A 115,343-nucleotide genomic window follows, 5' to 3' on the forward strand; every position below is an offset into this window, starting at 1 on the left:
AAAAAAACGGGTTGAGTATGTAAAAGCCATTTTAGATGATATTGGAATGGATGGAAGACGATTGAACATATTCAACACAACCTCAAGCGACAGCGATTCAATTAAAGATATTATCCGAAAAACGGTATTGGAGCTTGACACGATCGGCCCGAATCCCGCTTTAAATTATCCAAATTAATTCATCATCCCATAGATGCTGTTCTAATAACGGCAATGGCAGATTGACCTGCCACAAGCAACATTGAAAGTAACTGTTTGGATTTTTGAAGACTTTCATATAAAAAAAAATACCATCCGCATGGATGTTATGTGCCAAACCTGTCCCCCAAAAAAAGTGGAGTATAAAATGATAACCGGTAGTCAAAAACCCATTAATGAGATTGTTCAACTTACAGAACCCTATAAAAAAATTTTAATCCTTGGTTGCGGCACCTGTGTAAAAACATGCTTTGCAGGTGGTGAAGACGAAGTGGCTGTTCTTGCATCCGCTCTAAGGCTTGCGTTCAAGAAAATGGCCAAATCCATTGAAATAGAAGAACTGACCATTGAGCGCCAGTGTGAAAATGAGTTTATACAATGTGCATCATCCGGGGTTGGCAAAAATGATGCCGTCCTTTCCCTTGCCTGTGGTGCAGGTGTTCAGGCCCTGGCAAAGCGGTTTGCAAAAGCAGTGGTGTTGCCGGGTGTAAATACCACCTTTATCGGTATCCAGGAAAGCCCGGGTATTTTTACCGAAGAATGCTCCGGTTGCGGGAACTGCGGCCTTGCTCTCTTCGGAGGTGTTTGTCCGGTCACCAGATGCGCTAAAAAATTACTCAACGGACCCTGCGGCGGCTCCCAAAACGGTGTTTGTGAAGTCGATCCAAATACTCCATGTGCCTGGCACCTGATTATTGAACGGCTGACAACTTTGGGGCAACTTTCCAATCTGAAAAACTATATCCCTCCAAAAAGCTGGAATACCAGTCTTTCCGGCGGACCCAGAAAATTGATCAGGGAGGATCATATCATATGAAAATTTACAGCCAGCTTCATGAAAAACTTTCCAGGGGTGAATTTGCAATAACAGGCGAATGCGGCCCTCCAAGAGGGGCTAACAAAGAGGTTATTGATAAAAAAATCAAGCTGCTCAAGGGCTTTGTGGATGCGGTAAACGTCACAGACAACCAAACTGCCATTGTCAGGATGTCAAGTATTGCGGCTTCCGCCCACCTGGTTGCCGCAGGCCTGGAACCGGTGATGCAGATGGTGGTCAGGGACCGCAACAGAATTGCCATTCAATCGGATATCATGGGAGCCTATTCTCTTGGTATCAAAAATATTTTATGTTTGTCTGGAGATCACCAGAAATTCGGCAGCCAGCCGGAGGCCAGAAATGTGTTTGACATCGACTCTGTCAATCTCATCCGAACCGTTCGCAACATGCGGGATACAGGCAAGGACATGAGCGGGTTTGATCTGGATGTGGCTCCTCAGATGTTTATCGGCGCTGCAGCCAATCCTTTTGCCGACCCCTTTGAATACCGTGTAATACGGCTGGGCAAAAAGTTTGATGCCGGGGCGGATTTTGTTCAGACCCAGTGCATCTATAATATGGGCCGGTTCAAGGAATGGATCAGGCTGGCCAATGAGGAAGGCCTGACACAAAAGGGGTATATCCTCGGTGGCGTCACTCCGTTAAGATCCGCTGGCATGGCCCGGTATATGAACAAAAAAGTTGCCGGTATGGATGTACCTGAAGAGATCATCAAACGAATGGACGGTGTTGAAAAAAAGTGCCAGGCAGACGAAGGCATTAAAATCTGCCTTGAAACCATTCAAGCTCTCAAGGAACTTACCGGGGTACACGGGGTTCATATTATGGCCATTGAATGGGAAGACGCTGTTGCCAGGATTGTGGAACAGGCCGGTTTGAACTAAAACAAAAGGATGTCAGCATATGCCTCAAAAATATAATATCCATACAACGCCTGCATTGCCCAGATTTTATCCCGTGGGTAAATATGCCACCATAGAATTCAGGGAAGAGTGTGCCGGAAGCTGCAAAGAGTGTGTGAAAAAAAAATGTGTGTATGACATTTTCAAGGAAAATTACCTTCATATGAGCAAAATGGAGGAGCCTGAATATCTGTACACCTGCAATTCATGTTTCAGGTGCATCCAGGAATGCACCAAGGGAATTTTTTCCCGTGTGGTCAATCCTGAATACCGGGAGATCGGCGATGAGTATTGGACACCCGATATTCTTCACCGCACCTGGTATCAGGCCCATACCGGCAGCATTCCCGTATCGGGTGCCGGATACAGGGGACCTTTTGTGGGAAAGGGCTTTGACTCCATGTGGACGGACATGTCCGAGATTGTGCGGCCCACACGGGACGGCATCCATGGCCGTGAATATATCAATACCTGCATAGAGCTTTCAAGACGGCCGGAAAGGCTTGGCTTTAATACGGATGGGTCTCTTGCAGTCGATGTAAAGCCTATCCTTGAGATCCCGCTGCCCATCGTGTTCCAGCAGCCTGATTTTGGCGTATTAAGCAAGGATGTATGTGTTTCCATGCTCAAAGCAGCCCAGACTATTGGAACAAAAATGTTTGTTCCGGCAGCAGATGTGAGTGAAGATCTCATGTCGTTTGTATCCACCATTATTCCTGTGGTCACAAAGAAAAATTTTCAAGATTATTCAAAACTTATGGCACTTGCCGACATGGTTGAAATTGAATACGAACCGGGTATTGAAAAAACAATCTCTGCTTTAAAGTCTACAAATGAAACCCTTTGTATCAGTATAGGCCTGCCCTTGAGGGCTGATTCTGATTATGCCCAAATTTGTGCCGACCTTTCTAAAACAGACATCGACACCCTCCATGTTTATGCCGATGCAAACGGCAGGGAATTTAAGTCAGAAAATCCGCGATTTATCAAGGATATGTTAAGAGATATTCACCTGGCATTGATTGATGCCGCTACACGGCAGCAGATCAACATCCTTGCCTCGGGCGGGATAGGAATGGCCGAACATGTGAACAAGACCATCATCTGCGGGGCAGACGGGGTTGTTATTGATCTTCCCCTGCTCATTGCCATGGAATGCCGGCTGTGCGGCCGTTGCAAAAAGGAGTTGCCCTGTCCTGTTGAAATGGAAACCATTGATCCGGCATACGGCAGCAATAGGATCGTAAATCTCATGGGGGCCTGGCGAAACCAGATGCTTGAAATGATGGGTGCCATGGGATTAAGGGAAGCCAGAAGACTTCGAGGTGAAGTCGGCCGTTCCATGTGGTTTGAAGATCTTGAACAAGAAAGTTTTGCGCCGATTTTTGGTGAACGCAAAGTATCTATAGACGTGGGATAAGTTATGAGCCAATTAAAACATCAATTAAAACAACAACCAAGAAATCCATTGCCCGAAACCAGGGAGACTCCTTCACGGTTTCGCAATACCATTGGAAAATATATCATCAAACGAAATTCAAACTGTGTCTCCTGTGGAAAATGTGCGCAAATCTGTCTTTTTGGCGTTCATATCATGCCGGACAATCATGCTTCTCCTTTCAGGCCGGTTGAACACAAGTGCATCGGATTTGACTGCAAAAACACAGACCACTACTGCATTGAACACTGCCCGGAAGACGCACTGGTCATGAAAAAAAATCCTCTTCTGGACACCATGGGCGATTACCGATGGACTCCCGACATGCTGCTGGGCCATTTTGCCATGGCGGAAACCGGCAAACCTCCTCATGTGGATCTGGAATATAATCTGGGCAATTCCGGCGGCGGATTTGACAAGATGCGGTTTATTAAACCTGACCCGGATTTTGCCATTGAAATCAGTGATGAGGAAATAGACACCAGTATTGACCTGAATAAAACAGGAGACGGCCGACCCCTGAAAACCATTTCCATGCCCTGTTACGGCGGCGGCATGTCTTATGGCTCCACAGCTTTGTCCGTGATTGTCGGACGGGCAAGGGCTGCCAAAAAGCTCAATTCCCTTACCTGTACCGGTGAAGGGGGATATCCGCCCCAATTTCTTCCCTACAAAGAACATGTGATCACCCAGGTTGCCACCGGCCTTTTCGGGGTCAGAGAAGAAACCATACAAAATTGCCCTATTATGGAATTCAAGTATGCCCAGGGAGCAAAACCAGGTCTTGGCGGTCATCTTTTGGGAGAAAAAGTCACCCAGGCCGTTGCTGAAATGAGAGAAACCGTTGTGGGCAGCTCTCTTTTTTCACCGTTTCCGTTTCATTCCGTATATTCTGTTGAAGATCATAAAAAGCATGTGGACTGGATGAAAGAGATCAACCACAATGTGCTGTGTTCCATAAAGGTGTCCACCCCCACGGATGTGGACATGGTGGCCATAGGGGCCTATTATGCCGGTGCCCATATCATTCATATTGACGGCAGTTACGGCGGCACTGGTGCGGCTCCTGACATTGCCAAAAAGAACATTGCCATGCCCATTGAATATGCCATTCCAAAGGTTCACCGTTTTCTTGAGGCTGAAGGTGCCAGGGACAAAATCACCCTGATCGCCAGCGGCGGCATACGGAACGGGCTTGATGTGGCAAAAGCCATTGCCCTGGGTGCTGACGGGTGTGTTATTGGAACAGCTGATCTTGTGGCGGTTGAGTGTGTCAGGTGTGGAAATTGTGAAAGCGGCCGGGGATGTGCCCGTGGGATCGCAACCACAGACCCGGAACTGGGATACATGATTGATGAAGATTATGTGGAACAGAGGCTGGTCAACATGTACATGGCCTGGCGCAAACAGTGGTGCGATATTTTAAGGTCTTTTGGCTTGAAAAGCATCAGGGAACTGCGGGGCCGGTCAGATCTTCTGGTACACCTGGATTATCTGGATGAACAGGAAAGAAAAAAATACCAGCCTGCACCCGGTTACAAAATGGTTTTATAATTTTGGTTAACGGTTAGCTGTTAACGGTTAGCAATTAACGGTTAACAATAAGGAATTTTGATAATGACAAACATCAACAAGAATAAAATCATAAACAATATACTGGCTTCAAGGGGCAGACTTCCCCACATTAAGACACCTGTGAACAAATGCGATGAAGAGGGCGGCTGCGGCGTGACAGGATTTATGGCCTCCATTCCCGTTGCAGGAAAACATATTTACGAACCCTCGGTTCAAATGCATAACCGGGGTAACGGCAAGGGCGGCGGCATTGCTGCGGTGGGATTGAGTGCCGGCGATCTTGGGGTTCCGCAGGATGTGCTGGAAGACCATTACCTTTTGCAGGTGGCATACCTGGATGATACAGCCATTGCCCAGGTGGAGGCCACCAATATCACGCCCTTTTTTGACGTCTACTCATCTGAAAAAATACCGACGATTGATGATTACACCAGTATCGGTCTGGAGGTCAAGCCGCCGGATGTATGGCGCTATTTTGTAAGGGTCAGGCCTGCCGTGCTTGAAAAATTTATCCAGGCCAATCATTTTTATGACATGGACAAAAGAAAGGCGGAAGACGAATTTGTCTTCCAGAACTCCAACCGGCTGAACCAGGTTTATTATGCCTCACTTGGGGAAAAACAGGCTTTTGTCCTGTCCCATGCCAGGAACGTGATGATCCTCAAAGTAGTGGGTTATGCCGAACAGGCCACTCAATATTATTGCCTGGACAATTTCAGGGCCCATGGCTGGATTGCCCACCAGCGGTATCCCACACGGGGGCGCTTGTGGCATCCGGGCGGGGCACATCCGTTTTCCGGCATGCATGAAGCCCTGGTACACAATGGTGATTTTGCCAATTATCATGCTGTCAGCGAGTACTTGAACCAGTACAATATCTATCCCCAGTTCCTGACAGACACGGAGACTGCTGTGCTGCTGCTGGATTTGTACAACCGGGTGTTTGAGTATCCACTGGAATATATCATCGAGGCATTGGCACCGACCACGGAGTATGATTTTGACTGCCTCTCTCCTGAAAAGCAGAAGGTTTACCGTTATATCCAGTCCCAGCACATGACCGGCTCCCCTGACGGTCCCTGGTTTTTCATCATTGCCAGAAATGACCCGTACAAGGATCTGATGCAATTGATCGGTATCACGGATACGGCCATGCTCAGGCCCCAGGTCTTTGCCCTCCAGGAACGCGACGATGTCCAGATCGGTCTTGTCTGCTCTGAAAAACAGGCCATTGATGCCACCTTGCAAAGCATTGCAGCCGAAGACAGCCGATTTTGCCCCATTGCCGACAAATACTGGAATGCCAGGGGCGGCAGCTCAACAGATGGCGGTGCCTTTACCTTTACCATCAAGGATTCGGGAAAAGGCGACGGCTCAAAAAAACTGGTCACCCAGAATAAATTTGGTGAGATCGTTCAAACACCTGAGGGTCAGATGCATTTTGACGTATCTGTGAATATCTCCACTGTGGTTGAAAAAAATGCCCGGACAGCAAAAATTGAAGGATTTTTTCACGAAAATGATTTACAGGGACTCAAACAATACTGCATATCTGAATTTACTGAACTGCATTTTCAACAAATCCTGAATTTGTGTCATAAAATAGAAGCTCTGGCCGGCACGGACGATGATAAAAAAGCCCTGGCTATTAATCTGTTAACCCATTTGAATGACAGGATTTTTCCAACAGGCAATAAAGAACGAAGCTCTGTTCTCCAGATCATCCGGGAAAGCCTTACCGCTATTTTCAAATCCTCTCCCAAAATAGGCGATCATCAAAACAGCAGGTATGTTTATATTGACCGGGCGACCCGGAAGGACTTGCGATCCCCCCTGGGGGATGAAAAAATCCTTGTGGTGAATGCAAAAGAATTTGAACCGGAAGGTAAAAACTGTGATTCAAGATTGATCAACAAGGCCTACCGGTTGGGATGGAAACAGTATCTGTGCTATGGCTACAAAGGCCAGAGATTTACCGGCTGCGGATTTGGGCCGAATTCTGATGAAGTTCGATTTGATGTGTACGACAGCTCCGGGGATTATATGGCCTCTGGGATTGACGGCATGCAGATCCATGTTCACGGAAATGCCCAGGATCAGCTGGGCCAGATCATGAAAAGAGGCAAATTTGTTGTACACGGAGATGTGGGGCAAACCTTCATGTATGGTGCCAAAGGCGGCGAAGTCTACATCCTGGGAAATGCTGCAGGACGTCCTCTGATCAATGCCACAGGCGGCCCCCGCGTGGTGATCAATGGAACTTGCCTTGATTACCTGGCAGAATCTTTTATGGCGGGTGATCCATTGAACGGCGGCGGTTTTGTCATTGTCAACGGGATTAACTTTGATGATAACGGCAAGGTGATTGATCTTCCCATGCCCTACCCTGGCTCCAACCTGTTCTCCCTTGCCTCAGGCGGGGCCATTTACCTGAGAGACCCGGACAAAAAAGTGGTGGATGAACATTTAAACGGCGGTGTATTTGCAGAGTTGACAGATGCGGACTGGAAGTTGATCCGTCCCTATCTTGAAGAAAATGAAATTTTATTTGGTATCACCATTGAAGAGGATCTTTTAACGATTAATGGAAAGCAACTGCCTTTTAATAAAGTATATCGCAAAGTCATGCCGATTCACTCATAGGCATTTAAAATACAAAAAAAATAATTTCCCTTTTATTTTTATTTCCCCGAATTAGACAGACCGGCTCATTTTTATATTGAGCCGGTTTTTCTATTATCGGCTTATCCCGGGGATATCAATCAGGCTATTCTGCCGTACAAAAATTTTGAATTATCGAATCTATGAATCATTTATGATATAAAAATAGCTTGCAGGCCTTAAAAATTGGATAAAAATGGAGAAAAAAACAAATGACAAGACTTGATCAGCCGCTCAAAATAAAAAATGTGCATATTAGAAACAGACTGGTTCTTCCTCCTATCACAACTGGCTACGGGTCTGCCGAAGGTTTAGTCACAGAAGATATCCTTCATTTTTATACTGAAAGATCCAGGCAGGTAGGGCTTACCATTGTTGAAGCAACTGCTGTGCAATCCAATGGGTGTATCGTCCCCTGCAGTCTTGGACTTTGGAATGATTCTCAAATTTTTGGTATGGCCACACTTGCAAAAGCCATAAAAGCTCAGGGAGCTTTGGCTGTTGTACAATTAAATCATGCAGGCCCAAAGTGTTCACCGCGTGAAAATGAAAAACAAAGACTTTCACCTTCCGGAATAGCCTTTCGAACGGATGTTGAGGCAATTGTTATGGATGCTCAGGATATTGCACAATTGATAGATGATTTTTCCAAAGCTGCTGTTCGAGCAGCAAAAGCCGGGTTTGATGGTGTTGAAATTCATGGTGCCCATCTATATTTGCTGAGTCAGTTTTTATCTCCATTAACGAATAAAAGAAATGACCGCTATGGCGGGGATGCCAAAGGCCGAGCTACTTTGGCTTTGGAAATCGTAAGAAGCGTCCGTAAAAATCTGGAACCGGAGTATCCCATCTTTTTTCGTATAAATGCTGAGGAAAAAATTGAGGGAGGGCAAACCTTTGAAGATGCTCTTGTTATAGCTAAATTGCTTGCAAGAGAAGGTGTGGATGTTTTTGATGTTTCATTGATCACCCAAGGTGGTTGGGAAGAGATTGATAATAAAAGAGTCCTCGTGGGGTCTTCAGCATTACCTAAGGATCAGCCTTCCGGAGCAAACCTTTCTTTTACCACTGTATTTAAAAAAGAAATCAAACTTCCGGTTATTGGTGTTGGTAAATTGGGTATCGGCCAGGCAGCAGCCAATGCAGTGAAAAATCAAAATATAGATATGGTTGCAATTGGGCGGCAAATGATCTGTGACCCAAAAACAGCAAAAAAAATGCTGGATAAAAAGGATGCTGATATTATTTTGTGTGATGAATGCTTAAAATGCTTTGCTACCATAGGCAAAAGTGTGCCCATGGCCTGCAAGGTCAATAAAAATTTGCCTTTTTAACGCCGGGGTTAAAAAAAAATTTCAGTAAAATTTTTAATAATTGATCTGCTATTATTATTTAGTATTGGCAGGCTTATCGTTGTGGATTAGCAACTAAAGTGTGTGTGAAGCATTGTAATGAATATTTGATAAAAAGCTATCGAGCCTGAAAAACTTATTGAAAGGATTCCATTAATACTTTAAGTTGTGATTAAAATTATTTGTTGGAGTTTGAATAATGTAACATCCTAAAAAAATGGGAAATGGAGTTATGGCTAAAATTCTATTGATAGATGATTCCTGGTTGACTCGAAGAGGTCTTTCAGGAATGATTAGTTCTTCCGGACATGAAATTGTCGAGGCGGAAAATGGCATGGATGGAATTAAGAAAATTCAAGACGAATGTCCGGATTGTATTTTCCTTGATCTTTTAATGCCTGAGATGGACGGGTATGAAGTTTTAGAGATATTAAAAGAAAAAAACATTAAAATACCAGTTATTGTATGCAGTGCCGATATTCAGAATACTGCTAAAAGTAAATGTTTAAAATTAGGAGCTTTTGATTTCCTCAACAAACCGCCAATGGTGGAAGAGGTTTTGCAAGTATTGGAAAAAGCTCTGCAAATATAGATAAATCTAAGAGAAATATATGAAAACAACAGAAAAGCAAATAGAAGCGTTAAGGGAGCTCATAAATATTGGTGTTGGCAAAAGCGCTTCAATTCTGAACACAATGTTGAACTCTCATATTATTCTTCAAGTTCCTTTATTAAAAATTCTTAACATTTCAGAATTAAATAATGAAGTAAAAGCCTTTAGCAAAGGAAAACTGTCAACTGTTATCCTAAAATTTGATGGTCCTTTTTCAGGAAGTGCTGAATTGATATTTCCCAGTGAAACCGCCATGATATTAGTAAATAGCCTGGTTGGTGAAAATCCAATAGGAATGGATTTTGATTCAATTCGATCAGGAACCCTATGTGAAATCGGTAATGTTGTTTTAAATGGGGTAATGGGATCAATCTCCAATATTTTTTCATCCTATTTTAAGTATTCCGTACCAGAGTATATAGAAGATTTTGCTGAAAATATTTTTTCTGAAAAAGCTGTTGACTTTGATATGAAAGTTTTACTTGCAAAAACAAAATTCATTATCAAAGAACTGAATATTGATGGAGATATTATGTTGTTTTTTGAAGTTTCTGCCTTGGATAGACTGATTGAAATGATCGAAGAATTATAGAAAATGAATAAAATAATATATTCCCTTGAACAATTCCGTTTACTTGATAATGTTCCCATAGCTATTTGTGTGGTTGATAAAGCATATAATATCGTTTTTTGGAACAATTGCATTGAATCCTGGACAAAAAAAAAAAAAGCTGACGTTTTAAACAAAAAACTGGGAACAATATACCCTCATTTTAATGAAAAAAAATATACCTGCAGAATAGATCCTATCCTCTCAGGGGGGCCTCCTGCAATATTTTCATCCCAGCTTCACGGGCATCTTTTTCCGTCAAAACTTTCAAATGGTCAATTCAGGATATTGCAAACAACTGTTTCAAATGTTCCCGCAGAGGGAGACAATCAGTATTACGCTCTTTTTGCCATAAAAGATTTTACTGAACTGTCCTACAGAATCATTGATTACCGGGAAATGCAAAAAAAAGCCCGGCAGGAAATTGAACAACGAAAAAAGGTGGAGCAAGAACTCAGGATAGCGAATGAAGAAATTGTTAAACAGCAAAAAACCGCTATTGAAGAAGAAAGACTTAAAGTTCTATTGCAAATGGCAGGTGCAACAGCTCACGAATTAAATCAACCATTGATGATTCTTCTCGGAAATATTGAATTACTGAAGCTGGATCGAAATGATCCTGAAAAACTAACCGAATATATTTCAAAGATAAGTGATTCAGGCAACAGGATCGCAAATATCATCAAAAAGATACAAAGGGTCAAACGTATTGTCAAAAAAACTTACAGTGCCGGAGCTGACATTGTAGACATTCATCAGAAAGAAAAAATTTTGCATGTGGAAGATGATCATGCTTATTTTGAAAATATCCGCGCCTTGCTAAAGGATACAAAATACAAATATATAAAGAATACCGATTCTTTGAGCAATGCCAAATCATTGCTGCTAAAAAAAGACTTTGATCTGATTGTCCTTGATTATTTATTGCCTGATGGAGATGCTTTTGAATTATTGGATTTTTTACGCCTGAAAAAATTAAATCTTCCTGTGATTATTCTTACAGGCCAAGGAAGTGAGAGTATCGCTTCAAGAATACTTCGGCATGGAGCAGGTGATTATTTGTCTAAAACAAAACTGGACAAAGAATCCTTGTTGGAATCCATTGAATTTGTTCTTGAAAAGCATTATCTGAATCAGGATAAGGAAAGAGCAATGGTGGTAATGGGAGATTTGTCTGCAAAAGACGAACTGACAGGCATCTATAACAGGCGATATTTTACTGAAGCCCTGATTCGTGAAATTTCCGGCGCACAAAGATATCAAAAAAAATTAGCACTCTGCATGATTGATCTTGATCACTTTAAAATGGTCAACGATTCATATGGTCATGTGGTTGGTGATGCGGTTTTAAAAAAAATTGCTGATATTATTAAAAATGCAGTTCGCGAATATGATATTCCCTGCCGGTATGGGGGAGAAGAATTTAGCCTGATTTTGCCGGATACGGACAGAGACGGAGCTGAAATCGTCTGTGAAAGAATAAGAAACGATGTGGCTGATTATGTGTTTAAATATGATCACATTTCTTTTCAAATAACATTGAGTGCGGGAGTGACTTTCCTGAAAAAATCAAAGGACAGCAATTCAAAACAGTCTGATATGCTCATAAAACAAGCTGATGCAGCTCTTTATAAAGCCAAGAACATGGGGCGAAACAGGGTTTTATTTTTATGATATTTTAAGTGGATATTCCATTTGCGATTGATATTATCCTTGCTATATCAAGAATCAGGCAGACTTTTCCATCAGGCATAATTGTACCGCCGCAAATGCCGGGAATATTTTCCATTAAAGTGCCCAAATTTTTTCTAACAACATTTTGCTTGGCAAGAAGCTTGTCTATCAGAAGGGCGGCTTTGAAACCGGAGTCTTCCACTACGACAACAATACCCGTATTATTGTTTGAGGCACCATTTGAGATATCATTGGAAAGATTGAAAAATTTATGAAGCCTGAACAAAGGGATAATCTTGCCGTGTACTTTAATAAATTCACCTTTTTGAAAGACGCTTGAAATCATATCAGGTTTGAGTTCTATAGAAGTTAAAACACAAAGGGTTGGGATTACATATCTATGATCACCAACACCAACAATCATACCATCCATAATCGCAAGGGTTAAGGGAAGTTTTATCTGAATCTTTGTTCCGATTTTCTGTGTGGACTCAATATGGATTTTACCATTGTATTGGTTGATTGTTGTTTTTACCACATCCATACCAATTCCTCGACCTGAAATATCAGTGACTTGATCTGCAGTACTCAGCCCCGGGTGGAAAATAAGATTATAAATGGAATTTTGATCAAGCTGGGATGCATCATCAATTATTCTTGTTGAAATAGCTTTTTCAATAAGTTTTTTGGTATCAATTCCTTTCCCGTCATCTGTAATTTCAATATATAGACTGCCGCCTTTGTGATATCCTTCAAGAGTCACCGTGGCAATTTCAGGCTTGCCGGCTTCAAGTCTATCTTGAATATTTTGTTCAATGCCATGATCAAAACTGTTCCGAATAATATGAATAAGCGGATCACTCAGTCCGTCAACCAGGTTTTTATCCAGCTCGGTTTCTTCTCCTTTTGTGACAAAATCAAATTGCTTGTTGTTTTTGTTTGACAAATCTCTTGCAACTCTTTTCATTCTGTTGAACAAAGATTTTAAAGGAACCATCCTTAGTGACAGTCCAATTCGTTGAAGTTCTTTTGTTATCTCACTGAGAGCTCGCAGTGAATTTCTGTATTCGGAAGATTTTTTGTCTTTGTTGTCGCTATTTCGGATTACCATAGCTTCTGCAGTGGAAAGTTCACCTATTGTATCAATCAAATGATCCAATCTGTCTGAATCAACCCTTATGGATTTTTTTACAGACGTATTGCTTTTGGCATTTTCTGCTTTTACGGGTTGAGTATCAGAAGGCATTTTGTGATGAGAAGCAAAATCATTTTGATTTTTTTGCTCCATACCTGATTTGTTTTCATACTCTTTAAGTAATTTAAGAATTTGTTCGGAATCTTTTGGAGAAGCATCTGCTCCTGAATACACTGAAAATGTATCAGATAACCAGTCTTTTACGCTAAAAAGAATTTCAGCAAATTTTACAGTCACGTCTTGTGAAAACAAATCCTCAGTCCGGTGACAGATTTTTTCAACTTCTTTTAGCGCCAGAAAACCACTTTCTCCTTTTATTGTATGGATAATACGTTTCATCTCTTTTGGAGAATGTACTAGGTCACCTTTTTCAAATTCAAGAACAAGAGTTTCAAATTTATCCAGAACTGACTGCTGAGAGGATAAAAATTCAGCAAAATCCTTCATGCTCAAATAAGAAGGAAGTGTTTCAGGATGGCGTATACTTGTATTTTTATTCGTAGATTTTGATGCAGTTTCAGGCGGGTTGGAGTTTGATGCCTTGCAAATTTCATTATCAGTTTGTTTTCCCATGGTTAAATGATCGACGATCAATTTCATTTCTGAAATGATATCTTCAATATGAATTAAGGTGTCATGATTTTCATTTTTGTTATAAGTTGTTACTTGTTCAATATGATTGCGGATCTGTTTAACACATGAGGTAATATCATGCATGCCGCTTTTTTTTGATATATCATTAATGTCTTTTAACAAGGTGATACTATTTGAAAATGACTCAGGGTTATCAACATCAACCAGGATAAATTCTATAGAGAGGTCTTCAAGTTTACTTCTGATTTCAGAGCTTGAGTGCAAAATAATAATCCTTATAAATGAAGATGTTGAAAACATCACTTAACAATTCGATAAAATGCATAAAAAAATATCAGACGCTCAGGTAAAAAGCAACTGCAATATAATCATTAATTTTGCATTAATCTCAAATATCAGCTGCTCCAAATCGGTCATAAAACATCCTTTTGTCATTGAGTTTTGGTTTAAAAAAGGCCTGCATTCCAGCTAACCAAAAGCTAACTTGATTTTTGAATACCGATTGATTAGGGTTGCCCAAATAAAGACGATCATGCACATGATTTACTTATAAAATTATGGGTGTAATGGAGGTGATTTTGAGAAAATTAAACATAAAAAAACAAAGCATCCGGTTCAAGCTTATGATGGCGGCGGCTTTAATGGTAACTCTTCCAATGCTGGTTCTCGGCTACTTTTCAGGCCATAAAATACAACAGACCGTGTCAGATGATGCCAAGGTGCAAGCAGTCAGAATTGCAGCCGGTCTTGCACAGTCGACAAATCTGGTGCTGGAAGAACAAATTCGAATTATCCGCGGTCTTGCTGAAAATTTCCGGTCTTTTGGGGGTATGGATATCCGGTTTTACGGAGGACAGGGCATTGATGATCTGACTGCCAAGAGGTTGAATAAGACCATCCACAGAACCGTTAAAAAAATGGGTGCAAACTACGAGAGTATTTTCATAGCTGACGCCCAGGGTATTATTTTTGCCGGGACTCTTGGTTCCGGGGAAACTCCTTTTTTCGGCAAGGATATAAGTGCAAAACATTTTTTTATAAATACCAAAAAATCCGTAGAACCTTGTTCAAGCGAGGTTTTATTGTCCAAATTTAACCAGAAGCCAGTCATTGTTTTTTGTGCCCCCATACTTGATAAACGCGAACAATTTGCAGGTGCCGTCGGAATGACCCTGAAACTGGATGCTGTTTCAAACCTTATAACCGGAACACAGATAGGACAGACAGGATACGCTTATATGGTTGATCAAAATGGTCGTACCATTGCCCATCCTGATCCTGAACATGTCATGAAAACCAACATAAAAAAGCAGCCGGGCATGGAATCTTTTGCCAAAACTGTTTTATCAATGAAAACCGGCCTTGACACATACAATTGTGACGGCCTGCATGAAATAGCAGGTTTTTCAACGGTTGATGCAAAAGAATGGACGATTGTTGTCACTCAGAAAGTTGAAGATTTTATGAAAGTGGCAGACTCGCTTCAGCGATTTACCATCCTGATAGGTGGCGTTTTTCTTTTGATGTCCCTTGTGGCAGGTCTTTATTTTACCCGAAGTATAATAACTCCGGTGGAACTTGTTGCATCCGCACTTCAAAAAAGTGCTGCAAATGTCACGGATGCTGCACGCCAGGTTACGGCTGCCAGCAATTCAGTGGCAAATGGTGCAGGTATACAGGCCATGTCCATGAAAGATACGGCTGCGTCTTTATCTCAGATATCCGTCATGATAAAAGACAATGCCGACCATGCAGATCAGGCCAATCGCCTGGTGGATCAGAACCAGCTGGTTTCAAATAAATCCAACCGTATGCTCAATGAGCTGAAAATCACCATGGAAAAATTGGAGGATTCGAGCAAAGAAACGGCCCGGATTATTAAAACCATTGATGACATTGCATTCCAGACCAATTTATTATCCTTGAACGCCTCTGTCGAAGCCGCCCGTGCAGGAGAGTCAGGAGCCGGATTTGCCGTTGTGGCTGAAGAGTTCAGGAATTTGTCTTTACGGTCTGCACAAGCAGCCAAGGTTAGCGAAAATTTCATCCATACCACTGAGAATAATGTCATAAAATGCATTGATATGATGCAGCAGGTTTCAGATACTTTTCTGGAGGTTTTGGATAACTCTGTTAATATGAAAACCTGCATTAAAGAGATTGTGGAAGAGTCCGGCAGACAATCCGATGGCATAGGTGTGATAGATGCGTCAGTGATAAAAATGGACAGATTAATTCAGCAGCATACAGCCCATGCAAAAGAGTCGGCTATTGCATCAAAAAGTGTGTTGCAGGAAGCCCGGAAAATGATTCAAATGGTACAAAATCTAATTGCCGTTATCGGAACATCCGGCACATCAAATCGTCACAACTGCCAAGGCCATACAGCAAACATGACACTAACAGAAGATAAACACCCGGAAAAGATAACAACAAAAGAAGTGCCGATAACAGCCCTGGGAAACCCACTTAAAACAGATCAAAAAATCAGCAAAAACAGAACCTGGGATATTGCAGCGTTTCCAATTATGGCCGATGGCACTAAATCCGCTCCAGAATTGACCGGAAGTCCTGATTGTTAATTATACATCGACAATAAAAAAGCCCTGGCAATATACTTTCATATACAACATACCGGGCAAACTCTGAAAGCATTCCGCACCGGAATCATTTAATGTTGCCGTAACACAACTCTAATAAAATTCTAATATAAACTTAGTAGACTCCTCTTTAAATTAACCATGAGGTCAATTGTAATAATACAATCTTTAAAATTGTTTTGGAGAAAATATGAACAAATATGTACCCGTATTTATTTTTATGCTCTTTTTACTGATGATATCATCAAGTGTTTTTGCAGGAGAATTGGTGATAAAAGGCTCTACAACGGTTTTGCCCATTGCTCAGAAAGCTGCTGAAGCTTATATGGCCGAACATCCTGACGTAAAAATTTCGCTTTCCGGCGGAGGGTCCGGGAACGGAATAAAAGCGATCATTGACGGTACGGCCGACATTGGGAACGCCTCGCGTTTTATCAAGCAAAAAGAAGTTGATCTGGCACACGACAAGAGCGTTTATCCAGTGCCCTTCAGGGTTGCACTGGACGCGATAGTTCCGGTTGTAAATTACAAAAACACGGTTGACGATCTTAGCCTGGAACAGCTGAAGGATATTTATCTTGGAAAGATAACAAACTGGAGTGAGGTCGGCGGAACACCTGGTAAAATCGTCGTGATTTCACGGGACAGTTCGTCCGGAACATTTGGCGTATGGAAAGATCTGGTCATGAAAAAAGAACGGGTCATTCCCGGCGCACTGACCGTGCCTTCAAACGGCGGTATTGTCCAGGCGGTTGCAAACACACCGGGTGCCATAGGGTATGTCGGCCTGGGCTATCTGAATGGCGACATCAAATCTGTAAAAGTCAACGGAACACCCGGAACAGAAGAAAACACCTTGAACGGATCATTTCCCATTGCCAGAGGCTTGTTCATGTTTACAAAAGGATGGCCGACAGGTGATACCATGGGGTTTTTATCGTTTATCCTGTCACAAAAGGGACAGGAACTTGTAAAACAAGCCGGGTCCATCCCGCTGTTCTAATGTGTAACGGAGAAAAATGTTGAAACGTCAGCATATTGATAAAACAGTGCAGTCAGGATTTTTGCTCATTGCACTGTTTTCCATAACCGCCTTGTTTTTGATCATGGTATTTCTTTTTATAGAAGGCATACCCATTTTAGAGCATATCAGTATCAAAGAGTTTGTTTTCGGCAAGTTCTGGTATCCCACGGATGACCCTGCGGATTTCGGAATTCTTTCCCTTATTCTGGGCTCCGTGTGTGTCACACTTCTTTCAGGTTTGATGGCAGTTCCATTGGGAATAATGACAGCCGTTTACCTGGCGGAGATTGCTTCCCCCCGGGTTGCTGAAATAGTCAAACCCATTGTGGAACTGATGGCCTCCATGCCATCGGTTGTCATTGGTTTTTTCGGTATGGTGGTTGTGGCGCCGTTTATTCAAAAACTTTTTAACATTCCAGTCGGGTTAAACATGTTTAACGCATCCCTGATGCTGGCGTTCATGGCCATTCCCACCATTTGCAGTATTTCAGAGGATGCTGTATTTTCCGTCCCCACGGCTTTAAAAGAAGCCTCTTTTGCCCTGGGGGCCACCCATTTTGAAACCATTGCAAAAGTTATTATCCCTGCATCATTGTCCGGCATATGTACAGCCGTTATTCTCGGGCTGTCCCGTGCCATCGGAGAAACCATGGTGGTGTTGATGGCCGCAGGCGGCGCTGCCATGATACCCTCATCCATCTTTGATCCGGTACGGCCATTGCCGGCAAGCATTGCAGCGGAAATGGCTGAAGCACCATTCAGAAGTGAGCATTATCACGCTTTGTTTGCCATTGGCATTGTGTTGTTTGCATTTACATTTGTTTTTAATTTGATTGCCGATTATATTTCCTATAAATTCAGGCAGGTGGGAGAGGCATCCTTATAATGATAAAACAGAGGTTATTGGCACAGAAGATATTTTTTTTATTGTTAAAAGCAGCGGCTTTGCTCAATGGTGCAGCGCTCTTAGTGATTGTATATTTCATGGTATCCCGTGGATGGCGGGCCATTTCATGGGAATTTTTAACCCAGCCGCCAAAAGATTCCATGACGGCAGGCGGCATTTTACCCTGTATTGTGGGAACATTGTCTCTTTGTTTGATGACCATTATGGTGGCGTTGCCCATCGGGGTTTCCTCTGCCATATATTTAAATGAATACGCAAGACAGGGCAAACTGGTCAGGATCATCCGCCTGGGCATTAACAATCTGGCCGGGGTTCCGTCCATTGTATTTGGATTGTTCGGACTTGCCTTTTTTTGTATCGTACTGAAAATGGGAGTATCCATTGCAGCAGGCGGCTTAACATTGGGGATCATGACCCTGCCCGTGATCATCGGTGCTTCTGAAGAGGCATTAAAGGCCGTTCCCAACACCTATCGTGAAGCTTCCCTTGCCATGGGGGCAACCAAATGGCAGACCATAAGAAAAGTGGTGCTGCCGTCAGCTTTTCCAGGAATTATTACAGGATCAATACTGGGGTTGAGCCGGGCGGCAGGTGAAACCGCCCCGATCATGTATACCGGCGCTGTTTTTTTTACCCCTGATCTTCCCGGTTCCCTTCTGGATGAAGTCATGGCATTGCCCTATCACATATATGTATTGGCCACGGCAGGAACCAATATTGAAGCCACAAGGCACCTGCAATACGGAACCGCCCTTGTGCTGATTGTCCTGGTTTTCGGCATGAACCTTGCAGCAATCATCCTGCGGTCTAAAATGAGAAAAAAGTTAAGGATTTAGCTTCAATGAAACACAATTTTAAAATGCATACTCAGGATCTGAGTTTTTTTTATGGTAACTTTCAGGCCCTTCACACAATTTCAATTGAGTTTATCGAAAACCAGGTAACAGCGCTTATCGGTCCGTCAGGGTGCGGGAAAAGCACCTATTTAAGATGCTTGAACCGCATGAACGATCTGATTCCCGGCATCCGGGTCAAGGGCCGGGCCATGCTGGATGCAAATGACATTTACGATCCGTTGGTTGATGTGGTGAGCCTGAGAAGAAGGGTCGGCATGGTATTTCAAAAGCCCAACCCGTTTCCCAAATCTATTTTTGAAAATATTGCTTACGGATTAAAGGTCAATGGCGTTAAAGACAGGGCAAAAATCACTCAAATTGTGGAAAAAAGCTTAAAACAGGCCGCTATCTGGGATGAAGTCAAAGACCGGTTGAACGAATCCGCTCTTGGTCTTTCCGGGGGCCAGCAGCAGCGATTGTGCATTGCCCGAGCCCTTGCTGTGGGACCTGACGTGCTGTTGATGGATGAACCGGCTTCAGCCCTTGATCCCATTGCCACGCAAAAAATTGAAGAACTGATCACCACCCTGTCTTCAAAACTGACCATTATCATTGTCACCCATAATATGCAGCAGGCAGCACGGGTGTCTGACAGAACCGCTTTTTTTTATATGGGAAAACTCATAGAAGTCAACGATACCGACACCTTGTTTACCAAACCGGCATTAAAACAGACCGAAGATTATATTACCGGAAGATTCGGATAAGGAGAAAATCATGGCAAGCCATTTGCAAAAAGAAATAGAAAAAATAAAAAAAGAGATCCTCTCCCTTGGGGCCATGGTGGAAGACCGGTTTAAAAAAGCTGTGTATGCCATCAAAACAGAAGATCTAAAATTGGCACAGACCATCATTGATACGGATTTTGAAGTGGATGAACGTGAAATCGAAGTGGAAGAGGAATGCCTGAAGATTCTTGCGCTGTACCAGCCGGTGGCCATGGACCTGCGTTTTCTTGTGGCAGTTGTCAAGATAAACAATGACCTTGAACGAATTGCGGATTATGCAGCAAATATTTCAAAACGGTTCAAGGCATCTTCTGAAAATCCCAATAAGTTCAGGTATGATTATACTGCCATGGGAGAGCAGACTGCAAAAATGCTCAGAATGAGTCTGGATGCCCTTGTAAAAATGGATGTGGATATGGCATATGAAGTCAGAGATATGGACTCTGATGTGAACATCATGCGAAATGATGCCTATGATTCAATGAAAGAAGACATACAAAAACATCCTGAAATGGTGGGTGAAATTATTAATATGTACCTTATTTCCAGGCATTTGGAACGTATCGGGGATCATACCACCAATATTGCGGAAGAGGTGATCTATCTGATAGAGGGCGAAATTATCAGGCATACTTAAATGCCCGGCCTCTCAATTTTTATATGAAAGTTTTCGAAAATTTCAACAGTGACTTTCATGTTTTGTTGTGGGCAAACCAAGTTGAATGACCAGGTCTGCCAGTGGCAGTTATTTGAAACAATAATAAATTTATGCATACAGGAAAAAAAAGATGTTAAAAGAAACCATTCTGATCGTGGATGATGAAGAAGATATTGTTGAGTTGATCAAATATAATCTGGAAAATGAAGGGTATGGCATATTGACGGCATTAACCGGTGAACAGGCCATAAAAATGGCCAAGCAATTCCATCCGGATCTGATTGTCCTTGATCTGATGCTGCCGGGAATTGACGGACTTGAGGTCACCAAATACCTTAAAAACAATGACAACACAAGTTACATTCCCATTGTCATGCTCACGGCAAAAGGAGAAGAATCCGACATCGTTATAGGGCTTGAAATCGGTGCCAACGATTATATTTCAAAACCCTTCAGCCCCAAAGTCCTGATTGCCAGAATCCGTTCCATATTACGCCGCCGTAAAAAAGATCTGGGCCAGCCGCCGGAAAGGATCAACCAGGAAGGAGATCTGATCATTGACCGGGCAAAGCATCTGGTGACAATTGAAGGAAATGTATTGGATCTGACTTTTTCAGAATTTGAACTGCTCTCCTTTCTTGTGGACAAAAAGGGGTGGGTCTTTACCAGAAAACAGATTGTTGATGCAATTCATGGTGAAAGCTATTCTGTAACCGAAAGAAGTGTCGATGTTGTTATTGTCGGCCTGAGAAAAAAATTAAAAAATCATGCATCCTCTATTGAAACCGTCCGGGGTGTTGGTTACAGGTTTAAAGAATAAAAATGGAAAAAAGAAAAAAGAAATTAATCTGGCATATTTTCCCTTCGTTTCTTTTGATAATTTTTCTTTCGCTTTCAGCGATCACATCATACTCAACCAGTTATTTTAAAAAGTTTTTTCTGAAGAACTCGGAAAAAGAGTTGACCATCAGGACAACATTATTGCAAAAAAAATTTTCAGATATGCTGAAAAATGGTCCTGATAATTATCATCAGATTGATATGCATTGCAAAGATATAGAAGAAAAAACAGATACCAGGGTAACGGTTTTGCTGCCGTCAGGTGTTGTGATAGGGGATTCTTCAGGTGATATTGCAACCATGGAAAACCATATGAAACGGCCGGAAATAATGGAGGCGATGAAACGGAAAAAAGGTATCTGTGTGCGATACAGTGCAACTCTGGATAAGAATATGATGTATATTGCTTTGCCTGTTCTGCAGGACAAAGAGGTTGCCGCTGTTGTTAGAACAGCCGTATCCATCTCCGGCATAGACACACAGATCAAATCAATCCGGAATAATATTCTGATTGCGCTGCTGGTTACCATTATTATTGCCGGATTGACAAGCCTTTATGTTGCAGGGAGAATCAGTCATCCTGTTGAAGAGATGACAAAAGGCACTGCCGAATTTGCCAAAGGGAATCTTACGGCAAGAATTGCGGTTCCTGAATCAGAAGAATTGTCTGAGCTTGCCGTCACCATGAACCATATGGCACAAGCCCTGGATGATAAAATCACGGCATTTGAAAATCGAAGCATGGAATTGGAGGCAGTCCACTCCAGTATGCAAGAAGGTGTTATTGCAATTGATAAAAATGAAAGAATCATAACAATCAATGATGCTGCAGCCAGGGTTTTCGGCTTTTCAGCATCAAAGTTAAAAGCCAGGTATATACTTGAAATAGCAAGGCATTTTGAACTTCAAAAATTTATTCAAAAAGCTTTGGCAACCCATAAGCCGGTTGAAGATGATATTGTTATTGCAGGGGATAAAGAACGAATTTTAAATATCCATTCAACAGCGCTTTATGAAACAGCAGGACGGCGGATGGGAACCTTGATTATTTTTCATGATATCACCAGGATTCGGCGACTTGAAAGAATGCATATAGATTTTGCAGCCAATGTGTCCCATGAGCTGAAAACACCGCTTACAACCATAAAAGGCTTTGTTGAGACCCTTCAGCAAATGACGGTTAAAAATGAGCTGAAAGAGGGGGAAGCTTTTTTAAATATTATTGAAAAAAATGTAGACAGGATGATTGATCTGATCAATGATCTGCTGGCCCTGGCAAAACTTGAACGCCTTCAGGGAACCAAAATCCAGCTTGAAAAACACAATATCTCAGGCTTGATTCAGGGAGCTGTCAGCAATTGTGATTTCAGCATTGAGAAAAAAAATATTTCCGTGAGTATTGATTGCCCGGAGGATATTTCTGCCATGGTTGATCCTGGTTTAATGGAACAGGCCATCATAAATATCGTGGACAATGCTGTTAAATACAGCCCTGAAGGAAAATCAATCCACATATCGGTCACAAGTCAGGGCCGGTTTGTGGATATAATGATCAAGGATAACGGCAATGGAATGAACAAGGAACACCTGTCCAAAATTTTTAACCGGTTTTACAGGGTGGACAGGGCCAGAAGCCGAAACGAAGGAGGTACAGGCCTGGGACTGGCCATTGTGAAGCATATTGTCCAGTATCACAACGGGAAAATTGATGTTACAAGTACAAAAGGCCGGGGCAGCTGTTTTACGCTCAGTATCCCTGCCTGATAATTTTTGACCCTGAAACCTTTAACGCATTGTTGGACAAAGCCATCCAGTATCATAGACAAACCTGATATTTTATCAGGCATTTATCTTCTGTTTGAAATAGTCTATCCAGGCTCTGTTTTCAGCCATGGAAACCGGTTTGTCACTCAAATTCTCATGAGGCTTACGGTTCAGCCGGATCATTTTTTCCCGCGAACCTGGATTATAATAAAGGAACTCACAATGCTTTACTCTGTATTTTAAAAAGAAATCAGCTATGGCGGCAAGATTTTCTTTGTTTGCCACAAAATGAGGAATCAGGGGAATCCTTGGCAGTACGGTGATATCTTGTTCAAGAAGCTGCCTGAAGTTTTCAAGTATAAGATGATTTGACTTCCCAAGCAGGCGCTTATGAATCTCGTTATCCATGATCTTAAAATCAAAACAGATCAAATCAATGTTCGGCAAAATTTTTAAAACAAATTCATTAAAATCAAAATATCCGCAGGTTTGAACGGCAATATGAATCTGCTCTTTTTTTAGCAACAAGATTACCCGGGAGATATAATCTATAAACCCCAGGGATTCTCCCCCGGAAAATGTCACCCCTCCCCCTGATGTCTCATAATAGTGTTTGTCCTGCAACACAAGACTTGCCAGCCGTTCAGGAGAATAAGTTTTCCCGATATTCCGCCGTGCAAGTGCAAAACATTTTTTTCCCTTGGTACAGTTGCCGCAATGAATACAGTCTTCCGGAAAAAACATGGTCTCCATTTCATAATTCTGGGATTCGGGATTATGACACCAGGGACATGAAAGGGGGCAGCCTTTAAAAAAGACTGTTGTCCTCACGCCCGGACCGTCAACAAAAGATCCTCTGGCAATATCGAAAATCAATGGCTCCGGTCCGGTTGTGATACACTTATGCATGATCTTTTAACAATTCTTTAAAATCATTGATTCCCAGCAGTTCAGGAATCAGCCACAGCAAATATATGAATTTGAAAAGATAATTCAGGTTTCCTGAAACGCTCAACTGGTTATTCAGCATCCCTGCAATCACATCGGTATTACCGGACAGCAGGAAATCAGCCATTGCCTTTCCGTCCTTGAACGTCACTGTAGTGGTCGGGTTTTCAACAAGGCTGTCCATAGCCTTCATCCCGTCTTGTTGAGCAAACAACACATTGACCTTTTTGAATACGGCAGAAACATCTATTTTTTTGTCCCTGCTGCAGATGGCATATGAGGCGGTAAAATCCTTGATGTTTTTCCGGTAATCTTTGTTGACAACAAACAAAAGGCTCATGGCCTTGAGCAGCAGATAAAGCAGGTTGTCCAGGGCTCCTCCGGCAACTTCGTTTTCAATATCATTTTTAAGTGTTCTCAAGTTGTTTGCAATCAGTGTTTTTTGCATCCTTTCTGAAAGCCCCTCGAGCTGATCAAATAAATTCATATTAAGACTCCTTTTTGATTAATGGGACAAATTCACCTGAAGAGAGTTTGTACTGGCTTCGCATAATCAATTCGTCTTTCATTGCCTCGTTCAAGGATTTAAAATAAGCAGAATATCCTGACACTCTGACCAGAAGATGGGGATGGCTGTCAGGATCGGCTCTGGCTTCTTCCAGAGTTTTATAATCCTGTATATTGAACTGAACCTGCTGTCCGCCTTTTTCCATATAGGCTTGAACAACGCTTCCAAATCGATCTGCATTTTCAAGAGAACATTCCACGGGAGAAAATTTCATATTCAGGGCATAGGCTCCGGGTATATGCTTGCTGTTGAGGCCTGCAACGCAATTGAGTGCGGTTGTCAAACAAGTGTCTATCTGTGAAGCCGGTGTGATGCCGCTGGAAAAAGGTATGTTTGCTTTTCTTCCGCTGGGCAGGGCTCCTGTTACACTGCCGTATCCTGCATGGTTTGTCATTGTCCAGTAAGCAACCCTGTAATTGCCGCCCCTATAGTTTTGCTTTGTGTTGAACACTTCATATCCAAGATCAATTAATCTTCCGGAAATATCAACGGCAACAGGATGGTCTGTGCCGTACTTGGGCGCCTTGTTTTTCAGATATGCGCAAAGCAACTCATGCCCTTTGAAATTATTGTCAACCGCCTCAACCAGTTCGGCAAGGGACAGATTCATGCCGGTGTTGTTTTCATTGAAACACAGATCCTTTATGGCACAAATGGAATCGCAGACATCAGGAAAACCAATATGAGTGACTCCTGAAGAATTATAGATCGCCCCACCCTGAATCAGATCTTTGCCCTTGTCCAAAGGTCCTTTGAATATGGCTGACAAAAGCGGAGTCGGAAGGAATTGCTGGTGTGTCTTTCCATAGGTGTTGTTCAATGAGATCGCATTTTCAGCCATAAGCTTTGTCTGTTCCGCATAGGCATCCCAGAAATCTTCAAAGGTATTGAACTCAGATGGATTACCGGTTGCCTTCCAGAGCGGTTTTTCTCCTGTAACCGTTGTTCGGCCGTTGTGAAGGGTCATGTATAAAATCGTATACATCATCATGAATATGGAGGAACTGGCGCTGTAATCCCTTCCGGCGCTTCCCAGCTCAACACATCCTATGACGGCATAATCTCGGGCATGCTCAAGAGTCTCCCCCTGGTTGACAAGGGTCCTGATATTTTGAATATCATTGAAAAAAGCAGGAATGGCCTTGTTGGTAAGGATGACCCTGCTGACCTCATTTCTGTATTCAACGGGATTTTTTTCCGGATGAAACCTGGCATTTACATTGGGGTCCCGAATCGGCAAAAGCTCCGTGATTTTCAATAAAACATATGTCAGTTCATTGACCGCATTGTTCCCCTTTTTGTCCACTCCGCCAAGGGTGACAGCGGGAACCGCGCCCGCACCCCCGAAAAGTTTTTCTGCAGCTTCAGGCACAAGGTTAACATTATCGGCAATTTTAAACCACAAGGATCCTGAAATTTTCAGCGCCTCCTCAATACTAAGCACTCCGGATTCATAATCCCTGATAAAATAAGGATATAATATTTGATCAAGGCGTCCTGGATTGATGGCCATGTTCGAGTTTTCTGCAAACACACAGACCTGACAGATCCAAAGGGCATTTACAGCTTCATGATAGGTTTCTGCCGGTTTTGCCGGAACTCTTTTGCAAATTTCTGCAATACTTTGAAGGTTTTTTTTTCGTTCCGGGTCGGTTTCATTATCAGCTTTCCTGGCCGCCTCCCTGGAAATATTGGCTGCATAATCAAGTATGCCCTGCATCGCGATCCTGACAGACCTGTAAAAAAACAATTTTTCCTTATCATTGCCTTGTTCCTCTTCTTTGTTTGCCGCCTCTTCCATTATGCGTTGAATCCCTTTTTCAAGTACCAACTCATAACAAGGAGTGGTATGTGAAATGGTCGCGGCCTTGGCAATGGTATAGATAATCATTTTTTCCAGCAGGCCCTGCCGAAAAGGATCCACTTTCCGGACTTCCTCGGACATTGATTTTTCCATCCAGTAGGGGAATACGTCAAAATTCAAAATATCGGCATCTTTTTTGTCAAGAAACTGTGGATTATCTTTTCTTTTACTGATAGTTCCCAGCTCAGGCCAGATACTCAAACCAAAAAACTCGGGATAAACCGGGGCTCCCAGAGCTTTTGCAGTGGTGGCCCCGCCGAGCATATTGTCGTCATGGAAACATATTTCCCTGTTGGACAGATAACCGGCAACAGCCTCAGCTCTTCTGACCGGCATGGGCAGGTTCAGATGTTCGGTTTCCTTGAGATAGGCCGTCATATACTTGGCTCTTTCAATATCGACGGCGGCAGTGGCGCTGCGGTGCAACTCCAGCAATGTATCCAGAAGGGGAAGTTTTGTTTTCAGATTTCCAGGGGTATACTCCTTGAGTTTATCTCTTACTTCATCTGTTTTTTTATACACGTCAAATTTCCTTTTCATATGAAAGAATTTCCAACTTCTTGAAATCAAAGATTTTTTACTATTTATTGAAAGATAACATATCAATTCAAACGTACCTTGTCAGGCCACACAGATTCCGTATTTTGGAAGGATATCCCTGATGATATCAATCCTGTGGATCTGTAGAGCATCATGAAACAGTTTCCAGTCACTCCGGAGGAATTCAGGGGAGAATGGAAACAACTCGTGTTTTGTCTCGGATTCCCTTTTCGTTTTCAGTGCCTTATATTTCCACGAATCCTTACCATTGTGTATATATGACAAGTTTTCCTCGCCTTTTTCAGCAAAACTAAAATCGCCGGCAGCAATGGATTTCAACCATTTCATATGGCGGTCTTCGCCTTCTTCATCTTCAAAGGCCCTGAAATTTTCCTCGATTTTATTGAGGTCTTTGGCGGGTATCTCATCCCAATCTTCCAGAGTGTAATCCGGATCTTTCATCCGAAAGCAGACCATAGCCTGGTGCATTCTCTTTACGGCATCCATAAAAATTTTTGTATTATCCCGCACAATCTCTTTTCCAAAGCCATTTTTATACTGCCATTTCAGGTAGGGAAGGTCCGGAAAAGCCAGTACCGCGCCATGACCTAACGGAAATGCATCATTGATTATTTTGCTTGTCTCACGGTTAAAACAATGAGCAAAATAGTTGGCCACCTTATCCAAAAGAGTTGTATTATCATCATCTTTTTTCTTTAAGCCTTCAACCTCGTTTATTTGATGATTAATACCGGCAAAACCCTGATGGGCAAAGGTGTCTGCCAGCACATGCATGGTAATGCCCAGCCTGTGCAGCCCGTATGGCAAGTCATGACAGTCGATGCAGGATTTCATCATATCTTCTGCAACATAACTGTCCGGGTAACAGACCAGCTTGTTGACAAAACTGCCGTCCGGATTATCCCCTGCCCTTTTCCCGCCGTTTCCCGGTAAAAAATGAAACGGCACCCATGTAAAATGATTGGCCAGCTCCTCAAAATTTCGATAATCCAGCATTTTATGGGCTGAACTGATCCGACTGTACATGGCTTTATTTCGAAATTTTATGCTGCCTGAATTAACTGCGTCATCCACATATTGAGCAGAATGGCTGATTATATTGGCATCCTGCATTGAAAACTTTGCCAGCCGTGCCGTAACGTAGGTAACTGTGTGATGAAAATCAATTTGCACTGTAAACCTCCTTGCTTTTAAAATTTAAGTTTCCCGGACATCAAAAGCGATGATATACATAAAGATGTTCATAGCAATGCCCGGGAACCACAGTTGTTTTCCTGTTTACTCTGCTTCATTGCTTGAAAAGATATAAGCAAAAGGAATTGCAATGATATCCCCGATAATAAAGGTCAGATAGCTTAAGAAAAAGAACCATCCATAGCCTTGCAATTCCCCCCTAAATAGAATGGGCAAGATAACAAATATTGACCAAAGTAATTTATAAGTCATCTGAAAAAACAGAACAGGTGAAAATTTAAGGGGGGTTTTCAGAACCAAGGCAAGTATGCAGCAAATACCTACAGAAAGATCAGCTCCACCCGTGATACCGAACATAACCGGTTCCTGTGGGGGCAGCTTAAATATGGAAATCATCATATCGGGCGCAAGTAGTATGCCCAATCCAAAGGCACTTGCTATTACTGCGGAATAAATATACATGGCTTTAAGCCAATTCCAGCGAACATTCTGCAACTTCATGATCATTCCTCCTTGAGTTTAAATAATTGTTATGATGCTCAAATTCATTTGTTTACAGATAGACGATATCTGCTTTATGCATAATATACTTAATTTTATCAAGTATATTGGTAACCGTATTGATAAGCAAAAATCTGATTGTATGAAGATCTAAAAAACAAAATTAACGATTTTAACAAGTCACAAATCGTGCAACTAAAAATAAAAGCAGGATTACTATAATTGCAAACTGTCAGCTGAAACCCAGCGTAATATAATCATAGTTCCGCTCTGTAAATTACTATTACAATCTGTTAAACAGTCTATAAACAAGTAATATTTTTTTGCCATTTATTTGTATAAAGGAAGGATGAAAAAAACAATAGGTAAAAACCCCTAGTTTTTTAAAAAGATGTGTAATACACGCATAAATAGGGATTATAATATAAAAATTAATTTAATTTTTATATTATAATATCTTTTGCAGGTGTCTTAGTATTTCCCTGACACGAAATTGTACAAACCGGCCAAAAAAAGAATTGAGATCATATTTTTCCACGGCAGATTTTATTTCGTCCTGTTCTTTTAGCTTCATACAATGCCCTGTCAGCCGCTTCTACAATTAACTCCAAACCTATTTTCATATCGGGAAGAATACTTATAAGGCCGTAGCTTAAAGTTATATAGGGCGATACTTCAGAGGTTTTATGGGGTATTTTAAGTGTTGCTATGGCATCTCGTATTTTAACAGATATGTCAAACGCCTCATTTTCATCGGCATAGGGCAAAACAGCTACAAATTCTTCTCCGCCATAACGGGCAACAAAATCTCCTGCTCTTTTTAAGGTACTCTGGAGCATAAGGGCGACCTGTCTTAAAGCGCTGTCACCTTTGCCATGTCCATAGGTATCGTTATATTTTTTAAAAAAGTCAATATCCATAAAAAGAAGGGATATGGATTGTGAAGAACGACAGGCACGAAGCACTTCATTTTCAAACACCTGATCAAATCTTCGTCTGTTGGGTATCTCGGTAAGAGCATCTATAAAGGCAAAGTCTTCTAACAGTTTTTGTTTTCTCTGATAGGCAAGGTGAAGATTGACCCGGGCCAAAACCATTGGAGGATGAAAAGGTTTGGTTATATAATCCACGGCCCCTGCTTCAAACCCCTTGGTGGCATCCATCACCTCTGAGATCGCCGTAACAAATAAAACTGGAATATGGCGGGTTTCAGGATTGTTCTTAAGCGATGTACATAGCTGGTAACCGTCTATTTCAGGCATCATAATATCGGTAAGAATAATATCCGGCGGATTCTTGGATGTTGCAATTTTAAGAGCCCTTTCTCCCGATGTTGCCGGGACAACTCTGAACTCTTGTTCAAAAAGGCTGACCAAAAGTTCTACATTCTGCTTATTATCATCCACAATAAGAATTTTGGGCAAAGATTTTCTGTTGTTGTGCATTAAGCATTAACTCCTGAAGTTAAATGATCAATAATACTTTGAATCTTTTCTTCAGCCTCTTCCAGTGCAAAGTCAGACAGATATGATTTTAACAGATCAAAGGATTCAGCGCCTAAATAATATTGAAAACTATGCTCATGTTTGTTGATATATCGGTTCACAGAATTGAGATCATCAAAGATATCGTGTTCAACTTCTTGTAAAAGGTTAATAAAAGTATTCACATCTATCACAGAAGGAGGTTGCGGGGGCAAATTCAGATCTGTTTGTATCTCTTGTTTTGTTTTTTTACAAAAATCGGCAAGTCCTTCCATAACTTTTTTAATCTCTTTTAAGAACTCTTTATTTTCTTTACCTGAAAAATCAGGTACGGTTTCCAGATCAGCGGCTTTATCGGACAGATTTTGAGCCCCTAGGTTGGCGGCAATACCTTTTATTGAATGAAGATATCGCTTGAGATCATCATATTTTTTTTCATTTTTCATAGTCTTGATCTTTTCAGAAGCATCAAAAAAATCGTTGTAAAAACTTTTGAGCAGTTTTTCATAGAGAAGGGTATTGTTATTGGATCTAAAAAGCCCTGTAGCAAGGTCTATGCCTGCAATATCAGTCAAGTGGAGGGGCAAACTCTTTTTTGAAGAGTTAATTCTTCCTGATCGTAAAAAAGGCTTAAGATATATGGAAAGTGTTTTAAAAAGAAGGGCTGGATCAATGGGTTTGGTTATATAATCATTCATCCCGGCCTCTATGCCTTTTTCCCTGTCTCCGCTCAATGCATGGGCTGTCATGGCAATGATCGGCAGAGAATTAAATTTTTTTCTTGATCTGAGAATACGGGTTGCTTCAAGACCGTCCATGACCGGCATCTGAATATCCATCAATACAAGATCAAAAGGCCTGGCTTCAAGCTGGTCAATGGCTTCACGCCCATTTTCCACACAAAGAACGTTTAATCCTGCCTGGGTGAGCCACTCCAGAGCAATTTCCTTGTTAATTGTATTATCCTCCACCAGCAGGATATTTCCTTTGATGTGGGGAATGGCCGCAGTGTTTTTCTGGGCGCTGCCTAAAAAATCACCTTCCTGAAAGCTATTTTCCTGAAAATTTTCATCCTGTCTTTTTCGCCCATAGATCTCCATTATAGAGTTAAAAAGAAGTGACGGGTTGATCGGCTTATGAAGAAAAACATCAAGAAAAGACCGATCTGCTTCTTGCATGAGATCTTCTCTTCCATAGGCTGATATCATACAGATGATAGGCAGCTTATCCAATTTCACACCTCTTTTTATCTGCCTTGCTGTTTCTATTCCATTCATGCCGGGCATTTTCCAGTCAAGAAGAATCAAATCATAGGTGTTGTTTCCATTTTCCAGCATAAAAAGAGCTTGTTCACCTGAAGAGGCTGTTTCCACCTTCATTTGAAAAGAGACAATTATTTCACTGATAATTTCCCTTGCTGCCTGATTATCATCAACCACAAGAACGCTAAGCCCTCGAAGATCTTTTGGAGGGTTAATGATCAGCTGCTTGTCCAAGGGCTGGGATTTGAAACACACGGTAAAAGAGAACTTACTGCCTTCACCAAGCTTGCTCTCAACTGATATGTCTCCTCCCATTATTTCCACCAATTGTTTTGTGATGGCAAGACCGAGCCCAGTTCCGCCATATTTTCTCGTAACAGATTGGTCTTCCTGGGTAAAAGAGTCAAAAATACTGTTGATGCGTGACGGTTCAATTCCGGGTCCAGTGTCCTTGACAGAGAAACCAAAAACAAGAGAACCATCTTCTTTTTCCTCCTCAAGTCCCGCTTTGATAACAATCTCTCCTTTTTGAATAAACTTAAGGGCATTACCCGTAAGATTGATGAGAATCTGACCTAAGCGTGTCGGATCTCCAATTAAAGCGTTGGGTATTCCCTTTTCAATTGCAACAAGAAATTCGATCTCTTTCTCATTTGCCTTAAGGCCGAACATCTCCGTGAGGTTTTCTATAACCTCGTAGAGAGAAAAAGGGATCGCTTCAAGCTCAAGATGCCCTGCTTCTATCTTTGAAAAATCAAGGATATCGTTAATAAGAGCAAGAAGAGCATGGGAGGAAGAGTTCATTTTACTCAAATACTGCTCCTGCTTTTCAGACAACGCTGTTCTTCTCAGGAGATCTCCTAACCCGATAACAGCATTAAGGGGAGTGCGAATTTCATGGCTCATGTTAGCCAGGAATTTGCTTTTTGCATTAGATGAGGCCAATGCGGCCAGACGTTCATTTTCAGCTTTTTCAACCTCAAGGCGTTCAGATATATCTAAAATCCTACCTTCGAAAAGACCTTCACTTTCAATATAACGTGTATTCATTTCCGCCCAGAAAAAAGAGTTGTCATTCCGACGTATCTGAAATCGAAACCCGTACACTTTTTTATCTTTATCAATAAGCTGCAAAAATCTTTTTTTATCCTCTTTAAATGCGTAAAAATCTTCATCCATATTCTTTATTTTTTCCAGCATATTCCCGGGAGATCCATAGCCTGTCATGGCAGCAAGTGACTTATTAACCGTAATGAGTTTTCCTTCATGGCTCGATTGGAAAATACCCTCTATTGCGTTGTCAAAAAGGCCCCGGTATTTTACGATCATAGCTTCCATCTCAGCATGATTGTTTTGAAGCTGTTCTGCCATAATATTAAGACTGTCGCCAAGATCTCCTAATTCATCATCACTTTCAAAAAAAATTCTTTGATCGAAATTGCCCTTACCGATCTCTTCTGAGGCCCGGGTCATCTGAATAATGGGATTAACAAGTGTTTTGCCAATGAGGTAACCGAAAAGAAGAATAAAAGGAAATGATGAAAAGAAAATTAAAGCAGCCTGGATTAAAAGTTTATCCGTGTATTGTTTTATTGTGCTTGCGGAAATATCCATACCAAGAATTATCGGATATTGCGTACTCTTTAAAGGTATATACCCTGAAAGCCAGCTTCCCCATTGGTCGGTGTATATTTTTTTTTCTACCAGCGGTCCCGACATCTTGTAAAAATATTTTTTAAGGACATTGCCCGGCTCTTCATAGACCTGACCGATTTTTGCCGCTGTCAGAGGATTTACTTCTGCATCCACCAAAAAAACGATTTCTCCCTTATCATTTCCTGTCATGGTATACACATAATAGATATCATTGATTTCATCACGAATATTTTGAAGACTTTTTTGAATGTCGCGATATAATGCAGTGTCAGGTTTTTTAAAATCAAGAAAACCTTCGTGGGAATTTTTATCCACGAAATAGCGGCTGACAGAAACAATATTCAAAAGCCTGGTTTGAAGATTTGCCATCATCTGTTTGCGCCCTGTAATGAAAAAAACAATGGAAAAAGATACTGACAATAAAACGCAAACCGTTAAAAAGCAAACTGTACAACGTCCGGATAATGACAGCAGCCTTTTTCTTTTTTTATTCAGTTTCACCAAAAAATCCCCTTTTCCGGAAAGTCTCCAAAGCAACGCTAAGTTAAACACAAATTCATACCAAATTCCACATAAGAATCCACTATAAATAAAAATAAAAGTCTGATTGCATCAGACATGTCAAATAATGCCGTAAAACAGATGGTGAGAAGCTGTTTTTTATGCATGATTAATTATTTATTTTAAAAGGCCATCCATTATGCTGCCATTTAATCTGATTTTATTGTAATATAACACCTGTTTATTTAAATCAGACAAAGAGGAATTTTATGAAATACCATACCATATCAACGTCAAAAACCGGACATGGAGCAATCTTTACAAATTCTAAAGAAGCAAAGGCTTACCAGGTTAACCATCCCGGAAGTGTTTATCAGGTCTTTGCCACCATGCCTTCAAAGATACCGGCTATAAGGGAAAAGAATAATAGTGAATCAGAAAAAGCCGTGAGAATTACCAAAGGCCAGTCAGGAAGCATCACGGTCTACACAGACGGATCAGCCCTGAACAATCCGGGACCGGGAGGATATGGTGTCATAATTCAGTCAAACGGAACAACCCATGAATTTTCTCAAGGATACCAACACACCACCAATAACCGAATGGAAATGATGGCTGTTATAACTGCCTTAAAGAATATTGAAGACCGTGACTGCCCTGTAACGATCCACAGCGACTCCCAATACACGATCAACGGGATCACCAAGGGTTGGGCCAAAGGATGGAAAAAGAAAGGCTGGAAAAAATCTGACGGGAAACCCGCTCTTAATTCTGATCTTTGGGCTGTCATGCTTGATCTTGTTGAACATTTCCCGAAGCTGTCCTTTAAATGGGTCAAGGGACATGCCGGCAATGTTCTCAATGAAAGAGCCGATATCCTTGCAAACAGTGCTGCCAGTCAGCAAGGAGGCGGCATGCTGGTTGATGAGGGTTATGTAAGATAACTGTTAAAACCATGGAAATGGGGGATGTCATTGATGTCCCCAGGCTGCTTGGATCAGTTGGGCATCTGCTGATGCTTATTGTCATTGAGTACTTCGCGTATCTTTTTTGCAAGTTTTTTCCTTACAATCGGTTTCAATAAAAAACCTTTAATACCAAGAGCCATGGCCTTTTCAGCAAACATGGTCTCACTGAACCCGGTACAAAGCAAGACAGGAATATCAGGACGTATTCGGATCAATTCAACTGCAAGTTTATCTCCAGGCAAATTTGGCATTGCCATATCAGTGATAACCATGTCAAATTTATCAGGATCATCACGAAAAGCATTCAGGGCTTCACGGCTGTCGGAAAACGGTGTAACCTTATACCCCAACCTTTCCAGCATTTGTTTTTCCATTTTAACAATCTCTTTTTCATCATCCACCAGCAAAATTTGTTCCACTCCGGTCGGCATTGCCTCATGGGTTTGAGTTGTATGCTGTTCAAAACAACTGTCTTCCAAAGGAAAATAGAGTTTAAATTCACTTCCTATGCCGGGCTCACTGTAAACATGAATGGCACCCCCCATGCTTTTAACAATTCCATGCACTGCAGAAAGTCCCATTCCAGTACCTTTTCCCTGTTCTTTGGTAGTAAAAAACGGGTCAAAAATTTTACATATCAACTCTTTGTCCATCCCTTCACCTGTGTCGGCAACCATGAGACATGCATAAACACCCGGAGTTATATCAGGCGCTATAATATTATGCTCATCTGATTCCACCTCCTTTAAAACGACTGTCAGGTCCCCGCCTTTTTTTTCCATGGCATGAAATGCATTGGTTGTAAGATTCATCACAATCTGGTGAATCTGTGTGGGATCAGCTTTAATCACACCGCATTCAGGCCTGATATCATGCTTGATATTAATGGTTGCCGGGATTGAAGACCGGATAAACTTTAACGCTTCCTTGACAATCGGTTGAATCTTCATGGGGTGTAATTGATTCATTTCCTGACGGGAAAAGGTAAGAATCTGTTTTACAAGTTCACCGGCTCTCAATGCACTGCTGTAAATTCCGTTCAGGCCGTTGCGGAACGGACTGTCTTCCGGAGCATCCTCCAGCAGCATTGTTGCATGACCCAGGATGGGAAAAAGAATATTGTTAAAATCATGGGCAATACCACCTGCAAGCGTGCCAATGGCTTCCATTTTCTGGGATTGCTTGAGCATGGTTTCCATTTTTTGCAGTTGAGTAACATCCCTGAACACATTCAATGAGGAGATGGAGCCGTCATTATTCACAAGGGGAGTTGAAGAGATATGATATGAACAATTATCTTTGGGACTGACCACATCAAACTCATTGGTATTGCCGTTTATAACGTTTTCATGATTGCACCACGGGCATTTTTCATCAAAACCGTGAATCGCCTTGAAACAATATTCTCCGGTTGCATCACGACCTGTTCTTGTGATCATGGTTGGGTTCATATATTCAATGATCAAATCCTTGGAACCCTTATATATCGGTTCTTTCATTGATTCCATGATAGCTTGATATTTCTTTTCACTCTTTTGCAATCTATTTTCCGCGCGCTTTAGCCCGGTGATATCCATAAATATGGTGGCGAAATATCCTTTTTTAGGCGAATAGGCCACAACCTGATACCATTTTGACAGTACTTCAGAAAAAAGTTCAAAACTGATTTCTTCTCCGGTTAATGCCACTTTTCCATATTTGCCGATCCAGTCGGCAGTATCGGCCTGGGTACCTGGAAGCACTTGAGTTACTGTTTTGCCGATAATATCATTACGGTTCAGCCCTGTTTGTTTTTCAAAAGCTTTGTTCACTTCAACAAACCGGTAATCCACAGGTTGGTTGTTTTGGTTGAGAATAATTTTATGTAACGCAAAACCATCCATCATTTTCTCAAATAACAACCTGTATTTTTCTTCACTTTTTGTCTGGGCAATTATCTTTTCATTGATTGCCAAAGCCATTTGATTAAAACTTTGTGCGAGAACAACATACTCATAAAAGCCCTTTTCCTTAACTTTTTTATCAAACTGACCGGAAGCTATTTTTGAGGTTTCAAAGGCAAGGATATTCAACGGCACAGACAGCATTCTTGCAAGAATATAACTGAGTATCAGTCCGGCAAGCAAAAAACCTGCGCCAAAAATTATTGACTCTTTCAGACTACGTCTGAGCAACCCATCCACCCTTGACAGCTTCATACCTGCACCAAACAGATATGGCCTGCCGTGACTGTCCACAAAAGGGATGAGAACCACCTGAATCTTCCCCCATTTATCCATATGCTGCTGATACTGTGGTTTTTGAGTTAAAAAGGCGGTTTCATATAATTCAGGATTTGTATGACTCTCAAAAAATTTGGCATGATTTTCATTATTTGTAATTTTATCAGGAGATGTCGAGGAGGTGAAAACAATTTCTCCATTGATTTTCATCAGGCTCCAAAGGTACTCCATCTCCAATTCAACACAAAGCTCATTATATCTGTTAACAATTTCATTAAATCTTTTTTTTGCCACAGAAGCGGCATCAACGATACTGTCATGATAATCACGGGGCAAAGTGGCCCTGGCCATCATGGCAGCAGTATAAAGTTGTTTATCAATACCATTAATCAGCATGGTCCGCTGCCTGAGATAACTTTGATATGAGGATGCGCCTGAAAATAATATGACAAGGAGCAGCATCAATGCAAAAATTCCATATTTAATCTTCATGCCTCCTCCCTTTTTCCCTTTATTTATATCCCAATGGCCTATCCGGTCTTAATGCCTGATCTTAATATCAGAAGTCCGTGTATCATATTTTTTTTTACCTAACAATTTTATAAATCTTATAAAATGCAGGACAGGATGGAGCCGTAACCATCCCGCCTTAATTATACAATTGATTTGAATATGCTAAAAATCTTTAAAATCATCGTCATCAAACGGAATGATCTGTTCCGGTTTAACCTCTTTTGGATGGTAAACCGACGTTTGTTTGTTTCCGGAACCGGACAATTGCAAATGCCGGGAAGATGTTTTCACTTGTTTATTTCTGCCCGTACTGATATTCTGTTCTTTTTTGCCCGTAACCATCATCACCAGTTCACCCACATAATCTCTTAGCTGATCAGCCTGGCCATTCATTTCTTCAGCCGCAGAAGCGGATTCTTCTGCATTGCCGGCATTTTGTTGAACCACTTTGTCCATTTCTGAAATAGCCACGTTCACCTGCTCTATTCCATTGGCCTGTTCACCAGACGCATCTGAAATTTCAGCGACAAGATCTCCAACCTTGACAGCAGTGTCTGCAACCTTGGCAAAGGCTTCACTTGTAGTTGATACGAGTTCTGACCCGTCACTAACTTTTTTAACAGTGCCTTCAATAAGTTCAGCCGTGTTTTTTGCCGCATCCGCCGCCCTCATGGCAAGATTTCTTACTTCGTCTGCCACAACCGCAAACCCTGCCCCTGCTTCTCCTGCCCTGGCAGCTTCTACAGCGGCATTAAGGGCCAGCAGATTAGTCTGAAAAGCAATCTCATCAATGGTTTTTATAATCTTAAAGGTTTCTTCACTTGCCTTGGAAATATCTTCCATTGATCTTTTCAACTGTTCCATTGAGTTATTTGCCGTAATAACAACATGGTTGGCATCTTTCATAAGGGTATCGGCATGGTTTGAACTCTCAGCATTTTTCTTTATCATGGAAGACATCTCTTCCATTGAGGATGATGTTTCTTCTATGGAAGCAGCCTGCTGAGACGAACCTTCCGCCAAGGACTGGCTTGATGAAGACACCTGGCCTGCTGCTGAAGCCACCTGATTGGCGCCCTCGCTCATCCCAAGAGTAATTTTTTGCAACACAACGATAATTCCCCTGGCAATAACAAAAGCCAGAAAAATCGCGGCAAAAATAGCCGCAACCGAAACAATTGCCACATTTCTTTTGGTTATGGTAGCAGCTTCCAGCATGGCCTGATCTGTGAGCATATGTTTTTTAACTTCCTGACGTAATTCATTAAGAATCGTTTGAACCACTTTCAGGTTAGGCGCTGTGTGATTGGCATAAATTTCAGCCGCCTGGTACTGACCTTCAAGCATTTTCTGGGCTCTGTGTTTAAGTTTATCCAAAAGCTGCTTTGTTTCTGAAAGCATTGGCAAGGTTTCATTTTTAAAAATTTGTATGGCCTGATCGCGCCCTGCCACCAGACTGTCTTCATATTGTATTGCCTGGCCAAAAAGGCCTGAAACAATTGTAAGGTATTGAGTTGTTTCTGTATTGAAAATAATTTTTGCCTGTTTTGGATTGCCACTCAAAATGGCATCATTGATTTTAACAGCTGTCTTATGAAGGGCATCATGAGCCGGTTTTACCTTTGTAAAAATTTCTTTAAATTTGTCATCTTTTTCCATCAGTTCAACAGTTTGTTTTGATGCAAGCCATCTGCCAAAACCACATTTATCAGGATCTGTTTCCACATTAATTGTTGAGCCCGCCATAAGCCCCCGGGCTATGACGGCCGACCATTTTCTATGATCGTCAAGCCTCATGCTCAGTGTATTTCGAAGGCCTTCATTTACCTGTTTGTAAGATGACATTATTTTTTTTGCTGACGCATGCAGTTTTTTATGGGGTTCTTTAACCTGTTCAAGCAGGTGTCCAAGTTCCGTATCCGAATTTGCAGTTTTTGTGGCAGCATCGCTGTAAAGCCATTTGCCGAATTCACACATGGCATGATCAGTCTGAATATCAATATTTTTTTGATTTTCCAGTATGGACTCTTGAATAACAGATGCCCATTCAAGATGATCACTGAGCTTGCTTGCGATAAATCCGGGAAGCCCCGGGTCGGCCTGTGAATATACCATACCTATATTAATTGCAGATTCATGCAAAAGCCTATGAGGCTCCTTAAGCTTGTTTAACAGCGGTGCCAGGGAAGGAACAATGGCTTGTGCTTTCTGCCCCCCCTCACCATACAGCCATTTGCCGCAACTGCATTTGGCATGGTCTGTCTGCACATTTAGTTTGTTGACCTTGGAATCTGTTAGCAGTTTATTTACTTCACCGATCCAGTTGAGGTGATCCACTTCTTTCTGGGCAAGTTCTGCGTCAAGTGCCTTTCCTTCAATCACTTCGGATGCATTTTTTACTATATTGCCCACGCCAGTAAAGCTTATGACTCCCAGTATCATCAGACAAATTATAACAAGACTGAATCCTGTTGCAATTTTTTTCCCAATTGTTAAATTTTTCCAACTCATAATGTCTCCTTTTATGATTCTTTTTATATTTTTTTTAAAAAACAATATGATATCAAGCTTTTTCAGCTTTGCAGCCTTGTTTTGAAAAGGAATGATATTAATTACTATGGCTGTAATTGGCGAATTTTATAAAAATCAATCACTAAAAATAGATTGCGAAATATTAGAATATATGTGTTGTTAGTTATCGATTTTTTTGCTCATATGCTGAATAATACTTTTAAGCTCAACAAGAGACACCGGTTTTTCCATGTAGTACATAATTCCATGACTTCGGACTTTTTTTTCAACATCCTTGGAGCTGTAGCCGGTCATGGTAATGATATTCATACCAGACCACTCTTTTTTCATTTTTGGAATTAAATCATAGGCAACAGTATCCGGAAGAAAAATATCCATCAAAATAAGATCAAATATTTCATTTTTAATTATTTCTAAAGCTTTTTTACCGGTATCAACTACTGTTACCTTGTGTTTCCATTTCTCTATATGTAATTTCAGTAATTTTGAAATCGGCTCTGTATCTTCAATTATTAAAATTTTCATCGCGCTTATTTAATTAGCAATTAATGTACCATATAAACAATATTTTTTATATCATTGATTTTATAGAATAATTTTGTTTTTAAAGAAGATAATGCAAAATTGATACAATGGGGTTGAACCACCCCATTATTGCACATTTATAAGGATAACACATTGTAATAAAATAACAATCGCATATCGTGGGGTCAAATCGCCTCAAATGAGGCATTTTTCAGAATTTCACAATGCCGTACTTTTTAATTTTTGTGTAAAGTGTTTTTCTGTTTACCCCTAAAATCAAAGCAACCCTGCTTTGTTTCCATTGGTTTTTTTTCAAACAATGGGTAATTATTTTTTTCTCATATTTCTGAATTGCATCGTTTAAATTAAGAATCTGGCGATTCAGACTTAATTCAACTTCCTGAACAGATTCGCTCTCTCCTCTTTTTGAAAAAAAAGAATCAAACACATCAAGCTTATTTAAAACAACATATCTGTGAATAATATTCTGCAGCTCCCGGACATTACCCGGCCAATCATAATTTTCCAGTTCCGTCATTATTTGGGGAGGAATATGGGGAATGGGGTTGTTTCCACTGAATCTTCGTAAAAAATGATAAATTAAAAGCATAATATCTTCTTTTCTTTTTCGAAGAGGAGGAATATGTATTGGAACAACATTTATTCTGTAAAAAAAATCAGCACGCATGATTTTTTTTGTTACAAGATTGTTCAAATCTTTGTTTGTAGCGGCAATAACGCGTATATTCGGCTTGATAGGCATATTGCCGCCAAGTGGTGTATAACCTTCTCCGTCGAGAACCCGAAGCATTTTTACCTGCATATTCAAATTAATATCCCCGATTTCATCCAGAAACAAGGTGCCTTCATCTGCTATAGCCAGAAAACCGGACTTATCAATATTTGCACCGGTAAAGGCCCCTTTTTGATATCCGAAAAATTCACTTTCAATCAGATTTTCAGGGATTCCTCCACAATTTACAGGCAAAAAAACCTGATCCTTTCGAGACCCTAAATTATGAATTGCATTGGCTACAAGTTCCTTACCCGTACCAGACTCACCGGATATAAGAACTCCTGCATCAGAAGAAGCAACATCCAAAATAAGGTTATAAATTCTCTGCATTTGAAGACTGTGTCCGACTATATTATCAAGGCCGTAACGATTAATGTTTACAGATTTTAATAATATATTTTCCTGCTGCAGTTGTTTTTTGCTCTTTTCAAGCTCATTTTCCCTCATTTTCCGATCATTGATATCTATGGCAACAATCTGCTGAGCCACAGTTTTTCCATTGGAATCCAATCGAGGTGTACTGGCATAATAATACCATTTGTTGTCTTTCGGGCTTTTCTGCTCAAAGCTTGAAACTTCTCCTGAAAATACGCTTTTGCCACGGCACCATGGACATTTTTCATCAAGCCCGTGAATGACCTTAAAACAATTTTCACCCACCGCATTATAGCCGACATAATTGAGCAACGCGGTATTCATAAATTCAATTTGATAATTTTCCAAAACAGTATAGATAAAACCGTTAAAACTGTTGACAATCAATTTGAGAAGATTTTTGTTTTGCTTAAGTTCATCCTCTTTTTTCCGATAGGTGGTGATATCCTGAAAAATGCAATGGGTTTGCTTAAAACAACCGTATTCATCCTTTCCTACTTTACCGTTCAATGAAACAAGGATGGATGAGCCATCTTTTTTAACCATTTTCAATTCAACCCCCAAAACCTCTCCAACAGCTTTGAAACGGGGAAAATTTTCATTAAAATGATTTTTCCAGTCAGAGTGTAAAAAGTGACGAAAAGATTTTCCAATCACCTCTTCACGCAAATATCCAAGGGCCTCAAGCCAGGATGAATTCACCTCAAGAATAAGTCCGTTTTCATCCAATGACTGGTATGCAATGGGAGAACCCTCATAAAGCTTGTGTGTCCGGGACGAAGTCTCCAGTTGCAGTGCCTGCTCTAATTGCAGAACCCTTTCTTCTAATTCTTCATAGGTAGGTTTTTCAGCCATATAAAATTTCTTTTTATATTAAAACAAAAGAGCTTGATAAAAACACAAACAAAATCATTCACAACATCGGCTATTTGGGAGTGACGAAAGGCATTGCAATCAAGCCCAAATAAATGCCACGGGCAGACCTGGTATTTCATCCTGGTTTGCCCACAACAAAACATGAAAAGTCACTGTTTAGATTTTTGAAAACTTTCATATAAAAAATACTTGGTGTATGTATTAAATATGATAACGTATAACCGGGGCATTTCTTCTCGGTGCCCTGTGATACTTTAATTTTGGAAATCCCACCATGAGTACGCCATGACAGGTATGTTTTTCAGGCAGACTCAACTCCTGTGCAAGCGCTGGCCACTGGCTTGCCGCATAATTGACATAACCGGCCCAGCAGCTGCCAAGGCCGAAAGAGGGCAAGGCAAGTTCCAGGTATGCCAGTGCAGTATGACAATCTGCCGCAGCATTTCCAAACACATCGGATGCATAAGCAAACACCAGCTGAGGAGCATCCCTGCATATTTTGTCTATCCCTTTATCCCATTCGGAAATCAAAACTTCCATATTCAGTATCCGGGCAAACTTTGGACGGGTTTTGACTACATCCCGCATCCAATCGGCTACATGAGAACCTATTTTCACTACATCCGCCTTTTTATCGACTACAAGCCATTTAACGGTTTGCCGATTTGCGGCAGTCGGCGCACAGCAGGCTATGGTCAGGATTTGTTCAAAAACATCCTTTGGAACTATCTGATCCTTGTACTGCCGAACAGACCTGCGGGATCTTAAAAAATGCTCGGCATGCACTGCCGTCAGTTCCAGTTCCTTTTCAAAAGGCATGCACTGGTCCGGCGAAAGAAACCCCAGGCTAAAAGCCCCTTTCGGACAAACCGCCACGCAATGGCCGCACTGGATACAAATTTTTTCAGCCCCCTTTACCGGAACCGGCCCTTTCTCGCTCATTTTAATAATATGAACAGGGCATGCCATGGCACACACACCGTCTTTATCACATTTATCGCCATCTATTTTGAACAGGTTCACTTTCACTCTCTCTTTTTTTTGTCTTTTTTTTATATGAAATAACTTTTAACTTGCTAAAATCAAATATCTTTCATTGTTTATTGTGGCAGAATGATCTGCCATGGCCGTCATAAGGAAGTCTTAAAAAATTCACACAGAAACTTTCAATCTTTATTATGGGCAAACCTTGATGAAAGACCAAGCCCGCCCATGGCAATTATTTTACACAAAATATCATGTCCTTTTCCGAAAAGAAATATCAAAAATTTCAATCCGGTCCAACGCCAATATGCCCGGACAAGATACTTACCTCAAGAGAAATAAGGCAGACACATATATAACATCATTTCATGGCGTTATAATTCTTTAATTGACTTGAACTAATTTTGATCGGATACTGTGTCTTAAAGTAACATCATTTTTAACACAGACGGCAAAGGCGGATTCAATGAAAAAAGAAAGATACATACAGGATTCCAGCGTAATTATCTCCCGGGTCATGCTGCCCGGGGATGCCAATCCGGCAGGTATTGTTCACGGCGGTGTCATCATGAAAGAAATCGACAATGCAGCAGGTGTTACAGCAGTAAGACATACCCGAAGAATCTGCGTCACTGCATCCATAGATCGCCTGGATTTTCACAAGCCCGCATTTATAGGCAACCTTATAACTGTAAAAGCAGGCATCAACATGACGGGTAAAACATCCATGGAAATCGGGGCAAGGGTTGAAACCGAAGATCTGCTGACCGGGGTCAAGACCCACCTTGCATCTGCCTACCTGACCTTTGTTGCCTTAGATGAAAACAACCGGCCCGTAAAAGTACCTCCTCTGAAGCTTGTGACAAAAGAAGATGCCAGGAGAAACAGGGAAGCCCTTGCAAGAAGAACGCTGCGGCTGTCTGAAAAAAAAAAGGAATCAGAATGCCAGACAGACAACAGGCGGTGTTAAAGCGTTTAATCCGGTATCACAATGGTTTTGACACCATTTATATCTGCGCTGGCAACACTGTCATATGTTAAACGCACAACTCAAAACAAACTTAAATCGGACAGGCCAGCATTGCTTTTCTTACCATTTCAAACAGGTCCCCAAACCTCAGCACGCCGGTAATTTCATCTTCTTTTTTAACAATCAGCGGCTGATGGACATCCATTACGTATTTATGAAGGGCTTGTTCAAGAGAATCTTCTTCTCTTACATACTCATGAGCTTCGGGTATATGCATAACGTCTGAAACCATTAAGCCAAAACCTCTTTGACACAAGTTATACATGGGTTCACGCCACAGGTTGAAATCTTTAACTGCTTTCATTACATATTCTTTTGTCAGGGTACCGTCTTTATAATTTTTGATCAATTTTTTATAATTAGGCTCAAGTACTCTGAAAATATCAATCATGGTTACTTTTCCCACAAATTTGCCTTTGCCGTTCACCACAATTGCATCTCTGTGAGCATGTCTTGTGTTATCTTTTTTGTTTTCTTCAAGGATCTGAAAAACTTCATACAATGTATTGTTTTCTTTTATTGTCACATAATTTGAGACAGGTATCATCACCTCTTTAATCAGAATATCTTTCATTGATCCTCCAATAAAATTAGGTTTGAATTAATTTAGGTTTACCTTGTGATGAATCAAGAATCGTAAACACCGAGAACAGCAGAAACATCAATCACCTTTTTTTAACAGTATAAAACGGTTTAAAGGAAATTAAAAGGAGTTGCTTTTAAAAAGGGCCATTTTATAAAAAAAGCAACTAACCGTGGTGGATTTGAAGATTGTATCCTTCTTGACATTATTCCCGGCTTACTTTATAAGTCTCTGGCTGGAATAATGACTTTAACATTGTAAAAAAAGATATGAAAAACACCCTTTTAAATACAACCGAAGGAAGACTTCTGATAGGCGGTATTGTCTTAAGTGCGCTGCTCTTGATTCTTATCGGATTCTATGGCATCACCGAACTTCACATAGCCAAAACCCTTGTTCTTGTTTTTTTTGCCCATGCTTTTGGTGGCCGGGCCGCAGGCATTGGCCTTTGTATTCTCAATGAATTTGGTGCCCTTCCAACTATTATATACAATTTTTATATTGAAGTACTCATTGTCTGCTTCACCTATGCCGCTTTTGTTTTAAGCACCACCAATTATTTAAAGGCTGAATGGCTGACAAAATTCATGGACCGGCTGTCTGCAAAAGCTCTTGAGCAGACACAAAGAGTAAAACCCCTGGGCTGGATCGGTATTTTTATCTTTGTCATGCTTCCGCTCCCGGTGACAGGACCTGTGGTGGGCTCCATTATCGGATACATGATCAGGTTAAACCCGTTCAGAAATTTCAGTGCCACGTTTTCAGGCACCCTGGCCGCCATCATTGTCTGGTTTTACTGCTTTGATTTTTTAGAGCAGCGCTTTCACATGATCCAGTACCTGTTTGCAGCCATTATCATTATGGTATTGATTCCCCACATAAAAAAAATAAAAAATTTTATTACCGATAAAAAAACAGACAAAAAAGACAATTAAGACTCAAGTTCTGATCTTCTCTTTTATGGCCTTGATGATACCAAGGCACATCTGGTTGGCATCTGCAACAATAGCCAGATCCGCCATTTTCATCATGGTGGCATTGGGATTTTTATTGACCGCAATAATAAAATCAGCACCCATTAATGCAGACGTATGCTGAATCGCACCACTGATACCAAATGACAATAGTATTTTCGGCTTTATATTTTTCCCGGCCTGTCCCACCAAAGAGTCATGAGATGCCCATTCAGAATAGACAACAGGTCGTGTGGCCCCAACCTCAGCATTCATGAGTTCAGCCAGCTCAAAAAGCTTTTTAAACTTCCCTTTACTTCCCATGCCCCTGCCCCCGCAAATCACAATATCTGCATCTTCAATTTTTTGTTTCTCGGAAGGCCTGCGCTCGGATGTGACCAGCCGAATGGCATCCTTTGGAAGATCTTCGGGAACCGGCAGGCAAATCACTTCGCCTTTAGCATCATAATCATGGGGCAGCTCCTGGAAAGTTCCAGGCCGGATCGTTGCCATCTGCGGGCGCTGCACAGGAGTGATGATTTTTGCAATCAAATTGCCGCCAAAGGAAGGCGCAATCTGAACCAGACGCCCTTTTTCATCAAGTTCAAGATCAATACAATCGGCAGTTAAACCTGTTTTAAGCTTTTTTGCAACCCTTGGGGCAATCTCCTGGCCGAATCTTGTGGCACCCACCAGCAGGGTTTCAGGCTTATACAGTTTTACCAGCCGACTCATCAACCATGAATAGGTCTCAATAGAGTAGGTATTGAGAACAGGGTCATCCATCACAAAAACCTTTTGCGCACCATGGGCAATATATTCCGCCACATATTCATCCACATCCCTGCCAAACACAACCGCACAGACGCTTGAGCCTGTCGTTGATGCAAGATCAGCTGCCCTTGCAAGGATCTGAAGGGTTACCCTGTTTTGAAAATAATTTCTGTAATCGCCAAAAACCCAGATATCTTTATTGCTGCTCATCATGCCTCATCATGTTCATGTGTTTTAAGATCTTTGCCCATGGCAGAGCTGATAACTTTGCCATATTCGTCAAACAGCTGATCCACTAATTTTTTAACCGCACCTTTCATTACCCTGTTCTCTTTTTGAGCCGTGGGAGAGTAGACATCAACTATCCTTGTGGGAGAATCCTTTAACGCATTAAAGGACGCATCAAGCCCCAGTTGTTCAGCGTTAATTTGCCTGATGCAAGGTTTTTCAAAAGCTGTTTCCACCCCTTCAAGGGCAAGATACCTGGGTTTATAGGCACCAAGATCAATGGTCACCAATCCGGGCAGATCCATATTAAAAATTTCAAAAAAATCATCCACCTGGCGCTGAACTTCAATGGTTTGATCTTTTATCTCCACATGGTTGGCATAGGTAATGGCCGGGATATTCAACTCCTCGGCAAGCTGAGGACCGACCTGGGCAGTCTCGCTGTCACTTGTCTGTGAGCCGCACAGCACCAGATAAAACTCCTTGCATTCCTGCCGGATAAATTTTGCCAGTATATGACTGGTCAAAAAAGTGTCTGCCCCGGCCATTCTCCTGTCCGTCAGCAAAACCCCTTCATCGGCTCCCAGAGCCTGAGCCTGATGCAGTATTTCTTCGGCCATGGCAGGTCCCATTGCAATGGCACAGATATGTGCCGGTCGGCTTTCTTTGATCTGCAATGCCGCCTCAAGGGCTCTTCGGCTTGCAGGGTCCATAATTCCTTCGGCCAGGTTCCGCTTCAAAGTTCCGGTTCTGGAATCCCAGGGCAATTCCGAAACCATGGGTACCTGTTTGATACATACAATAATCTTCAACATTTGCTTTACCTTAATTCAATTGGGTTGGGACAAATTCAACTGGATTGAGACAGAATAGACCGGGCAATCACCATTTTCTGAACCTCACTGGTTCCCTCATAAATCTGTGTCACCTTGGCATCCCTGAAATATCGTTCCACGTCATACTCTTTGCTGTAACCATATCCCCCATGGATCTGGACGGCCATATCAGTCACCTCTTTTGCCGTGGCACTGCAATAAAGTTTTGCCATGGAGGCTTCTGAGGAAAAAGGTTTGTTGCCGTCCTTGCATGCAGCTGATCTGTACAGCAAAAGCCGTGATGCATCTATTTTGGTGGCCATATCAGCCAGATAATTTTGAATGGTCTGAAATTTAGACAGAGACTTGTTAAACTGCTGGCGCTCCCTGGCATAGGAGACCGAACTTTCAAAAGCTGCCTGGGCAATGCCAAGGGCTTGGGCTGCAATCCCTATCCTGCCAGTATCAAGAGCTGTCAACCCGATATTTATTCCCTGCCCCAACTTGCCCAAAAGATTTGTTTTCGGCACTTTGCAGTCCTCAAAAAACAGGGACGACACAGGGTTGGCACGCATTCCGCAAAGGTCTTCTATCTCACCCACACTAAATCCGGGCCGGTCTTTTTCCACGATAAAAACACTGGCCCGATTTTTCTTATTCTCGGTTTCAGAAATGGCAAACACCAGTATTGTACCGCACACACCACCATTGGTAACAAAAATTTTAGTGCCGTTCAACACAAATGCGTCCATAGTCTCCACGGCATTGGTTTCCACCCCACCTGCGTCAGAGCCTGCATTGGCTTCGGTAATACAAAAGGCACCAATACTGTCCCCCCTGGCCATGGCAGGTACAAATTTTTCTTTTTGCTCTGTGGTCCCGAATTTAAGGATAGGAAATATTCCCACACTGTTATGGACAGTCACACAAAGGCCTAATGCAGCTGACACCCTTGACAACTCTTCAATAGCAATGGCATAGCTGATGGTATCAAGACCTGCACCTCCATAATCTCTTGGCACCTGAAGTCCGAAAAAATTCAAGGGCTTCATTTTTTCAACAATTTCCCAGGGAAACCGTGATTCCGCATCCATAAGGGAAACATGGGGTTTGATTTCACTTTCCGCAAACTCTCTTACTGTTTTACGTATCAACTGGTGTTTCATACAGGGATTAAAATCCACGGACATACTCCATTGTTTGTTTTTTATATGATAATAGCCTTAACAAGGCGCTTAAAACTTAAAAAGGCTGCTTCTTTTGGAAGCAGCCTAATTAAGAAAAGGGAAAAAAGATGAAAAAATCAATCTTTTGTAATTTAATAAAAGCAAGGATCGTACCACACAACCTTAAAAAAACAATAAACTCAAAAACCACTTATTTTACAGTCAGTTAAAGCAATATTTTTTTTAATATGCAACTCAAGCAAAACCCTTGTTTACTTTTTCAGACATCAAAAGTTCAAAATTTTGAACCAAAACATATCATTATTTTTCATATCAACCATAACAAATTGAAATAATAATATAAAAAACCAACCAATGACAATTCAAAATTTTGAACCAATTTAACATCACAGACTAAAGCCTTACCCCTTTTCACCCAAAGACCAAAACAGACAAAATCAATATTTATAAATATCTGCTTTAAAAGGCCCGTTGATGGGAACCCCGAGATAATCAGACTGTTCCTGGGTCATCGTGGTCAGGCTGACGGAAAGATTTTTCAAATGCAGCCTTGCCACTTCCTCATCCAGCTCCTTGGGCAAGGTGTACACCTTTTTTTCAAGATCTTCCTTGGCCAGTTTAATCTGGGCCAGGGTCTGATTTGAAAAGCTGTTGCTCATCACAAAACTGGGATGTCCTGTGGCACAACCCAGATTCACAAGCCGTCCTTCAGCAAGAACAATAATGGATCGGCCCGACGCCAATGTCCACTTGTCCACCTGGGGTTTAACGTTTATTTTAACGGCTGTTGGATGTTTATCCAGATAGCTCATTTCTATTTCACTATCAAAATGACCAATATTGCAGATAATGGATTCATCCTTCATCTGCTCCATATGTTCTCCTTTGATCACATGGTAATTACCGGTGGCTGTCACAAAAATATCTCCGTGAGGTGCAGCCTCTTCCATGGTCACAACCCGGTAGCCTTCCATGGCGGCCTGGAGTGCGCAAATAGGATCAATTTCAGTGACCCATACAATGGCGCCATATCCTTTCATGGAAGCGGCACAACCCTTGCCCACATCCCCGTACCCGGCTATGACAACGGTTTTACCCGCGATCATGACATCTGTTCCCCGCTTGATACCGTCTGCAAGGGATTCTCTGCATCCGTAAAGATTATCAAATTTGGATTTGGTCACTGAATCATTCACATTGATAGCGGGAAACAGGAGTTCATTTTTTTCAGCCAGCTGATAAAGCCTGTGAACACCGGTGGTTGTCTCTTCTGAAACCCCTCTGATTTTTTTGGCAATGTTGGTCCATTTTTCAGGATTTTCCTGAAAACTCACTCCCAGGCGGTTCATCAGGCATTTTTCATCAAGGCTGTTGAATTGATTATCCAGCAAAGACGGATCTTTTTCAACTTTCACACCCTGGTGAACATAAAGAGTTGCATCTCCTCCGTCATCGACAATCAGATCAGGCCCTGAACCATCAGGCCAGATCAATGCCTGCTCCGTACACCACCAGAACTCGTCAAGAGTTTCCCCTTTCCAGGCAAAGACGGCTGCCGATCCTTTTTGTGCAATGGCTGCGGCTGCATGATCCTGGGTGGAAAAAATATTGCAGGATGCCCATCGGATATCCGCACCCAGTTCATACAAGGTATCAATGAGCATGGCTGTCTGGATGGTCATATGCAGGCTGCCCATGATTTTTAATCCTTGAAGGGGTTTTTCGGGGCCGTATTTTTCCCTGATGGCCATCAGACCCGGCATCTCCTTTTCTGAAAGCTGCATGTCCTTATGGCCTTCTTCAGCCAGGGCAATATCTTTGATCTTATATTTAAGATCAAGGTCAAGGTCGATATAGGAAGGGTCTTTACTCAATTGTGACATTTAAAAATACTCCTTATTAATTTCACTTCAAGATAAACATATCAAAATATATTGATATGTTGTTTTTAGTCCAAAATACAAGTATCGGTTTTTATTGTCAATAAAAAACCGCCTCAACTTTAATTTTCAAGCTGGAGCGGCTTTTATCAAAACTTAAAATCCCGGAGTACAGGCAACTATAATCCGGCCAGATCCCTTATCTGATCAGCTTTGTCTGTTCTTTCCCAGTAAAAATCAGGGTCTTTTCTTCCAAAATGTCCATAAGCTGATGTTTTCCTGTAAATAGGACGAAGCAGGTCAAGGGTTTCAATGATGGCGGCAGGCCTTAGATCAAACACCTCTTTGACAATATCAACAGCCCTGGTTTCAGATATTTTCCCTGTTCCCATAAAATCAACCAGAAGAGATACAGGCTGGGCAACCCCGATGGCATATGCCACCTGGATCTCACATTTATCAGCCACACCGGATGCAACAAGATTTTTTGCGATATACCTGCCCATATAGGACGCACTTCTATCTACTTTTGAAGGATCTTTTCCTGAAAAACATCCTCCCCCATGACTGCCCTGGCCGCCATAGGTATCAACGATGATTTTTCTGCCGGTAAGCCCGCAGTCTCCCATAGGGCCTCCCACAACAAACCGGCCTGTGGGATTAATGAAAAAACGGGTATCTCCGTCTATCATCTCTTCGGGAATTACTTTTCTAATGACTTCTTTTATGATTGCAGCCTTTAAATCATCATAAGAAACATCAGGCGAATGCTGGGTGGAAACAACAACAGTATCAACTCTTTTGGGCTGGCCTCCATTTATGTATTCAATTGTTACCTGGGATTTTCCATCAGGCCTTAAAAAATCAAGGGCACCGTTTTTTCGGACCTGGGCCAAACGTTTGGTCAGTTTATGAGCATAGGTAATCGGCATGGGCATCAGTTCCGGAGTTTCGTTTGTGGCAAACCCAAACATCAGGCCCTGGTCACCGGCACCCTGCTCTTTATAAAGACCTGCGCCTTCATCCACTCCCTGGGCAATATCGGCTGATTGCTGGTCAATACTTGTAACAACCGAGCAGGTCTGCCAGTCAAATCCCATGTTTGAAGAGTTATATCCAATATCTTTGATGGTGCTTCTGACCACATCCGGAATATCCACATAGCAGTCTGTGGTAATTTCTCCTGCAACCATTGCAAGGCCTGTAGTTACCAATGTTTCACACGCAACCCGGCATTTTTTATCCTGAGTCATTATGGCATCAAGGATACCGTCAGATATGGCATCTGCTACTTTATCAGGATGACCTTCTGTTACAGATTCGGATGTAAACATGAAAGATTTTTTTTCTGACATTCCAAACTCCTTATTATCTGGGATAATTATATTGTCAATTCAATATTCGTTTCAGCTAAAAATAAACATATCAAAATATATTGATATGTTAGTTCCCATCCAAAATACAAGTCCCGATTTTTATTGTCAATAAAAAAATCCGCCTAACTTTATTATTTTTCATTAAATTATAAATTACTTGACAATTATTTCATAATTTTTATTCTTTGATGATTTTATGACAATGGAACTTAACACGTTTGGAGAAAATATGCCGGAAAACAGACGAACGAGAATCACAGGAATCGGATCTGCCTTGGTTGATATTTTAATCAATGAATCCGATCAATTTTTAAAAACACTTGAAAAAGAAAAAGGCGGAATGACCCTTGTGGGGGATAAGGATATCCAGCAGATATTAGCTGAAACAAACCAAACCCCTTTTGTTGTTCCAGGTGGTGCGGCGTGCAATACCATTGTCGGGATAGGCAACCTTGGCGGTGATGCCAGGTTTATCGGCAGAAGAGGAGATGATGAGTTCGGCCAAACATTTGAACAACAGATGGTCGACTGCAATGTTGAACCCCTTGTTTCAATCTCCGGTTCTCCGACAGGCAAGGTCTTATCGGTTATAACACCGGATGCTCAAAGGTCAATGTTCACTTTTCTGGGTGCATCCACAGAGCTTGACCCAAACTCAATCACGCCGGATATGTTTCAAGATACTGCCATCTCCATGATTGAAGGTTATCTTTTATTCAACAGGGACTTAATGATAGCTGCACTAACGGCTGCCAAAGCGGCAGGATCTCTGGTCGCTCTGGACCTGGCAAGTTTTGAAGTGGTCAATGCATCAGGCGATATTCTCGAAGATATCATAAAAGACTTTGTTGATATCCTTATTGCCAATGAAGATGAGGCAAAAGCATATACCGGATTTGATGACGAACAAAAAGCCGTTGAAAAATTATCCCAGGGAGTATCCTATGGGGTATTGAAAGTTGGAGAAAGAGGCAGTTATGTCTCGCACCATAACGATATCATACGAATTGATGCCATCAAAGGAAAAGCCCCTGTTGATACAACAGGAGCAGGAGATCTCTGGGCTGCGGGATTTCTTTTTGGCATTGCCCATGGATTTTCCATTGAAAAAAGCGGACAGATCGCTTCCGCATGCGGCTATGAGGCCTGCCAGGTCATGGGTGCCCAGCTTCCAGAAGAGGTCTGGTCAAGAATAAAAAAACTGATCTAATCTGATGAATCTATCTTGATCTTGGGAGGGTTGACAGATTTCAAATCTGTCAACCCTCCCTTATTGCTCCCCTTAATTTTATAAACACCTGCCAGTTTTTCAGGTTTGACACCTAAAAAAAACAAGGTTAAAATCGCCCAGTTTCTAAGGGTTCCGTAAATCCTTCCTTCCTGCTCCCATCGCCTTGATGATGTGGATGTCCGGATGTTTATAAATTTTAATCTGCCTTTGTCTTGTTTGATTCTTACCATCAGATCAACATCTTCCATAATGGGAATTTCACGATATTGCCCGATGTCGAAAAAATAATTTTTCCTGATAAAAACAGCCTGGTCACCATAGGGAATCCTTGTGATACGGGAACGAAGGGAAGCTGTTTTTTCAACCATCCTGTAAAAAAAATCCCTGCCGTCAATTGACAGATCAAAGGCACCTGCTTTTACAGACAAATTTTCCATCACTGTTTGCACGGCATTCAGACCGCCTTCCGGCAGACTTGTATCGCAGTGAAGAAACAAAAGAATGTTCCCGGAAGCCATTCTTGCACCAGAATTCATCTGGCGCCCTCTCCCCGGAGGAGAAACAACAGTTATGACATCTTTGTTTTTAACGCAACAAATCGTACTGCCATTTTTGCCTCCATCCACCACAATCACTTCCAATGTTCCTGAAAAGTCCTGCTGATAAATATTTTCTATGGCTTGGTTTATACCTTCCTGCTCATTTAACACAGGTATGATAATTGATATATCCGTCTTCATATGCGTCAAGAATACGATGAGTTCTTTTTCCTGCCTTTCCGCCTTTTTTCACCCGTTCAATCAAAGCGTTAAAATCCGCTGGCGTATCAATATCATTCATTTCTTCAAGCAATTTATAACGAATGGACATCCGGTTCATAATCTTAATCGTCTGATCCATAACTGCCGATGTTGACCAGTCAATTCCATCAAACATGTTTTTTAAAAACGCGGATTTTTCAAATCCTATCAAATAATACCCGCCGTCACTTGAGGGTCCGATCACGGCATCTTTGGTTTGAAGTGCATCATAAGCAAGACAAATTAAATTTGTACTGAGTTCCGGTATATCAGTACCGACAAGCAAGGCAGAGTCATATCCTTTTTTGAATATATCAACAAACGCATTGGCCATTCGTTGTCCGATATCCTCCCCTTGCTGCAAAGAATATTGATACTGAGTTCCAAGCCATTTTTGAAGTATTTTTTCTTTTCCCCTGGGCCAGAAATAAAGGTGTTTATCCCCAGTTAACGCCAGAGCTTCCAGGGTATCGCAGACAAATGCCTTATACAACTCCAGCACAAAGGCATTGCTCAATCCCCTGGAAAGTCTTGTTTTTACCCTTCCCTCTTCAGGAGCCCTTAAAAAAACAATGATCGCCTTAGAAATCATTAAAGACGACTTTAAACACGTCCTTGTATTTTTTTGCAAAATGGAAATCAATACCGTCTTTAATGTGTTCGGGAAGTTTTTTAAAATCAGGCGTACACCCTTCCGGCAGAATAATTTCTCGAATACCGGTCCGCCTTGCAGCAATAATTTTTTCTTTTATTCCACCGACAGGCAGGACATCTCCTGTCAAAGTGATCTCCCCTGTCATGGCAAGGGGACGGTTGATGGTCTTGCCCGTGGCAAGGGACACCAGGGCCGTTGCAATGGTGACACCGGCACTTGGGCCGTCTTTAGGGGTTGCTCCTTCAGGAACATGGATATGTATAAAGGCATTGTCAAAATATTTTTTACTGATTTTAAATGATCCCAGATTGGCCCTGACATGGCTGTATGCAATGGCTGCTGATTCCTGCATCACATCCCCGAGCTTGCCGGTAAGTTTAAATCCCGCATTTTTTTCATGAACCCGGACCGCCTCAATAGGAAGGGTTGCACCGCCCATCTGGGTCCAGGCAAGACCTGTTACCACCCCAATGCCGGACATGGGCTTTTCCTGTTTGAAAACCGGCGGCCCCAGTAAATCTTCCAGGGATTTAATGTTGATCCTGATCTGATCTTTTTTTTCCTTTAATATGGTCACAATGCTTTTTCTGATTATTTTATTGAGCTGCTTTTCAAGATTTCTGACCCCGGCTTCTCTTGCATAACCTTCAATCAGATACCGGATGGTGGGTTCTGTTATGGTGATCACCTGGGATGTCAGGTTATTTCGCCGCAAAAGCTTTGGCCACAGATGTTTTCTTGCAATCTCCATTTTTTCTTCCGTAATATAACCGGACAGATTAATACGGTCCATCCTGTCCAGAAGGGGCCGCGGGATGGTATCCAGCTGATTGGCCGTGCAGATAAACAAAACCTTTGACAAATCAATCCGAAGATCCATGTAATGATCCAGAAACTCGGTATTTTGTTCAGGATCAAGCACTTCGAGCAAAGCAGATGCAGGGTCCCCCTGGTAGGATGCCCCGATTTTATCCACCTCATCCAGCATGATCACCGGGTTTGCCACTCCCGTATCCTTTAAGGCCTGTACCAGTTTTCCAGGCAATGCCCCCACATAGGTTCTTCGATGCCCTTTGATCTCGGCCTCATCCCTCATCCCGCCAAGGCTGAACCGATAGAACTTTCTTCCCAGGGCCTCGGCAATTGATTTTCCAATGGAGGTTTTACCCACACCAGGAGGACCGACAAACAGGATAATGGAACCTGAAATATCTTTTTTGTAAATACCGGCGGCAAAAAATTCTATAATCCTTTCTTTGACGTCCGACAGCCCTGCATGATCCCGGTCAAGAACTTCTTCAGCCCTTTGAATATCAATATTGTCTTCGGAATGGACTCCCCATGGAAAAGCGGTGATCCAGTCCAGGTAATTTCTGGTGACTCCGTATTCAGCTGATCCTGTCTCCAGCACGGATAATTTTTCAATCTCTTCATCAAACCGCTTCACCACATGTTCGGGCGGATCAAGTTTTTTAAACTTTTCTTTAAATTTATCCACATCCGAAGTTTTATCATCTTTTTGCAGTCCGAGTTCTTTTTGAATTGCTTTGAGCTGTTCTTTCAAAAAAAAGGTTCGCTTGCTTTCATCCACCTGAATATTGATATCTTTCTGGATTTTGGATTGAAGCTTTCCTATTTCTATCTCTTTTTGAAGCAGCATCATCACTTTTTTCATACGTTCTATAACAGATGAAAATTCCAGAATTTCCTGCAGTTCATCACCCGATGCCGTGGTAATTCCAGCGGCAAAATCAGTCAGGGGTGAGGGTTGGTCCGGGCTGAACATTCCCAGGTATTGCTTTACCTCTTCAGAATATAATGGATTCAATGAAAGCAATTGCTTGATGGAATTGATAATAGCAATAGCATAGGCTTTAAGCTCATCTTCATTTTCTTTTGTTTTTTCAAAGTACTCCACTTCAACCACAAAAGGGGGTTTATCCGAAAGAAACCGCTTGATTCGAAATCTTTCAAGCCCCTGGGCAATAAACTGAATATTCCCCTGAACATCTGCTATATTCATCATCCTTGCAACACATCCTACTTTGGGAAAATTTTCCTTATATATATATTTTCCTTTTACTTCTTTCACATATGCGATACCCAGAAGATTTTTAGAATCTTTGGATGCTTTGGTCAGTGTTTCTTCCCATCTTTGCTTGCTGACGATAAGGGGTTGAACCTGTGCAGGCAAATGAGGCCGTCCCGTAATGGGAATCAAGTATAAAACATCCGGTTTTGAGATTTGCTGAACCAGTTGACCATCTGACTTTTCATTCTCTTCTTCAACTATTTCAGGTGTAATCGGCTTGCTGTCATCAGTCATAAACCACCTCTTAAGAAAAAAATTAATGTTAGTATTATTATAGCGAATATGGATTTATTATAATATCATATTAACATCTGACAACCTAAAAAATAAAAACCAGTACAAGCTACCAATTCCATACACACTGAAAAGAAATGGATTTACACGGCCTTTATTTTTTATGTATCACTTGAAAATCCGGGGGCATGATTTTTTTGACAAGAATGCACACCCCTATGCCGCAACTGCATCATTACTTTTTTTTGCAAGTATTGACAAAACGTTTAATCATAAAAACGACCCCACCTGCAACTGATAAGGGTGATACCAAGATAAGCTGTAAAATTTTCCATGATCCACGGTGATGTTTCCAGAAATAACTATAAAGTTCAAGTCTTTGCAAATGATATTTTTCCCATAAACACCTGGACACAAGTTCCTTCCTGTATATAGCAATGAAATTTCCTGATTGAGAGGCCGTCTTCAAAGCTGGAATCGGAAAAAATTTTAGCCAGGTGCTTATTAATGGACCAGGTGTTTAACTTCAATAACAGGTGTCATGGCATTTTTCCCAGGGATATGTTTAAAAAAGTCGGGTACTGTCTGATGGTTGAAACAAATCATAAAAGATGTCGCACTCACCAAACAGGACCCGGCATAAACAGTCTGCACAGAATGTACAAACTGCAGGAAGGCTACTATTTCATATCAACGGCCTTGATCCAGATAACAGCATCCCTGGAACACTTTTTACCCTTGTGGGTATAGTCGGGATCAAGGTCAAGTGCGGCAAATCCCCACCATCCTGCCTTGGGAATACCAAAGGTGAATACACCGTTTTCATCTGCAAAAATGGTCTGGAGAACAAAGGCGTCCTGGGGCGCAGTGGCCTTGGCTTCTTTGGCAAAGGTTTTTTTGTCCAGCAAGGGCTTGTGGTTCATGAATTCGATTTCAATTTCCGCACCGGAAACCGGTTTACCGTTGAAAAGTACCTGGCCCTGGAAGACATTGCCGGTCCAGCGGTCATAGGGTTTGGCCATGGGAACGATTTCCGTGGGAAGGCCGACAGGCTCCATCCATGCACCAGGCTCTCCGCCCACATTAATGATGACCTTGGTGTTCTGTTTGATATAAAAAGATTCATTGGCTTCCCAGTAAGGATCAGGAATCAGACAAAAAATATGATCACCTCCCCGGGCGGAATAAGTGGTTTCCCAGGCGTTGCCCGAATTGGTCAGGCTGGTCCAGGTAATGGGTTTCAAACTGTCCAGAAGATCAATTTTCTTGGGTGTGTTTTCTCCTCTGGAACGGACGGCAAAAAACTGCTCGGGCTTTCCCATATCCATGGTATGACCGGCTTCAAAGGGATGGGTAAATACCAAAGCCAGAGGAATTTTGCCGCCTTTGTTCAAGGCTGCTTCCGGCGTATAAATCATTTGAAAATGAGCAAATGCAGGAACCGTCATCGCCATAACAGCCAAGCTTGTTAACATAACATACAACTTTTTCATCTAAATTTTCTCCTTTAACATTCTGTTATTTTTTCCATATGAGCATCGTGGGATTTAAGCCGTAGTAAACCATCGGTTCTCATATCTCATTCCATAATCTCTTTGCCGTCCACTTCAATTTTATGGCCTTCACCTGCATCAAATATCACCTTGTATGAATCGGAAGGTTTGTCAAAGGTATATTCACTGTCTTCGTCCATTTTACCTTTGATGAGTATTTTGCCGGCCTTGTCCTCTACTCTAATTTGCACTCCTGAAGCAGAAGAACCGTCTGAAAATCCTCCTTCGCAGGTAATTGTACCGTCTGCGTTGTCATAGCAGGAACATAAGGGTGTGTGGGCATAACAGATTCCCGCCATAAAAAATCCAAACCCTATTATGCCGATGAAAAATTTTGTTTTGTTTAACATGAAATCAATCTCCTTTTTTTATGCGTGTTCTGATTTTGGTTTAATAAAACCCATTATAATTGTGATGGTCAGTGCCAGCCCATAAAATGCTACCATTGCCTGAAGCCCTGTAAGTCCAAGGATGCTTCCGCCCGTAAAAATCAGGGTTGAAACAATGATACCCAGAAGCATTTGGTATGTCATAGAAAACATCATCCACTTTACAGAACCCGACAGCAGTTTCACGGCAATGGAAGTGGCAAGACAGGGCGGATATAATACCATGAACATCATCAGGGCCAGAGCATGCAGAGGAGTAAATCCTTCTTCTCCTTTGGCCATGCGATTTTCAAGGGATTCACCTGCATCATCCTGTTCATACAGGGCTCCCAGGGTGGCAACTGAGCTTTCCTTGGCAGCAAAAGCGGAAAGCAGCGCTACATTGACCCGCCAGTTAAAACCGGCCCACTGGGTCGCCGGTACAATTGCCTTCCCAAGACGTCCCAAAAAACTTTGATCAATACGTTCCTTACGCATCTCGCGCAAAATTTTTTTTCTGGCCTTAACCAGTTTTTTAAATGCCCTGTTCACTTTTTTAGCGACCTTATCCTTGCCGGGCTGGGCAATGGTGAAAAAAACAGGATTCCTGGCCTTAAATTTCTCCTTTAGAACCTTGCCTGCCTCAGGTCCCCTGGTCAACACTTTCTTGTTCTTATAACTCTCCCAGAAAAGAATCATGGCCATGAGGTTTTTCCCTTCCAATGCTTGTTCATAGGAGGTGTCTGCAATCTTTTCCCGGAAGTTTGCAATGGCCTTATCTTTTCCTACATTATAATTGTCAATGCTTTCCCTGCTGATGCCGGGGAATTGCAAAAGAATGAAAATGACCACAGCCAGGGCCACCACAATGGTGGTAATCTTGCGGATAAACATCCAGACCCTTTCTATTGCCCGTCCCAGAACCCCACGAATGGTAGGCATGTGGTAGGGAGGCATTTCCATGACAAAGGGAGCGGTTTCCTTGTTCCTTAAAATCGTCATGGTCAGAAGCTTTGATACGGGCAGCACCATCAAAAGACTGATGGTAGAAATAAAAAACATGGCCATTGCCTTGTGCTCTGCAAAATAAATATTGATCAGTAGAACATAAAGAGGCACCTTGGCAAGACAGTTAAGCATTGGAATAATAAAGATGGTGGTCAGCCGGGAGCGTTCATCCGGTATGCCCCTGCAGGACATTACACCGGGGACCGCGCACCCCCCCACATAAATGCCGCCCAGAACCATAGGCAGGGTGGACTGGCCGTGGAGGCCGAAACGGTTAAACAGCCTGTCCATGATAAATGCCATGCGGGGCATGTACCCACTGTCCTCCAGCATGGCAATCAAGGCGAACAGGATGAAAAAAATGGGAATATAATTGAGCAGGGCATTGACCGAGTCCACCAGCCACAAAGTAAAGGCCCGGATCAGCGGTATGTCGATAAATCCCGGATCAGGCATTGCCGCTGCCGCAAGATTCCGTATTTTGGCCAGCCAAGGCCAGGTATAATTGGTCAGGTTATAGCCCTGGACAATGGACAGGTAATACAAAAGCCAGATAACACCCACCATGACGGCAGGCCCTAAAAATTTATGGCAGACGACATTATCAATTTTATCGGATAATGGTCTTTTTGCCGTAGCAGGCATGGTCAGGCAGGGTTTGCAAACGGCTTCGGCCGCCATGTACCGGCACTGGGCCACATACATCTCCGCTGTTTCCTCAAGGTCTGTCTCAAATTTTTCCCTGATGAGCGTAACCCTTGCCAGAAGCTCTTCTGCACGAGATACTTTTTCCCGGATAAGGCGCCGGACCTCCTCATCACCTTCCATGAGCTTGATGGCCATCCAGCGTATGGGGTATACATCCTCAAAATCTGTGCCGGATTTAAGCAAATCCCTGATATCCCTGAGATAGGATTCCATTTCCTTGTAATCCACCCGGACCGGAGTCTGGGGGGCTTTCCGGTTTCCAACAGCCTGTACGGCATCTATAAGCTCTTTTTTACCCCGGCCCTGTTTCATGGACGTGGCAACCACTGGAATACCCAGTTGCCTGGACAGGGCTGCACGGTCAATGGTCATTCCACGACTTTTCGCCACATCCATCATATTCAGGTTTAAAATGACCGGAATTTCCATTTCCAGGAGCTGAAAAGTAAGATACAGACAGCGCTTGAGGTTGCTTGCATCCATGGTGTTAATGACCACGGACGGATTTTCATGAAGGATAAAATCCCTGGACACCCGTTCTTCAGGAGAATAGGATGTCATGCTGTAGGTACCCGGCAGATCCACCACTTCCACCCGGGTGCCGTTACAATGATACCAACCCACCATCTTATCCACGGTTACACCGGGATAATTGGCTACATGCTGTTTGGCACCGGTAAGGGCATTGAAAACGGTTGATTTCCCGCAATTGGGCTGGCCAGCCAGGCTGACAAGCAGCTTATCTGTCCCCATTACGTTCCACCTCTATAAAACGGGCCTCATCATGACGCAGACTGATGAAATAACCGTCTACTTCCACTTCCAGGGGATCTTCCAATGGGGCATTCCTTACAACTTTGAGATTCAGACCCGGATAAATCCCCATATCCATAAGCCTTTGTCCCAGCTTGTCTCGTGCTGACAGTTTTTTAATGTTACATTCATTGCCCGGTTGAAGTTCATCCAAAGTCATACGCTCTCCTTAAAAAATCAATGGTTTAATCACAGATAATGAGCCCGTTTCCGTTTATGAAAGGATAGTGGTTTAATTATCTTAGATTATCACCCATCCTTTTTTTATTAGACAGAATCTAAGTTATAAGTACCATATCCTTATGTTAGGCTAACCTAATTAAGACTTGAAAACCTTAAATGTCATTATGGAATTATTTTGTCAAGTAGTTTTTTAAGCTGAGAGACAAAAATCAAGCCAAGTCCGGATGTCTCAATTTTAGATTGCCCCTTTTACTTCTTTATGTTAGGCATATAAAGTTCTGTATGACTAATTGTTTCCGGGAGAAAAAAATGACTGCAAAAATATTTATAAAAAGAACAATAGTTGCTTTCACTGCTGTTATATGTTTTACCCTGAATTCATGGACAGACTTCTCACCTGTTAAATGGATAGGAATGATCTTCTATTTTGTCTGCTTTGCAATGTACCTGAAGACTCTCTATCTTGCCCTGTTCAAAATGAAAAAGGTAACCGCAGATCTTCTGGTGGTAACCGTCATGATAGTTTCTCTTCTGGCGGGACAAATATTGAGCGGTGCATTGGTTGCATGGTTTATCAGCATGGGTCTTGCAATATCTTTTACCATCATAGAAAGGACCGGACGTAAAATTGCAGCCCTCACCAGGGAAACAAACAAGGTCGTCCGGGTTGTAAGGGATGGTATCATCAAGGCAATTCCCATTGACCAAGTTTGCCCTGGTGATGAGGTAGTGGTTCCCCAAGGGGAGATGATACCCGTTGACGGAGTGATCACAGAGGGTGCCTCATCCATTGACGAATCCGTTATCACGGGCGAGCCCTTTGCCTTGTTTAAGCAGACGGGAGATTGCGTAACATCGGGTTCAATCACCACCACGTCTCAGCTTAAAATCAAGGCAGAAAAGGCAGGGAACAAGGGATTTTTCTATGTAATGGCAAAACAGATAGAAGCATCCCTTAAGGTTAAACCCAAAACTCACATCACCGCTGACAGGATTGTTCAATTCTTTATTTCCGGTGTGGTCATCTATGCCCTGGGAGTATTTATTGTTACCGGATTTCTCACAAAAGACCTTACAGCCGGTCTTATTCGAATGGCTGCTGTGACGGCGGTGGCTTGTCCATGCGCCTGGGCACTTTCGGTTCCCACAGCCTTTGCTGCTGCAATAGGCGGTTTGAGCAGCCGCGGCATCCTTGTTCGGGGTGGAACACCCCTGGAAATTGCCGGACATGCTGCAAACGTAATACTTGACAAGACAGGTACCGTCACTCTGGCCGAGCCAAGGGTTGCTGGAATCAAAAGCTTTGGACTGCCTGAGGATGAACTGCTTCAAATCGCAGCCTCCATTGAAACAGGCTTTAACCATCCTATTGCCAATGCCATTATCTCCCATGCATCCGGGAACAAAACTCACCCCTTAACGGCGGAAGGATCAGAATATCTGCCGGGCTTTGGCATAAAATCTTCGGTAAAAGGCCGTAAAGTGGTCATAGGTTCCATCGAAACAATAAAAAAACTGGGCATGACGGTGCCGAAGGGGATTGAAATCAAAGGACGTGCCACATGGATAGCCATTGACGGCAAAACAGCAGGGGTTATTGATATCCAGGATGAACTCAGAGAATATTCAAAAAATATGGGGGAAAGACTTCATGACATCGGCGTAAAAAAAGTTATCCTTGCAACCGGGGACAATGAGGAATCCGAGGCAAGGCGGGTTGCAAATCTTATAAAGTCAGACGGGTATCTTTATGGTTTAAAACCCGATGATAAAAAATCCCTGGTAAAAGAATTAAAAACTGAAGGTTTTACCGTGATGATCGGAGACGGGGTCAATGATGCAGCATCCTTAGCCGCAGCAGATGTGGGAATTTCCATTGGACGTACCAAAGCTGATCTTGCTGTCAAGTCTTCCGACATCATAGTGATGCGGGATGATGCCGCAAGCCTGATTGTCATCCTGGAAAAGGGTAAAAAACTGATCCGTATTATCAAGGAAAATTATGCCTGGGCCATTGGCTTCAATACCATCGGCATTGTACTTGCCACGGTGGGAATCCTGAGTCCGTGGCTTGCCGCCTTGTTTCACCATATAAGTTCGGTGCTGGTTGTACTCAATTCCGCAAGATTGATCCGAAACGACAAAACCAGTTTACAACGACACCCTGAAACTGATTAACCATGGAGCTGTAAAAGGAGCTATAAAATATTTTTTTCCGCCTAACTTTTATGCAATCCGACAAAAGAATTAGTCGTTTGACCAAAATAATTATTTGACTTACTATATGTTTAAATATAAACATATAAAAACAAATATAATGGAGAAATGACATGGCCAAAAAAAATCAACTTTCAGAAAGTCTTGAAGATTATCTTGAAACCATACTTGAACTACAAAAAACAAAAACCGTTGCCCGTTCCAAGGATATTGCCGAGAAAATGGACATTAAAAGAGGTTCCGTTACAGGAATGTTAAAAAAGCTTGCCGGAAAAGAACTTATCAACTATGAGCCCTATGGATATGTCACATTAACCCCTGAAGGCAAAAAAATCGCATTGGAGATTGAGCGCCGTCATATTTTTTTAAAAGATTTTTTCTATAGAGTTTTAAAGGTGGATGAAAAAACAGCAGACCGTACGGCATGCCAAATGGAACATGCAATGAATCAACAGACCTTTAATAAGTTTAAAAAGTTTATAAACAAAATTGACACCTGCCCCCATAATGATATTAACCCGAACAGCGATTAGCCTTTTCGACGAAACAAGCCAAGCCTAACTTTTTTTATTAAAAAATCAAGCACATATCTACACCGTTACCCTAAAAAGATAGCCTACACAAACTCTTTTTTTCTTATCTTTTAAAATCACACAAGACAAACACTAACATCTATCATATAAATAATCTGTTTTGATTTAATATGTTTGACATACAAAACATTATATTGTTTATAATAAAAATTTTAAAATTAAAATCATTTGACCTCAAAGCTAATTAAATTTAATTTTTATTAAAATTTTAGTTGAAACAAATAATATTATGTTGTATAGCATATTTTCAAATCTTTTCAGTATCGAACTTATCGGCGGATTTTTTACTAACCGCCACAGGCAAACCTGGTATCTCATCCTGGCTTGCCAACAACAAAGATTGAAAGTCTCTGTATGATTTTTTTAAGACTTTCATATAAAAAAAGACCCTCGGAAAATAAGGAGGTAATTCAGTGTATTATCGAAAGATACTATTAAATATTATTATAGCAGGACTGACATGTTTGATTGCCCTGCCCCCGTCTTTAGCTCAAAATTTTGATATCACAAGTCATGCTGTTCGTAATGAAATATCCAAAGCCATGGATGTTGAAAAAAAAATTCAAAAAAGAGTAACTGCCTGGACTGAAAAAGCAGCAGATCTGTCGGACAAGCTTAACCGGCTCAGGGAAGAAAAACAACGTATGGAAAAAAAGTTGCAAAAGCTTATGCGCCTCAAGACCCTGGAAGAAAAAAAACATGCGGAAAACAAGCGCAAGAAAAAAGAGGCTGACCGTGTACGCAATGAATTGTCCGATTATCTGGATTCCGTACTGGTAAAACTTGAAACCCATATCAAGCAGGATCTGCCGTTTCTAATGGCTGAAAGACAGGCAAGAATAGATTCCCTGAAAGACATGATGGTGGACCCAACAGAATCCTCAGCAGAAAAATTCAGGCGGCTTTTTGAAGCCCTCCAGATTGAAACGGAATACGGCACCACCATAGAGGCAAGCCAGAAAACAATCACCTTTGAAGGCACACAGGTATTGGTGAATGTTTTCAGGCTGGGCCGGGTATCGCTTTTCTGCCAGACCATTGACAAGAAAAAAAGCGGTTATTTTGACATAAGGGAAAAAAACTGGAAAATTCTGCCCGAAGATGTAAACCGGGATATGGCAAAAGCTCTTGCCATGGCGAGACTGGAACGGAGTGTTGAACTTGTTAAACTACCCCTGGGAAGGATTGTACGACCATGAAAAAAACATTATTAACTCTCTTTGTGCTGATCTGTTTCATATCTCCCCTTCATGCCGAAGATATGCGCAAGGCAGCCTTGATGGCAAAAAAAGAACTGGAAATGACCCTTGAAAGGGATCAACAAAGCCAAACCGATATTCAAAAAAGCAAACTTTCAATCACTCAGGAGATAGACCGCCTTGAAGCCCGAAACACACAATTGAAACAAAATATCAAAACCATAGATCAAGAAATTGCATTATTGCATACTGAAAATGAAACGATGGAACAAGAAGCTGCCCGGGACAAGGCGCAAATGGACGAATTATCCGGTGCAGTCCGTGTGGCGGCAGGAAACCTCAGCGCCATACTTACCGCCTCAATGTATACGGCGGATGATACCGGCCGCAGGGACAAACTTGCCCCTGTTCTGGATACCGACCGCTTCCCCGGCATTGATGATATGAAGACAATCTCAAATCTTTTCCTGGAAGAAAGCGCGCTTGCCGGAGGCATTGAGCTAAAACCAATGAATTTTGTCTCGGATACGGGTGAAAAGGTACGGGGAGATGTACTGATCCTTGGGGGATTCACTTCTGCCTACAGGCTTGGGGACAAGACAGGATTTTTAAATTATTCCCCTGAAGGCAACCAATTGTATGCCCTGTCCGCCCTTCCCTCCCGGCATGTCCGAAAAACCTTGGACCGATACATGAGCGGTGAATCCGATTCAGTCTTTATCGATATTTCCAGGGGCGGAGCCCTTCGCCAGATCACCCACAAACAAAGCCTCAAGGATCAGATTCAAAAAGGAGGATTACTGGTCTGGCCCATTCTCGCTTTGGGTATGTTTGCCGTATTCATCGGTATTGAAAGAACATTTTTCCTGGGAAGGGTCCATGCCAATACAGACAAAGTCATGGGAAAGGTAAACCAATTGGCGGCCAAAGGGCTCTGGGAAGACTGCAACGCCATGGTAGGAGAGAAGAAAATCCCTGTTTATAATGTATTGCGGTCCGGCCTGGGTGCCAGATCTGAAAATCGGGAAACCCTGGAAAGTATCCTCCAGGAGTCTATTTTAAAGGAACTGCCCAGACTGGAACGATTCCTTCCCATGCTCAATATCATGGGGTCCATCGCCCCTCTCATAGGACTTTTAGGAACTGTTACAGGAATGATCTCCACCTTTCATGTCATCACCCTGTACGGCACCGGAGACCCGAGAATGATGTCCGGCGGCATCTCAACCGCCCTTGTGACAACCATGATGGGACTGGGCGTGGCCATCCCCATCATGCTGTTGTACACCTTTTTGTGCAGACGGGTGGAGCATGTGATAGGGGATATGGAAGAAAAGGCCGTCGCCCTGACCAATATTATTTACAGGGAGATCAAATAGAAACCAATGGATATGGCAAATGAAATCTACCTTTATCTGAGGCAGGGGGGACTGATTATGGTTCCCCTTATCCTGTGTTCCTGCATCATGTGGACATTGATCCTGGACCGGGCAATCTTTTTTTTCAGGCTTGAAAAAAAAGATATAGAGCTGCACCAGATGTTCCGTATACTTGAACAGGATCAGAGGCCTGACAAACATCCGGGAATCCGTGCCTACCTTATCAATCAGATCATGAGCCGCAGAACCCATGACCGTGTGGCAGACAAACGGATCATTGACGAATGTGCCATGCCGCTTTTTTCCCGGCTGGAACGTTTCCTGGCAACCATTGCAGTACTGGCGGCAGTATCCCCCCTGTTCGGACTGCTGGGCACAGTCACCGGCATGATCACTACCTTTGACGTTATCACGCTGTTTGGCACAGGAAATGCCAGGGCTATGGCCGGCGGAATTTCAGAAGCCCTGGTCACCACCCAAAGCGGGCTTTTGGTGTCCATACCAGGGCTTTTCATGAGTGTTTTTTTATACAGGCAGTCGTCCCGGGCCAGGACCCGTTTAGAAGAGGCGGTTATGATTTTAAAAAGGAGTTTAAAATGATAAATGTCAGAAGTTCTGTCAGGATGCGAAGCAAAGAAGTGGGCATCAATATGTCCCCGCTGATTGATCTTGTTTTTCTGTTACTGATCTTTTTTATGGTGACCACAAGCTTTGTCAGGGAGACTGGAATTGATGTCCAGAGACCGTCGGCATCATCAGCCGCTCTTACTGAAAACGGAAATATCCTGGTAGCAGTCTCCAATGAAGGAACCATTCACTTTGACGGCAAAAAAATTGATATCAGGAGCTTAAGATCCCACATCACCCGGGCCATTTCAGAGAACCCCGAAGGATCAGTAGTCATTGTAGCCGACAAAATCAGCTATACCGGTATTGTAATCAGGGTAATGGACCAGTGCCGGTTGGCCGGGGCCAGGCGGGTGAGTATTGCCGCATCTAAAAAAAGCGGTGAAAACCGATGAAAAACCTTGTATTCAAATCTTATCTTGTACAGGGTTTTCTGGGGGCACTTATCATAAATATGCTGTTGTTCTGTTCTTTACCCGGCCTGATCATCATGGAAACTGAAAAGGATGATCTTGAAAGCCTGAATGTGGTGAATTTCACACGAATCAAACCTGCCCCCCCGCAGACCAAGACCAAAGAGCCCCCCCCGGAAAAAGAACCGGAAAAAGAACCGGAAAAAGAACCGGAAAAAATTTATACGGCCACCCGTCAAAAGCCCCAAAAGGTTGCTAAAAGAGAGCTGAAACTGAATATACCTGCCATGGATCTTAATATTGATCAAAGAATATCAGGCGGGGTACCTGTGTTTTCCCCGGCACAGGAGCCCGTGGTGCAGGATTTGGATGCCAGATCCATGCCGGACTTTGATGCTGTAATGGATCAAGACGCAGTAGATACCATTCCCATGCCTACATTTAAGAATCACCCCAGGTATCCATATCGTGCCAAACGCATGGGAATTGAAGGTGAGGTCAAGGTAAAATTCCTGGTGGACAAGGAGGGACGAGTGTCTGATATTACGATTATCCAGGCCAGTGTTCCGGGTATTTTCAATGACAGCGTTATCAATGCAATCTCCTCATGGAAATATTCACCTGGTGAGCTGATGGGAAGGAAAGTCGCCACCATGGTCACCACTACCATTATTTTTAAAATGGAGGCCCAATAATGAAAAAGAAAAGACCCCGGACACAATATGTGACAGCCTTGTGGTTGTTTCTTGTTTTTGTATTATTACCGGCAAGCACAGGTGCCGCAGATGCTCAATGCCCGGATGAAAAGACCTTGAGCCGCAACGCCCGCATTGCACTGGTAGCTGCTCAAAAACAGATAAATGAAAACAACCCCTCAAATGCAAGACAGACTCTTCTCAAATTCAACCAGGAGTATCCCGATGAAAACCATCCCTATGTAGCCTATACTCTTGCCAATCTCCTGGTTGAAAAAGATCTGCTTTCTCAGGCCCTTGCCCAGTATCAAAAAACCATTGACATGTGCGAAGGTTATGCCCCGGCCTGGCAGAATATGGGTAAAATATGCTTTGACCTTAAAAAATTTAACCAGGCAGCCCTTGCCATGGAAAAAACCTATGAACTTACGGGACGGAAAAATCATTTACTGCTGTTCCATGCTGCTGTAGCCCATATCTCTGACAAAAAATCTGAAAAAGCCCTGAACCATCTGCAGTTTCTCACATCCGGCAAAGCAGGGCCACCTGAAGCCGGCTGGGTCAAACTCATGGCCCAGCTCTCCATTGAACAACAACAGACAAAAAAAGCCATTGCCATTGTTGAAAACCTGCTGGATAAAAAAAATCCTGATGCATGTCTTTTCAGGGTTGCAGCGAACCTGTATCTGCACATGAATAAATACCGTAAAGCAGCAGAAGCCTTATCAGTCTATGGTATGCTTTGCCCCCTGGCCATTGCCGAACAAACCCTTCTGGCTGACCTTTATAACAACCTGGGGATTCCGTTTAAAGCTGCACTGCACTATGAAAAAGTCATTGAAAAAAAGTCTGAAAAAAAAACATATGAACGGCTGGCATCTGCCTGGCTTGAGGCCTGCAAGCCTGAAAAAGCCATGAGGGCTGCTGAACAAGGCCTGAAAATCCATCCGAAATCCCAGGCCCTTTGGAAAATCAAAGCCTGGATTCATTATGACAACAAAGAATTTCACAAGGCATCGCAAGCATTTTTACAGGCATGCGTACTGAAAAAATCCGATTCAAAATCATTGTTCATGCACGGGCTTTGTGCCTGCAAAGCCGGCCGACATGAGATTGCAAAAAAAGCCTTAGAAAAGGCATCTTGCCATTCCCGTTATAAAAAACAAGCCTTGGCATTGATCCGGCAAATGGAACAGGGAGCCGGCAAATCATGAGCGCATCAGTATTTTATAAATCAGACTATACCCCCCCGGATGAAGGCTCCCAAAATCCCTATGGCAGGTTTGTCTATGACGTCACAGGCATGGCAAATCCGGAACAGATATTTAAAGTCATTCCTGTCAAACCCGGCCTTTGTTTATCCTTTTGCACAAATTCAACCAAAATCTATCCACACATTGAATTTGAAGTCAAAAATGCACCTGTGGATTTTTCCTTTTTTCTTTCAGGTTCCTGTGTCCACAGAATTAAAGGCCTGAACCCAAAAAAAACCATTGAATTAGTCCATAAACCGGGCATGAATATGGTCTCCTGTCTTCCTAATATTGAAGGGAAGATGAATCTTGACCCAGACCAGTCCCTGGCATGCGTATGCCTTAAAATTGATCCAGATCTTTTATTTTCCTACCTGGAAGAAAACCTGGACCAGGCATCCCAAAAAGTCCGGGACTTGTTTGATAGTAAAAAAAAGACTTACTTTACCTGCCCCATGAGCCGGGACATGATAACAACCGCCCTGCAGATTGTTCATCCGCCGGCCTATACCGGAAGTGCCAGTACCCTGTTTTATGAAAGCCGGGCATTGGAACTTCTGGCCATGCAGCTTAAACTCTTAGGGGGTCAACATTTGATTTCAAAACCGTTTCACATGACCGGCTCCGATCTTGAAAGCATTCATTCGGCACGACATATTCTGCTTGAGGATATCCAGAACCCGCCTACCATTGCAACTCTTTCAAGGATTTGCGGTATTAATGAATTCAAGCTGAAAAAAGGGTTTAAACAAACCTTTAACACCACCATATTTGCTTATCTTAAAAAACATAGAATGGAAACTGCCTGGCACATGCTCAAAGAGCAAAACATATCGGTTACTGAGGCTGCATCCATGGTGGGTTATACAAATATCAGCCATTTCAGTGCCGCGTTTCGCAAGCAGTTTAACATCAATCCCGGAACACTGAAAAAAAAATTTATAAATCCGGTAAATTACCATTCCCCAGAAACCGGACAAACTGCTTTAAAATGCCCTTCCGTTTTGCCGTCCAGAAAAACAATTTGCCCGGATCGGCATTGAACTGGAAGGAATAAAGATACCATACGGAAGATATAAACCATTAGCAGACAAGATTCTCGACTATTTTCCACCGTCCCTCTCGAATTCATTTGACATTCATGTTACTATTCATATAATTAGTCAAATTCGTCTAATTTAATTTTATAATTAATTGAATAAATTGTTAATTTTTAAATTATGATTGCCTTTTTTTTATTCAAACATAAACCCGATTTATCACCCATTTGATGTTTTGGAGAATAAAGCATGACACTTTCAATAACCGAATATTTAGAGCGAGGCCCCTCAACATCTAAAGAGATCCAGGCGGCAACAGGCCTGAGCCAGAGTACGGTTTCTCGCCTATTAAAAAAAAAGGGAGATAGTGTCATACAGTTAAAAAGAGGGCGTTCAACAAGATATGCGGCCACCCGCAACGCTTTTGGAGGTAACGACAAACTGCCTTTAAGCATGATCAATGTGTCAGGGGAAACTATTTTAATTGCTTACATACGGCCTTTGAACTATGGCGGCTTTTTTGTGGAAATAGTCAGAGACTTCTCTCCCCTTTTACTTGGTGAGAATGAAGACGGGCTGTATGATGACCTGCCTTATTTCCTATACGACCTAAGACCCCAAGGTTTTTTAGGTCGGCAAATTGCCCATGCGATAGCCTCACAATCAGATGATTTTCCTTCTAACCCAGACACCTGGACTACCAATCACATTGGTCGTTATTTGATTTCCAATGGTGATGATTTGCCTGGGTGTTTTATATTTGGAGAACCATCGCTACTGCGTGTTAAACGCAAACCTGCCTGCGTGTCTGATACGGACTATCCTGCACTTGCAGAAAACGTTATGAACGGAGATGTCCCAGGTTCATCGGCTGGCGGTGAGCAGCCAAAATTTACAGCTTTTAATGGAAACCTTTCGTCTCATGTGATTGTCAAATTCACCCCTAAAGGGGATAACGAAATTGCAGCAAGATGGCGTGATATTTTAATTACAGAATATTGGGCCGCAAAAATTATTAGCACTGGTTTCTTTCCCGCTGCCAAGCCCAGGCTTTTCGATATAGACGGGAGATTATTTCTGGAGACACAACGATTCGATAGGTTCAAAGAGTTCGGCAGATTACCAATGATTTCTCTCAAAGTTATTGATGCAGAGTTTGTCGGCCTGGGAAATAATTGGGCTTTAATCATGAGAAATCTTTGCAAGAAAAACATGGTTTCTAAACAAGATGCTCTGGATGCACAAACTTTATGGCATTTTGGCCGTCTCATAAATAATACAGATATGCATTTAGGAAATTTGAGTCTAACGATAGAATATGATTCATTCCAGTTGTTGCCGGTCTATGATATGTGTTCCATGGGGTTTGCACCAAGAAGCGGAGGGGAAGTCCCGCCATTTTCTTTTAAACCGCTAAATATCGATAAAATAGATATTGATGAGGAACAGTTATGGATGATTAAAAGCTTAGCTCATAAATTTTGGGATCACGTTGTAAATGATGATAGAATTTCAGATCAATTCAGGAATTTTTTGCAAAAAGGGAACCCGATTGATTCGCTTTGGTCATCGGAAAATTTCGTATAGCACTATTGCTTTGAATTTGATTGATTCAAAAGCCGGTGCGCCTTCCTTTAAAAAAATTATTATTGGCTGGTTTCTTATATCCCGAACAAGATTTTCCCTTGCATTAGGAGCTTGAAAAAAACAAAACCCGCCATATGGCTTGTCTTTTTACTCGTCTTCTTCGTTGCATCAATTGGCACATATTCCACAATATGCTCCAATTGATACGCCTTTAAGAAAAGTAAAAATCATGACCCCATTGACCCACATTGTGATCAAGCACCTATCTGGCATCCCGGTTTAAAAATAGCACAACGCCTTCAAAATCAAAGGTCAGGTTCCGGTTTGTAGACGGCAGCCGTTCCTGGCAATGGGAATAATTGTGACTTTGTTCTTCTGGCTTCCAATTGCAGCCTCAACATCATAGACAAAGGCAAGGTTTTCCTTTGTAAAAACTTCTTCCGGTTTACCCTTTGCATATATTTTCCCATTTTTGAGCATGATAATTGTGTCTGCATACCTTGCTGCAAGATTTAAATCATGGACAACCATAACCACCGACATATTTTTTTCATTCACAAAATCAGTTATAATATTCATTATATCCAGTTGGTGGGCTATATCAAGGGCTGAAGTCGGTTCATCCAAAAGTAATAATTCGGGGTGCTGAGCCATAGCCCTTGCGATCAAAACACGTTGCTGTTGCCCGCCTGAGAGACGATTAAACTGCCTTAAGGCAATGTCTTCCAACTCCAATAAAACAAGTATATCAATTACAATATCAATATCTATCATGCTGCTTTGCCATGAAGAGTGAGGTCTTCTACCCATTAAAACAACATCAAAAACCGTTGTGGAAAAGGTAAGATTAGAGCTTTGGGGTACATAACCTATCTTTTTAGCCATATCAATTCTTTTCATATTCCTGGATTCTTTGCCATCCAGAAGTATCCGGCCTTTATCAGGAACAAGAAGAGACTCAATGCATTTTACAATTGTACTCTTGCCGCTGCCGTTGGGTCCAACTAAACAAACGATTTCAGAATCATCCATGATTACGTTTATATCGTGGAGAACTTTTCTGCCTGGATAGGAAAAGTCAAGATTACGAATATCAATTCTCATTGGTTTGTTCCATTTTTTTTAATTATTAAATAAACAAATAAAGGGACTCCGAAAAAAGAGGTAACAGCGCCCACCGGAAGAATTATCGGAGACATGACAGTTCGTGCCACAGTGTCGGCAAGAATCAAAAGAGCAGAACCCACAAGTCCTGAAGCCGGCACAAGAAATTTATTGTCGCAACCAATAATCATTCTGACAACATGGGGAGCAACAAGGCCGACAAAACCGATGGTTCCTGTAAAACTTACCACACCGGCAACAAGCAATGAACAGATAATCATATTAAAAATTCTGGTAAATCCGACATTGACACCCAGGCTTTTAGCCGTGGCATCCCCTGCATTCATTATATTCAAGTCATTGGATCTCCAGAAAAGGAGCAGCAAGCCCCCCATAACCAATGGGAACAATATTGAAATTTTGCTCCAGTCAGCCTTGCCCAGATTTCCAACTGTCCAGAAAACCGCAGCTTTAACAGCATCTGCATCTCCAAAATATTGAACAATCGTTGTCAGGGCCTGAAAAAAGAAAAGAAGTGCAAGGCCTGTAAGAACCATGGATTCGGGGGATGCATCCTTTTTTCCTGACAAACCAAGTATTAAACACGAAGATAACAGGGAAAAGAAAAAAGCATTGCCAATAACCAAATAGGGTCCACTCCAAAAACCTATGCCGAAAATAATTGCCAGGGATGCCCCAAAACTTGCCGCAGAAGCGATACCCAGCATATAAGGATCAGCCAAAGGATTTTTAAGGACAACCTGCATCACTGCTCCGGAAGAACCAAGGGCCATACCGGCCATAACACCCATTATTATTCTGGGCAGCCTGAGCTGCCAGATAATAACATCTGCATGGACGGTCGCCAAATTTAATCCAGGTAGATTTTTTTTTAAAATAACAGTAAAAACATCTGCAAATGAAATACTTGCAGAGCCGTTTGACACGGCAAATCCCACAAGAATCAACAGTGTTGGAATTAGAATACCAACAAATAATTGTTTTCTGCCTTTGTGTTTTAAATAGGATTGTCTCAAATCAATACGTTTCTGCTGGATTGCCGATAAATTGCTCATTGATCAAACCTTGTTGCGTCTGTGGAATAAGGATAAACAAATACGCCATGCTTCTTTAAATTGTAATCAACGTCCATAAAACGGGTTAAATATTCTTGATGTATAGATTCAGGATCAAAATCATGAAAAAGATCCGGATGAAACCATTTGGCCAGATATGCAAAATAAATCACAAAGCCTGAAGAATGCATAAATTGAGGGCTTATCATGTAAACCTTTTTGTTTTTTACGGCTTTGCTGGATGCAAGGACGGAAAGCCCCATAACTTTTTTTCTATAAGACCTGATAACCTCATTATTATCAACGCCTATGCCATAACCATTCAATATTGTATCCTGACATATGATGATATCAAGATCCTGTTGAATCAGCCATTCAGGATCAAGTATCCCTCCCCAGGCTCTGTTTAAATCTGCTGCAATATTTATCCCGCCAAGAATTTCATTTACTTTGGTCATTCCCGAAAATTTATCGGAGAGAGTCCTAATTTCATCAAACCCGCCGAAACTCCATTTAAAAAAATATTTTTTTCTTTGCGCCAAAGAAAGCTTGGAGGTTTTATTAACAATTTTGTTCATCACATTTTCAGACCAGTTAAGATAATCCATAGATTTCTTTTCTTCATTGAATATTTTACCCAGAATTTCAAAATTTTTTTTTATCGTATCCGGTTGAAACATGTCTAAAGCAATCACCTTGGTACGGGATTTTATTTTATCATTCATCCCTTTAAACCCCTCAAATGAAAAACTCATTGTAATCAAAAGATCAACATCAAGTTCTAATAACTTTTCGCAATTAATGTTATAAGGGCCAGGAGGTTCCATGGCAATAACAGTTAACTTTTCGATATCCGGATATAAATGTTTATCCGGTATAACCATATATCCTCTTCCAACCACTTTGTTCCAAACACCGATTAACCTGAGCGCTTCAGCAATACAGGTGCCACTAAAGGCTATACGATTAACCGGCTGTTTAATTGTGACCTCTCTCCCCATGGCATCAATTATTGTAATTTCATTTTGTCTTCCGATTGCATTGCCTGTAACAAAAAAAATAAAAAATAGTAAAAACAGACCGTATAATTTTAATACATTGTTTTCTCTAAGCATAAACTCCTCTTTCATCCACGAGAGAATTACTCCAACCGTCCTTTTCTCCTTATTTTAAAAACATGGCTCTATAATTGCATTTCCTTAGTACTGCGGATTTTAATTAATTCCTGAAGATATAGAACACAAATTTTGGGAATATGATAATGGTCATGTTTATTTTTTTAGCGCAATCGTCTATTTGATAAGGAAACAGCATTTTTCAAACATTTTCCGGGCGGGCAGCCAAAATATTGTTTAAATACTTTGGAAAAATGACTGAGGCTTCTGTAGCCAACCTTGTAAGCGATTTCGGTAACGTTCATTTTACCTTCATTCAAAAGGCGTCTGGCAGCCTCAAGGCGGTGGTTACGCAGATACTCAAAAGGGGAAATACCATGGAACTTACAAAAACAATGATGCAGTTTGCTGCGGCACATCCCCACGGAACGGGCAAGTTCTATCAAACCCGGTGCATTTTCCAAATCATGAGTTAACAATCGGGCGGCATGACAAACGCAATCAGCTTCATTGGGTGCTAAAACAGATTCTTCAGGATTTTGCCAATTTTCTATTTCCAGCTGTTCCATCTTGTAGGCTATCAGCTCCATGACTTTGCCTTCAATAAAAAATTTGCGGGTCAACCCGTGATAAGGACAATGCAGTATCTTGTCAAGTGCGCCCCACATGGGCTGAGAAATCATATCTGGAAAACGAAAAGAGGTTTCACTTATGTTTATCAATACGCTCATAAACTGATCCGGGTATTCCATTACAAAAGCTGACATCTGATCCAGGTCCATCAAAATCGATATTCTGATCACTCGCTCAAGGCCGATTATTTCAGTGTAACCAAGAGTGTCCGGGAAAGAAAAAAAACCGCTTTGCCCCTTTTTTACAAAAAACGATTCCTTAAAATATGGCGGATGTGACTCTATAGTCCCCGAAAGGCAGAAGCCGAATCCGAAAGAAGTACCAGACACTCCGCATTCCAAAATAGTCGGCTGGTTCAGGCTGTAATCCGCAATGACCAATCGAATACCGTAATTCAAATGAATAATTTCAATACTCCCTGTACCAATGGATGGGGGAATGTTAATCAGGTTTTTTTCTTTACTATTGGTCTGAGTAGATGGTATCAGTAATATCTTTTTCATTTGTGCTGCCTGCATCGGCATAACCCAAGTGCCATAACCGATTAGTTGAAACCCAGGATTCAAAGCTTAATAGAACCCGAGGTTTTCTTTGCGCCAAGGTATCCATATTGAATTTTAGTTTCTTGGCTTCAAGTATTATTTGCCTCCTGAGTCCATAATAAAATTTTAAAAAACGCTAACTTTCACATAGCTTGATGCAAAAAAAAATCCTCAACCAATATAAAATTGGTTGAGGATATCCGTTTTCATCCCTTAAAATCATAGTATGGCTTTCTCTGTCCACGAGAAATAAACCATTTTGTTCAGGCAGGTCTTCTGACTTCCGGTTCGTCCTACAACCGCCCCTTCCCACCTGAAATAATTCAGGCAGTGGATTTTCTGCGGCATTCGTCCCCGGTTACAGCGGCGGGCCCGTTCCCGATTTTCACGGAATTCCCTATTATGCTTTTAAGCACCAGAACAAAGTACTTAAGCTTATAATCACCGATAAAATAAAAGTCAAGCACAAATGAGAATATATCTATCTCAATTTCAGATAATGATCGGCTTATTTCATCAACTGAGAATTAAAACCGGACAAAAGCAAGAACACATAGTCGTCCTCACACTTATTAAGGCCACTTGGCAGATTACTCAATTCCTCCTATTTACTTTTTCAATTACTTCACCGTTTGTATCCTCCAGATAAAATAACCTTATTTCAAACATCCTTTGCATTTTAACGTTTCCTCCCAACATGAAACTCCGTCACCCCAAGAGGTGAAATAAACTGGTCGGTCAATGTTTTGGTACGAACCGAGTCAAAACCGGCCGCAAGCATGGCCCGGGGCAACACCTCTTCTTCAAAAGAGAAGTCCTGCCCCATCAACGAAGTAGGCAGCCAGCTGATAACCATATCAGTGGGTTGGGTTTTTTCCTCGCTCAAACCATCTGAAAAAACAATCAGGCTGCCACCGGGATTTAATGCAGCAAAGCACTTTTCCATAATTGGGGCCAGTTTTTCAGTTTCATTATAAAAATTCAAAGTATAACTGGCGATAATTGCATCATACCCCTCTCCAAACGGATCGACAGAATAATCCCCGCTTATGGTTTTCACCCGGTCTTCCATACCGTACTCCTTGATTGTCTCCTGTGCCACATCAATCACCACTGGACGATCAAACAAACAGCACTCTAACGTAGGATGTGCAGCAGCAACGGCAATCCCTATCAGGCCCGGACCGGCACCAATATCAAGAACCTTTTGCCATTGATCAAAATCGGGTAACAAGGAAAGCAAGCGGGCGATTCCTTGAGCCCGGCCGCAACGGCTACCGTTAATTGATTTGCGGGCAGAGTCCGCCCACACCTGTTCAGATACCATATCACGGCTGAGAGGAGCGCCCTCCTTGACCAACGTAAGCATCCTACCGTTCAGAGCCGGTTCGTTCCACTGATCATAGGCCAGCAGGGACTCGGCCAGGCCGGTATCTCCCCGGCTGGTAAGAAAACGCTCCGTCTGCTCAGTGTTGCAAAAAAGGCCGTCTTTTTTATACAAATACCCCAGTGCAGTCAATGCGTTGAGCAGGTATTCGGTATTTTTTGCATCACACTCAACCCGCACAGCAATATCAGAAGCACTTTGCGGTTCGGGCAGAAGATCAAAAAGGCCCAACTGCAAAGCTGTTTTAACCGTTTCCCAGCGAATTGCAATATAGGGCAGTTCATGATAATTCAATTCTGGAAAATCTGTCGGCAACGATTTTTTCATGGATTATTCCTTATAAAAAATGTTAAGTTTAAAACCTGTAAACCGCCTGCAGGCCAATTTCTCTGGGATCACTGTAGATCGTATACATCCCGCCGTAATACCCCACTAAATCATATTCCTTGTCAAAAAGATTTTTTGCATAGAGGTAAATATCAAACTTCTCGGTTTCATAACCGATTTTTGTATTTACAATTTCATGGGCATCCCTTGAATATTCATTTGCCTTGTCCAAATATGTCTTGCCGTAACCAATCAGGTCAGCCCTGGCATAAACCCCGCTGTCGTGCCGGTATTGCGCACCGATATTAAAGGTATATTCCGGTGCAAAGGGATTTTTATTGCCTTTGTAATCCCCATTGATGTCTTTAAATTGGTCAAATTCAATATTGTTATACCCGAAGCCCGCCATCAAGGTCATCCCGTCCATCACCTTTGCAGTCATCTCCAGCTCAATACCTTGGGCCGTTGCTTCCGCCGCATTGGTCATGTAGGAGGTAAGCGGGCCAACAGCTTCTTCCACCTGCATATCGGAAATATCCATGTAGTAAACAGCCCCGTTCAACACAAGCCGGTTATTGAAAAATACGCTTTTCACACCGATTTCATAGGACCACAACTCTTCCGCATCATAGCTGTAATATTCCGGATCTGTTGTTAGGTTGTTGAACCCGCCGGACCGGTATCCCTTTGAAACGCCTGCATAGGTCATGATGGCGGTAGAGAATTGATACTCCAGACCGATCCTCGGCGTCAAAGCATCCCATGAATCGTCAACTTTAAAGTTGCTCATATGATCCTCATACTCCTGATCCTGCTGTTCATAGCGCAAACCGCCGACCAGGCTGAGTTGTCCGATCAAGGGACAGGTGAGATTTGCAAACACGGCATAGGCGTCCCCGCTGGTACTCCGGCTCTTCACCCCGACCATTGACGGAACCATTGAGTCCTGGACAACGTTGATATCGTTTTGATCTTTATCGTAATACAAACCGATAAGCCATTTTAATTGCTCTGCAGATGAATCCAGGCGCAGCTCCTGGGATATTTTTTCATAGTTGTTGTCTTTATCGACGACATGCATCATGGTGGCGCTGCTGAAATCAAAGTCAGACACAGCTCTGTCCGCGTAAACCCTGTTGGTTGTAACGGATGTCAGGGTGAGAGAATCGGTGAGGCCGTAAACAAGCTTCAGGGACTGCGCATTCCTGGCAGCCTTGTTACATCCATCCAAATTGGATGTCACCTTACGCTCAAGGGGGGCGTCAAGGCCGAACATGGCGGCGCCTTGTTCCGTCAAATTCATATTTGCATCACCCTCGTCATATTTGAGCCGTGAAACAATAAGGGAAACATCAAGTTCCTCCACCGGAGTCCAGCGAAGATGGGCCCTGCCGAACCAGTGTTCTCTGTCATCCACCATGTCGCCGGTATCTGTGTTCTCGATGAACCCGTCTTTTTGATAATATTGCCCTGCCACACCGAAAAAAACCTTGTCTTGCTGAATGGGACCACTCAGGCTGAATGACATCTCCTGTTTTTTATCTTCTCCCCCTGCCGCAGACACTTTTCCTTTAAATTCATTATCCGGTTGCCTGGAAATGATATTGATCACCCCGGTTTCCGTATTTTTGCCGTACAAGGTGCCCTGGGGTCCCCTGAGAACCTCAACGCGTTCAATATCAATAAGAGCTTCTTCAAAACCGGCACCCGTTATCATGGGGACACCGTCCAGATACAAGCCGGTTGTTGTTGTATAGGTATAGGGAGCAACATGAAGCCCCCGCATGGATGGCGTACCCATGCCTGACATACCATTATCGATGATGGCCAGATTCGGAACAAAATCGGCGATATCTTTTACCGATTCAATCTTTCTGTCCTCAATCGACTGGGCATTAAACACCGTAATGCTCACAGGCACATCTTGAACGTTTTCTTTCTGCTTCTGGGCGGTTACGGTGATGGATTCTAATTTATGCTCCCCCCGGGCATTTTCCTGCCGGGTCGTGTTTTGTCCTGAACCTTTTTCCCCGATCCCTGCAAAGGTTGCTGATAATGGAGCCAGGGACAGGGCAGCTGCGAAGATTACAGCCCAAATCCACAGATAATAATCTTTATCAAAAATCATAACTTGGTTTCCTTAAAAAAAACGCTACTTCAATTGATTATTTTCCAAATTTATCATTCCATTTCTTTGTTCAAATCTGTCTGCCGTTGTAATCCGACATCAGAACTCCGGCTCAATCAAGGTTTCACATTCATACTGACGGTTGCTCCGTAATGAACCATTGTGCATTTTCCAACAAGGTCTTTTAGTTCATTTTCCGGTGTCACCTCTTTTTGAACCATGACAATGACAACCCATTCCCCTGCTGTGGGAATTCTGACCCGGGCCTTTCCATCCATGATATAGGCACTGAGCATAAACCCGTCTGGAACCCCATAAGTATTGCTTTTGGCAAGAAGATAATTCATCCCATCCATGTCACAATTTAATTTTTTACCATTAAGGCTTGCTTCAAAACTCACAATACCACCGGCACGGACATTGCTTAAATCACATGTGGGCATCAGTTCGAGTTCATGGCCTGCCGGCATTGGCTGGGTCCATTTTTTAATCCCCATGTATGATTTAGCCACAGCTTTATATCTTGTGCTGTAATTAAATTTCTTTGCTCCCTTGATTTTATCCATGGGTTTTGTTGTCATTTTAACTTTTCCATTTTTATCAACATACCCGGTAAAAAAAGTGGCTTTTGATTCTGCAATCACTTGATAGGTGCCGGGTTGTGTATCCTCTGTAAGAGATATCTTTCTAAGACCCAAATCGCCGGTTACAATATTCATACCGGTTTTGGATTCAAATACTTTTTCTTGTTTGATTACAGGCAGAGGCATGGCTGTTTTGCTATTATCCGGCCCCACCAGATCATAACGTTCAATGGTTACAGCTCCCCCCTTTGACATGAGAAAATCATCCATGGGCACGGAATGTCCCCATCCCAATGAAGAAATGACATGTCCAGGAGGATGTGAAAACGACTCGTTAAGATTCACCCACAAAGAATGGGCAAATACATTGGTGGAAAAAATCAAAGCTGCAATTAAAGTAAAACACATGATAGATTTTTTATTCATTTTTTTCTCCTGTTTGAGTTGATTTGATACTGTGGCCAACAGCATTATTGGTTTAACGGCCCTTCTTCGCGAAGCGTATGCCCGGGGCCTCCGTCCAGAAAAATCATATATGGGACATCAGGCGCCTTAAAGGTTATTTCTCCTGACTCATCCATTTTTAATTTTTTAATCACTTCACCTTTTGTATCCTCCAGGTAAAGGGGGAGACCGGAAGCTTCACTTCCCGTGGAAAACATTCCTTCAACGGTTACAGTTCCATCCTCATTATCAAGAACATTCATGTACAATGTATGAGCAAACAAAACCGAGGCGGTTATAGCAAAAAAAACAGCAATTGCTGTAACTGTCAGAACCATCTTTTTTTTAAAACAAATCAATGCTTGAATCTCCTTATTGCAGTCACAGGCAAACCTGATATTTCTTCCAGATTTACCTGCAACAAAATTTAAAAATTGCTTTCTGTGTTTTGAAAAGTTTCATATAGAAACGATATCTATAATCCATTCAACCGGCAATTGCTGACTTGCCTGCATATTACAACTTACGGGCAACATGAAATTCAGCCATCCCATATGGTGCAATAAGCTGATCATTCAGCGCTTTGGTACGCACTGAGGCAAAACCGGCTGAAAGCATGGCCTGGGGCAACACATTTTCTTCAAAGGAAAACTCTTGTCCCATTAAAGAGCTGGACAGCCAGCTGACAATCAGATCAGCCGGTTGGGTTTTTTCCGCACTCAAACCACCTGAAAATATAATCAGGCAACCACCTGAATTTAATGCCGCAAAACATTTTTCCATAATCAGGGCTAATTTTTTGGCCTCATTGTAAAAATTTAGGGTATAGCTTGCGATAATAGCATCATAACCTTCCCCTAATGGATCGACAGAATAATCACCACTGATGGTTTTCACACGGTCTTCCATACCATATTCCTCAATCATATCCTGTGCTACATTGACCACTGTGGGACGGTCAAAAAGATGGCACTGCAAACTAACGTGAGCGGCGGCAACAGCAATTCCTATAAGCCCCGGTCCGGCACCCAGATCAAGAACCTTTTGCCACCGGTCAAAATCAGGAAAGGTAGAAAGTAACCGTGCGATTTTCTGGGCTCTGCCGCAACGGATGCTATTAATTGATTTGCGGGCAGAATCCGCCCAAACCTGTTCAGATACCATATCCCTGGTTGCAGGCGCCCCCTCCCTGATCAGATTAAGCATCTGTCCGTTAAGAACGGGTTCATTCCACTGGTCGCAGGTCAGCAAATGTTCTGCCAGGCCGGTTTCTCCCCGGCTGGTAAGAAAACGTTCTGTTTGCTCGCTGTTGCAAAAACAGCCGTCTTTTTTATGCAAATACCCCAGTGCGGTCAATGCGTTGAGCAGGTATTCGGTATTCTTTGGGTCCCCCTCAATCAGTGCCGCAAGATCAGAAGCATTTTTCGGCTCAAGCAAGTGATCAAAAATACCCAACTGCAAAGCGGTTTTAACCGCTTCCCAGCGAACTGCAAGATAGGGCAGTTTATGGTAATTTTGTTCAGGAAAATATGTCGGCATCAATTTTTTCATGATGTAATCCTTTTTGATTTTTTTTATATGAAAGAACTTTCAATCTCTTAAGAATCAGAACTCTTTAATTTTTAGTTGTGGTAGCTTGATCTGCCACGGTCGTCATTTAAAGGTTGGCTTCTTTTTTCTTATTGGGTATCTGAAATACCAGAGAGGCTGTATATTTCATTTGAGAAAACTTTTCCAGTTCTTCACCCTTGGCATCAATTTTAATAAAATATCGAACAAACCACCTTCCCGCATTAGGAATGGGAATTTTTATTCTATCACTGCCTGATACTCTGGTTTTCGGATAAAAATTATCTTCGGATTCAGTTGAAAATCCGTTAAAAGTGGCATCCCAGGTTCCTTCTCCTTTATATGGTTTCCCTTTGTAATAGACGATTAATTCCAAGGTTTCTCCGGATTTCAATGTTGAAATATCCTTGACCGGCACAAGTTCCAGATTCAGTCCGACATGGGATGGAAAATTACTGGAAGGAGTATCACACACCACATATGTTTTTGTGTACTGTTTACTGTAAAGGCTTTTTATAATTTTCTGAGCATTTTTGATAACAGCGCTTTTAGGCTTGATGGTATGACGCTCACGCCCTTTTTTATCAATGTAGACGGTGTAATAACCGGGAGTGGTTTCAGCCGACAGCACATAGGTGCCGGGAGTGCTGTAATTAACCATATATGAATGCAAGCAGGTCTCGTTTCGTATTTCTAGTTCCTGAACAGCGGCTCCGGGAGACTGTATCTTGATATATTTGAGTTTTTTTCCTTTTACACCGTCATCAACGGGAATATGATGACCATAGCAAAAAAACAGAGGCGACCGTTTTCCTTCATGTACCTTATAACGACTGGACTGTATGTAAAGAGAATGTCCATAGGCATTAAAAGAAAACAGCAGGCAAACAACTATAAATACCGTGCTTTTCAATATAACATGTTGATCTGTTTTTTTTTTGACTTTCAAACTTATTCATCAAAGCTCCTTGTTTTAAATTTAATTTCTTAAAAAGAATCTGTGTTATAATCATCCCAATAAAAAATTGAATGCAGTTTCATAACCACTTCCTGATTTATAAAACGAACAAACCATAAATTTTGCAAGGCCGATAACGACTCTGTTTATTTTTTTAGCGGAATCGTGTATTTGACATGAAAAAATTTAATAAAACGTCAAAAAATATCAGCCAACTGCATCGCTTGATTCAAAAAAAATCCCCAACCAAATTATAGAATTGGGTTGAGAATATCGGGCTTGATCATAAGATGGGCCATCTATCACAGAAACTTAATTTGTATCACTTTCAACGATCTGTAATTACAGTGTTTAATTCTTATTTTTGAAAAAATTGGCACAAAGTGGCCGAAGTTATGATCAACCCCTGATTACAAACCGATAAATTTGACTCGTTTTATAGGGGCTTATACCTCTAAACACAACACGTTTATTTTCAGTGAGTTTCTGGATAATTTCAAAAGCTCCCTATAGTTCCAGTTACTCATAGTCTTTCTGAACTCTTTCGATCTGCCGTTGGCAGCTTTTTTTAAAACGACCTCATCAATACAGGAGCCTCAAACAAAGACAGCACAGTAAATATATTTATAAATACATATAAATAGTTATTCATATCTAACAAATAAAGGTATGCATGAAAAAGACTTGACTTTTTAATTTTTGAGATATAGATAAATGCTGTTTGACAATTTGTTAATATACTTAACTATATGGAGACTATTGAAATGATTAAAAGAATAACATCATTAACCCTTGCCTTTTCAGGCCTTACGCTGCTGGTTTCCAGCATTGTTCTGTACATCGGGCCGCCATCCCATGTCGGTCATTTTTCCCCCTGGAGTTTTTGGGGATTATCAAAGCACCATTGGGGCGCAATGCACCTGAACGGTGGTATCCTTTTCTGCATCGCCATGCTGATACATGTCTACCATAACTGGAGACTGCTGATCTCTTATATGAAACGCAAAAAAAAACAGCCCCCGGTCAGCAGCTATATTCCCGTTTTCCTGTCTTTGGTTTTAACCCTGTTTGTTTGTACCGGTTCATACCATAATGCAACTCCCATGAAGCAAATCATGGGAGTTGCAAGGGGACTGAAAATGAACCTTGTCCAAAAATACAGTTCCCCCCCTTACGGTAGGTCAAGCGACTATCCTGTTGCCGTTATTGCAGCCTATATGGGCTGGAATACCAAGGCAGCATTCAAGCAGCTGCAAGATAACAATATTATCGTGGATTCACCCAAACAACCTTTGATGGAGGTAGCCCGAAAAAACAGAACAACCATTGGTCATTTGCTGGATATAATGCATACAAATTAAAACAAAAGGAATTTGAACCATGACAAAGAAATATTTAAATTTCTTCTTTTTTCTCACATTTTTTCTGGCGCTTTGGGTTGATCAGCCTCTCTTTGCAGATGAGACTGATTCTTATACGAATAAAATAAGCCAGTCCATTGTTGTAACGGCACAGAAAAGAACCCAGGATCTTCAGGATGTTCCGGACAGCATTACGGTATTAAACGACACCCTTATTGAAGATGCTCAAATTGATGACATGGAAAGCCTTTCCGCCCATGTGCCCGGCCTTGAATTTCACAATTTCGGAAGCCGCCGCCACAGCCTCACGTTTATGCGCGGCATCAAAAGTATTCACTCCGGGGAGCCAGCCATAGGCTACTATGTTGACGGGGTGAATTATTCAAAATCCTATATGTTTGATTTCCCGCTTTTTGATGTTGAGCGTATTGAGATTCTAAAAGGACCCCAGGGAACCCTGTACGGTAGGAATGCCATGGCTGGTGTCATCAATGTCCACACCCGGAAGCCGGACAATGAAGCCCAAAGCGAGATGGGCGTGACCGTGGGGAGTGATGACCTGACCCAGTTCAAAGGTTTTTTAAGAGTCCCCATACTGAAAGACAAACTTTTTTTCGGACTGTCAGGCCTGGTAGAAAAACGTGACGGCTATATGGAAAACGACACAGATGCAGACGGGGAAGAGGGCCGGCATACAGAAGGGGGTGCCGGCCGCTTGAAACTGAGATTTCTGCCATCGGATGTCCTGGATATATTGCTGAGCCTGGACGGACAGACTTATGATGAAGGGGTTTTTCCCTTTCGCAGGACTTCCAGGAATTTATTTGTTAAAAATGGTATTTTCCCGGCTGACAATAACTACCACTATTCCCATGATTTTGAAGGAACCGCTGAGACAGATTTCTGGGGCTTATCCCTGAATGTGGACTACACCCTGACCCTGGGTACCTTGACATCTTCCACCGGATACCGGGACTTTACAGTTGATGAATTCATTGATGCGGATTTCAGTCCTCTGGATATGACCCGTATGAATTATATTCAGGATGAAAAAAATTTCAGCCAGGAATTTCGCCTGGCATCTCCGGAGTCCGAATCTGTGTTTAACTGGCTGGCCGGTCTTTATTTCTTTAAAAACGAGTCTAAAAATCATTCAACCACATATTATAGGTCTGCAATGGCAGGTAACCCCAATAATCCTTTCGGAGCCGGCACCGGGAACCGGCTGATCGTTTCCGACGGCACCAATGAAGGGGCGGCACTGTTTGGCCAGGGAACTTATACCTTTTTTAAAAAATTCGATGCAACCCTTGGAGTCCGTTATGAGTATGAAGATGCAGAAATACTAAAATGTCAGAAGGATTCCCCGGATGACGGCAGCAGCGTATCCATCCGGGCATACCCCTCGGCTTCCAATAATTTTGACGCCCTGCTGCCCAAGATCAGCCTGGGGTGGCATGTGACCGGCAACCACATGGTCTACACCACGTTCTCTGGAGGACATCGTAGCGGAGGATTTAATACGCTTGCACCTTCGGGCAGTACCGCCTATGAAGAGGAAACCAGCCGGCTCTATGAGGTCGGTACCAAACTCAGCTTCCTGGACAAAAAACTGATCATGAACCTATCTGGATTTTACATCGACATAGAAGACGAGCAGATTGCCATGTTTGACACAAGCCTTAATACGTCTTACATCGTTAATGCCGGTGAATCCCACCGCCTCGGCATTGAGGCTGAAATCAGCTACACACCCTTTCCGGGACTTGATTTCAATGCCGGTCTTACTGTTCTGGAAGCAGAATATGACAATTATGAAGACACAAGTTTAGGAACAAATTACGCTGGAAACAAGGTTTTTGGAGTACCGGAATATTCCGTGAATATGGGGATTCAATACCGGTGTCCCTTGAGGGGGCAATGGGACTTTCTTGGACGTATGGATTTTGCCGGGTATGGAAAACGGTATTTTGACGATGCCAACACAGTTGAGGAAAAGCCCTACTGCTTGGTGAATGCAAAGATTGGTATTGAAGGCAGGCACATGGATATCTACCTTTGGTCAAAAAATTTGCTGGACCGTCATCATGTGTTATTTGAAAATGCCGGCAAAGGATTTGCCGAGGATGGGGAACCCATGACCATCGGTCTGACCCTTGCTTATCGGTTCTAAAAAAAGCCGCCCGGACACCCGGGCGTGTCCCCCCTTCAGCACCGGGGCAAACAATACTATCAGCCTCTTTGCATAGAATATTTAATGTACTTAACCAAATAGAATATTATTTTTTCATTACTCTTCAATCCGCTGTTCCATGATATCATCCAGACTTTCAAGCATCACCAAAAACATGGCAATTTGCGACATGGAAAAAGTTTCCATCTTTCCAACAAGATAATCCATGTCTTTTGAATGGTATTGCTCATGAGTCTTATACGCTTCCCATCCCAAATCCGTTAGCACCAGACGGACTTCCTTGTTATTTTTTCTCGAAGACTTCTTTTTTAAAAAGCCTTTTTTTGAAAGCCTGGAAACCAGCTGGGAAGCTGCACTTTTTGAGGTACCAAACAAACGTGCCAGTTCAGTCACACCAAGTTGTTCATTATCCCCTATGGCCTGGATCATATGCACTTCCCTTGTGGAAGCAGTGACATCCGTATTTACCCGGATGGGGAGCTCTTCTCCCCGGCAGTATTTTACTGCGGCGCTTCTAAAAGCTTGAATAACTTTTTTTATGATATCTGCCTTGTTTTCCATATGACCTGTCTGGTTTTAATAAAGCCTGGGCTAAATCTGGTTCCCCCTGGCAAAAGTATCTGTTAAATCTGCCATACGGACCATAGGACAGGAGTTTCTGTCTTGTCAAGCAAAATTAACAGTCTTGTAAAACGTCTCCAACTACTGCCAAATATCGTTACTCCATTTATGGGGATATGTCGCTTTTGGTTTTGCAATCTTTCAATGATACGAGCCGGTGCCTAAAATCAGTCAAACACAAAAAAAAACGTACCAAAAGTAGAAAAAAATTTGTATGTGCTATGTCCTGATGGTATAAAGTCCCTAATTTGATATGGATACAATAATGCAGCATCTTGTCGAAAGCAACCAGCCATATACAAAAAAGAAAATTTTAAGAAATGCCGACGGATAGCATCGGTTGATTCAAAAAATATCCCCAACCAATATAAAATTGGTTGGGGATATCCGTTTGCATCCCTCAAAATAATAATATTGTTTTCTCCGTTAAAACCGTTTAAGGGATCTATAAAAAATAAAACGCACCAATATCAAATTTTAATAACAGGGGGTATCACCAATCCATTTTTCACACACTCAATCATTTTTGCCAATTGAAACATGGCTTTTTTGGTGTTCTTAATTTTTTCTAAGCCCCTAATTCCAGGATTTACTACATAGGGATCAAAAGGTATTGGATATTTTTCTGAAGGGTTCTATATAAAAAGTTTGTGTTTCCATAATACTTCACCACAATATCAAGGGATTCATCATAATTCAACAAAGCCGTGTCCCATGCTCCCTGCATTGTATACAAAATCCCCAGATTATTGAGCAACTTGGCCTCCAGGCATTTTTTATCCAGGGCCCTGGTATGATCAAGAGCCTCTGTTATATTCAGGAATGCAGTGTCAAAATCACCGTTATTCCCGGCTTCCATACCCGTGCGACTCAAATTGCCAATAAGCTTGAGCAGATACTTTAATGTCTTGGAAGAAATCCCTTCCTTATCGGTCTTTCGGCCATTATACTGCATTGATCACGCCCCGGGTCCATTCGTAAATTTCGTCTTCTTCAGGGTCACCGTCAATTTTTAAAGCGTCAAACACAAGAGTTCCCCCCAACGCATCCACTTTGTCAGCAATCATATCCACTGCCCCGCAAAAATATTCATAGGAAGAATCACCACACCCGAACATTGCGAAATTCTTTCCCTCAAGGGAAAGGCCTTTATTCAAATTTTCATAAAATCCTGTAAAATCCTCCTGAAGTTCAATTTCATCATCTCCCCAGGTAGAGCATCCCAGGAGGTAAAGGTCATATTCCTTTTTCAACTCATCCACACCCGTATCAGTGACATTCAATACTGTCACACTATAATCATTTTTTTCAAAATATTCCTTGATGGTTTCTGCTGTGAATTCAGTATTGCCGGTGGTAGAACCGTAGACGATCAATGCGTTATTCATATTTTCTCCATATTTTAATTCAATATTTTAATTCAATATTTATTCTTTTTAAGATAGAAAGTTTAGCTTTGCCTAACAATAAAAGCCTAAATTAATTATGTCAAGACAAATTTATTTTTTTTACATATATCCTATTTTGTACCAACTGCAGAAACCACCGTATAACCGCCCGTACAGCATTCTGGTACGCACTGAGACGAAACCGGCCGCAAGCAGAGCCCGGGGCAACACATCTTCTTCCATGACCAAGCCCAGATAACTAAAACCGGACAGAAGCAAAAACACCAAAGGTACGCGGCTCGGCAACGGAGAATCTGCCGAAGGACATGGAAGAAAAATACTCTTTGTCCAGCAGGTTATTGCAATAAAGGTAGACATCCCAATTTGATGCTTCATAACCGATTTTGGCATGATACAATTGAAAGGCATCCTGCTTGATTGTGTTGGCTTCATCATAATAGGTTCTGCCAAGTCCTTCCATCTCACCCCGCACAAAAAATCCACAGGGAACCCTGTACTGGATGCCAAGATTAAAGGTATAGGCAGGCATCTGCTTTGGGGTTTTCCCGGTATAATTTTTGTATTCATCAAACTCGGCATCCGTCCATCCAAAAGCCGTGGAAATATCAAGGCCTTGCAAAGGTCTTGCTTTTAATTCCAGCTCAATGCCCTGGCTGTGGGCTTTGGCGGCATTGAAAAACAGCCGGTTGTCAAGAAAGGCCGTCTTGGCACCGATTTCATAATTCAAGGATGTCTGCTCATCAAATTTGGCAGTCTCTTTATCATCCCCGTTTGCATTAAGACCACCGGCCAGATCCCCCTGGGATACGCTGAAATAGGTCATGGCATCCTTGTTCATACGCCAGGACAAAACAGCTTTGGGCAGCAGGGCATCCCAGTCTTCTTCCCGGCTCCATTCCACGGAGGAAAGCCGTTCTCCCGTATCGGTGCGGGTATCATAATGCCGGTAGTCAAGTTCCTTGTTAACCCTTTCGCACCGGAGTCCTGCTGTAAAATCAAGGGAACCGGCAATGGGGACGGTCACCTGCCCAAAGGCCGCCATGGTCTTTGTACTCCTGTTCCCGGGCCAGTTATATTTGGTGTTATGGCCAAACGCCATGGTATCATAGGTTATAGAAAAATCATGATAATCCTGTTCTTCAAAGGAATAGTAGAGTCCCACCATCCATTTTAATCGCCCGCTGTTTTCCAGGGACTGAATGCGGATTTCTTTTTTCATGGTACCTGAGTGGACCCGGGGCAATGCTTGTGTCGGAACCGTTTCTTAACTGATCAATACCGGCATGGAAATTAACCTCAAATTGATCTGTCGGCAGCCATCGAAGCCGGGCCTTGGCATTTTTATTTTCTTTGGCATCAAAATAATCCTGGCCCGGAGCTTCATTTTTCATGAAGCCCCTTGATTCATTATAATTGGCAGACAGACCGAAAAACAATTCATCTTTTATAAGGGGTCCGTTAATAAAACCTTTGACACCATAGGTTTCATTCGAGCCCGCCTGTATGCTTGCCTTTGATTCCATGGTATTGCCGGTTTTTTTGGAGACGACATTAATGGCACCGCCAATGGCATTTTTCCCGTACAGGGTGCCCTGGGGACCGCGAAGCACCTCCACCCGTTCAATATTGACAAGGTCCGCGCCATAATGGGAGACCTGATCAAAGGGAACACCGTCCACATAAAGGACAACAGGATTTTTGCCGGTAAACATGCTGGAACCAATCCCCCGGAAAATAACATTATTATTGCCTCCTATTCCGGAATCGATCATCATATTGGGGATCATGTCTGTAACAGCCTTGATATCTACGATATCGGCATCCTCAAGATCCGTTTCGGTAAATGCCGTGATGGCCGACGGGACATCCCGGATATTTTCTTTTCTTTTGTCTGCCGTAACGGTGACGGACTCAAGCCTGTATTATTCTTCCTCTCCATGGCAAATGCCGGAAACAGCCAGCAGTACCAGGCAAATGGCCAAACCCTTCTTGATCTGTGTGCGTATTAATTTCATGAATTCACCTTTTTTTAGAACCTGTATGTGATTGTCACTCCGGCTTCGGCAGGTTTGCTGTAATTTACATAGAACCCATCTCCATAGACGGAATCATATGCTTTATCAAATATATTTTTCCCGTAAATATACACATCAAATTTCTCTGTTTCATAGCCGATCTTTGCATTGACAAGCTCGTAGGCATCTCTTTTAAACTCGTTCTTCTTATCCGTATACATATCCCCATATCCCGTTATATCAGCCCTGCAATAAAACCCTGTGACGCTCCTGTACTGAACGCCCACATTAAAGCTATATTCCGGGGCATAGGGTTTCTTATTGCCTTTGTAATTTCCTGCTGCATCTTTAAACTCATCAAACTCAACATCACTTAAGCCAACTCCTGCCATGAAACTCAGTCCCCGTACAGGCATGGCGGTAAGTTCAAGCTCAAAGCCCTTTCCTGTTGCCCTGGCAGCATTGGTTGTATAGGATCGTGCAGAATCAATCATTTCATGTACCTGCAAATCATCAATATCCATATAATAAACAGCAGCATTCAAAATAAGCCTGTTGTCAAAAAAACTGCTTTTTGCACCAATTTCATAGGACCACAGTTTTTCTTCATCATAGGACAGATACGCCTGTTCATGGGCATAAGGATTAAACCCGCCGGAAAGATAGCCTTTTGAAATGCCGGCATAGGTTATTATTGTAGGTTTAATTTTATATTCCACCCCGATTTTGGGAGAAATTTCATCCCAGTTATTATCAATTGAATATCCGGCAGATTCATACTCCTTTTTCTGATAATCATATCGCAGCCCGCCAAGAATCGTCAGTTTTTCACCAAGTAAAAAACCGGCATGGGTAAACGCAGAACCGGATGTCCCCTTTATTTCGTCTTTAGAAGCCATTGCCATGCCCGGAATGATTGAGTATAAAGTATAATCTGAAACGATTTTATCTTTATCAGCATAAAAGCCTGTTACAAGCTTAAGTTTCTCGTTTGAAAAACCGGTCCTTAACTCCTGGGACAACTTGGCATTTGAGTCGTTATTAACGCAATGCAAAAAAGTCTGGGGGGAAAAATCATAATCCAGCACCATATCCTTGCTTAACTTTCGATGGGCAGTGGTTGATGTTATTTTAAGGTTTTCAGTAACATCCCAGTCAACATTCAAGGATTGTGAGGATATTTTGCTCTTATTGCCCCCTGAAAAGTCACTGGTTACCTTTCTGTTTTCAGGAGCTGCAAGGCCATACATTGCAGCTCCCATGGGAGTTAAATTCATATGTCCCTGTTCATCATCATATTGACGGATTGATCCTTGCAAAACGATGTCAAGATTATCAGCCGGCGTGTATCTCAATTTTGCGCTGCCATACCGGCGCTGTATATCATCCACGGTTTCGCCTGAATTTTTATCCTCAACCCAGCCGTCTTTTTCATCCTGAAGGGCACAGATTCCAAAATAGAGCTTATCTTTTTTCATGGGGCCGGACATGGAAACTAAAGCCTTGCGTTTATTGTCCATACCGGCTTCACCTGCGATTTTGCCTGTAAAAATATTGCCGGGCTTTTTTGTTACTATATTGATCACACCTGCCTCGGAACTTTTACCATATAGCGTGCCCTGAGGGCCTTTTAACACCTCAATCCTTTCAATATCAAGCATATCCTGTTCATAGGCCATGCCGTCAAGAATGGGAACCCCGTCCACATACATGCCGGCGGATACGGAATGGGAATGGATATCGGCAAACATCCCCCTCATGACCGGAGCATTTGCACCTGAAATACCGTTTTCATAGATCATGAAATTGGGTGTATAGGCCGCCACATCCGAGATTGAATCAATCCTTAAATCTGAAATGCTTTTTTCAGTAAAAACAGTTATGCCGGCTGATACATCCTGAACATTTTCTTCCATCTTATTGGCGGTTATGGTGATTGAGTCAACCTGTACCGATTCTTGTGCCTGTGCCTGGGCAAAAATCATCCAGGTCATGGCCAGGCACATAAAAAACCTGCCTGCCCTCTTAAGAATTTGCATTTTTCAAATTTTCCTTTTCTTTTTTCCCTTTTATTATAGTATCCGGAAATTCCAGCTATTTCCTTGAAATATAAAGATCCATATCATTCAAAATCGGTCATGGTCCGGGATTGAATTGAGAGTTTTGAAATCTTTAGCAAAGGCCTTAAAACCTCAGCGTTGCCTGAACTCCGCATGTGAGGGGAGTGCCTAATATTCCTTTTTCTACGCCACCCCTACAGTTGACAAAGTTATAATATGTTTTATCAAATGCATTTTTTATGTAAAAATTGATATTAAAATTTTCAGTTTCATATCCTATTTTCGAATTTGCAATCATATAGGCTTCCTGGCTGTACTTGTTATCCTCGCCGAAATAACTTTTACCGAACCAGGAACCTTCGCCCCTGATGTATATTCCCCATGGAGAATTGTACTGTATGACGAGTCCTGCATTATAATCTGAGGCAAATGGGACACGGTTTCCCTCATATTCCCTGATTTCATGTTTTTCTAATTCCGTTTCAAGCAAGCCAAAAGATGCCATAACCTGCAGCCCGGCAAACGGGCGGAAGATTGTCTCCAGCTCAATTCCCCAGAGAGTTGCTTCCGCTGCATTTTTATAACTCATCTGCCATGTGTCGGGATCAGTATACATTATCTGGATATCGTCCACGGTCGTGTAAAATCCGCACATGTTCGCAATAATCCTGTTGTTCAGCCAGTTTGTTTTCACTCCCGTCTCATATGACCATGCATATTCAGGATCAAACATGGCATCTTCAGGTGTATCTCCCATATGGGAGGAATAACCTCCTGATTTATATCCCTTTGCAACGCTCACATAGGTCATGATTGAATCGTTCGCCCTGAAATCCACAACAAGCTTGGGGGAAACAGCATCCCAGGTTGTGGATGCCTCATAGTCTGCGATAACCGTTCCATTCACGTTGTGAAGGAAGTCGGTCTCTTTTTTATCCCTGTCATAACGAAGTCCCGCAGTAATAGTCAGTCTTTCCTGAAAGGTATACCCTGCCTGCCCGAATAATGAGAATATGTCTGTTTCAATTTCAGATTCGGTTATATCATCGGCATATATTCCGGTGGGAGCATCCATGGTTCCGGTGTCCTTGCGGAAATTATAGTCAGTATCCTCTTCCCCTTTAAGATAAAATCCTCCAAAGATCCACTGAAAAGCATTTTCTTTATCCGTTGAAGCAAGGCGGAGCTCCTGCATCCACTTGTTACTGTCCTGATCATTAACCGCATACTTGAGATTAGCTCCTCCGGAAACAAAATCCTTGCCGCCAATGCTTTGAGATTCACCGGAAACCTTTGCCGTTATTAATGTAAGGTCAAACCATGGTGTATGATGCTTGATTCTCAGAGACCTGATATTTCCATATGTATCACCTTTTTCATCAAGTCCCATGTTTTTAATTTTAAAGGGATCACTGTCCTTTGGAACCCATACTCCATGATCGGAATCGCTATCCTCATCAATTGAGGTAAAAAGGATATTTGTCTCATCCAAAGGAACCCATCTCATCTGAAACCTGCCTGAAATCCAGTTGTCCTTGTGCGTATCCGCGCCCTCTTCCTCAATATAGCTGTCCCTTGTTTTGTATTTTCCTGCAAATCCCATAAAAAGTTTGTCTTTAACAACAGGTCCGCTTACCGAAGCCTTGTATGATCTTAAATCATAATTTCCGTATTCCGCCGTAGCATTTGCCCTGAAGGTGTTGCCTGGTTTTTTTGTTATAATATTTACAACGCCTCCGGCGGAGTTTAATCCGTACAGGTTCCCCTGAGGTCCCCTCAATACCTCTATGCGCTCGGTTTCATAGAGATTTGTGAGCTTTGTCCATGAAGAGAGAATTGCAGGCACGTCATCAACATATATACCGACCGCTCTTGAAGAAGTTATAAGATTGGTCTGTCCCCTTATGCTGTCATAACCGCCCATGTTGCCGCTTGCATAGCTCGAAAAATTCGGGATATGAATGTGGATATCATTAAATGAATTTATTCCCGCATCCTCTATCTGCATTTCACTCAAGGCTGATACGCTGCCCGCCACATCCTGGATGTTTTCTTCCATCTTGTTGGCGGTTATGGTGATTGTATCAACCTGTACCGCATCTTGTGCCTGTACCTGGGCGGAAATAAGCCAGACCAAAGCCAAAACTATAAAAAGCCTGCCCCTGCTTTTAATGATTTGCATTTTTACAAGTTCCTTTTCTTTTTTTCTTGTATTATAAATACTTGACGATTTATCCCATTTCCTTGCAGTATCGAGATCCATATCATTCAAGGGCGTTGTCAAAGTGCGAAATTAAAAAAATTAAAATCCCGTACGAATCATGGCACCTGCCATTTCGCCCTGCTGAAAAGCTATATTACTTCCATGGCAAGGCAGGCTGCTTTAAAACAGCCTGCCGTACAGGCCTGGTCTATTTAACGTTAAAAGTCAGACTGCCACCATGGTAAACCTGATTGGCTTTGCCGTAGAGGTTTTTGAGAGGACCGTCTTTGGTCACATCTTCCTTGTGGCTGACACCGATCATCCACTGACCTGAACTGAGTACACGGAACTGGGCTTTTCCCTTCTTAATGTAAGAAAATAATGAAAAACCGTCACTTTGTCCAAAGCTGCTGCTATGGGCGGTGATATAATCCATACTCCCGGCTTTGGCATCCAGGGGTTTGCCGTAAAAAAGCACATCCACCTCAACCAGATCACCTATATGCAGATTGCTCAGATCAGTGCGGGGAATAATTTCCAGACCGTGACCAAGGGGTTTTGGGTTGGTCCATTTGCCAACCGTGAGGTAGGATTTGGCAAAGGCCTGATATTTAACGGCCATTAATACTTTTTTAATGTCTTTGACTTCGTTTTTCGGTTTCAGTTTAAGCCGTTTATTGCCTTTTTTATCAATAAACTGGGTGTAAAATGTGGATTTTGACATTGCACTGATTTGATACACACCTTGGGCGCTGTCTTTTTTGAAAGCGATTTTCTGGGTGCCAAGGTCAGCGGCAAAAAGATCAAAATTGCCTGTGGTAAGATCCGGCGTGCTGAGCTTGAATTCCGGTTTGATAAGATCTGTTTTCTTAAGATTTGGATCAATCAGTTCAAATTGTTCAATGGCAATCCGGCCGTTTGGAGATGTAAGGATATCATCCATGGGCAAAGCATGCCCCCATCCCAGGGAAATCATGGCATGCCTGGACTTGTGGGCATGGGATTCAAACGAGTTGATCCAGACCGAATGGGCAAACACACTGGTGGAAAAAGCAAGTGCTGCAATCAAAGTAAAACACATGGTAATTTTTTTGTTCATTTTTCTTCTCCTGTTTATCGGGTTGATTTAACGGGCTATTTCCCAAAGGGTTTTGCCCAGACAAGCAATATCGGTGTAACAAAATAATCGGTTAGAAGGGCTGACAGGATACCCACTATTGTTAATGTCCCCATGATAACAAAAACATTGGCGATGGAAGTCAGGTAAACCGAATAATTCGCCATGATGATCAAAGTGGTGAGAAACAGAGGTATCCCTATGGCCGTAAAGGTTTTTCTTGTACTCATGTGATAATCCCCGCATCGCTCATACTCAAGTTTTGTATGGTTGATAAAATGGATGGTGTCGTCCACGGCAAGGCCCAGCAGCATGGGCATAATGGTAATGGTCATCATATCAAGGGGAACACCTGCCCATCCCATGAGTCCTCCAACGGCTATGGCCGGGGTAATATTGGGAATCATGGCAATAAGCCCGGTTTTAAAGCTGCCGAAAACAATGGTCATCAACAGGGTGATAACGCATATGGCTACGAAAAAAGAAGTTATCTGCCCCCAGGAAACCACGTCCTGCATGACTGTAAACTGGGCTATGGAACCTGCCATGGAAATTGTGGCATTTGGGTACATTTTTTGCGCACTTGCCTTTAAGGTTAACAGTTCATTTTTTGCCTCAAAGGAATTATAATCTTCCAGGTCAACCATGAACCTTAAGCGTTTATAATCATAGTCAATCCATTTTTCAGCTTCTCTTCCACCGGCGTTCTCATAAAGGAGCATGATCTGGGCAACCATTTCCCGGGTTTCGGGAATTTTATAAAATTCATGATCTCCCTGGTTCAACGCCTGGTTCATGTCCTTTATGATCTCAACAATGGATGTCACCCTTTTTGTAAGCTTATATCCTTTAGCCTCCTGCATGAGTTGATCAAGCTTCTTTAAATTTTCAGGTTCCCTTGCCATGCCGTTTTCCTTAAACTCAACGACAAGATTATAAGAATAAAGAGAGCCCACCTCGGAATGACTGACATAATCCAATCTTTCAACATAGGGAACTTTTAATCCCATGTTTTTTCGTACATCAAAGGAGACTTCAAGAAACGTAAGCCCAAACCCGCATATGAGGACGCTAAAAACAAAAACCGCCATTATTGCCACGGGCCGGGCAAGTACTATTATACCAAGGCTGTCCATAAGATTTCCAAGCCTGTGATTAATGCTTTTTGCACGTTTTTTTTCAGGGCGGGGCGTTTTGTTTTTCCCAAAGCTTAATAAGCTTGGGATCATTATAATTACAAAGCAGAAGATCACGGCAACCAGCAGGGAAGTTGCTGACCCAATCCACCTGACAGGTTTTACTTCCACAAAATGAAAAGAAGCAAGGGCACCAATGGTGGTAAGGGCTGTAAACAGAAGGGGCCACCCTGTTTCTTTCATTGCATGATAAATGGATTCTTTTCTTTTGCCTGTTTTTGCAAATTCCCTGTCAAAAAACGAAAACACATGGATGGAATAACCGATGGAAACGGCAATACCAAGGTATATCGGGACAACTACCATTCCAATATCAATTGAAATACCCAGAAGCCCCTGGATCCCAAAGGTTATAAAAACACTGCCGAATGCAACAAGAATGGAAATCAAAACGCTCCTGAAAGACCGCAGGGCCAGGGACAGCACAACAAGGGATGCCAGAAGTGAAAGCCCCATGGTTCTTTTCATCTCATGTTTGAAAAAACTCATTTTCTCATGGGAAAGAACCGGAAGGCCGGCCGATTTTGGATTGAGTATCTGATATTTATCCTGGCCGATAATCTTAACAGCCGTTTTTCCCACAACCATATCAGCACCTTGGTTGGTTTCACTTCGCCACCCGTCCGGAAAGGGGTGAAGTCTTAACATGATCCAGGACTGGGTGCTGTCCCTTGAAATAAGTTTTCCCACAAGCAGTTTTTTTGAAAGGGCAAGACTTCTTATCTTTTCCAATTGCCCGGGATCTGTGGGGATAATATCCGGAACAAGATTTATGATCTCAATACCGCTTTCATTTCCAATGGAAAATTCGCAATCCGTTATTGACATGATATCGTCTGCAAAGGGAATCTTTTGTTTGAGCTCATGGCCAAGCTCCCTTATTTTAGACAGAATTTCAGGCGTAAAAAGATCGTCAACCTCCACCATGACCGCCACATAATCACTGTTTCCAAAAATATCCTTAAACTCGTCTTCGGATATTTTTAATGCGGAATTCTCAAGCATATAGCTGTCCCACCCGGCCTCGGTCTTGATTTTTGACAGCCCTGAAAAAGCAATGCCTAAAACCATAATAAACAAAAGGATATTCACATACCTGAACCGTACTATCAATTTAGCCAGCCCATAAAAAAACCAATTGATTTTTTTAATTTCAATCATGGTTGCTCCCTGTAATTTTTTGTAAAATTTTTATTATAATTAAAAACTATATTTTGCCCTGGCCCATACCTGGGTATTATCCTTGTATCTTCCAAAACCGCCTGATCTTTTTCCTGTAAAGATATCCGAACCAAAAAACAGGGAAAAACCATCCATGACCTGGTATTCCGAACTGAGCCGGGTCAAGCTGTCCTTTTCATCCAGATTTAAATAATGCATCCCTGATAAAATAAGCTTTTCCCTGAATAATTTTTTAGAGATATTCGCCGTTACCATTGCTGATTGTTTTGTCTGCTGAATCTTTGCTGAATAATCAAGGATTCTGTCTTCTGTAACCTGGAACGACAAAAACCAGTTGCTTCCCGGTGACCAGTCAAGACCCAAAAGCCATTTGATTTGATCCTTTTTTTCAAGGGAAGCATCCCTGGGTGTTGACAAATACCGGTTGCCATGAGAAAAAGCCGCCTCGCCCCTGAAAACAAAATCATTGTAAGGCCTGGATAATTCCAAACCATAAATATGGAGACGGTAAAATTGAGGATTTACCTGGCACGAACCAGTGTTGCCGGTATATGCATAATACGGAAAATCATTCCAGGTATAAAAATAGGAAACAGCCATATCAAACCCCGGCAAAAAAAGTGCATACTTTGCTCCCAATTCCCCGTTTTCAATATTTTTTTCAGGTTTATTCCCGGCCGTGATGCTGGTGCAGGATAAATCCCCCAAAGACCAGGGGCTGTCCTTATCCGGTGAAATACCCTGCCTGAAAAACGGGATATAAATCAACTCACCTGTGCCATGAGTTCCAAGGAACCTTAATTTTACGGCATCAACCGCCATCCTGATCTCATCAAAATCCCTGGTGATATATTCAGACAGATCAGAAGGCGAGATATTATCCGTGATGCGAAAGCCGTCGGCATTTCCCCAGATAATAATCTGCCTTCCAAGGCGTAAATCCCATGATGAAGCAACATAATCAATATACGCCTCATGCATCGAAATTCCTGATTCATCTTCCAATTTATGATTTGCCGAAAGATTTATTGATGTAAATAAAGACCAAACGTCCTTAAAGCTTCGCGTTTCAAGCCTTGCCATTGTCTCGGATGCAAGCAAATCATTGGGGCTTTCAACCTGCATACAATGCCGTGTCTCTACATATCCTGAAAAATCAAATTCCCGGCCTGAAAATTCAAAACCATGGGATGTTGCGGCAAAAATAAAGCCCAAAACCATCGCAAGACAGGTCTTTATCCGACAAAATCTCACCTGACGATGCCCCGGGATATTGTAGCAGTCTGGAAAAAAGAATCCGCAACGCCGATATTGTATTTAACATTACTCATCTTCATTATTGTGGTATGATTTTCCCTTGTATTTTGCATTTCCATCTCAAAGATGGTCCAGATAGCGTTGTGCAGCTTTAAATCTTTGACCGCAAAGGTTTTAATCAAACCCTGGGAATCATAATATTCAGCTTTAACAACAGCCTTTGCATCCTTGTTGACCCACAGGATTTTTCTGTCATAATAGGTATCTTTTTCAAGGGGAACAGACTCAATCTTCCAGCAGCTTGAGCCATTGATTGATTCTTCTCCGGTTAAGAAATGGGTGTCTTCATCAACATTTCTTTTGCCCATGTCATCATAGGTGAAATCACTTCCCATGAAATAATCATTGGTGGATTCCCCACAAATTCTCCTTACCTTTCTTAAGGCCGGCATATAGAGCCATTTATCATCATCCCTGCCAGGTGTATCCCATTCCCACGAGAGAAAAGAGGTGTCTTTGACATCTGCTGGTTTTTTAAAACACATCAGCTTTTTGGAATCTTTGCCATAGTCCTTTCTATAAGAGACCATCTGCCTTACCCGTTTTTTTCCCCTGTGATTTACAAGGGTCATCTCAACAATTGTTTTTGAATCATCGCCATCTTCACGCTCATCAACCATGACCATCACATCCCGGCCTGTTAACGCCAGAGCATTTACACAAAAAAATCCCGGAATTAAAAACAGACACAAAATTGCAATAAAAAATATTTTTCCGACCATTCAACCTCCTGATTATAAATCAATACAATATTAGCTTTTAATTAAAATATTTGGCACTCCTAACATATAAAAATCATTATTTACTACCCCGAGAGGGAGTTTTTATGCTCCATAAGGGAGTTAGAAACAAAAAAACAACACATTGAAAGCGTAAAAATCCTGAGAAACTAAACTGTCCGGATACATGGAATTGAATACTTCTATTAGCTTTAATAAAAAAATTAGCCTTGCCTAACTTTTTTTATTGACAAAACCCAGATACCCAGTTTATATTCTCTTTTAAAAAGTTGGACAATCCAAACTTTGTTATCTCTAACTTTAAGGATAAAAGTATGAAATCAAACTTTTATTTAAAAACTAAAAAAAACACTCAACCAAGAAATAATATCAGAATAAAGGAAAAAACATGTCAGATATACTGTCAAAATTTATGAACATCTGGGAAGTGAAAAGCCATTTCAAGTGTCCGATTATTGGTGCAATGCTTTCTGTTGAAAAGCATAAAAACATTTTAAAGAAATGTGGTTATAACGTAAAGGAAATGAAGCCCTATGAATACCACCAGCAGATCATGATAAAGCTTCATGATAAAAACCATGTGTCGGTAAAGGTGAACAATTATATCCTAAACATTGCCCGTAAGCTGATGATTCGGATCAACGGCCTGCCGGATCATGAAATACGATCACTTTGGAAGAAACAATTAAAAAAAGGAAACGTAGGCCCCATGATGTATGCCATCGTTTCCTATAAAAACACCGATATGGAACTGCTCCAGGATGTCTACGGAGAAGTACATATGCAGGCACATGCCAACATGACTGAAATTTTTCATATCCGGCAAAAACAGCGCAGGTCAGAGGAAATCCTCACACAAATGCAAAAAAAAATAACCCTTAAAAATGAAGAATTCAAAACACTGTCTGATATACGAAAGGCAGACAAAAAAAAAATAGCCTTGCTCAAGGCTGAAAACCTTACCATGCAAACAAGGATAACTGAGTTGGAAAAAACACTTTATCCGAAGAGCTATCAGGAAAATACCACCCGCAGCTTAGAGTTAAAAATCACTGATCTTGAACAATGCATTAAAAACGAACAGAAAAAGTTGAGGATCAAGGAACGTGAAAAAAAATCCATCCAGATAGAGCTTTTCAGTGTCAGGAATAAAAACGAATTGATGAAAGAGGAAATCCAATCCTTGGTAGAGGGATTCAAACTCTGTGCATCTCCGGGCTGCACTGAAAAAAGCAATTGCCAAATCAGCGGTAATTGTACTGAAAATACATGCCCACGATATCAGCTCTGTGCCAAACGGATATTTATGATCGGCGGACTAACCAAAATGGAATCACTTTACAGAAAAATCGTTGAAACCGCAGGAGGAGAATTCAACTATCATGACGGATATATGAAAAATGCACATACAAATCTGAAAGCAAAAGTCAAGCAGTGCGACGTGGTCTTATGTCCGGTTAACTGCAACAGCCATGGCGCATGTCTTAAAGTAAAAAAACTTTGCAACCGCTATAACAAGCAGCTGAAAATCCTCAACAGCTCAAGCCTTTCAGCTGTCTCCCAAGCCTTGTTTATACCTGAAAACGAAGCAAGGATGAACTGAGCAGACAGGGATAAGGATGATCACGGGAACATCTTTTATGCAGCAATTCTGAATTTGGCGATTAACCGGAATTCATTTTCAACTTTCCAACGTACTCTTCCCGCTTGAATTATTTGTTCAACGTTTGAGTCGTATATAATGAAATCTGTCATGAATGAATTGTAACAACAGGTTTTCTGCGTCTTTTTGTTGGTTATGGTGATGTCTGTTCCATCCTTAATAACCGTTATGGATAAGATTTGTCAATTATCCAGACAGCCGTGGCAGTCAGCCCTTTATGCTGCCTGACGATATGATTGTCAGGTGTTGAGACAGTATCAAGATGACGTCGGATAATCTCTTCAAGTTCACCTTCAGGTTTGTTGCTTACCTTTTGAAAAAAAGCCATCTGGCTGTCAAATTCATCTTTGATTGAAACGGTTTGCTCCCATTCAATGGTATCAAAGGTAATCTCCGGAAAAAAACCCATGGAAAACAATAAATTTATTTTATACAAAATGCTCTGCGGTTTATCTTCCAAAGGGATTCCCATAATTTTTTGCCACAGATCTGAAAGAATGGTATGCTTTCTTTTTGCAGCCCATCCCCTTATGGCACAGCCTTTTTTTGAACAACTCATCATCTTGAAAAAAGAGTCAGGGCCTGCAACACCAGGGGACATGAATGCAATCACAAGGTCAAATTTCTTTTCCCATCCGTTTGCTGCTATATCCGTCTTATACCAATTTTCATGAAGAATAGTGATCTGTTCTTTAATTTCATTGGGAATGTTTTGTTTAAATACAGATAGCATCCCTTGGGAAAAATCAAGGGCAGTCACCTTTGCTCCCTGTTTTGCCAGTTCAATGGCAAGCATACCCGTCCCGCAACCGATTTCAAGGACGGTCATTCCCTTGAACAAAAGCCCGCTTCTTTCTAAAAATTCAAGAGTTTTTTCCAGGCGGCGATCCCGGACTTCCTTTTTGTTCTGATTATATGTTTGTGCAGCTTTATCCCAGTATTCCGGGGTGGAAAAACCTTTATGAACATTGTAGGTATCTGTTTGTTTATCCTTTTCCCACTCTGTGAGCCAAAATTTTTTATTAAATATATTGTCCATTTTGATTGCTTTTTTTATTGGGTTATTTTTTTTATTGGGTTGTTGTTTTTATTAGGTTAATTTTCTATTTAATTGCTTTATATAATGATGGTTTGTTTTTACTTAATTTGATTTCATCTTCTACTTTGACTTCATCCTCTCCTGCAACAAAGAGTCTTGTCAAGTCGTTAATAACAACATATAGAGCAGGAACAAAAATAAGGGTTAAAACAGTGGCTGCAATGAGGCCGAAACTTATACTAACAGCCATGGGAATTAAAAACTGGGCCTGGAAACTGGTTTCCAAAAGCAGCGGAAAAAGTCCGGCAACAGTTGTCACAGATGTCAAAAGAACCGGCCGGAACCTGTTTTGACCGGCTTCAATAACAGAGGCGAACATGCCTGCACCTCGCCTGATTTTTGAATTGATAAAATCAATTAAAATCAATGAATCATTCACCACAATACCGGACAAAGCAACAATTCCGAAAATACTGATCATGGTTATATCAAGATCCATGACATAGTGACCGGCAACCGCACCGATAAGACCGAAGGGAATGGCGGTCATGATTATCACCGGCTGGATATAGGAGCGAAACTGGCTGGCAAGAAGTAAAAACATGATCATGGCTGCAAGGGAAAATCCCAGTTTCAGGCTGTCAATGGATTCTTCGGTCCGCCTGGCCTGGCCTTCCAGATCATAACTCACTCCCGGAAACCGGTTGACAAGAGTGTCCAGATAATTTTCTTTCAAATCTTCAACAATTTGTCTTGCATTGGCAGCAGTTTCATCAATATCTGAAATAACAGTAATGATCCGTTTTCTATCCACCCGCTGAATGGTTGAATACCCTCTTTTCATTTCAATATCCGCCACTTGGTTCAACGGGATCTGCCTGCCGTCACGGGTTTTTATCCTCAACTCATCAATACTGGATTCCGATTCCCTTTCTTTTTGAGAATAGCGCACCATTACCTTGATATCATCCCTGCCTCTCTGGATCTTTAAAACTTCATCTCCATAATAGGACTGGCGTATCTGTGTGGCAATATCTGCCATGGTTATGCCCAATGACCCGGCCCCTTTTTTGATATGAATGCGTTTTTCCATTTTACCGGGCCTGAAATTATCCGTAACATCAAAAGTCCCGGGATATTTGGCAATTTCATTTTTCAAGGCGGTTGCCGCAAGTTCCAGCTGCTCCAGATCAAATCCGGCCAGTTGAATTTCAATGGGGTTTCCACCTGGCCCTCCGCCTATAATGGAAAAGCTCAGCTGTTCAGCCCCTAAAATATCTCCGGTCAATTCACGCCATTTTGCCGTCACATCAGGCGCGGAGATATCAGGCCGCTTTGATGCGGGCTGGATCTCTATCCAGGCTTCTCCGCAATGCCCTCCGTAAACACCAGGTTTCCAGTCTCTTCTGGGAATGATACCCACCTGGGAAAAATGATTGACAACCAGATCTTCTCCTCCTTCCACCCTATGCCTGAAAAAAGAATTAAGTTCAACAGCCCCTTTTTCAATTTGCTTTATGGTTTTTTCCGTAGCTTCAAAAGGAGTTCCCAAGGGATAGATAATGTCTGCAACAATCCAGTTGCTGTCGGTTTTCGGGAAAAACACAAAAGGCACATGACCGCCTGCCATAAAGCCGATACTGACAATCAGCACCCCAAACCCAACGGCAAGTGTAAAATATTGATTCTTGACACAATACTTTAAAGCAGGGGTATAAATTGAATAAATAAAGCCGGTCAAGGCTTTTTCAACCCTGTCCCGGAACCATTTATGACCGTCTAAAAGATCTTTTTTCAACCAGTCCAGCCAGGAAAAACAGACACGGCAAATCAAGGTTTTATTCTTTTTTGCCGTTGTCAATGCATGATCCAGGTGTGCCGGCAAAATGATAAAGGCTTCAACAAGAGAAATGACAAGAATACAGATCACAGTCTGGGGCATGATAGAGATAAATTTGCCCATAATCCCTGCAATGTGCATCAGCGGTATAAATGCCACAATGGTTGTGGTCACGGCCATCACAACCGGTGCCCCAATCCGGCCAATGCTGTCAATCACTGCGGTTTTGGCAGATTTCCCCATTTTATAATGAGTATAGACATTTTCACCCACAATAATGGCATCGTCCACCAGAATACCCAATGTCATGATAAACCCGAACAAGGAGAGCATGTTTATGGAGGCACCCAAATAATCCAGAACAAGAAAAGCCCCCATAAAGGATATGGGAATGCCTGCCGCCACCCAGAAGGCAAGTCCGAGATCAAGAAACAAAGCCAGCACGATAAATACCAGCAATATGCCCTGGATGCCGTTTTTCAACAAAAGATCAATCCTGCCCTGTACCATATCGGCCATATCAAACCAATATCCCAGGACAATTCCTCTGGGAAGAGAATCTTTATGATTTTCAATATACGCTTTTACCGTGTTGGAAATGGCAATGTTATCCTGACTGTCCGTACGCCGGACAACAACCAGTACAGCAGGCTTACCGTTAAAACGTGCCTTGATATCCGTATCTTCAAATCCATCGATAACTGTTGCAATATCCCCAAGCCGGAGGGTTGTCCCGTCTTCTCTTGTCACCACTGGAATTTGTTCAAATTCCTCGCCAGTGTAATGTTTTCCTTTGGCACGAACAAGAAACTCCCCACCCTTTGTCTTGATCTTGCCACCGGGCAGATCAAGGCTTCCTGTTTTTACCGCAGCAGCAACCTGGTCAAAAGAAAGATTAAGCCGCCGCAGTGTTTCTTCAGATACTTCAACGGAAATTTCATAGTCCCTGACACCAATAAGGCTTGCAAGTGAAATGTCATCGGTTTCTACAAGATCGTCCCTTATTTTTTCGGCTGTATGGCGCAGCACCCTTTCGTCAGCATCCCCGTAAACAGCAAGATATATGGCCGGATCATTGTTTTTAATTTCCACGACAACCGGGTCTTCCGCCTGATCAGGAAATGAATCAATCAGATCAATCTGGGTTTTAATCTCATCAAGTTTTTCATTTATGTCTGTCCCGGCCTTTAATTCCAACAATACCGAACCCTGACCCTCAAGGGCTGTCGAGTACATTGTTTTGACATCTTCAAGGCTTTTGAGCCGCTCTTCGATCTTGATACATATTCCTTCTTCCACTTCCTCCGGGGATGCTCCGGGATATGCTACCGAGATATCGATCATATCAAGAGAAAACTGGGGAAACATTTCCCGTTTCATGTTTAAAATCGTATACAGGCCTGCCACAATGAGAAAAATCATGATCAGGTTCACGGACACCCTGTGTTCAACAGACCAATTTCCCAATGCTTTCATGTTTTAGTTCCCATTTGATTTTATGGTCAAGGCCATTCCCTCCCGGGCACCGGGAAGCGGAGATGTGATTATTTTATCGCCCGGAGCAAGTCCTTTGCTAATATAAATTTCTTCTTCAAATTTTCTTAAAACAGTGACCTTCTTCATTTTCAAATGACTGTCGTTTACCGTAAAAAAAACATCACCGTCTCTTAACAGATGCCGTGGCAATACAAAAAGATTGTCGTAAGTCTGTCCCATAATGCTGCATTTGACAAATGTACCCGGTCTTAAATCAAATATATGTTTTATTTTGACATCAGGGTTCAGTATTTCAAGTGTCATGGGCAAAGTCCTTGTCTTTTCATCGATATTGGCCTTTAACCTGGCGACTTTTGCGTCCCATACATATGTTTTTATGCTGTCAAAATTAGCCACGATTACCTTTGCAACCGGCATTTTTCCATTGAGAAAAAAAGATTCAATCCATTTCATTTTTTCCAAAGGGATTCTCACATCAACATCCAGGCTGTTTTTTTGATACATTGCTCCCAGGATTTGACCGGGGGTGACATATTCTGCTTTTTCAACAAACTTATCCAGGACAAACCCATTAAACTCAGAATTAATACGGGTCTTTTGCAACGCAAGGTCGGCTTTTTGCAAATCAACCCTGGCCATGGCAAGGGCGGCTTTTTTCTGCTCCATCAAGGTATCTGTCAAAAAAAGCCGGTTACGGATATTCTGCAATTGAATCTTTGCCTGCAAATATTGCTGTTCAGCCTTGTCCAGGCTGTTTTTCGACGCAAATTGATTACGGGTCAATGTTTTGACTCTTTCAAGTTCTTTTTGGGTTAAATCAACATTGGCCGTTGAAAGCAGGATATCGTTTTTCAAATTTTCAATATCCTGTTTCAAGCTCTCAATATCCGCGTTTGCCTGCCTGATTCTCACCTGCCCTGTCTGCCGCTCCAGTTGATACGATCTTTGATCAATCCCGACCAGAAGATCTCCCTTGCCTATCATCCCCCCTTCAATAAAAGAAGGATGCAAATAATCAATTCGTCCGGGAACCTCAACGGCAATTTTTACCAGTTTTCTTGGTTTTACCGTGCCATATGCGTCTATGGTCATAGTTTTTGAAACCGGTTTTACCACCATGATTTTTACACTTGGAGGTGTTTTAACAATTTGTTTTTTTTCAGGTTTTTCTTTTAAAGAGATGAGCAGTTTTGCAGCACCAACAGCAACGGCCAGAACAATAACAACCCTTAAGAATCTAAAAACAACAGAGCTGAATCCCTTAATTTTGTATGAGTTTTTCATCATTTGGGTATTGTCTCCTCGATGTCTTCATTCCTGACCACCCCCATAACAATCATCACAAAAAAAAATACAGCACAAATTACCAACAAAGGAGGAAAGTTAACTACCCATGAAGAACAATCCCCGAAGGAAGCGCTTCTCCGAAAATAGTGTTCTCCTCTTTTTTACTGAGGCAAACCACATGATGAAGCGGTTTTGTCATGGCATCGGAAATATTTTGGTTTGTCATCCATTCTTGTATCCGGTCAATTGTCTCCGGATTAATATCCCGCATGCGATCCCCGGTTTTTCTTGCCAGCTGAACTAGAGCGGCAGCCACAGGTTTTGGGTTCTGTTGCTTAAAGGACAGCAGTTTTTCAATCCAGGGCTCCACTTTTGACGGGGGAATTACCCGGTCAACCGACCCATAAAGCAGCTCTCTTGCCCCAATCCTTGACAAGGACCAGAAATGCTGATCAACTGATTTTTTAGCAATCATCTCGGACAAAAGCTGGTTGCCCCATTTCACCTTGTCCTTGACCAGCAGCCTTTCCATGTTGGCCACTGCCATCCATATTTCAAGACGCTCCTGGGGAGAAATTTTAGGGGCGCTTGTTTTTTTATGGCTGATAAGGGAACTCAGTTCCTGAACAAACTGCCGCTGCTGACCTGCGGTAAGACCCGCCGCCACACGCCTCCAGAGAATCCACCACTCGGATTTGACCTGGGCGCTTTTATTGAACACAGGCCCCTGCTTGAAAATTTTCCATATTTTTTTGACCCGTTCTTCATCAAAGCTTTGACCAAAGCCGGGACGAACGGCATAACCGGTAAGATTAAGCCAGCGGTGTTCAAATTGTGCCGATATTTTCCGGGCCTCAATATTTTCCAGCATCTGATCGGCAATGGCACGGACAAAGGAAAGGGGCCATTTGGCTTTGGAGGTTCCGGTCATTTTTGAAATGGTTTTGGGCACGGATACCAGAGGAATCCCGGTTCCATCCTGTTTGTTTTCTTTGGAAAAAGCGGTTCGTATAACACCCAATGCCGCCTGAACCAGCTTTTCCTCATACACTTCCGCTTCAACAACCTCAACAGCATCCGCACCATTTCCCGAACGAAGCTGAAACTGAAGCTGCCACCGGTGGTCACTAGCCAGGGAACGGCACCAGAGAACCAGGGTTCCGATTTCAGTATATTGCGCTTCAACCTGAACCGGGATCTCGGCTGCTTCACCTTTTTTGCCGAATTTGATGATGGTCTGAATGGAAGGAAGGGTTGTGAGAGTCTCATCCACATCAACCACATCACAGCATTTGTCGCCGGAACGGTAACTGGAACTGAACACTTCAAAACTCACGGGCCGGTTGGCAAGCACGGTCATTTTCTTGCCTTCAAGCCGGATATCGGTGCCTTCATCAAGCCCCCTTTCCACAAGGCATACAGCCTTGGCAGAAGTCTGTTTGCCATTTTCCAAAACAGAAATTCCAAGATAATAGGCCCTGGGACTGCCGCTTCCCACCCTGACGCCTTTGCCGATTTTTGCAAGACCATAGTAGGATGCGCCCAGAGCAACGGAAAGATCAGGATCAGGGTTTTCCAAGACCCTGGGAAGGGTCTCATCCTCCTCTTTAAACCAGTACCGCACAGCCTTTCTGATTTTTTCCGTAATCACTTTGGGTTTGAGTGATCCCCCGTTAAAGAAAATATGGTCGGGTGCATGGTTCTTGTTGAGCAGCTGTTCAATATCAGCCTTGTGATTTTCCAGAAACCATCCCAGATGTTTTGTCATGGCAGGTTCCTGCTCATAAGGAAGCCCGAATTCGCTGATCCCTTTTCTCGTGTCAGCTTTTTTTACCGTTTCAATATCCACATCCGGGAAAAACCCTTCCAGGACAGTCTCTTCAAGCATCTCCCGGGTCAGTTTTGCAGAAACCGTACCCTTGATCAGACTCCTGCCCTCTCCCCTCATGGCAATATGTTCCACATCGGTTTTGCCGCTCAGAATATTTTCTTTGGCCCGGCGGCACTGGTGACAAAGCTCTTTCCACCGGTCTCCGGAAAGGGCTGGCCTGTTTTTATCAAAAGTTTTCTCCACGCTTAGAGCCAAAGCAAGGTCAATATTGTCGCCTCCCAGGATCAAGTGATCCCCCACGGCAATTCTTTCAAACCGGGAGGTGCCTTGGGTTTCTCTCAGGGTAATCAGGGTAAAATCCGTTGTACCGCCGCCGATATCGCACACCAGGATAAGTTCTCCCGGATTAACATGCCTGGCCCAGTCTTTTTCGTGCTTAATCAGCCAGCTGTAAAAGGCTGCCAGGGGTTCTTCAAGCAGGGTGACTTTTTTAAGACCGGCCATTTTTGCTGCCTCAACAGTCAGATCCCTTGCCACCTCATCAAAAGAGGCGGGAACCGTTATCACGACAAACTGGTTTTCAAGGTAAAGATCCTCATTGTTTCCCCGCCCGGCATTCCAGGTTTTTTTTATATGCTCCAGGTAAGCACAGGTGGCATCCACAGGCGAAACTTTTCCCATATCCGTTCGCGCTCCCCAGGGAAGAATTTTTGCCCGCCTGTCCGCCTTATCATGGCAAAGCCAGCTCTTGGCGGACGAGACAAGACGGGAAGGAACCTTTGATCCGTGATCTCTTGCAAAAGCCCCTGCAAAATTTTTCTGGGTGGGGTTCCAGGGCTGAAAAACAGAATTTTCCGATATGTCATACTCACCCGGGATGTAGAGAAAAGAGGGAAGAACCGAAAGCCTGTTCACCTCTCCTGCACCTGTAAGCTGGGGAACCTTGAAAATTCTTATCCCTTTTGCATAAGATTTTCCCCTGCCACCGCCTTCTTCAAGATCCACATAAGAGACCGCTGTATTGGTTGTTCCCAGATCAATTCCAATGATATATCGAATGGCATCAAGATTCAAAATCGTCTCTCTCCCGTACATTAAATTCAAGCTTCCATCTCTGGCCATCTTCCCTTGAAACGCACCAGAATTCAAGGGTTCCTATTTCCGTCACCTTGATTTCAATGGTCACAGGAATCACGCTCCCATACTCTCCTTCAAGCACGGTTTCAATGGTACTCATATTTTCTATCTCGCCTTGTTCCCATTCCTCCACCACAGTTCCCACAACATCTTCATGACGGCATGTTGACTCCATGATATCAAAACTGACCTCTTCTCCCACAACAATGACAAACTCCTGGTCCTCCACATGTGCTTCGGTGCCTTCCTCCATACCGTAAGGGGCAAGGCAAAGGGCCTTGACCGGTGCAGGCAGTCCGGGAATCGCAGGCATTGCCGCCGCAATACTCATATAATAGGATCGTCCCAGGCCGCCCCGAATACGTATGCCGTCTCCCCTTCTTGCCCGACCGTAATAGGCCGCACCCCTTGCCACGGAGAGATCAAAATTTTCCGAAGCAATTTCACGCACCTCAGGCGAGTCAAGCCCTGCCTCCTTGCGCCATGAGCAAAGCGTATCCAGAATCCTTTTTCGTACCGGATCAGCCTTCATGATACCGCCGTTAAACAGAACCGCGTTGGGAATCTCCATTTTCTCGCCATTTGATTTTTGCCGGGAAAGAAATTTGGCCATATGTTTTGTGATTGCTGGATCTGCCTCGTAAGAGAGACCCAGCTCCCGGATTCCTGATTTCTGTCGCGCAACCGGCATAGCATTGCTGTCACATTGAGGGAAAAAACCATCCACAAGAATATTTTCAACATCTGTTTTTGCAAGGTCTATTTTAATGGTTCCACCGATCAAACCGCTGCCCCGCCCGAGAACCGTGACGGGGAACTTATCCATTTCCGGATTCTGAAGCATTTTTTCTTTGGCATTCCGGCAGCTGTGGCTCAAGCCCTGCATCTGCCAGACATCCAGTTTCTTGCCTTTTTCCGCCAGCTTTTGGGAAACAAAATAAGCCAGGGCAAGATCCATATTGTCCCCGCCCACAAGAAGGTGGTCTCCCACGGCAACTCTTTCCAGTACAAGATCCCCCTCCTCTTCCGAGATGCGGATCAAACTAAAATCCGTAGTCCCCCCCCCAATGTCACATACAAGCACAGTGTCATCTTTTTTAACAACTTTTCGCCATTTGTCATCCAGGGCTTCTATCCAGGAGTAAAAAGCGGCCTGGGGCTCTTCAAGAAGGGTTATATTCTCAAAACCGGTCATTGTGGCGGCATTTGCCGTCAATTCCCTGGCCACTGCATCAAAAGAGGCGGGAACGGTCAAGTAGACATCCTGATTTTCTATTATAAAATCTTTATTTTCTTTTGCCATCACATGATTCCAGGCATCACGGATATGGGATAAAATAGCAGAAGAAGCCTCCACCGGAGACATTTTTGAAATATCTCCCGGCCCTTTCCATGGCAGCACCGGTTTGTTCCTGTCGATCAGGGTATTGCAGAGCCATGACTTGGCAGACGAAATCATGCGCTGAGGAATCTCTGCACCGCGATTTCTGGCAAATTCCCCCACAGTTATAGCGTTTCCGGTTCCGAAACCCGTCTCCAGGGCACCATCGGACACATCGTGTTTTTCAGGCATGAAAATAAATGAGGGGAGCATCTCCCGCTCTACTACAACCCCTGCATCCACAAGCTGGGGAATATTGAATACCTTGATGGTATTTTCTTCACCTTCTGCGGGATTTATTTTTGTATATGACACAATGCTGTTGGTTGTACCAAGATCAATTCCAATGATATATGTTTGTTCAGCCAAGGTATTTGTCCTCAACATTTTGGGTTAATAAAAATATGCCGTGCCTGTCGTTCCTCCGGCAGCAGCTGCCAGGGTGGAGAGTCTCATCATCAAACATGTTCCCATTCAACTCCATATTATTCTCTCCTTGATATCAAAATGGCTATAATCTTCATTGTTCTTTGTTATCCTGCTTTTTGTCATCATCTTCTTTAACATGTTCCTGTTCCACATAGTCGATCATCTTGCATTCTGCTTGATCATCATAACCAAGGGCGTTAACTGTTCCGGCCGCTCTTTTATACTCAAGCTGAAGTTCGTATTTCCTGATCTCAGTTTGAACCTCCATGCTCTTTTGTGCAAGTTTATACTTCATGTACATAAACCAGGCAAAGAGAAAAAACATTGCTGCGCCCAGAGCCACAAAAAACCACTTGAAATCGACAATGATATCCATGCCTGTGCGGGCAAGAAAAGTGAGGAGGTTAGGAATGACCCAGTAGAGGAAGACACCCGCAAAAATAAGAAACCCGATAATAAAAATATTAAACCGGCTGATACGGAAAAAAAAAGTATCAACCTTATTTGCTTTGTCTGCCGGAATCTTGCCGGAATCCTCTTTAGATTCTTCGCTTCCCTGAAGAAAGGTCATCACCGCCTTTAACACAAACCCTATCAGCAGAACCAGCCCAACCGGAATCCCTACGGCCGCAGAAAACCAAGCCCTGAAAGGAAAAGGAATATCCTTGGTGACAAGTCTGACCCGATAATTTTCAAGTGGGCCAAAGATATTCTGAAAATAATATTTATCAAACTTTGTCATGGTTGACCCATTGACCTGGTAAACAACATCATTGGAATCGTTCAACACCTGCATATATGATTGATTTCCCGAACGCATGGAGGCGCTGACAAAAATCCCAAATTCCAAAACAAAAAAAGCAACAACAACGGCAACTAAAAGTACCGTATGCTGCTGCAAATATTCCGACCAATTTTTAACTCCCATTAACGCTTCTTCCCCTCTAAATTTCCAGGTAAAAATCAACAAAAAAACCATGGCATTATAATTATTTTTAGCTGAAACATCAATACTTTATTAAAAACAAGGCACCTGTTGGCCCTTTAGTTCTCTTGACAAAAAGCTGCTTGCTATCTATATGTGTC

General features: G+C 42.3%; 88 protein-coding genes and 1 riboswitch (1 of these 89 running past the window's edge). Of the genes, 35 read left to right on the forward strand and 53 right to left on the reverse strand.

Annotated elements, in window-relative coordinates; all coding sequences use genetic code 11:
- From TOL2_RS17275 to TOL2_RS17320, 10 genes are all read left to right on the forward strand, one after another.
- Window positions 1-178, forward strand: the 3' portion of a protein-coding gene (locus tag TOL2_RS17275; protein WP_014958580.1) for a hydrogenase iron-sulfur subunit. The gene continues 227 nt to the left of window position 1, outside the view; 178 of the gene's 405 nt are visible here — the last part of the coding sequence; the start codon falls outside the window, past its left edge; the stop codon is at window positions 176-178.
- 168 nt (window positions 179-346) lie between these two features.
- Entirely contained in the window at window positions 347-1,015 is a 669-nt protein-coding gene (locus TOL2_RS17280; protein WP_014958581.1) for a methylenetetrahydrofolate reductase C-terminal domain-containing protein, read from the forward strand.
- Entirely contained in the window at window positions 1,012-1,920 is a 909-nt protein-coding gene (locus tag TOL2_RS17285; RefSeq protein WP_014958582.1) for a methylenetetrahydrofolate reductase, read from the forward strand. Before TOL2_RS17280 ends, TOL2_RS17285 begins: the two co-directional genes overlap by 4 nt.
- 19 nt (window positions 1,921-1,939) lie before the next feature.
- Window positions 1,940-3,358 carry a glutamate synthase-related protein gene (locus TOL2_RS17290; protein ID WP_014958583.1) on the forward strand — a complete coding sequence of 473 codons (1,419 nt, stop codon included), beginning with the start codon at window positions 1,940-1,942 and terminating at the stop codon, window positions 3,356-3,358.
- A 3-nt stretch (window positions 3,359-3,361) separates the two neighbouring features.
- Entirely contained in the window at window positions 3,362-4,930 is a 1,569-nt protein-coding gene (locus TOL2_RS17295) for a glutamate synthase-related protein (protein WP_051012443.1), read from the forward strand.
- A gap of 63 nt (window positions 4,931-4,993) precedes the next feature.
- Window positions 4,994-7,594: a GltB/FmdC/FwdC-like GXGXG domain-containing protein gene (locus TOL2_RS17300; protein WP_014958585.1), complete on the forward strand. Its 2,601-nt coding sequence runs from the start codon at window positions 4,994-4,996 to the stop codon at window positions 7,592-7,594.
- Window positions 7,595-7,824: 230 nt separating this feature from the next.
- Window positions 7,825-8,946, forward strand: coding sequence for an oxidoreductase (locus TOL2_RS17305; protein ID WP_014958586.1), 1,122 nt, complete (start codon window positions 7,825-7,827; stop codon window positions 8,944-8,946).
- A gap of 250 nt (window positions 8,947-9,196) precedes the next feature.
- Window positions 9,197-9,556, forward strand: coding sequence for a response regulator (locus TOL2_RS17310; RefSeq protein ID WP_014958587.1), 360 nt, complete (start codon window positions 9,197-9,199; stop codon window positions 9,554-9,556).
- 19 nt (window positions 9,557-9,575) lie between these two features.
- Window positions 9,576-10,169, forward strand: a complete 594-nt coding sequence (locus tag TOL2_RS17315; protein ID WP_014958588.1) for a chemotaxis protein CheC — start codon at window positions 9,576-9,578, stop codon at window positions 10,167-10,169.
- A gap of 3 nt (window positions 10,170-10,172) precedes the next feature.
- Window positions 10,173-11,861 (forward strand): diguanylate cyclase, encoded by a 1,689-nt coding sequence (locus TOL2_RS17320; RefSeq protein WP_014958589.1) that lies wholly within the window; start codon window positions 10,173-10,175, stop codon window positions 11,859-11,861.
- Between the two features lie 4 nt (window positions 11,862-11,865).
- Here the strand turns inward: TOL2_RS17320 and TOL2_RS23800 are convergent, their stop codons facing one another.
- On the reverse strand, window positions 11,866-13,914 hold the full coding sequence (locus tag TOL2_RS23800; protein ID WP_014958590.1) for a chemotaxis protein CheA: 2,049 nt from the start codon (window positions 13,912-13,914) through the stop codon (window positions 11,866-11,868).
- Between the two features lie 314 nt (window positions 13,915-14,228).
- Here TOL2_RS23800 and TOL2_RS23805 point away from each other — a divergent pair, with 314 nt between their 5' ends.
- From TOL2_RS23805 to TOL2_RS17365, 8 genes are all read left to right on the forward strand, one after another.
- The gene (locus TOL2_RS23805; protein ID WP_014958591.1) at window positions 14,229-16,232 is read left to right on the forward strand and encodes a methyl-accepting chemotaxis protein; all 2,004 of its coding nucleotides are present in this window, start codon (window positions 14,229-14,231) and stop codon (window positions 16,230-16,232) included.
- A 208-nt stretch (window positions 16,233-16,440) separates the two neighbouring features.
- Complete coding sequence (locus TOL2_RS17335) at window positions 16,441-17,253, forward strand: phosphate ABC transporter substrate-binding protein (RefSeq protein WP_014958592.1); 813 nt, start codon at window positions 16,441-16,443, stop codon at window positions 17,251-17,253.
- 16 nt (window positions 17,254-17,269) lie between these two features.
- Window positions 17,270-18,160, forward strand: coding sequence for a phosphate ABC transporter permease subunit PstC (gene pstC, locus TOL2_RS17340; protein ID WP_014958593.1), 891 nt, complete (start codon window positions 17,270-17,272; stop codon window positions 18,158-18,160).
- Window positions 18,160-19,017 (forward strand): phosphate ABC transporter permease PstA, encoded by an 858-nt coding sequence (pstA, locus tag TOL2_RS17345; RefSeq protein WP_014958594.1) that lies wholly within the window; start codon window positions 18,160-18,162, stop codon window positions 19,015-19,017. The genes pstC and pstA overlap by 1 nt, the downstream gene beginning before the upstream one ends.
- A gap of 5 nt (window positions 19,018-19,022) precedes the next feature.
- Complete coding sequence (gene pstB, locus TOL2_RS17350; protein WP_014958595.1) at window positions 19,023-19,784, forward strand: phosphate ABC transporter ATP-binding protein PstB; 762 nt, start codon at window positions 19,023-19,025, stop codon at window positions 19,782-19,784.
- Window positions 19,785-19,794: 10 nt separating this feature from the next.
- Window positions 19,795-20,442 carry a phosphate signaling complex protein PhoU gene (gene phoU / locus TOL2_RS17355; protein WP_014958596.1) on the forward strand — a complete coding sequence of 216 codons (648 nt, stop codon included), beginning with the start codon at window positions 19,795-19,797 and terminating at the stop codon, window positions 20,440-20,442.
- Window positions 20,443-20,593: 151 nt separating this feature from the next.
- Window positions 20,594-21,283, forward strand: coding sequence for a response regulator (locus TOL2_RS17360; protein WP_014958597.1), 690 nt, complete (start codon window positions 20,594-20,596; stop codon window positions 21,281-21,283).
- 2 nt (window positions 21,284-21,285) lie between these two features.
- Window positions 21,286-23,067 carry a sensor histidine kinase gene (locus TOL2_RS17365; RefSeq protein WP_014958598.1) on the forward strand — a complete coding sequence of 594 codons (1,782 nt, stop codon included), beginning with the start codon at window positions 21,286-21,288 and terminating at the stop codon, window positions 23,065-23,067.
- Between the two features lie 75 nt (window positions 23,068-23,142).
- Here TOL2_RS17365 and TOL2_RS17370 read toward each other — a convergent pair whose 3' ends face one another.
- The 7 genes from TOL2_RS17370 to TOL2_RS23810 all read right to left on the reverse strand — a co-directional run bounded on the left by TOL2_RS17370 (window position 23,143) and on the right by TOL2_RS23810 (window position 33,606).
- Window positions 23,143-23,976 carry a radical SAM protein gene (locus TOL2_RS17370; RefSeq protein WP_051012445.1) on the reverse strand — a complete coding sequence of 278 codons (834 nt, stop codon included), beginning with the start codon at window positions 23,974-23,976 and terminating at the stop codon, window positions 23,143-23,145.
- Window positions 23,969-24,502, reverse strand: coding sequence for a hypothetical protein (locus TOL2_RS17375; protein ID WP_014958600.1), 534 nt, complete (start codon window positions 24,500-24,502; stop codon window positions 23,969-23,971). Before TOL2_RS17375 ends, TOL2_RS17370 begins: the two co-directional genes overlap by 8 nt.
- A 1-nt stretch (window position 24,503) precedes the next feature.
- Window positions 24,504-26,987, reverse strand: coding sequence for a pyruvate formate lyase family protein (locus TOL2_RS17380; RefSeq protein ID WP_014958601.1), 2,484 nt, complete (start codon window positions 26,985-26,987; stop codon window positions 24,504-24,506).
- A gap of 81 nt (window positions 26,988-27,068) precedes the next feature.
- On the reverse strand, window positions 27,069-28,181 hold the full coding sequence (locus TOL2_RS17385) for a DUF6765 family protein (protein ID WP_014958602.1): 1,113 nt from the start codon (window positions 28,179-28,181) through the stop codon (window positions 27,069-27,071).
- Window positions 28,182-28,286: 105 nt separating this feature from the next.
- Window positions 28,287-28,703 carry a hypothetical protein gene (locus TOL2_RS17390; protein ID WP_014958603.1) on the reverse strand — a complete coding sequence of 139 codons (417 nt, stop codon included), beginning with the start codon at window positions 28,701-28,703 and terminating at the stop codon, window positions 28,287-28,289.
- A 524-nt stretch (window positions 28,704-29,227) separates the two neighbouring features.
- Window positions 29,228-30,148, reverse strand: a complete 921-nt coding sequence (locus TOL2_RS17395; protein WP_014958604.1) for a GGDEF domain-containing response regulator — start codon at window positions 30,146-30,148, stop codon at window positions 29,228-29,230.
- On the reverse strand, window positions 30,148-33,606 hold the full coding sequence (locus tag TOL2_RS23810; RefSeq protein ID WP_148278142.1) for a response regulator: 3,459 nt from the start codon (window positions 33,604-33,606) through the stop codon (window positions 30,148-30,150). Before TOL2_RS23810 ends, TOL2_RS17395 begins: the two co-directional genes overlap by 1 nt.
- A 269-nt stretch (window positions 33,607-33,875) precedes the next feature.
- Here TOL2_RS23810 and rnhA point away from each other — a divergent pair, with 269 nt between their 5' ends.
- The gene (gene rnhA / locus TOL2_RS17405) at window positions 33,876-34,550 is read left to right on the forward strand and encodes a ribonuclease HI (protein ID WP_014958606.1); all 675 of its coding nucleotides are present in this window, start codon (window positions 33,876-33,878) and stop codon (window positions 34,548-34,550) included.
- A gap of 53 nt (window positions 34,551-34,603) precedes the next feature.
- On the opposite strand, the gene TOL2_RS23815 is transcribed toward rnhA, so the two are convergent.
- The 5 genes from TOL2_RS23815 to TOL2_RS17430 form a co-directional block, all read right to left on the reverse strand.
- Window positions 34,604-37,288 carry a hybrid sensor histidine kinase/response regulator gene (locus TOL2_RS23815; RefSeq protein ID WP_014958607.1) on the reverse strand — a complete coding sequence of 895 codons (2,685 nt, stop codon included), beginning with the start codon at window positions 37,286-37,288 and terminating at the stop codon, window positions 34,604-34,606.
- Between the two features lie 183 nt (window positions 37,289-37,471).
- Window positions 37,472-39,820 carry a methyl-accepting chemotaxis protein gene (locus tag TOL2_RS17415; protein WP_051012448.1) on the reverse strand — a complete coding sequence of 783 codons (2,349 nt, stop codon included), beginning with the start codon at window positions 39,818-39,820 and terminating at the stop codon, window positions 37,472-37,474.
- A 180-nt stretch (window positions 39,821-40,000) separates the two neighbouring features.
- Complete coding sequence (locus tag TOL2_RS17420; RefSeq protein ID WP_014958609.1) at window positions 40,001-40,366, reverse strand: response regulator; 366 nt, start codon at window positions 40,364-40,366, stop codon at window positions 40,001-40,003.
- A 211-nt stretch (window positions 40,367-40,577) separates the two neighbouring features.
- Window positions 40,578-42,392: a sigma-54-dependent Fis family transcriptional regulator gene (locus TOL2_RS23820; RefSeq protein ID WP_014958610.1), complete on the reverse strand. Its 1,815-nt coding sequence runs from the start codon at window positions 42,390-42,392 to the stop codon at window positions 40,578-40,580.
- Window positions 42,393-42,614: 222 nt separating this feature from the next.
- Window positions 42,615-43,436, reverse strand: a complete 822-nt coding sequence (locus TOL2_RS17430; RefSeq protein WP_014958611.1) for a nitroreductase family protein — start codon at window positions 43,434-43,436, stop codon at window positions 42,615-42,617.
- 427 nt (window positions 43,437-43,863) lie between these two features.
- Here TOL2_RS17430 and TOL2_RS17440 point away from each other — a divergent pair, with 427 nt between their 5' ends.
- Window positions 43,864-44,367 (forward strand): acyl-CoA thioesterase, encoded by a 504-nt coding sequence (locus TOL2_RS17440; RefSeq protein ID WP_014958612.1) that lies wholly within the window; start codon window positions 43,864-43,866, stop codon window positions 44,365-44,367.
- A gap of 91 nt (window positions 44,368-44,458) precedes the next feature.
- On the opposite strand, the gene TOL2_RS17445 is transcribed toward TOL2_RS17440, so the two are convergent.
- On the reverse strand, window positions 44,459-45,001 hold the full coding sequence (locus TOL2_RS17445) for a CBS domain-containing protein (RefSeq protein ID WP_014958613.1): 543 nt from the start codon (window positions 44,999-45,001) through the stop codon (window positions 44,459-44,461).
- Window positions 45,002-45,279: 278 nt separating this feature from the next.
- On the opposite strand from TOL2_RS17445, the gene TOL2_RS17450 reads away from it, so the two are divergent.
- Complete coding sequence (locus tag TOL2_RS17450; protein ID WP_014958614.1) at window positions 45,280-45,945, forward strand: small multi-drug export protein; 666 nt, start codon at window positions 45,280-45,282, stop codon at window positions 45,943-45,945.
- Window positions 45,946-45,948: 3 nt separating this feature from the next.
- Here TOL2_RS17450 and TOL2_RS17455 read toward each other — a convergent pair whose 3' ends face one another.
- The 5 genes from TOL2_RS17455 to metK all read right to left on the reverse strand — a co-directional run bounded on the left by TOL2_RS17455 (window position 45,949) and on the right by metK (window position 52,202).
- Complete coding sequence (locus TOL2_RS17455) at window positions 45,949-46,950, reverse strand: electron transfer flavoprotein subunit alpha/FixB family protein (protein WP_148278143.1); 1,002 nt, start codon at window positions 46,948-46,950, stop codon at window positions 45,949-45,951.
- Window positions 46,947-47,780, reverse strand: coding sequence for an electron transfer flavoprotein subunit beta/FixA family protein (locus tag TOL2_RS17460; protein ID WP_014958616.1), 834 nt, complete (start codon window positions 47,778-47,780; stop codon window positions 46,947-46,949). Before TOL2_RS17460 ends, TOL2_RS17455 begins: the two co-directional genes overlap by 4 nt.
- Before the next feature lie 35 nt (window positions 47,781-47,815).
- Window positions 47,816-48,964, reverse strand: coding sequence for an acyl-CoA dehydrogenase family protein (locus tag TOL2_RS17465; protein WP_014958617.1), 1,149 nt, complete (start codon window positions 48,962-48,964; stop codon window positions 47,816-47,818).
- Between the two features lie 440 nt (window positions 48,965-49,404).
- On the reverse strand, window positions 49,405-50,850 hold the full coding sequence (ahcY, locus tag TOL2_RS17470; RefSeq protein WP_014958618.1) for an adenosylhomocysteinase: 1,446 nt from the start codon (window positions 50,848-50,850) through the stop codon (window positions 49,405-49,407).
- Between the two features lie 176 nt (window positions 50,851-51,026).
- On the reverse strand, window positions 51,027-52,202 hold the full coding sequence (gene metK, locus TOL2_RS17475; protein WP_014958619.1) for a methionine adenosyltransferase: 1,176 nt from the start codon (window positions 52,200-52,202) through the stop codon (window positions 51,027-51,029).
- Between the two features lie 250 nt (window positions 52,203-52,452).
- On the opposite strand from metK, the gene TOL2_RS17480 reads away from it, so the two are divergent.
- On the forward strand, window positions 52,453-53,433 hold the full coding sequence (locus TOL2_RS17480; protein WP_014958620.1) for an adenosine kinase: 981 nt from the start codon (window positions 52,453-52,455) through the stop codon (window positions 53,431-53,433).
- Here TOL2_RS17480 and TOL2_RS17485 read toward each other — a convergent pair.
- From TOL2_RS17485 to TOL2_RS17515, 7 genes are all read right to left on the reverse strand, one after another.
- Entirely contained in the window at window positions 53,430-54,194 is a 765-nt protein-coding gene (locus TOL2_RS17485; RefSeq protein WP_051012450.1) for a TIGR04283 family arsenosugar biosynthesis glycosyltransferase, read from the reverse strand. The genes TOL2_RS17480 and TOL2_RS17485 overlap by 4 nt on opposite strands.
- Window positions 54,154-54,846 (reverse strand): TIGR04282 family arsenosugar biosynthesis glycosyltransferase, encoded by a 693-nt coding sequence (locus tag TOL2_RS17490; protein ID WP_014958622.1) that lies wholly within the window; start codon window positions 54,844-54,846, stop codon window positions 54,154-54,156. Before TOL2_RS17490 ends, TOL2_RS17485 begins: the two co-directional genes overlap by 41 nt.
- Complete coding sequence (lon, locus tag TOL2_RS17495; RefSeq protein WP_014958623.1) at window positions 54,836-57,235, reverse strand: endopeptidase La; 2,400 nt, start codon at window positions 57,233-57,235, stop codon at window positions 54,836-54,838. The genes TOL2_RS17490 and lon overlap by 11 nt, the downstream gene beginning before the upstream one ends.
- Window positions 57,236-57,915: 680 nt before the next feature.
- Window positions 57,916-58,728 carry a DUF4198 domain-containing protein gene (locus TOL2_RS17500; RefSeq protein WP_014958624.1) on the reverse strand — a complete coding sequence of 271 codons (813 nt, stop codon included), beginning with the start codon at window positions 58,726-58,728 and terminating at the stop codon, window positions 57,916-57,918.
- A gap of 86 nt (window positions 58,729-58,814) precedes the next feature.
- Complete coding sequence (locus TOL2_RS17505; protein ID WP_014958625.1) at window positions 58,815-59,138, reverse strand: hypothetical protein; 324 nt, start codon at window positions 59,136-59,138, stop codon at window positions 58,815-58,817.
- An 18-nt stretch (window positions 59,139-59,156) separates the two neighbouring features.
- Window positions 59,157-61,625 carry a ferrous iron transport protein B gene (gene feoB, locus TOL2_RS17510; RefSeq protein WP_014958626.1) on the reverse strand — a complete coding sequence of 823 codons (2,469 nt, stop codon included), beginning with the start codon at window positions 61,623-61,625 and terminating at the stop codon, window positions 59,157-59,159.
- Window positions 61,612-61,845, reverse strand: coding sequence for a FeoA family protein (locus tag TOL2_RS17515; RefSeq protein WP_014958627.1), 234 nt, complete (start codon window positions 61,843-61,845; stop codon window positions 61,612-61,614). The genes feoB and TOL2_RS17515 overlap by 14 nt, the downstream gene beginning before the upstream one ends.
- A gap of 332 nt (window positions 61,846-62,177) precedes the next feature.
- Between TOL2_RS17515 and TOL2_RS17520 the strand changes: the two genes are divergently transcribed.
- The 10 genes from TOL2_RS17520 to yjjJ all read left to right on the forward strand — a co-directional run bounded on the left by TOL2_RS17520 (window position 62,178) and on the right by yjjJ (window position 72,871).
- On the forward strand, window positions 62,178-64,046 hold the full coding sequence (locus tag TOL2_RS17520; protein WP_014958628.1) for a heavy metal translocating P-type ATPase: 1,869 nt from the start codon (window positions 62,178-62,180) through the stop codon (window positions 64,044-64,046).
- 152 nt (window positions 64,047-64,198) lie between these two features.
- Window positions 64,199-64,618: a metal-dependent transcriptional regulator gene (locus TOL2_RS17525; RefSeq protein WP_014958629.1), complete on the forward strand. Its 420-nt coding sequence runs from the start codon at window positions 64,199-64,201 to the stop codon at window positions 64,616-64,618.
- Between the two features lie 473 nt (window positions 64,619-65,091).
- Complete coding sequence (locus TOL2_RS17530; protein ID WP_014958630.1) at window positions 65,092-65,877, forward strand: DUF3450 domain-containing protein; 786 nt, start codon at window positions 65,092-65,094, stop codon at window positions 65,875-65,877.
- Complete coding sequence (locus tag TOL2_RS17535; RefSeq protein ID WP_014958631.1) at window positions 65,874-67,256, forward strand: MotA/TolQ/ExbB proton channel family protein; 1,383 nt, start codon at window positions 65,874-65,876, stop codon at window positions 67,254-67,256. Before TOL2_RS17530 ends, TOL2_RS17535 begins: the two co-directional genes overlap by 4 nt.
- Window positions 67,257-67,262: 6 nt before the next feature.
- Window positions 67,263-67,856: a MotA/TolQ/ExbB proton channel family protein gene (locus TOL2_RS17540; RefSeq protein ID WP_041279597.1), complete on the forward strand. Its 594-nt coding sequence runs from the start codon at window positions 67,263-67,265 to the stop codon at window positions 67,854-67,856.
- Entirely contained in the window at window positions 67,853-68,278 is a 426-nt protein-coding gene (locus TOL2_RS17545; protein WP_014958633.1) for an ExbD/TolR family protein, read from the forward strand. Before TOL2_RS17540 ends, TOL2_RS17545 begins: the two co-directional genes overlap by 4 nt.
- The gene (locus TOL2_RS17550; RefSeq protein ID WP_014958634.1) at window positions 68,275-68,991 is read left to right on the forward strand and encodes an energy transducer TonB; all 717 of its coding nucleotides are present in this window, start codon (window positions 68,275-68,277) and stop codon (window positions 68,989-68,991) included. Before TOL2_RS17545 ends, TOL2_RS17550 begins: the two co-directional genes overlap by 4 nt.
- Window positions 68,991-70,205 carry a tetratricopeptide repeat protein gene (locus TOL2_RS17555; protein ID WP_148278145.1) on the forward strand — a complete coding sequence of 405 codons (1,215 nt, stop codon included), beginning with the start codon at window positions 68,991-68,993 and terminating at the stop codon, window positions 70,203-70,205. Before TOL2_RS17550 ends, TOL2_RS17555 begins: the two co-directional genes overlap by 1 nt.
- Window positions 70,202-71,287, forward strand: coding sequence for a helix-turn-helix domain-containing protein (locus tag TOL2_RS23825; protein WP_014958636.1), 1,086 nt, complete (start codon window positions 70,202-70,204; stop codon window positions 71,285-71,287). The genes TOL2_RS17555 and TOL2_RS23825 overlap by 4 nt, the downstream gene beginning before the upstream one ends.
- A 246-nt stretch (window positions 71,288-71,533) precedes the next feature.
- On the forward strand, window positions 71,534-72,871 hold the full coding sequence (gene yjjJ / locus TOL2_RS17565) for a type II toxin-antitoxin system HipA family toxin YjjJ (RefSeq protein ID WP_014958637.1): 1,338 nt from the start codon (window positions 71,534-71,536) through the stop codon (window positions 72,869-72,871).
- Window positions 72,872-73,183: 312 nt separating this feature from the next.
- On the opposite strand, the gene TOL2_RS17570 is transcribed toward yjjJ, so the two are convergent.
- The 10 genes from TOL2_RS17570 to TOL2_RS17615 form a co-directional block, all read right to left on the reverse strand.
- Window positions 73,184-73,975 (reverse strand): ABC transporter ATP-binding protein, encoded by a 792-nt coding sequence (locus TOL2_RS17570; protein WP_014958638.1) that lies wholly within the window; start codon window positions 73,973-73,975, stop codon window positions 73,184-73,186.
- Complete coding sequence (locus TOL2_RS17575) at window positions 73,972-75,051, reverse strand: FecCD family ABC transporter permease (protein WP_014958639.1); 1,080 nt, start codon at window positions 75,049-75,051, stop codon at window positions 73,972-73,974. Before TOL2_RS17575 ends, TOL2_RS17570 begins: the two co-directional genes overlap by 4 nt.
- The gene (locus tag TOL2_RS17580; protein WP_158406135.1) at window positions 75,048-76,166 is read right to left on the reverse strand and encodes an ABC transporter substrate-binding protein; all 1,119 of its coding nucleotides are present in this window, start codon (window positions 76,164-76,166) and stop codon (window positions 75,048-75,050) included. The genes TOL2_RS17575 and TOL2_RS17580 overlap by 4 nt, the downstream gene beginning before the upstream one ends.
- A gap of 164 nt (window positions 76,167-76,330) precedes the next feature.
- Complete coding sequence (locus tag TOL2_RS17585; RefSeq protein WP_041279598.1) at window positions 76,331-77,302, reverse strand: helix-turn-helix transcriptional regulator; 972 nt, start codon at window positions 77,300-77,302, stop codon at window positions 76,331-76,333.
- A 288-nt stretch (window positions 77,303-77,590) separates the two neighbouring features.
- Window positions 77,591-77,776: riboswitch (cobalamin riboswitch) on the reverse strand.
- 244 nt (window positions 77,777-78,020) lie between these two features.
- Window positions 78,021-79,055 carry a methyltransferase gene (locus tag TOL2_RS17590; RefSeq protein ID WP_014958642.1) on the reverse strand — a complete coding sequence of 345 codons (1,035 nt, stop codon included), beginning with the start codon at window positions 79,053-79,055 and terminating at the stop codon, window positions 78,021-78,023.
- Between the two features lie 28 nt (window positions 79,056-79,083).
- Window positions 79,084-81,183 carry a TonB-dependent receptor gene (locus TOL2_RS17595; protein ID WP_014958643.1) on the reverse strand — a complete coding sequence of 700 codons (2,100 nt, stop codon included), beginning with the start codon at window positions 81,181-81,183 and terminating at the stop codon, window positions 79,084-79,086.
- Between the two features lie 116 nt (window positions 81,184-81,299).
- Entirely contained in the window at window positions 81,300-82,193 is an 894-nt protein-coding gene (locus TOL2_RS17600) for a DUF4198 domain-containing protein (RefSeq protein WP_041279599.1), read from the reverse strand.
- Between the two features lie 44 nt (window positions 82,194-82,237).
- Window positions 82,238-82,570 carry a hypothetical protein gene (locus tag TOL2_RS17605; protein WP_014958645.1) on the reverse strand — a complete coding sequence of 111 codons (333 nt, stop codon included), beginning with the start codon at window positions 82,568-82,570 and terminating at the stop codon, window positions 82,238-82,240.
- Between the two features lie 157 nt (window positions 82,571-82,727).
- Window positions 82,728-83,762 (reverse strand): class I SAM-dependent methyltransferase, encoded by a 1,035-nt coding sequence (locus TOL2_RS17610; protein ID WP_014958646.1) that lies wholly within the window; start codon window positions 83,760-83,762, stop codon window positions 82,728-82,730.
- A gap of 106 nt (window positions 83,763-83,868) precedes the next feature.
- On the reverse strand, window positions 83,869-84,729 hold the full coding sequence (locus tag TOL2_RS17615; RefSeq protein ID WP_014958647.1) for a DUF4198 domain-containing protein: 861 nt from the start codon (window positions 84,727-84,729) through the stop codon (window positions 83,869-83,871).
- Window positions 84,730-85,502: 773 nt separating this feature from the next.
- Between TOL2_RS17615 and TOL2_RS17620 the strand changes: the two genes are divergently transcribed.
- Both TOL2_RS17620 and TOL2_RS17625 read left to right on the forward strand, forming a co-directional pair.
- Window positions 85,503-86,099 (forward strand): DUF4405 domain-containing protein, encoded by a 597-nt coding sequence (locus TOL2_RS17620; RefSeq protein ID WP_014958648.1) that lies wholly within the window; start codon window positions 85,503-85,505, stop codon window positions 86,097-86,099.
- A 19-nt stretch (window positions 86,100-86,118) separates the two neighbouring features.
- Entirely contained in the window at window positions 86,119-88,272 is a 2,154-nt protein-coding gene (locus tag TOL2_RS17625) for a TonB-dependent receptor (protein WP_014958649.1), read from the forward strand.
- A gap of 117 nt (window positions 88,273-88,389) precedes the next feature.
- Here the strand turns inward: TOL2_RS17625 and TOL2_RS17630 are convergent, their stop codons facing one another.
- The 11 genes from TOL2_RS17630 to TOL2_RS17685 form a co-directional block, all read right to left on the reverse strand.
- The gene (locus TOL2_RS17630; RefSeq protein WP_014958650.1) at window positions 88,390-88,854 is read right to left on the reverse strand and encodes a MarR family winged helix-turn-helix transcriptional regulator; all 465 of its coding nucleotides are present in this window, start codon (window positions 88,852-88,854) and stop codon (window positions 88,390-88,392) included.
- Between the two features lie 652 nt (window positions 88,855-89,506).
- The gene (locus TOL2_RS17635) at window positions 89,507-89,869 is read right to left on the reverse strand and encodes a hypothetical protein (RefSeq protein ID WP_051012452.1); all 363 of its coding nucleotides are present in this window, start codon (window positions 89,867-89,869) and stop codon (window positions 89,507-89,509) included.
- Window positions 89,859-90,302 (reverse strand): flavodoxin, encoded by a 444-nt coding sequence (locus tag TOL2_RS17640; RefSeq protein WP_014958652.1) that lies wholly within the window; start codon window positions 90,300-90,302, stop codon window positions 89,859-89,861. Before TOL2_RS17640 ends, TOL2_RS17635 begins: the two co-directional genes overlap by 11 nt.
- A gap of 259 nt (window positions 90,303-90,561) precedes the next feature.
- Window positions 90,562-91,542, reverse strand: a complete 981-nt coding sequence (locus TOL2_RS17645) for a TonB-dependent receptor (RefSeq protein ID WP_083863754.1) — start codon at window positions 91,540-91,542, stop codon at window positions 90,562-90,564.
- On the reverse strand, window positions 91,463-92,197 hold the full coding sequence (locus tag TOL2_RS25815) for a TonB-dependent receptor plug domain-containing protein (RefSeq protein ID WP_083863757.1): 735 nt from the start codon (window positions 92,195-92,197) through the stop codon (window positions 91,463-91,465). Before TOL2_RS25815 ends, TOL2_RS17645 begins: the two co-directional genes overlap by 80 nt.
- A gap of 155 nt (window positions 92,198-92,352) precedes the next feature.
- A complete protein-coding gene (locus TOL2_RS17660) occupies window positions 92,353-94,377 on the reverse strand; it encodes a TonB-dependent receptor (RefSeq protein WP_014958656.1) in 2,025 nt (674 codons plus the stop codon).
- Window positions 94,378-94,522: 145 nt separating this feature from the next.
- The gene (locus TOL2_RS17665) at window positions 94,523-96,580 is read right to left on the reverse strand and encodes a TonB-dependent receptor (protein WP_232507965.1); all 2,058 of its coding nucleotides are present in this window, start codon (window positions 96,578-96,580) and stop codon (window positions 94,523-94,525) included.
- 229 nt (window positions 96,581-96,809) lie between these two features.
- Complete coding sequence (locus TOL2_RS17670) at window positions 96,810-97,700, reverse strand: DUF4198 domain-containing protein (protein ID WP_014958658.1); 891 nt, start codon at window positions 97,698-97,700, stop codon at window positions 96,810-96,812.
- 35 nt (window positions 97,701-97,735) lie between these two features.
- On the reverse strand, window positions 97,736-100,075 hold the full coding sequence (locus tag TOL2_RS17675) for an efflux RND transporter permease subunit (protein ID WP_014958659.1): 2,340 nt from the start codon (window positions 100,073-100,075) through the stop codon (window positions 97,736-97,738).
- Between the two features lie 39 nt (window positions 100,076-100,114).
- A complete protein-coding gene (locus tag TOL2_RS17680; protein WP_014958660.1) occupies window positions 100,115-101,317 on the reverse strand; it encodes a DUF1302 family protein in 1,203 nt (400 codons plus the stop codon).
- Window positions 101,318-101,346: 29 nt separating this feature from the next.
- Complete coding sequence (locus TOL2_RS17685; RefSeq protein ID WP_014958661.1) at window positions 101,347-102,135, reverse strand: outer membrane lipoprotein-sorting protein; 789 nt, start codon at window positions 102,133-102,135, stop codon at window positions 101,347-101,349.
- 406 nt (window positions 102,136-102,541) lie between these two features.
- Between TOL2_RS17685 and TOL2_RS17690 the strand changes: the two genes are divergently transcribed.
- Complete coding sequence (locus tag TOL2_RS17690) at window positions 102,542-103,756, forward strand: DUF2325 domain-containing protein (protein ID WP_014958662.1); 1,215 nt, start codon at window positions 102,542-102,544, stop codon at window positions 103,754-103,756.
- Between the two features lie 226 nt (window positions 103,757-103,982).
- Here the strand turns inward: TOL2_RS17690 and TOL2_RS17695 are convergent, their stop codons facing one another.
- The 6 genes from TOL2_RS17695 to TOL2_RS17720 all read right to left on the reverse strand — a co-directional run bounded on the left by TOL2_RS17695 (window position 103,983) and on the right by TOL2_RS17720 (window position 115,185).
- A complete protein-coding gene (locus TOL2_RS17695) occupies window positions 103,983-104,855 on the reverse strand; it encodes a class I SAM-dependent methyltransferase (protein WP_014958663.1) in 873 nt (290 codons plus the stop codon).
- Window positions 104,856-104,919: 64 nt separating this feature from the next.
- Window positions 104,920-108,171 (reverse strand): efflux RND transporter permease subunit, encoded by a 3,252-nt coding sequence (locus TOL2_RS17700; protein WP_014958664.1) that lies wholly within the window; start codon window positions 108,169-108,171, stop codon window positions 104,920-104,922.
- Window positions 108,172-108,174: 3 nt separating this feature from the next.
- Complete coding sequence (locus TOL2_RS17705; RefSeq protein WP_014958665.1) at window positions 108,175-109,479, reverse strand: efflux RND transporter periplasmic adaptor subunit; 1,305 nt, start codon at window positions 109,477-109,479, stop codon at window positions 108,175-108,177.
- 100 nt (window positions 109,480-109,579) lie between these two features.
- Entirely contained in the window at window positions 109,580-112,405 is a 2,826-nt protein-coding gene (locus TOL2_RS17710) for an Hsp70 family protein (protein ID WP_051012454.1), read from the reverse strand.
- The gene (locus TOL2_RS17715) at window positions 112,374-114,197 is read right to left on the reverse strand and encodes an Hsp70 family protein (RefSeq protein WP_014958667.1); all 1,824 of its coding nucleotides are present in this window, start codon (window positions 114,195-114,197) and stop codon (window positions 112,374-112,376) included. The genes TOL2_RS17710 and TOL2_RS17715 overlap by 32 nt, the downstream gene beginning before the upstream one ends.
- A 151-nt stretch (window positions 114,198-114,348) precedes the next feature.
- Window positions 114,349-115,185, reverse strand: a complete 837-nt coding sequence (locus TOL2_RS17720) for a hypothetical protein (protein ID WP_014958668.1) — start codon at window positions 115,183-115,185, stop codon at window positions 114,349-114,351.
- Window positions 115,186-115,343 lie beyond the last annotated feature (158 nt).

The sequence above is a fragment of the Desulfobacula toluolica Tol2 genome (genome assembly GCF_000307105.1).
GTDB classification, from domain to species: Bacteria; Desulfobacterota; Desulfobacteria; order Desulfobacterales; family Desulfobacteraceae; genus Desulfobacula; species Desulfobacula toluolica.

Bases quoted from the DNA above. Each gene is read 5' to 3' on its own strand.
- pstB (WP_014958595.1), top strand. From the start codon at position 19,023: ATGAAACACAATTTTAAAATGCATACTCAGGATCTGAGTTTTTTTTAT.
- TOL2_RS17695 (WP_014958663.1), bottom strand. From the start codon at position 104,855: ATGGACAATATATTTAATAAAAAATTTTGGCTCACAGAGTGGGAAAAG.
- TOL2_RS17320 (WP_014958589.1), top strand. From the start codon at position 10,173: ATGAATAAAATAATATATTCCCTTGAACAATTCCGTTTACTTGATAAT.
- TOL2_RS17335 (WP_014958592.1), top strand. From the start codon at position 16,441: ATGAACAAATATGTACCCGTATTTATTTTTATGCTCTTTTTACTGATG.
- TOL2_RS17545 (WP_014958633.1), top strand. From the start codon at position 67,853: ATGATAAATGTCAGAAGTTCTGTCAGGATGCGAAGCAAAGAAGTGGGC.
- TOL2_RS17555 (WP_148278145.1), top strand. From the start codon at position 68,991: ATGAAAAAGAAAAGACCCCGGACACAATATGTGACAGCCTTGTGGTTG.
- TOL2_RS17305 (WP_014958586.1), top strand. From the start codon at position 7,825: ATGACAAGACTTGATCAGCCGCTCAAAATAAAAAATGTGCATATTAGA.
- TOL2_RS17665 (WP_232507965.1), bottom strand. From the start codon at position 96,580: ATGCAAATCATTAAAAGCAGGGGCAGGCTTTTTATAGTTTTGGCTTTG.
- rnhA (WP_014958606.1), top strand. From the start codon at position 33,876: ATGAAATACCATACCATATCAACGTCAAAAACCGGACATGGAGCAATC.
- TOL2_RS17685 (WP_014958661.1), bottom strand. From the start codon at position 102,135: ATGGTCGGAAAAATATTTTTTATTGCAATTTTGTGTCTGTTTTTAATT.
- TOL2_RS17445 (WP_014958613.1), bottom strand. From the start codon at position 45,001: ATGAAAGATATTCTGATTAAAGAGGTGATGATACCTGTCTCAAATTAT.
- TOL2_RS17610 (WP_014958646.1), bottom strand. From the start codon at position 83,762: ATGAAAAAATTGATGCCGACATATTTTCCTGAACAAAATTACCATAAA.
- TOL2_RS17600 (WP_041279599.1), bottom strand. From the start codon at position 82,193: ATGAATAAAAAATCTATCATGTGTTTTACTTTAATTGCAGCTTTGATT.
- TOL2_RS17710 (WP_051012454.1), bottom strand. From the start codon at position 112,405: ATGTACGGGAGAGAGACGATTTTGAATCTTGATGCCATTCGATATATC.
- TOL2_RS17705 (WP_014958665.1), bottom strand. From the start codon at position 109,479: ATGATGAAAAACTCATACAAAATTAAGGGATTCAGCTCTGTTGTTTTT.
- TOL2_RS17310 (WP_014958587.1), top strand. From the start codon at position 9,197: ATGGCTAAAATTCTATTGATAGATGATTCCTGGTTGACTCGAAGAGGT.
- TOL2_RS17375 (WP_014958600.1), bottom strand. From the start codon at position 24,502: ATGAATTTATTTGATCAGCTCGAGGGGCTTTCAGAAAGGATGCAAAAA.
- TOL2_RS23820 (WP_014958610.1), bottom strand. From the start codon at position 42,392: ATGGCTGAAAAACCTACCTATGAAGAATTAGAAGAAAGGGTTCTGCAA.
- TOL2_RS17295 (WP_051012443.1), top strand. From the start codon at position 3,362: ATGAGCCAATTAAAACATCAATTAAAACAACAACCAAGAAATCCATTG.
- TOL2_RS17380 (WP_014958601.1), bottom strand. From the start codon at position 26,987: ATGAAAAGGAAATTTGACGTGTATAAAAAAACAGATGAAGTAAGAGAT.
- TOL2_RS17630 (WP_014958650.1), bottom strand. From the start codon at position 88,854: ATGGAAAACAAGGCAGATATCATAAAAAAAGTTATTCAAGCTTTTAGA.
- TOL2_RS17670 (WP_014958658.1), bottom strand. From the start codon at position 97,700: ATGAACAAAAAAATTACCATGTGTTTTACTTTGATTGCAGCACTTGCT.
- TOL2_RS17415 (WP_051012448.1), bottom strand. From the start codon at position 39,820: ATGAGTTGGAAAAATTTAACAATTGGGAAAAAAATTGCAACAGGATTC.
- TOL2_RS17420 (WP_014958609.1), bottom strand. From the start codon at position 40,366: ATGAAAATTTTAATAATTGAAGATACAGAGCCGATTTCAAAATTACTG.
- lon (WP_014958623.1), bottom strand. From the start codon at position 57,235: ATGACTGATGACAGCAAGCCGATTACACCTGAAATAGTTGAAGAAGAG.
- TOL2_RS17300 (WP_014958585.1), top strand. From the start codon at position 4,994: ATGACAAACATCAACAAGAATAAAATCATAAACAATATACTGGCTTCA.
- TOL2_RS17440 (WP_014958612.1), top strand. From the start codon at position 43,864: ATGAAAAAAGAAAGATACATACAGGATTCCAGCGTAATTATCTCCCGG.
- TOL2_RS17590 (WP_014958642.1), bottom strand. From the start codon at position 79,055: ATGAAAAAATCGTTGCCGACAGATTTTCCAGAATTGAATTATCATGAA.
- TOL2_RS17585 (WP_041279598.1), bottom strand. From the start codon at position 77,302: ATGAAAAAGATATTACTGATACCATCTACTCAGACCAATAGTAAAGAA.
- TOL2_RS17520 (WP_014958628.1), top strand. From the start codon at position 62,178: ATGACTGCAAAAATATTTATAAAAAGAACAATAGTTGCTTTCACTGCT.
- TOL2_RS17505 (WP_014958625.1), bottom strand. From the start codon at position 59,138: ATGTTAAACAAAACAAAATTTTTCATCGGCATAATAGGGTTTGGATTT.
- TOL2_RS17480 (WP_014958620.1), top strand. From the start codon at position 52,453: ATGCCGGAAAACAGACGAACGAGAATCACAGGAATCGGATCTGCCTTG.
- TOL2_RS17620 (WP_014958648.1), top strand. From the start codon at position 85,503: ATGATTAAAAGAATAACATCATTAACCCTTGCCTTTTCAGGCCTTACG.
- TOL2_RS17285 (WP_014958582.1), top strand. From the start codon at position 1,012: ATGAAAATTTACAGCCAGCTTCATGAAAAACTTTCCAGGGGTGAATTT.
- TOL2_RS17455 (WP_148278143.1), bottom strand. From the start codon at position 46,950: ATGATGAGCAGCAATAAAGATATCTGGGTTTTTGGCGATTACAGAAAT.
- TOL2_RS17390 (WP_014958603.1), bottom strand. From the start codon at position 28,703: ATGAAGTTGCAGAATGTTCGCTGGAATTGGCTTAAAGCCATGTATATT.
- TOL2_RS17550 (WP_014958634.1), top strand. From the start codon at position 68,275: ATGAAAAACCTTGTATTCAAATCTTATCTTGTACAGGGTTTTCTGGGG.
- TOL2_RS17280 (WP_014958581.1), top strand. From the start codon at position 347: ATGATAACCGGTAGTCAAAAACCCATTAATGAGATTGTTCAACTTACA.
- TOL2_RS23815 (WP_014958607.1), bottom strand. From the start codon at position 37,288: ATGAAGATTAAATATGGAATTTTTGCATTGATGCTGCTCCTTGTCATA.
- TOL2_RS17690 (WP_014958662.1), top strand. From the start codon at position 102,542: ATGTCAGATATACTGTCAAAATTTATGAACATCTGGGAAGTGAAAAGC.
- TOL2_RS23825 (WP_014958636.1), top strand. From the start codon at position 70,202: ATGAGCGCATCAGTATTTTATAAATCAGACTATACCCCCCCGGATGAA.
- TOL2_RS17575 (WP_014958639.1), bottom strand. From the start codon at position 75,051: ATGAGCAATTTATCGGCAATCCAGCAGAAACGTATTGATTTGAGACAA.
- TOL2_RS17580 (WP_158406135.1), bottom strand. From the start codon at position 76,166: ATGCTTAGAGAAAACAATGTATTAAAATTATACGGTCTGTTTTTACTA.
- ahcY (WP_014958618.1), bottom strand. From the start codon at position 50,850: ATGTCACAATTGAGTAAAGACCCTTCCTATATCGACCTTGACCTTGAT.
- TOL2_RS17290 (WP_014958583.1), top strand. From the start codon at position 1,940: ATGCCTCAAAAATATAATATCCATACAACGCCTGCATTGCCCAGATTT.
- TOL2_RS17360 (WP_014958597.1), top strand. From the start codon at position 20,594: ATGTTAAAAGAAACCATTCTGATCGTGGATGATGAAGAAGATATTGTT.
- TOL2_RS17675 (WP_014958659.1), bottom strand. From the start codon at position 100,075: ATGATTGAAATTAAAAAAATCAATTGGTTTTTTTATGGGCTGGCTAAA.
- TOL2_RS17500 (WP_014958624.1), bottom strand. From the start codon at position 58,728: ATGAAAAAGTTGTATGTTATGTTAACAAGCTTGGCTGTTATGGCGATG.
- TOL2_RS17570 (WP_014958638.1), bottom strand. From the start codon at position 73,975: ATGAGAATTGATATTCGTAATCTTGACTTTTCCTATCCAGGCAGAAAA.
- pstA (WP_014958594.1), top strand. From the start codon at position 18,160: ATGATAAAACAGAGGTTATTGGCACAGAAGATATTTTTTTTATTGTTA.
- metK (WP_014958619.1), bottom strand. From the start codon at position 52,202: ATGTCAGAAAAAAAATCTTTCATGTTTACATCCGAATCTGTAACAGAA.
- TOL2_RS17540 (WP_041279597.1), top strand. From the start codon at position 67,263: ATGGATATGGCAAATGAAATCTACCTTTATCTGAGGCAGGGGGGACTG.
- TOL2_RS17450 (WP_014958614.1), top strand. From the start codon at position 45,280: ATGAAAAACACCCTTTTAAATACAACCGAAGGAAGACTTCTGATAGGC.
- TOL2_RS17490 (WP_014958622.1), bottom strand. From the start codon at position 54,846: ATGATTTCTAAGGCGATCATTGTTTTTTTAAGGGCTCCTGAAGAGGGA.
- TOL2_RS17525 (WP_014958629.1), top strand. From the start codon at position 64,199: ATGGCCAAAAAAAATCAACTTTCAGAAAGTCTTGAAGATTATCTTGAA.
- TOL2_RS17365 (WP_014958598.1), top strand. From the start codon at position 21,286: ATGGAAAAAAGAAAAAAGAAATTAATCTGGCATATTTTCCCTTCGTTT.
- TOL2_RS17635 (WP_051012452.1), bottom strand. From the start codon at position 89,869: ATGCAGTATAATGGCCGAAAGACCGATAAGGAAGGGATTTCTTCCAAG.
- phoU (WP_014958596.1), top strand. From the start codon at position 19,795: ATGGCAAGCCATTTGCAAAAAGAAATAGAAAAAATAAAAAAAGAGATC.
- TOL2_RS17700 (WP_014958664.1), bottom strand. From the start codon at position 108,171: ATGAAAGCATTGGGAAATTGGTCTGTTGAACACAGGGTGTCCGTGAAC.
- TOL2_RS17645 (WP_083863754.1), bottom strand. From the start codon at position 91,542: ATGAAAAAAGAAATCCGCATTCAGTCCCTGGAAAACAGCGGGCGATTA.
- TOL2_RS17660 (WP_014958656.1), bottom strand. From the start codon at position 94,377: ATGCAAATTCTTAAGAGGGCAGGCAGGTTTTTTATGTGCCTGGCCATG.
- TOL2_RS17680 (WP_014958660.1), bottom strand. From the start codon at position 101,317: ATGGTTTTGGGCTTTATTTTTGCCGCAACATCCCATGGTTTTGAATTT.
- TOL2_RS17460 (WP_014958616.1), bottom strand. From the start codon at position 47,780: ATGTTGAAGATTATTGTATGTATCAAACAGGTACCCATGGTTTCGGAA.
- TOL2_RS17720 (WP_014958668.1), bottom strand. From the start codon at position 115,185: ATGGGAGTTAAAAATTGGTCGGAATATTTGCAGCAGCATACGGTACTT.
- feoB (WP_014958626.1), bottom strand. From the start codon at position 61,625: ATGGGGACAGATAAGCTGCTTGTCAGCCTGGCTGGCCAGCCCAATTGC.
- TOL2_RS17535 (WP_014958631.1), top strand. From the start codon at position 65,874: ATGAAAAAAACATTATTAACTCTCTTTGTGCTGATCTGTTTCATATCT.
- TOL2_RS17370 (WP_051012445.1), bottom strand. From the start codon at position 23,976: ATGCATAAGTGTATCACAACCGGACCGGAGCCATTGATTTTCGATATT.
- TOL2_RS17315 (WP_014958588.1), top strand. From the start codon at position 9,576: ATGAAAACAACAGAAAAGCAAATAGAAGCGTTAAGGGAGCTCATAAAT.
- TOL2_RS17640 (WP_014958652.1), bottom strand. From the start codon at position 90,302: ATGAATAACGCATTGATCGTCTACGGTTCTACCACCGGCAATACTGAA.
- TOL2_RS17515 (WP_014958627.1), bottom strand. From the start codon at position 61,845: ATGACTTTGGATGAACTTCAACCGGGCAATGAATGTAACATTAAAAAA.
- yjjJ (WP_014958637.1), top strand. From the start codon at position 71,534: ATGACACTTTCAATAACCGAATATTTAGAGCGAGGCCCCTCAACATCT.
- TOL2_RS17485 (WP_051012450.1), bottom strand. From the start codon at position 54,194: ATGAAGACGGATATATCAATTATCATACCTGTGTTAAATGAGCAGGAA.
- TOL2_RS17395 (WP_014958604.1), bottom strand. From the start codon at position 30,148: ATGCACAACAACAGAAAATCTTTGCCCAAAATTCTTATTGTGGATGAT.
- pstC (WP_014958593.1), top strand. From the start codon at position 17,270: ATGTTGAAACGTCAGCATATTGATAAAACAGTGCAGTCAGGATTTTTG.
- TOL2_RS17595 (WP_014958643.1), bottom strand. From the start codon at position 81,183: ATGATTTTTGATAAAGATTATTATCTGTGGATTTGGGCTGTAATCTTC.
- TOL2_RS17625 (WP_014958649.1), top strand. From the start codon at position 86,119: ATGACAAAGAAATATTTAAATTTCTTCTTTTTTCTCACATTTTTTCTG.